Source organism: Pantoea sp. SS70 (genome assembly GCF_029866845.1).
Classification (GTDB): Bacteria; Pseudomonadota; Gammaproteobacteria; order Enterobacterales; family Enterobacteriaceae; genus Pantoea; species Pantoea leporis.
Window position 1 is genome coordinate 1,841,338 of the sequence record NZ_CP117199.1, and the last position, 114,133, is coordinate 1,955,470.

General features: G+C 56.6%; 110 protein-coding genes and 3 tRNA genes (2 of these 113 running past the window's edge). 57 read left to right on the forward strand and 56 right to left on the reverse strand.

What is annotated here, in order from left to right:
- From pykF to PO881_RS08590, 5 genes are all read right to left on the reverse strand, one after another.
- A protein-coding gene (gene pykF, locus PO881_RS08570; protein ID WP_110866028.1) for a pyruvate kinase PykF crosses the window boundary here: on the reverse strand, positions 1-408 show its 5' end (the start). 1,005 nt of this gene lie to the left of the window's left edge; 408 of the gene's 1,413 nt are visible here — the first part of the coding sequence; the start codon lies at positions 406-408; its stop codon lies off the left edge, out of view.
- A 342-nt stretch (positions 409-750) separates the two neighbouring features.
- Positions 751-827, reverse strand: a tRNA-Val gene (locus PO881_RS08575).
- A 20-nt stretch (positions 828-847) separates the two neighbouring features.
- Positions 848-924 (reverse strand) — tRNA-Val (locus tag PO881_RS08580).
- Between the two features lie 3 nt (positions 925-927).
- A tRNA-Val gene (locus tag PO881_RS08585) sits at positions 928-1,004 on the reverse strand.
- Between the two features lie 134 nt (positions 1,005-1,138).
- Positions 1,139-2,512 (reverse strand): MATE family efflux transporter, encoded by a 1,374-nt coding sequence (locus PO881_RS08590; protein ID WP_137385675.1) that lies wholly within the window; start codon positions 2,510-2,512, stop codon positions 1,139-1,141.
- A gap of 197 nt (positions 2,513-2,709) precedes the next feature.
- Here PO881_RS08590 and PO881_RS08595 point away from each other — a divergent pair, with 197 nt between their 5' ends.
- A complete protein-coding gene (locus tag PO881_RS08595; protein ID WP_101764552.1) occupies positions 2,710-3,354 on the forward strand; it encodes a riboflavin synthase subunit alpha in 645 nt (214 codons plus the stop codon).
- A 51-nt stretch (positions 3,355-3,405) separates the two neighbouring features.
- Here PO881_RS08595 and cfa read toward each other — a convergent pair whose 3' ends face one another.
- Entirely contained in the window at positions 3,406-4,554 is a 1,149-nt protein-coding gene (gene cfa / locus PO881_RS08600; protein ID WP_280172746.1) for a cyclopropane fatty acyl phospholipid synthase, read from the reverse strand.
- 302 nt (positions 4,555-4,856) lie between these two features.
- Positions 4,857-6,059 (reverse strand): purine nucleoside transporter PunC, encoded by a 1,203-nt coding sequence (gene punC / locus PO881_RS08605; RefSeq protein WP_280172747.1) that lies wholly within the window; start codon positions 6,057-6,059, stop codon positions 4,857-4,859.
- 110 nt (positions 6,060-6,169) lie between these two features.
- On the opposite strand from punC, the gene punR reads away from it, so the two are divergent.
- The gene (punR, locus tag PO881_RS08610) at positions 6,170-7,081 is read left to right on the forward strand and encodes a DNA-binding transcriptional activator PunR (RefSeq protein WP_280172748.1); all 912 of its coding nucleotides are present in this window, start codon (positions 6,170-6,172) and stop codon (positions 7,079-7,081) included.
- Here punR and purR read toward each other — a convergent pair.
- Positions 7,078-8,103 carry an HTH-type transcriptional repressor PurR gene (gene purR / locus PO881_RS08615; protein ID WP_101764549.1) on the reverse strand — a complete coding sequence of 342 codons (1,026 nt, stop codon included), beginning with the start codon at positions 8,101-8,103 and terminating at the stop codon, positions 7,078-7,080. The two genes, punR and purR, sit on opposite strands and share 4 nt — an antisense overlap.
- Positions 8,104-8,377: 274 nt before the next feature.
- Between purR and PO881_RS08620 the strand changes: the two genes are divergently transcribed.
- On the forward strand, positions 8,378-8,467 hold the full coding sequence (locus PO881_RS08620; RefSeq protein ID WP_007892756.1) for a YnhF family membrane protein: 90 nt from the start codon (positions 8,378-8,380) through the stop codon (positions 8,465-8,467).
- Between the two features lie 56 nt (positions 8,468-8,523).
- On the opposite strand, the gene PO881_RS08625 is transcribed toward PO881_RS08620, so the two are convergent.
- Positions 8,524-9,315, reverse strand: a complete 792-nt coding sequence (locus tag PO881_RS08625) for a C40 family peptidase (RefSeq protein WP_280172749.1) — start codon at positions 9,313-9,315, stop codon at positions 8,524-8,526.
- A gap of 364 nt (positions 9,316-9,679) precedes the next feature.
- Here PO881_RS08625 and PO881_RS08630 point away from each other — a divergent pair, with 364 nt between their 5' ends.
- Positions 9,680-10,015 (forward strand): Grx4 family monothiol glutaredoxin, encoded by a 336-nt coding sequence (locus PO881_RS08630; protein ID WP_175501675.1) that lies wholly within the window; start codon positions 9,680-9,682, stop codon positions 10,013-10,015.
- A gap of 35 nt (positions 10,016-10,050) precedes the next feature.
- Here PO881_RS08630 and rnt read toward each other — a convergent pair whose 3' ends face one another.
- The 5 genes from rnt to eptA form a co-directional block, all read right to left on the reverse strand.
- Complete coding sequence (gene rnt, locus PO881_RS08635) at positions 10,051-10,719, reverse strand: ribonuclease T (protein WP_280172750.1); 669 nt, start codon at positions 10,717-10,719, stop codon at positions 10,051-10,053.
- A 107-nt stretch (positions 10,720-10,826) separates the two neighbouring features.
- Complete coding sequence (gloA, locus tag PO881_RS08640; protein ID WP_280172751.1) at positions 10,827-11,234, reverse strand: lactoylglutathione lyase; 408 nt, start codon at positions 11,232-11,234, stop codon at positions 10,827-10,829.
- A gap of 102 nt (positions 11,235-11,336) precedes the next feature.
- The gene (locus PO881_RS08645) at positions 11,337-12,434 is read right to left on the reverse strand and encodes an alkene reductase (protein ID WP_137385682.1); all 1,098 of its coding nucleotides are present in this window, start codon (positions 12,432-12,434) and stop codon (positions 11,337-11,339) included.
- Between the two features lie 49 nt (positions 12,435-12,483).
- Complete coding sequence (locus tag PO881_RS08650) at positions 12,484-13,080, reverse strand: TetR/AcrR family transcriptional regulator (RefSeq protein ID WP_137385683.1); 597 nt, start codon at positions 13,078-13,080, stop codon at positions 12,484-12,486.
- Positions 13,081-13,119: 39 nt separating this feature from the next.
- A complete protein-coding gene (gene eptA, locus PO881_RS08655) occupies positions 13,120-14,757 on the reverse strand; it encodes a phosphoethanolamine transferase EptA (protein ID WP_280172752.1) in 1,638 nt (545 codons plus the stop codon).
- A gap of 228 nt (positions 14,758-14,985) precedes the next feature.
- On the opposite strand from eptA, the gene PO881_RS08660 reads away from it, so the two are divergent.
- The 4 genes from PO881_RS08660 (at position 14,986) to PO881_RS08675 (ending at position 17,390) form a co-directional block, all read left to right on the forward strand.
- A complete protein-coding gene (locus PO881_RS08660; protein ID WP_008110296.1) occupies positions 14,986-15,225 on the forward strand; it encodes a DUF1289 domain-containing protein in 240 nt (79 codons plus the stop codon).
- A 71-nt stretch (positions 15,226-15,296) separates the two neighbouring features.
- On the forward strand, positions 15,297-16,193 hold the full coding sequence (locus PO881_RS08665; protein ID WP_280172753.1) for an aldo/keto reductase family oxidoreductase: 897 nt from the start codon (positions 15,297-15,299) through the stop codon (positions 16,191-16,193).
- A gap of 80 nt (positions 16,194-16,273) precedes the next feature.
- Positions 16,274-16,792, forward strand: a complete 519-nt coding sequence (gene sodC, locus PO881_RS08670; RefSeq protein ID WP_101764542.1) for a superoxide dismutase family protein — start codon at positions 16,274-16,276, stop codon at positions 16,790-16,792.
- 130 nt (positions 16,793-16,922) lie between these two features.
- Entirely contained in the window at positions 16,923-17,390 is a 468-nt protein-coding gene (locus PO881_RS08675; RefSeq protein WP_280172754.1) for a hypothetical protein, read from the forward strand.
- Here the strand turns inward: PO881_RS08675 and PO881_RS08680 are convergent, their stop codons facing one another.
- The 3 genes from PO881_RS08680 to PO881_RS08690 are packed head-to-tail and all read right to left on the reverse strand — an operon-like array spanning position 17,391 to position 20,499.
- Entirely contained in the window at positions 17,391-19,391 is a 2,001-nt protein-coding gene (locus PO881_RS08680; RefSeq protein WP_280172755.1) for an FUSC family protein, read from the reverse strand.
- A gap of 7 nt (positions 19,392-19,398) precedes the next feature.
- A complete protein-coding gene (locus PO881_RS08685; RefSeq protein WP_280172756.1) occupies positions 19,399-20,256 on the reverse strand; it encodes an HlyD family secretion protein in 858 nt (285 codons plus the stop codon).
- Between the two features lie 6 nt (positions 20,257-20,262).
- Positions 20,263-20,499 (reverse strand): DUF1656 domain-containing protein, encoded by a 237-nt coding sequence (locus PO881_RS08690; protein WP_008110284.1) that lies wholly within the window; start codon positions 20,497-20,499, stop codon positions 20,263-20,265.
- Positions 20,500-20,650: 151 nt separating this feature from the next.
- Between PO881_RS08690 and slyA the strand changes: the two genes are divergently transcribed.
- Entirely contained in the window at positions 20,651-21,088 is a 438-nt protein-coding gene (gene slyA, locus PO881_RS08695; RefSeq protein ID WP_007892783.1) for a transcriptional regulator SlyA, read from the forward strand.
- 40 nt (positions 21,089-21,128) lie between these two features.
- Here the strand turns inward: slyA and slyB are convergent, their stop codons facing one another.
- On the reverse strand, positions 21,129-21,596 hold the full coding sequence (gene slyB / locus PO881_RS08700) for an outer membrane lipoprotein SlyB (protein WP_008110282.1): 468 nt from the start codon (positions 21,594-21,596) through the stop codon (positions 21,129-21,131).
- A 275-nt stretch (positions 21,597-21,871) separates the two neighbouring features.
- Between slyB and anmK the strand changes: the two genes are divergently transcribed.
- From anmK to pdxY, 5 genes are all read left to right on the forward strand, one after another.
- Positions 21,872-22,993, forward strand: a complete 1,122-nt coding sequence (anmK, locus tag PO881_RS08705; protein ID WP_192233669.1) for an anhydro-N-acetylmuramic acid kinase — start codon at positions 21,872-21,874, stop codon at positions 22,991-22,993.
- 9 nt (positions 22,994-23,002) lie between these two features.
- Positions 23,003-23,332: an MliC family protein gene (locus tag PO881_RS08710; RefSeq protein ID WP_110866045.1), complete on the forward strand. Its 330-nt coding sequence runs from the start codon at positions 23,003-23,005 to the stop codon at positions 23,330-23,332.
- 20 nt (positions 23,333-23,352) lie between these two features.
- Complete coding sequence (gene pdxH, locus PO881_RS08715; protein WP_101764536.1) at positions 23,353-24,009, forward strand: pyridoxamine 5'-phosphate oxidase; 657 nt, start codon at positions 23,353-23,355, stop codon at positions 24,007-24,009.
- 139 nt (positions 24,010-24,148) lie between these two features.
- The gene (gene tyrS / locus PO881_RS08720) at positions 24,149-25,423 is read left to right on the forward strand and encodes a tyrosine--tRNA ligase (RefSeq protein WP_008110275.1); all 1,275 of its coding nucleotides are present in this window, start codon (positions 24,149-24,151) and stop codon (positions 25,421-25,423) included.
- Between the two features lie 56 nt (positions 25,424-25,479).
- Positions 25,480-26,340 (forward strand): pyridoxal kinase PdxY, encoded by an 861-nt coding sequence (gene pdxY, locus PO881_RS08725; protein ID WP_101764534.1) that lies wholly within the window; start codon positions 25,480-25,482, stop codon positions 26,338-26,340.
- A 113-nt stretch (positions 26,341-26,453) separates the two neighbouring features.
- Here the strand turns inward: pdxY and gstA are convergent, their stop codons facing one another.
- The 3 genes from gstA to dtpA form a co-directional block, all read right to left on the reverse strand.
- Positions 26,454-27,059 (reverse strand): glutathione transferase GstA, encoded by a 606-nt coding sequence (gene gstA / locus PO881_RS08730; RefSeq protein ID WP_199559682.1) that lies wholly within the window; start codon positions 27,057-27,059, stop codon positions 26,454-26,456.
- Positions 27,060-27,158: 99 nt separating this feature from the next.
- Positions 27,159-28,040 carry a LysR family transcriptional regulator gene (locus PO881_RS08735; protein ID WP_110866047.1) on the reverse strand — a complete coding sequence of 294 codons (882 nt, stop codon included), beginning with the start codon at positions 28,038-28,040 and terminating at the stop codon, positions 27,159-27,161.
- Between the two features lie 147 nt (positions 28,041-28,187).
- Complete coding sequence (gene dtpA / locus PO881_RS08740; protein ID WP_101764531.1) at positions 28,188-29,693, reverse strand: dipeptide/tripeptide permease DtpA; 1,506 nt, start codon at positions 29,691-29,693, stop codon at positions 28,188-28,190.
- 653 nt (positions 29,694-30,346) lie between these two features.
- Between dtpA and PO881_RS08745 the strand changes: the two genes are divergently transcribed.
- Positions 30,347-31,036, forward strand: coding sequence for a CTP synthase (locus tag PO881_RS08745; protein WP_280172758.1), 690 nt, complete (start codon positions 30,347-30,349; stop codon positions 31,034-31,036).
- A 142-nt stretch (positions 31,037-31,178) separates the two neighbouring features.
- Here PO881_RS08745 and nth read toward each other — a convergent pair whose 3' ends face one another.
- From nth to ydgT, 9 genes are all read right to left on the reverse strand, one after another.
- The gene (gene nth, locus PO881_RS08750) at positions 31,179-31,814 is read right to left on the reverse strand and encodes an endonuclease III (RefSeq protein ID WP_280172759.1); all 636 of its coding nucleotides are present in this window, start codon (positions 31,812-31,814) and stop codon (positions 31,179-31,181) included.
- Positions 31,811-32,512 (reverse strand): electron transport complex subunit E, encoded by a 702-nt coding sequence (locus tag PO881_RS08755; protein WP_008110261.1) that lies wholly within the window; start codon positions 32,510-32,512, stop codon positions 31,811-31,813. The genes nth and PO881_RS08755 overlap by 4 nt, the downstream gene beginning before the upstream one ends.
- Positions 32,505-33,140, reverse strand: a complete 636-nt coding sequence (rsxG, locus tag PO881_RS08760; RefSeq protein WP_101764528.1) for an electron transport complex subunit RsxG — start codon at positions 33,138-33,140, stop codon at positions 32,505-32,507. The genes PO881_RS08755 and rsxG overlap by 8 nt, the downstream gene beginning before the upstream one ends.
- A 2-nt stretch (positions 33,141-33,142) precedes the next feature.
- The gene (rsxD, locus tag PO881_RS08765) at positions 33,143-34,201 is read right to left on the reverse strand and encodes an electron transport complex subunit RsxD (protein ID WP_110866051.1); all 1,059 of its coding nucleotides are present in this window, start codon (positions 34,199-34,201) and stop codon (positions 33,143-33,145) included.
- Positions 34,202-36,400, reverse strand: a complete 2,199-nt coding sequence (rsxC, locus tag PO881_RS08770) for an electron transport complex subunit RsxC (protein WP_280172760.1) — start codon at positions 36,398-36,400, stop codon at positions 34,202-34,204.
- Positions 36,393-36,971 carry an electron transport complex subunit RsxB gene (gene rsxB, locus PO881_RS08775; RefSeq protein WP_110866053.1) on the reverse strand — a complete coding sequence of 193 codons (579 nt, stop codon included), beginning with the start codon at positions 36,969-36,971 and terminating at the stop codon, positions 36,393-36,395. Before rsxB ends, rsxC begins: the two co-directional genes overlap by 8 nt.
- Entirely contained in the window at positions 36,971-37,552 is a 582-nt protein-coding gene (gene rsxA, locus PO881_RS08780) for an electron transport complex subunit RsxA (RefSeq protein WP_101764524.1), read from the reverse strand. The genes rsxB and rsxA overlap by 1 nt, the downstream gene beginning before the upstream one ends.
- Positions 37,553-37,675: 123 nt before the next feature.
- Complete coding sequence (locus PO881_RS08785; RefSeq protein ID WP_101764523.1) at positions 37,676-38,119, reverse strand: DUF2569 domain-containing protein; 444 nt, start codon at positions 38,117-38,119, stop codon at positions 37,676-37,678.
- 110 nt (positions 38,120-38,229) lie between these two features.
- Complete coding sequence (gene ydgT, locus PO881_RS08790) at positions 38,230-38,445, reverse strand: transcription modulator YdgT (protein WP_167391211.1); 216 nt, start codon at positions 38,443-38,445, stop codon at positions 38,230-38,232.
- A 674-nt stretch (positions 38,446-39,119) separates the two neighbouring features.
- Between ydgT and ytfQ the strand changes: the two genes are divergently transcribed.
- From ytfQ to yjfF, 4 genes are read left to right on the forward strand one after another with little or no spacing between them, the layout of a single operon-like run.
- Complete coding sequence (gene ytfQ, locus PO881_RS08795) at positions 39,120-40,076, forward strand: galactofuranose ABC transporter, galactofuranose-binding protein YtfQ (RefSeq protein WP_008110249.1); 957 nt, start codon at positions 39,120-39,122, stop codon at positions 40,074-40,076.
- 56 nt (positions 40,077-40,132) lie between these two features.
- Entirely contained in the window at positions 40,133-41,653 is a 1,521-nt protein-coding gene (locus PO881_RS08800) for a sugar ABC transporter ATP-binding protein (RefSeq protein WP_280172761.1), read from the forward strand.
- Positions 41,646-42,662 (forward strand): galactofuranose ABC transporter, ATP-binding protein YtfT, encoded by a 1,017-nt coding sequence (ytfT, locus tag PO881_RS08805; protein ID WP_280172762.1) that lies wholly within the window; start codon positions 41,646-41,648, stop codon positions 42,660-42,662. The genes PO881_RS08800 and ytfT overlap by 8 nt, the downstream gene beginning before the upstream one ends.
- Positions 42,659-43,645, forward strand: coding sequence for a galactofuranose ABC transporter, permease protein YjfF (gene yjfF / locus PO881_RS08810; protein WP_101764518.1), 987 nt, complete (start codon positions 42,659-42,661; stop codon positions 43,643-43,645). Before ytfT ends, yjfF begins: the two co-directional genes overlap by 4 nt.
- A 194-nt stretch (positions 43,646-43,839) precedes the next feature.
- On the opposite strand, the gene araA is transcribed toward yjfF, so the two are convergent.
- Both araA and PO881_RS08820 read right to left on the reverse strand, forming a co-directional pair.
- Positions 43,840-45,342, reverse strand: a complete 1,503-nt coding sequence (gene araA, locus PO881_RS08815) for an L-arabinose isomerase (protein ID WP_280172763.1) — start codon at positions 45,340-45,342, stop codon at positions 43,840-43,842.
- 12 nt (positions 45,343-45,354) lie between these two features.
- Positions 45,355-47,040, reverse strand: a complete 1,686-nt coding sequence (locus PO881_RS08820; RefSeq protein ID WP_280172765.1) for a ribulokinase — start codon at positions 47,038-47,040, stop codon at positions 45,355-45,357.
- 365 nt (positions 47,041-47,405) lie between these two features.
- Here PO881_RS08820 and PO881_RS08825 point away from each other — a divergent pair, with 365 nt between their 5' ends.
- The 5 genes from PO881_RS08825 to PO881_RS08845 all read left to right on the forward strand — a co-directional run bounded on the left by PO881_RS08825 (position 47,406) and on the right by PO881_RS08845 (position 53,191).
- On the forward strand, positions 47,406-48,389 hold the full coding sequence (locus PO881_RS08825) for an arabinose ABC transporter substrate-binding protein (RefSeq protein WP_101764515.1): 984 nt from the start codon (positions 47,406-47,408) through the stop codon (positions 48,387-48,389).
- A 174-nt stretch (positions 48,390-48,563) separates the two neighbouring features.
- Complete coding sequence (gene araG / locus PO881_RS08830; protein WP_192411919.1) at positions 48,564-50,084, forward strand: L-arabinose ABC transporter ATP-binding protein AraG; 1,521 nt, start codon at positions 48,564-48,566, stop codon at positions 50,082-50,084.
- Between the two features lie 17 nt (positions 50,085-50,101).
- Positions 50,102-51,088, forward strand: a complete 987-nt coding sequence (gene araH / locus PO881_RS08835; RefSeq protein ID WP_008110235.1) for an L-arabinose ABC transporter permease AraH — start codon at positions 50,102-50,104, stop codon at positions 51,086-51,088.
- A gap of 67 nt (positions 51,089-51,155) precedes the next feature.
- Positions 51,156-52,073, forward strand: coding sequence for an arabinose operon transcriptional regulator AraC (araC, locus tag PO881_RS08840; protein ID WP_101764513.1), 918 nt, complete (start codon positions 51,156-51,158; stop codon positions 52,071-52,073).
- A 77-nt stretch (positions 52,074-52,150) separates the two neighbouring features.
- Positions 52,151-53,191: an oxidoreductase gene (locus PO881_RS08845; protein ID WP_061720150.1), complete on the forward strand. Its 1,041-nt coding sequence runs from the start codon at positions 52,151-52,153 to the stop codon at positions 53,189-53,191.
- A 73-nt stretch (positions 53,192-53,264) separates the two neighbouring features.
- On the opposite strand, the gene add is transcribed toward PO881_RS08845, so the two are convergent.
- From add to malX, 3 genes are all read right to left on the reverse strand, one after another.
- Positions 53,265-54,263 (reverse strand): adenosine deaminase, encoded by a 999-nt coding sequence (add, locus tag PO881_RS08850; RefSeq protein ID WP_280172766.1) that lies wholly within the window; start codon positions 54,261-54,263, stop codon positions 53,265-53,267.
- A 118-nt stretch (positions 54,264-54,381) separates the two neighbouring features.
- Positions 54,382-55,560, reverse strand: coding sequence for a MalY/PatB family protein (locus PO881_RS08855; protein ID WP_280172767.1), 1,179 nt, complete (start codon positions 55,558-55,560; stop codon positions 54,382-54,384).
- Positions 55,560-57,146 carry a maltose/glucose-specific PTS transporter subunit IIBC gene (malX, locus tag PO881_RS08860; RefSeq protein ID WP_110866061.1) on the reverse strand — a complete coding sequence of 529 codons (1,587 nt, stop codon included), beginning with the start codon at positions 57,144-57,146 and terminating at the stop codon, positions 55,560-55,562. The genes PO881_RS08855 and malX overlap by 1 nt, the downstream gene beginning before the upstream one ends.
- 175 nt (positions 57,147-57,321) lie before the next feature.
- On the opposite strand from malX, the gene malI reads away from it, so the two are divergent.
- A complete protein-coding gene (gene malI, locus PO881_RS08865; RefSeq protein WP_110866062.1) occupies positions 57,322-58,350 on the forward strand; it encodes a Mal regulon transcriptional regulator MalI in 1,029 nt (342 codons plus the stop codon).
- 26 nt (positions 58,351-58,376) lie between these two features.
- Here malI and PO881_RS08870 read toward each other — a convergent pair whose 3' ends face one another.
- Entirely contained in the window at positions 58,377-59,876 is a 1,500-nt protein-coding gene (locus tag PO881_RS08870) for a YdgA family protein (protein ID WP_280172768.1), read from the reverse strand.
- A gap of 132 nt (positions 59,877-60,008) precedes the next feature.
- On the reverse strand, positions 60,009-61,184 hold the full coding sequence (gene manA / locus PO881_RS08875; RefSeq protein WP_280172769.1) for a mannose-6-phosphate isomerase: 1,176 nt from the start codon (positions 61,182-61,184) through the stop codon (positions 60,009-60,011).
- A gap of 197 nt (positions 61,185-61,381) precedes the next feature.
- Here manA and fumC point away from each other — a divergent pair, with 197 nt between their 5' ends.
- Positions 61,382-62,779, forward strand: coding sequence for a class II fumarate hydratase (gene fumC / locus PO881_RS08880; protein WP_280172770.1), 1,398 nt, complete (start codon positions 61,382-61,384; stop codon positions 62,777-62,779).
- Between the two features lie 89 nt (positions 62,780-62,868).
- Here fumC and PO881_RS08885 read toward each other — a convergent pair whose 3' ends face one another.
- From PO881_RS08885 to tus, 4 genes are all read right to left on the reverse strand, one after another.
- A complete protein-coding gene (locus tag PO881_RS08885; RefSeq protein ID WP_280172771.1) occupies positions 62,869-63,513 on the reverse strand; it encodes an anti-sigma factor in 645 nt (214 codons plus the stop codon).
- Positions 63,510-64,064, reverse strand: coding sequence for a sigma-70 family RNA polymerase sigma factor (locus tag PO881_RS08890; RefSeq protein ID WP_280172885.1), 555 nt, complete (start codon positions 64,062-64,064; stop codon positions 63,510-63,512). The genes PO881_RS08885 and PO881_RS08890 overlap by 4 nt, the downstream gene beginning before the upstream one ends.
- 43 nt (positions 64,065-64,107) lie before the next feature.
- Positions 64,108-64,671, reverse strand: coding sequence for a fasciclin domain-containing protein (locus tag PO881_RS08895; RefSeq protein ID WP_101764502.1), 564 nt, complete (start codon positions 64,669-64,671; stop codon positions 64,108-64,110).
- Between the two features lie 93 nt (positions 64,672-64,764).
- Positions 64,765-65,694, reverse strand: coding sequence for a DNA replication terminus site-binding protein (gene tus, locus PO881_RS08900; protein WP_101764501.1), 930 nt, complete (start codon positions 65,692-65,694; stop codon positions 64,765-64,767).
- A 156-nt stretch (positions 65,695-65,850) separates the two neighbouring features.
- Here tus and PO881_RS08905 point away from each other — a divergent pair, with 156 nt between their 5' ends.
- Complete coding sequence (locus tag PO881_RS08905) at positions 65,851-67,050, forward strand: MFS transporter (RefSeq protein ID WP_192411915.1); 1,200 nt, start codon at positions 65,851-65,853, stop codon at positions 67,048-67,050.
- 158 nt (positions 67,051-67,208) lie between these two features.
- Entirely contained in the window at positions 67,209-67,694 is a 486-nt protein-coding gene (locus PO881_RS08910) for an Rrf2 family transcriptional regulator (protein ID WP_008110154.1), read from the forward strand.
- Between the two features lie 113 nt (positions 67,695-67,807).
- Here the strand turns inward: PO881_RS08910 and oqxB are convergent, their stop codons facing one another.
- Together oqxB and PO881_RS08920 are read right to left on the reverse strand one after the other, a co-directional pair.
- Positions 67,808-70,960, reverse strand: a complete 3,153-nt coding sequence (gene oqxB, locus PO881_RS08915) for a multidrug efflux RND transporter permease subunit OqxB (RefSeq protein WP_192411914.1) — start codon at positions 70,958-70,960, stop codon at positions 67,808-67,810.
- 18 nt (positions 70,961-70,978) lie between these two features.
- Positions 70,979-72,133, reverse strand: coding sequence for an efflux RND transporter periplasmic adaptor subunit (locus tag PO881_RS08920; RefSeq protein ID WP_280172773.1), 1,155 nt, complete (start codon positions 72,131-72,133; stop codon positions 70,979-70,981).
- A gap of 293 nt (positions 72,134-72,426) precedes the next feature.
- Here PO881_RS08920 and PO881_RS08925 point away from each other — a divergent pair, with 293 nt between their 5' ends.
- The 3 genes from PO881_RS08925 (at position 72,427) to PO881_RS08935 (ending at position 73,570) form a co-directional block, all read left to right on the forward strand.
- Positions 72,427-72,774 (forward strand): helix-turn-helix domain-containing protein, encoded by a 348-nt coding sequence (locus PO881_RS08925; protein WP_008110158.1) that lies wholly within the window; start codon positions 72,427-72,429, stop codon positions 72,772-72,774.
- A gap of 86 nt (positions 72,775-72,860) precedes the next feature.
- A complete protein-coding gene (locus tag PO881_RS08930; protein ID WP_280172774.1) occupies positions 72,861-73,295 on the forward strand; it encodes a ribonuclease domain-containing protein in 435 nt (144 codons plus the stop codon).
- Positions 73,296-73,297: 2 nt separating this feature from the next.
- Complete coding sequence (locus tag PO881_RS08935) at positions 73,298-73,570, forward strand: barstar family protein (RefSeq protein WP_210081625.1); 273 nt, start codon at positions 73,298-73,300, stop codon at positions 73,568-73,570.
- 1 nt (position 73,571) lies between these two features.
- On the opposite strand, the gene PO881_RS08940 is transcribed toward PO881_RS08935, so the two are convergent.
- The 4 genes from PO881_RS08940 to PO881_RS08955 all read right to left on the reverse strand — a co-directional run bounded on the left by PO881_RS08940 (position 73,572) and on the right by PO881_RS08955 (position 81,590).
- Positions 73,572-75,944, reverse strand: coding sequence for a virulence factor SrfC family protein (locus PO881_RS08940; protein WP_280172775.1), 2,373 nt, complete (start codon positions 75,942-75,944; stop codon positions 73,572-73,574).
- Positions 75,941-78,913, reverse strand: a complete 2,973-nt coding sequence (locus PO881_RS08945; RefSeq protein WP_280172776.1) for a virulence factor SrfB — start codon at positions 78,911-78,913, stop codon at positions 75,941-75,943. Before PO881_RS08945 ends, PO881_RS08940 begins: the two co-directional genes overlap by 4 nt.
- Positions 78,914-78,915: 2 nt before the next feature.
- The gene (locus tag PO881_RS08950; protein WP_280172777.1) at positions 78,916-80,259 is read right to left on the reverse strand and encodes an SrfA family protein; all 1,344 of its coding nucleotides are present in this window, start codon (positions 80,257-80,259) and stop codon (positions 78,916-78,918) included.
- Between the two features lie 152 nt (positions 80,260-80,411).
- Positions 80,412-81,590 (reverse strand): benzoate/H(+) symporter BenE family transporter, encoded by a 1,179-nt coding sequence (locus tag PO881_RS08955; RefSeq protein ID WP_280172778.1) that lies wholly within the window; start codon positions 81,588-81,590, stop codon positions 80,412-80,414.
- A gap of 96 nt (positions 81,591-81,686) precedes the next feature.
- Between PO881_RS08955 and PO881_RS08960 the strand changes: the two genes are divergently transcribed.
- From PO881_RS08960 to PO881_RS08970, 3 genes are all read left to right on the forward strand, one after another.
- Positions 81,687-82,232 carry a helix-turn-helix domain-containing protein gene (locus PO881_RS08960; protein WP_280172779.1) on the forward strand — a complete coding sequence of 182 codons (546 nt, stop codon included), beginning with the start codon at positions 81,687-81,689 and terminating at the stop codon, positions 82,230-82,232.
- 120 nt (positions 82,233-82,352) lie between these two features.
- Positions 82,353-82,778 (forward strand): MarR family transcriptional regulator, encoded by a 426-nt coding sequence (locus tag PO881_RS08965; RefSeq protein WP_192233724.1) that lies wholly within the window; start codon positions 82,353-82,355, stop codon positions 82,776-82,778.
- A 17-nt stretch (positions 82,779-82,795) separates the two neighbouring features.
- Positions 82,796-83,350 (forward strand): isochorismatase family protein, encoded by a 555-nt coding sequence (locus PO881_RS08970; protein ID WP_280172780.1) that lies wholly within the window; start codon positions 82,796-82,798, stop codon positions 83,348-83,350.
- A gap of 61 nt (positions 83,351-83,411) precedes the next feature.
- On the opposite strand, the gene PO881_RS08975 is transcribed toward PO881_RS08970, so the two are convergent.
- From PO881_RS08975 to pqqU, 3 genes are all read right to left on the reverse strand, one after another.
- Positions 83,412-83,837 (reverse strand): type II toxin-antitoxin system VapC family toxin, encoded by a 426-nt coding sequence (locus tag PO881_RS08975; RefSeq protein ID WP_280172781.1) that lies wholly within the window; start codon positions 83,835-83,837, stop codon positions 83,412-83,414.
- The gene (locus PO881_RS08980) at positions 83,837-84,088 is read right to left on the reverse strand and encodes a type II toxin-antitoxin system prevent-host-death family antitoxin (RefSeq protein WP_101764487.1); all 252 of its coding nucleotides are present in this window, start codon (positions 84,086-84,088) and stop codon (positions 83,837-83,839) included. Before PO881_RS08980 ends, PO881_RS08975 begins: the two co-directional genes overlap by 1 nt.
- A 133-nt stretch (positions 84,089-84,221) precedes the next feature.
- The gene (gene pqqU, locus PO881_RS08985) at positions 84,222-86,333 is read right to left on the reverse strand and encodes a TonB-dependent receptor PqqU (RefSeq protein ID WP_280172782.1); all 2,112 of its coding nucleotides are present in this window, start codon (positions 86,331-86,333) and stop codon (positions 84,222-84,224) included.
- Between the two features lie 218 nt (positions 86,334-86,551).
- Here pqqU and PO881_RS08990 point away from each other — a divergent pair, with 218 nt between their 5' ends.
- Both PO881_RS08990 and PO881_RS08995 read left to right on the forward strand, forming a co-directional pair.
- Complete coding sequence (locus PO881_RS08990) at positions 86,552-87,415, forward strand: NAD(P)-dependent oxidoreductase (protein WP_280172886.1); 864 nt, start codon at positions 86,552-86,554, stop codon at positions 87,413-87,415.
- A gap of 1 nt (position 87,416) precedes the next feature.
- Positions 87,417-88,199 carry a helix-turn-helix transcriptional regulator gene (locus tag PO881_RS08995; RefSeq protein WP_101764486.1) on the forward strand — a complete coding sequence of 261 codons (783 nt, stop codon included), beginning with the start codon at positions 87,417-87,419 and terminating at the stop codon, positions 88,197-88,199.
- Here the strand turns inward: PO881_RS08995 and leuA are convergent.
- Complete coding sequence (gene leuA, locus PO881_RS09000) at positions 88,150-89,835, reverse strand: 2-isopropylmalate synthase (protein WP_280172783.1); 1,686 nt, start codon at positions 89,833-89,835, stop codon at positions 88,150-88,152. The genes PO881_RS08995 and leuA overlap by 50 nt on opposite strands.
- A 322-nt stretch (positions 89,836-90,157) precedes the next feature.
- Here leuA and PO881_RS09005 point away from each other — a divergent pair, with 322 nt between their 5' ends.
- From PO881_RS09005 to pqqF, 8 genes are all read left to right on the forward strand, one after another.
- The gene (locus tag PO881_RS09005; protein ID WP_280172784.1) at positions 90,158-91,090 is read left to right on the forward strand and encodes an ABC transporter substrate-binding protein; all 933 of its coding nucleotides are present in this window, start codon (positions 90,158-90,160) and stop codon (positions 91,088-91,090) included.
- 78 nt (positions 91,091-91,168) lie between these two features.
- Entirely contained in the window at positions 91,169-92,194 is a 1,026-nt protein-coding gene (locus tag PO881_RS09010; RefSeq protein WP_280172785.1) for a dipeptidase, read from the forward strand.
- Between the two features lie 148 nt (positions 92,195-92,342).
- Positions 92,343-92,414 carry a pyrroloquinoline quinone precursor peptide PqqA gene (gene pqqA / locus PO881_RS09015; RefSeq protein WP_002905689.1) on the forward strand — a complete coding sequence of 24 codons (72 nt, stop codon included), beginning with the start codon at positions 92,343-92,345 and terminating at the stop codon, positions 92,412-92,414.
- A gap of 55 nt (positions 92,415-92,469) precedes the next feature.
- Positions 92,470-93,396, forward strand: a complete 927-nt coding sequence (gene pqqB / locus PO881_RS09020) for a pyrroloquinoline quinone biosynthesis protein PqqB (RefSeq protein ID WP_280172786.1) — start codon at positions 92,470-92,472, stop codon at positions 93,394-93,396.
- Positions 93,393-94,148, forward strand: coding sequence for a pyrroloquinoline-quinone synthase PqqC (pqqC, locus tag PO881_RS09025; protein WP_101764483.1), 756 nt, complete (start codon positions 93,393-93,395; stop codon positions 94,146-94,148). Before pqqB ends, pqqC begins: the two co-directional genes overlap by 4 nt.
- 4 nt (positions 94,149-94,152) lie before the next feature.
- Complete coding sequence (pqqD, locus tag PO881_RS09030; protein WP_061720121.1) at positions 94,153-94,431, forward strand: pyrroloquinoline quinone biosynthesis peptide chaperone PqqD; 279 nt, start codon at positions 94,153-94,155, stop codon at positions 94,429-94,431.
- Positions 94,418-95,557 (forward strand): pyrroloquinoline quinone biosynthesis protein PqqE, encoded by a 1,140-nt coding sequence (pqqE, locus tag PO881_RS09035; protein ID WP_280172787.1) that lies wholly within the window; start codon positions 94,418-94,420, stop codon positions 95,555-95,557. Before pqqD ends, pqqE begins: the two co-directional genes overlap by 14 nt.
- Positions 95,557-97,875 (forward strand): pyrroloquinoline quinone biosynthesis protein PqqF, encoded by a 2,319-nt coding sequence (gene pqqF / locus PO881_RS09040; RefSeq protein WP_280172788.1) that lies wholly within the window; start codon positions 95,557-95,559, stop codon positions 97,873-97,875. Before pqqE ends, pqqF begins: the two co-directional genes overlap by 1 nt.
- 97 nt (positions 97,876-97,972) lie before the next feature.
- On the opposite strand, the gene dld is transcribed toward pqqF, so the two are convergent.
- Positions 97,973-99,673, reverse strand: coding sequence for a D-lactate dehydrogenase (dld, locus tag PO881_RS09045; protein ID WP_280172789.1), 1,701 nt, complete (start codon positions 99,671-99,673; stop codon positions 97,973-97,975).
- 433 nt (positions 99,674-100,106) lie between these two features.
- Here dld and PO881_RS09050 point away from each other — a divergent pair, with 433 nt between their 5' ends.
- From PO881_RS09050 to PO881_RS09105, 12 genes are all read left to right on the forward strand, one after another.
- The gene (locus tag PO881_RS09050) at positions 100,107-101,087 is read left to right on the forward strand and encodes a 6-phosphofructokinase (protein WP_101764479.1); all 981 of its coding nucleotides are present in this window, start codon (positions 100,107-100,109) and stop codon (positions 101,085-101,087) included.
- Between the two features lie 10 nt (positions 101,088-101,097).
- Positions 101,098-101,412: a PTS sugar transporter subunit IIB gene (locus PO881_RS09055; RefSeq protein WP_008110086.1), complete on the forward strand. Its 315-nt coding sequence runs from the start codon at positions 101,098-101,100 to the stop codon at positions 101,410-101,412.
- Complete coding sequence (locus tag PO881_RS09060) at positions 101,405-102,778, forward strand: PTS sugar transporter subunit IIC (protein WP_008110085.1); 1,374 nt, start codon at positions 101,405-101,407, stop codon at positions 102,776-102,778. Before PO881_RS09055 ends, PO881_RS09060 begins: the two co-directional genes overlap by 8 nt.
- Complete coding sequence (locus PO881_RS09065; protein WP_101764478.1) at positions 102,765-103,607, forward strand: class II fructose-bisphosphate aldolase; 843 nt, start codon at positions 102,765-102,767, stop codon at positions 103,605-103,607. Before PO881_RS09060 ends, PO881_RS09065 begins: the two co-directional genes overlap by 14 nt.
- Positions 103,608-103,669: 62 nt before the next feature.
- Positions 103,670-103,939 carry a hypothetical protein gene (locus PO881_RS09070; protein ID WP_277974825.1) on the forward strand — a complete coding sequence of 90 codons (270 nt, stop codon included), beginning with the start codon at positions 103,670-103,672 and terminating at the stop codon, positions 103,937-103,939.
- Between the two features lie 9 nt (positions 103,940-103,948).
- On the forward strand, positions 103,949-104,386 hold the full coding sequence (locus PO881_RS09075) for a PTS sugar transporter subunit IIA (protein ID WP_101764476.1): 438 nt from the start codon (positions 103,949-103,951) through the stop codon (positions 104,384-104,386).
- Positions 104,383-104,967, forward strand: a complete 585-nt coding sequence (locus PO881_RS09080; protein ID WP_101764475.1) for a glucokinase — start codon at positions 104,383-104,385, stop codon at positions 104,965-104,967. Before PO881_RS09075 ends, PO881_RS09080 begins: the two co-directional genes overlap by 4 nt.
- A gap of 124 nt (positions 104,968-105,091) precedes the next feature.
- Positions 105,092-105,886, forward strand: a complete 795-nt coding sequence (locus PO881_RS09085; protein WP_277974826.1) for an SDR family oxidoreductase — start codon at positions 105,092-105,094, stop codon at positions 105,884-105,886.
- Positions 105,887-106,110: 224 nt separating this feature from the next.
- A complete protein-coding gene (locus PO881_RS09090; protein WP_101764474.1) occupies positions 106,111-106,467 on the forward strand; it encodes a hypothetical protein in 357 nt (118 codons plus the stop codon).
- Positions 106,468-106,516: 49 nt separating this feature from the next.
- A complete protein-coding gene (locus tag PO881_RS09095; RefSeq protein ID WP_280172790.1) occupies positions 106,517-108,517 on the forward strand; it encodes a protein-disulfide reductase DsbD domain-containing protein in 2,001 nt (666 codons plus the stop codon).
- Positions 108,517-109,239, forward strand: coding sequence for a DsbA family protein (locus PO881_RS09100; RefSeq protein ID WP_110866094.1), 723 nt, complete (start codon positions 108,517-108,519; stop codon positions 109,237-109,239). The genes PO881_RS09095 and PO881_RS09100 overlap by 1 nt, the downstream gene beginning before the upstream one ends.
- On the forward strand, positions 109,236-109,733 hold the full coding sequence (locus tag PO881_RS09105; RefSeq protein WP_280172791.1) for a protein disulfide oxidoreductase: 498 nt from the start codon (positions 109,236-109,238) through the stop codon (positions 109,731-109,733). Before PO881_RS09100 ends, PO881_RS09105 begins: the two co-directional genes overlap by 4 nt.
- Positions 109,734-109,749: 16 nt before the next feature.
- Here the strand turns inward: PO881_RS09105 and PO881_RS09110 are convergent, their stop codons facing one another.
- Entirely contained in the window at positions 109,750-110,079 is a 330-nt protein-coding gene (locus PO881_RS09110; RefSeq protein WP_101764470.1) for a cupin domain-containing protein, read from the reverse strand.
- Between the two features lie 128 nt (positions 110,080-110,207).
- On the opposite strand from PO881_RS09110, the gene PO881_RS09115 reads away from it, so the two are divergent.
- Positions 110,208-110,846: an RpiB/LacA/LacB family sugar-phosphate isomerase gene (locus PO881_RS09115; protein ID WP_008110061.1), complete on the forward strand. Its 639-nt coding sequence runs from the start codon at positions 110,208-110,210 to the stop codon at positions 110,844-110,846.
- 795 nt (positions 110,847-111,641) lie between these two features.
- Here PO881_RS09115 and PO881_RS09120 read toward each other — a convergent pair.
- The 3 genes in view from PO881_RS09120 to PO881_RS09130 are tightly spaced (at most 18 nt apart) and all read right to left on the reverse strand, a layout consistent with a single transcriptional unit that may run on beyond the window.
- On the reverse strand, positions 111,642-112,397 hold the full coding sequence (locus PO881_RS09120) for an ABC transporter ATP-binding protein (RefSeq protein ID WP_280172887.1): 756 nt from the start codon (positions 112,395-112,397) through the stop codon (positions 111,642-111,644).
- Between the two features lie 18 nt (positions 112,398-112,415).
- Positions 112,416-113,282 (reverse strand): ABC transporter ATP-binding protein, encoded by an 867-nt coding sequence (locus PO881_RS09125; RefSeq protein ID WP_280172792.1) that lies wholly within the window; start codon positions 113,280-113,282, stop codon positions 112,416-112,418.
- Positions 113,254-114,133 carry the 3' portion of an ABC transporter permease gene (locus PO881_RS09130; RefSeq protein WP_280172793.1) on the reverse strand. The gene runs 26 nt beyond the window's last position, so the window shows 880 of its 906 coding nt (coding positions 27-906); its start codon lies beyond the right edge, outside the window; it ends in the stop codon at positions 113,254-113,256. Before PO881_RS09130 ends, PO881_RS09125 begins: the two co-directional genes overlap by 29 nt.

Here is a 114,133-nt window from a genome sequence, read left to right on the forward strand (position 1 = left end):
TTCTGTGACCTGCATACCGATCAAACCATCGTCGACCAGAACGGTGTTACCAATTTTCAGGTCTTCAGTGAAGCCGGCGTAGGTTACGGCAACACGTTCGCTGTTACCAATGACTGACTGATCGGTGGTGAAGGTGAAGGTCTGGCCGGCTTTCAACGACACATCGTTGCCGCCTTCCAGTTTCATGGTACGAATTTCCGGACCTTTGGTGTCCAGCAGAATAGCGGCCTGACGACCGGTTTTTTCCATAACGGCACGCATGTTGGTGATGCGTTGGCCATGTTCAGCGTAATCCCCGTGCGAGAAGTTAAGGCGCATCACGTTCATGCCCGCTTCCAGCAGTTGGGTCAGCATTTCTTCGGATTCGGTTTTTGGACCGATAGTACAAACGATTTTGGTCTTTTTCATGTCAGGTTTTCTATAAGTTGTGATGGATGATAAAGGTCGGGATTCGATGCGCACGGCACCGAAGTGAGAATATTTATGGTGTTGGATCGGATTTCACAGAAATAAGAATAGGAGACGAAAGCAAAGCGTGCAGAGAAGTTATGCAGTACGCTAGGGAACTGAGTGATCAGTGTTGCGCAAATCATTGGAGTTGTTTGCATAGGCACGTTAGCGCTGAAACCTTTCAGGTGGAACAACGCGGCATAGTATAGTCGCTAAGTATGCGAAAACCAATATAAAAGCGGCGCGATATAGACGATGCAGATCAAGAAAAAGGTGTTGCGCAAGGAGATAAAACCAGAGTGGTGCGCTCTAATGGACTCGAACCATCGACCCCCACCATGTCAAGGTGGTGCTCTAACCAACTGAGCTAAGAGCGCATTCAGGAAATTCACAAAAATGGTGCGTCCGAGTGGACTCGAACCACCGACCCCCACCATGTCAAGGTGGTGCTCTAACCAACTGAGCTACGGACGCACTTGGTGCGCTCTAATGGACTCGAACCATCGACCCCCACCATGTCAAGGTGGTGCTCTAACCAACTGAGCTAAGAGCGCAACACGCTGTCAGGGCGACAGCGGGGACGAATATTAACGGCAGGCCGTGATGCTGGCAAGGGGAAAAAGTGTTTTTCCCCTACGACTGACCAGCAACTGTGCTATGCGTCGTTTTTTTCGCCGTTACCAGCCACTTAGCGCGCGGCGCGCGCCAGGATGACCTGCGCAGGCAGGCGCTGCAAACGACGGATGCGCCAAATCATCATCACTGCTGCGGAGGTCAGGCCGATAATAAAGCCACACCAGAAGCCGGCGGGACCCAACTTCGGCAAGACCCAATCCGTCATCGCCAGTACATAACCCACCGGCAAACCCAGCACCCAGTAGGCGATAAAGGTGATGAAGAAGATCGAGCGCGTGTCTTTATAACCGCGCAAGATACCGCTGCCAATCACCTGAATCGAATCTGAGAACTGATAAATCGCCGCCAGCAACATCAGCTGTGCCGCAAGGGTAATGACTTCTGGATTTGCCGTGTACAGGCCGGCGATATCGTGACGGAAAATCACGGTAAACAGTGCGGTGATGGCCGCCATGCTGATGCCGACGCCTTGCCCGGTCCACGCAGCAACGCGCGCCTGTTCGGCCGAACCTTGTCCCAGCCGATAGCCAACGCGAATGGTAGTGGCGACGCCGAGCGACAGCGGCAACACGAACATCAGCGAACTGAAGTTGAGTGCAATCTGGTGTCCGGCCACTTTCACGATACCGAGCGGTGATACCAACAGCGCCACCACGGCAAACAGCGTCACCTCAAAGAACAGCGCCAATGCCACCGGCAAACCCAGCGTGAACAGGCGTGACAAAATCGTACGTGACGGTGCAGACCAGCGCGTTTTCATACGGATGTCGCGCATGCTTGCCATGCGTTTCACCCAGAAGCGCATCACCAGGAACATCACCCAATAGACCGATGCCGTCGCCACGCCGCAGCCGACGCCGCCTAAGGCCGGCATACCAAAATGGCCGTAAATGAACACATAGTTGAGCGGAATATTCACCATCAGGCCGAGGAAGCCGAGCAGCATCGCCGGTTTGGTTTTCGACAAACCTTCGCATTGGTTGCGCATCACCTGGAACAGCAGGTAACCCGGTGCGCCCCACAGCAACGCATGCAGGTATCCTTCAGCTTTGGCGGCCAATTCAGGATCGATATCATGCATGGTGTTAATCAGATAACCGGCGTTCCACAGCACCACCATAATCAGGAGTGCAACACCGATTGCCATCCAGTATCCCTGGCGTACTTGTTCCGCGATACGTTCGCGTCGTCCTGAACCGTTGAGTTGCGCAACGGTAGGCGTCAAAGCCAGTAGAAGACCATGACCAAACAGAATGGCGGGAAGCCAGATAGAGGTGCCGACAGCGACGGCGGCCATATCCGTGGCGCTTACCGCACCGGCCATAACAGTATCTACAAATCCCATCGCAGTCTGGGCCACCTGAGCAAGGATGACCGGGATCGCGAGGGCCAGCAATTGACGCGCTTCGGTAAAATACTTCTGCACGTTACACCTGCTTAATTAATGAAGAGAGCGGGGCGAAATCCCCAAAGAATGCGCGCACAGTGTAGCGGCAGCGCTGGCTTCCGCCAAACGTTGATCGCATTTTGTTTAGCAATTTGTGTAAAGTTTGAACTCCGCCAAATTAAGCTGCCGCCGACAAGCTGTGATAAACTGACGCAAACTTTGCAGAGGCTAAGATTATGTTTACTGGAATTGTGCAAGGCACGGCAGAAATTGTCGGCATTGAAGAGAAAGATCTGTTTCGTACCCATATTGTGCGCTTACCGGATGACCTGTTACCGGGACTGGCGCTGGGCGCATCGGTAGCCCACAACGGCTGCTGCCTGACTGTGACTGAGATTAATGGCGATCGGGTTAGCTTCGATCTGATTAAAGAAACATTGCGCATTACCAACCTGGGTGAATTACAGGTCGGGGATGTAGTGAATATTGAGCGTGCAGCGAAGTTCAGTGATGAAATTGGCGGCCATTTAATGTCTGGCCATATTATGACCACGGCGGAAATCTGCAAAATCATCCAGTCAGAAAACAACCGCGAAATCTGGTTTAAATTACAGGACGCCACGCAGATCAAATATATTCTGCATAAAGGTTTTGTGGGTATCGACGGAATTAGTTTGACCGTTGGCGACGTAACCAAAAGCAAATTCTGTGTGCATCTGATTCCGGAAACCCTCGAGCGCACCACGTTAGGCGCGAAGAAGTTTGGTCAGAAGGTCAATATTGAGATTGATCCTCATACGCAGGCCATTGTGGAAACCGTTGAGCGCGTATTAGCACAGCGTGAAGCCGCTGCACTGGCGCAGATTGCCAGCGCAGAATAATGGCGCTAAAAAAGGCGCCCTGTGGCGCCTTGATTTATTTCTGCAAGCTCATTAACGTGCTACGCGTAATCCGCCATCCTTACCACGACTGAATACCACCTGCCACAGCTGAATATCACGGGCACGAAACGCACCGGCGCAGGCGTTGAGATAATAGTCGAACATTCGTTTAAAACGTTCGCCATATTTCTCAGCTAGCTGCGGCCACGCCGCCTGAAAACGTTCATACCATGCCATTAACGTCGTATCGTAATCTGCGCCAAAATTGTGCCAATCTTCCATGACGAAATGTGGCTCACTGGCATCAGCGATTTGACGGACCGACGGCAGACAACCGTTCGGGAAGATATATTTATCAATCCACGGATCGACATTCATATCCGTTGTGAGGGCACCAATGGTGTGCAGTAAAAATATGCCGTCTGGTTTGAGATTGCGGTCAGCAACATCAAAATAAGTGGCATAGTTTTTCGGCCCGACATGTTCAAACATTCCGACAGAAACAATGCGATCATATTTATTATTCAGGTCGCGATAGTCCTGCAGTAAAATAGTGACATCCAGTCCTTCACAGCGTTGTTGTGCCAGTTTTTGTTGCTCTGCAGAAATAGTGACGCCATGCACCGTGACGCCATAATGGCGTGCGGCATATTCCGCCAGTCCGCCCCAGCCACAACCGATATCCAACAGCGTCATGCCCGGTTCAAGTTGTAACTTGCGGCAAATCATATCCAGTTTGGCCTGCTGCGCGTTTTCCAACGTATCAGCATCTTTCCAGTAGCCGCAGGAATATTGCATATAGGGGTCAAGCATCAGTGAGAATAGATCATTACCCAGGTCGTAATGCTCTTTACCCACAATCCAGGCGCGTTTTTTCGATTGCAAATTAGTAAGACGCGCGGCGGCGATGCGCAACGTATCTTTAAAATGCCGCGGTAATTGTTTATCCAGATGGTGTTTTAAAACGCGATGGAAGAACATATCAAGCTGTTCGCACTCCCACCAACCATCCATGTAACTTTCACCTAATCCGAGCGATCCTTCCTCGAGCACGCGTTTAAAAAAATCTGGATGCTTTACCTGAATATCCCAGGGACGAGTGCCATTAACTGCAATATCAGCACGCTCTAGCAGTTCATTGACGATCCGAAACCAGTGGTTTTCTTCAAGGCTCACTTCTTCTATAACAGATGAACTCATAGCTTCTCCATCACCTTCCGATCTGAACCTGAGAAAAAGGATAGCCAATTTCCCAAGACCTGTGAGAGAACTCACGGAAAATCCGTGCGCCAGAAATCCGACGTTTTACAGAGGCATGAATTTGAATAGAAAAGTTGGACGCCGCACTGGAGTATCGTGCAGACGCCATCCCGCGACAGAGTCGCTAAAGGTATTACATTTATATTATTGATTTAATACAGAATTACTGACCCACTGAGTATATGCTCACGTGGGTCAATATTCAACGGGTTATCGTTAGTTTGCTAACGAAAAGCGTTGGCTTAGAGATTATCTTCGCAGGGACGGGAAGTGTGGGCAATATCACTTTGTGCGTTTGCCGATCGCTGGCAGACAAAGCCCGCCCACGCCAGTACCACGGTGGCCACCATCACTAATGTGGTGTTGAACAGCGCCTGCTCAAGGCCGGCGGAGACCAGCAGGCTGGCGACAAAGCACAATCCTAACTGGAATAAATTCTGTAATCCTGCCGCTTTACCGGTGGCGTGCGGGAAGGGCGCTAATGCGCTGGCCACCACAATCGGATAGATCGCGCCATTAGCCAGCGCCATGCCGCAGAAGGGCATCAGCAGCACAAACAGCGGCGCTGAAGGCATCAGGGCGATGACAAACAGACTTAGGATGCTCAGACTATACAGCACCAGCAACCACGGCAGCAGTTGCGCGCCCTGATAACGATTTAACAGCGCGCGGCAGCCAAAGCCGCCAATCAGAAACGCAATGGTCTGCGGAATATAGCTCAGGCCAATATCGCCCGGCGTCAGGCCAGCTGCGGCGAGAATGAAAGGTGAGCCCGTCAGCCACGCGAAAAAGCTCGCCGAACATGCCGAATAGATTAAGACGTTACCGCTGTAGACGCGGGTACCCAGCAAAGTCAACCAGCCGGGTTGTTTGCCTGAGGCAACTTTCTCGCGCTTAGGCGAGGTTAACTGCAGCGTACCGATCAGCAACACCACGGCAACCAGCGTCAGCGTGATAAAGATGCTGCGCCAGTGGAAGTGGCCGATCAGCCAGGCGCCGAGCAGCGGTGCCAGCGCCGGAGACAGCGCAACCAGCGGCATAATCGTTGCAAACACTTTATTGGCTTTCGCTTTTGGGTAGTGATCCACCACCAGCGCCTGCCAGCTTACGGCAGCCGCACACACGCCAATCGCCTGCATAAAACGCAGCGCCAGCATCAGGCGGACATCGGTCACCCACAGCATTCCCAGACAACCGAGGGCGAAGATGGCAAGGCCCGCCAGCAAAATCGGCTTACGTCCATAACGATCTGATAGCGGTCCCCAAAATACCTGGGCACAGGCAAAACCGCCGAGAAACAGACTCAGGCTGGCGCTGATGGTGCCGGGTGCGCTAGCAAAATCACGCTGCATATCGCCAAAGGCGGGCAAATACATATCCGTGGCAAGAAAGCCGAGCATGCTGAGCACGGCGAGATAAGGCATAAATGCTTTAGACGACAACATGTTGATTCTCTTTTGGGCAGGGTGAACGCCGGGGAGTGTAAAAGGATGCGGCGCGCTTTGTGAAACGCTAATATTTGCATGGTGCTGTTAAAATTTTTGAAGGCAAATTTATGTGGTCAGAATATGCGCTTGAAGTGGTGGATGCAGTAGCGCGCACCGGAAGTTTTAGCGCGGCAGCGCAGGAACTGCATCGCGTGCCCTCTGCCGTCAGTTATACTGTGCGCCAGCTGGAAAACTGGCTGGCGGTGCCGCTGTTTGAGCGCCAGCATCGGGAAGTGGTGATGACAGCGGCGGGCGAGCATTTTGTGCGGGAAGGCCGTTCTGTTATCAAAAAAATGCTGGCAACTCGCCGACAGTGTCAGCAACTGGCAAATGGCTGGCGCGGCGAGTTGAGCATCGCAGTCGACTGCATTGTAAAACCGCAGCGTACGCGACAGTTAGTGAAAGACTTCTACCGCCATTTTCCCGACATGGAGCTGATTATCAGCTACGAAGTGTTTAACGGCGTGTGGGATGCGTTGGCTGATGGTCGGGTGGATGTGGCGATTGGCGCAACTCAGGCCATCCCGGTGGGCGGACGTTTTGCCTTTCAGGATATGGGCGCGCTGAACTGGCGTTGTGTGGTGAGTCCTGATCATCCGCTGGTTAACAGTGAGGAGCTGGATGATGAAACCTTGCGGGCGTGGCCATCGCTGGTGCTGGAAGATACCTCGCGTGCGTTGCCGCGCCGTATGACATGGACGCTGGATAATCAGCGGCGGTTGGTGGTGCCAGAGTGGGAAACCGGGATGGATTGTTTGCTGGCAGGATTGTGCGTCGGCATGGTGCCTGGCCATTTGGCGCGTCCACTGCTGGACAGCCAAAAACTGGTCGAGCTGGCGCTACCGCAGGCGTTTCCGGACAGTCCGTGCTGCGTCAGCTGGTCAGAACAGCGCGCGTCACCGGCGCTGGCGTGGTTACTGGCTTATCTCGGGGATGCGGAAACGCTGAACCACGAATGGCTCAGCGAAGTGTCGGCTTAGCGGCGGTAGTCGCGGAACGGACCGTACGCCACCGAACGGCGTTCAATCAGCGTTGGCTGGACTTCGATAGTTTGCGGATCTTCGCGCTTGCTGGTGATGCGATCCAGCAGCATCTCCAGCGCTTTTTCGCCTAGTTCAGCTTTCGGCTGGTGCACGGTGGTGAGCGCTGGTGTGAAATAGCGCGCGTTGCGCACGTTATCGTAGCCAATCACCGAGATATCCTGCGGTACGCGCAAACCCATCTCATCAGCAGCGCAAATCGCGCCCATCGCCATGATATCGCCACCGCAGAACACCGCGGTTGGACGCTGTTTCTGATTTAAGATCTGTTGCATCGCCAGATAGCCCGATTCAGGCTCAAAGTCGCCCTGAACCACCCACTCGGGACGCACCGTAATGCCCGCTTCGTTCATTGCCTGCAGGAAGCCAGCATGACGTCCACCGCCGGTGTTGCGCTCCATTTGGCCAGGAATGGCACCGATATCGCGATGGCCACGTTCAATCAGATAACGCCCGGCGAGATAGCCGCCCTGAAATGCATTGTCCTGCACGGTATCGGTGAAATCACCGCGTGACGCGCCCCAATCCATTACCACCATGGGGATATTGCGGTTCTCTTCCAGCATCTGCAGCAAATCGTCTGGATATTCCGAACACATCACTAGCAAGCCATCAACGCGCTTTTGCGCCATCATTGACAGGTAAGCGCGCTGCTTTTGCAGATCGTTGTGCGCATTGCCGAGAATCAGCGTATAGCCGCGTTCGAAGCAGCGGTTCTCCACCGCTTCGATAATTTCAGCGAAGTAGGGCGCTTCGCTGGAGGTCGCCAGCAGACCCAAGGTTTTAGTGTGATTGACTTTGAGACTACGCGCCACGGCACTCGGCGAGTAGTGTAATTCTTTGATCGCTTCCCATACGGCGTTACGCGTCTCTTCCGCAACGAAACGCGTTTTGTTGATGACATGCGAAACCGTGGTGGTTGAGACACCCGCGCGTTTTGCGACATCTTTAATTGTTGCCATGAAAATGGTGCTCCTGGGCTTATCGCAACTTACTGATAAGTATATTGTTAAACGTTTGCGTCTGCTAATGCTTTTACAGCCCAAAAAAGCGGGCAAAACGGTATGTTCTAGCAGGCGAAATCACTTCATCACGCTGTAAATACAGCCTGCGCAAAATCTGTTGCGCAACGAAAGGCGGCGATTCTAGCAAGCTGGCGCGGATAACACGAGATTTTTGCCTATTGCTGTGCGAAAATCGTCTTAACCCTAACAATTGTGTGACTAAGGAGTTGTGATGAATACCGACCTGAAGCTGGCGCTAATGACCACTGTTGGCGCACTGTTGATGATTATCGCCTTCAGCTTTACCGCGATCATGCATTAACAAAAAAGCCGGAGCTGAGAACAGCATCCGGCTTTTTCATGTCTGTTGCGCAAAAACTAGCGAATGGTTTTTGGCGTCATCATACGACGCGCGCCCACATAGTGTTTCTGCCAGTAATCCTCACCCAATGCGCTAATCTGAATATCTTTGCCGGTACGCGGCGACTGAATGAATTTGCCATTGCCAAGATAAACGCCCACATGGTCGGCGGTACCGCGATTGTTGATGCGGAAGAACACCAGATCGCCTTTCTCCAGCATTTCACGCTTAATTGGTGCCGCATCACGCAGGTGATACATCTCATTGGCGGTGCGTGGCAGTTTGAATTTCACCAGATCTTTATAGGCGTACCACACCAGGCCGCTGCAATCGAAACCGGTGTGTGGCGAAGCGCCGCCCCACTGATAAGGTTTACCGAGCTGACCCATTAATTTGGTCATTGCCGTTTCACGCGCTTTTTGGTAACGCTGGCGGTGCGCTTTACTCATTTTGATACCGGTCAGCGCTAACGCTTCATCATTGACGGCGATCTCTGGCGTTTTCTTCGCTAAACGTTGATGACCGTATTTCTTAGCAGAGAGTTTCAGCGGGGATTTTTTGCTGGTGGTTTTGTGCAGCGCGATGTCTGTTTTGCTCTGTTTTTTGAGCTTGAATTTTTGAACAGCGGTCAGACGCGATTTTTTGGTGGTGGTTTTTACCGGACGTCGTTTGCGGCGCTCGTCTTCACGTGCGCTCTTTTTCTCTGCTTTAAGCGAACTGGCGTTAACGGGCGCATGCGGAGATGCAGCGGCCACATTAAAGAACAGTTGGGCAAAAGCCAGTATGAAAAGCGTAATTAGTAGACGCATAATCCGATTACAGGTTAAGCAGGCTGAATCATAGCAGACTGCATTAAAGTGAGAGAAATCTGATCAAGTGACCAGCGCCGAGGCAATTCTAATCCACTTTTTTTACAAAAGGTAAGGCCTTTTTCTATTAAAATGTTACCAGATTGATTCTGTAGCAAAAATGAACGATTTCAGCTGGTTAACACAGCGAAATTATTGCTAATTATTAATTTATTAATGCCAATTAATGATATGAAAATGTTATTTGTCATGCGTTAACTTAACAAACATGGCGATTAGCCAGTGCAAACGCAAAATCCCGTTTTCAGTCCGGGAGCGAAATCGCTACAATAAACAAACACGAAGTAGAAGATTAAGGAAGGCAATAATGAGTACTGTTGAAAAAATTCAGCGTCAGATCGCAGAAAACCCGATTCTGCTGTACATGAAAGGTTCGCCAAAGCTGCCAAGCTGTGGTTTTTCGGCGCAAGCCGTGCAGGCGCTTTCTGCGTGTGGCGAGCGTTTCGCTTACGTGGATATTCTGCAGAACCCGGATATTCGCGCTGAAATGCCGAAATACGCTAACTGGCCAACCTTCCCGCAGCTGTGGGTCGACGGTGAACTGGTCGGCGGCTGCGACATCATCGTTGAGATGTTCCAGCGCGGTGAACTTCAGCCACTGCTGAAAGAGACCGCTGAGAAGTATAAAGAAGCGGAATAATGCAGAAGGCCGACACATGTCGGCCTTTTCTTTGGTTACTCGGCAGACGCCTCGTCTGCGGATTCTTCACTAAAAGCCAGCGGCCAGCCGCCCAGGCGTTTCCAGCGGTTTACCAACTCACAGAACAGCGTCGCGGTTTGCTCGGTGTCATACAGCGCCGAATGCGCCTGCGTGCTATCAAACTCCATTCCCGCCGCTTTACAGGCTTTCGCCAACACGGTTTGCCCCAGCACTAAACCGCTCAGTGCCGCGGTATCAAAAGTGGCAAACGGGTGGAACGGATTGCGCTTCAGGCTGGTGCGCTCGGCGGCCGCCATCACGAAGTTGAGATCGAAAGTGGCATTGTGCGCCACGATAATGGCACGATTGCAGCCGCTATCTTTGGTGCCTTTGCGCACCATTTTAAAAATCGCATGCAGGGCTTCATATTCGCTTACCGCACCGCGCAGCGGATTGGTGGGATCGATGCCGGTAAACGCCAGCGCCGCAGGATTCAGAATGGCGCCTTCAAACGGTTCCACATGGAAGTGCAGCGTTTCATCACGGTGCAACCAGCCGTCTTCATCCATTTTCAGCGTGGTGGCTGCAATTTCCAGCAGTGCATCGGTTTGTGCATTGAAACCCGCGGTTTCAACGTCGATCACAACAGGATAAAAACCGCGGAAGCGTTGGTGGAGAGCGTTTAAAGCGTTCGATTCAGACATCAGGATCTCATGGCAATAAATAGGGCAGCGCGCATTATGGCAAAAATCGCAGGAGGGTGCAGCAGGAGAGGGAAGTCAGCCTGCAAATAGCAGGCTGACGGGCAACCTTAGTTGCCTAAGCCGTGACCGGCATGTTTGTTTTCAATCAGCTCGATTTTGTAGCCGTCTGGATCTTCAACAAACGCAATAATAGTCGAACCGCCTTTTACCGGGCCCGCTTCACGCGTTACGTTGCCGCCCGCGCTGCGAATGCGTTCGCAGGTGTTAGCCACATTGTCCACGCCCAGCGCGATATGGCCGTAAGCGTTGCCGAGATCGTATTTATCCACGCCCCAGTTGTAAGTCAGCTCAATCACCGCGCCCTCGCTCTCTTCGGTGTAGCCAACGAATGCCAGGGTGTACTTATACTCGGTGTTTTCGCTTTGACGCAGTACGCGCATGCCGAGCACGCGGGTGTAGAAATCGATTGAACGTTGTAAATCGCCAACGCGTAACATGGTGTGAAGTAAACGCATAACATCCTCTTTTTTTTAAAACGTCATCAGTGCATGACAAGCAACTTAGTATAGACACTGATGAAATAACGCTGCCGCCTATCCGCCGCGGCAGCCATTTTCTTACAGGGTTGGATAATCGGTATAACCTTCCGCGCCGCCACCGTAAAAACTCTCAGGACGCTGCGGATTGAGTGGCGCATCCTGCTGCAGACGGGCAACCAGATCCGGATTGGCGATAAAGTCGCGACCAAAGGCCACGGCGTCAATCAGGCCACGCGCAATCAGATCGTCGGCTTTCTCAACGGTGTAAGCACCGGCACCGATGATTACGCCAGGGAACAGGGCGCGTACTTTTTCACGGAATGCATCGCTGTAAGGCTGTCCGCCCGCCCAGTCTGGCTCAGAAAGGTGCAGATAGGCGATGCTGCGTTTGCCCAGCTCGGCGATATACCACAGCGCCGCTTTTTCTTCTTCCGGGCCATTGTCCAGATTCTGGAAAGCACCGATTGGCGAAACGCGGATACCAATACGATCGGCAGACCAGTTGGCAATCGCCGCATCCACCACTTCCAGCGCGAAACGGCCACGCTTTTCAATCGAACCGCCGTACTCATCGGTACGCTGGTTTGAACCTGGTGCGAGGAACTGGTGCATCAGATAGCCGTGCGCGGAGTGCAGCTCCAGCAGGTCGAAATCGGCTTCGCGCGCATTGGCGGCGGCCTGACCAAAATCTTTTACGATTTGCTGAATTTCAGCCACTGACAACTCGCGTGGCACTGAGGTGTCTTCACGATAAACAGAACCATCCGCGGCGCGCAGGGACGTGCGCGTACCTGCCGCTAGGGGGGATGGGGCGACCGGCGCTTTGCCTTCGGGCTGCACGCTGTTATGAGATATGCGGCCGGTGTGCCACAGTTGTACAGCGCTGTGACCGTTGGCGGCATGAATGCCTTCGTTAATCACTTTCCACGCGGCAATTTGCTGCTGTGTGTGCAGACCCGGCGCACCGGCATAGCCTTTCGCCTGGAAAGAGATCTGGGTGGCTTCGGTGATGATCAAACCGGCACTGGCGCGCTGTTGATAATATTCTGCCATCAGCGGCGTAGGGATATCGCCCGGCTCAATGCTGCGCAGACGCGTCAACGGGGCCATGAAAATGCGGTTCGGTACGGTAATCGCGCCCACTTTAAGTGGGGAGAACAGCTGCTTACTCGCCATATTGATTGCTCCAGGAAGACCGGTCGTCTAGTAAATGGGGTTTTAAAAATCAGTGACTTATCAGCCACTGTTCGATGGTGTCGAGTGCCAGGCTAATCGGGCCCGGCTCTCGGGAAATCTTGCTCTGCAAACTGGCTCCGAGCCACAGCAAGTAGCAGCGCTGCGCCAGCTGCTGCGGCGTTTGCCCAAACGGCAGCGGCTGCTCAGCCGCCACCTCATTCAAACAGCGCGTGTAGGCAGCGATAATGGCGTTGGCACCCTGTTGCAGTGCATCGCGCATCGGCTCAGAGAGATCGCACACTTCGGCTGACAACTTTACGCCAAGACAGCCAACAATATGACCTTGCTCGATAAACAGCCGTTCGCCATAGCGGAAATGCGCTAACAGGCGCTCGGTCGGCGTTAAATCGGGCAGACTCAACTGCTGATCAATCTGCTGCTGGAAATGGCTGAAGTAGCGCTCAATCAGCGCCACGCCAAAGGCCTCTTTCGAACCGAAATAGTGGTAGAACGAGCCTTTCGTGACTTCTGCCAGCGCCAGCATCTCGATCAAACCCATGCCGGTAAAGCCGCGCTGTAAACAAACCTGCTCGCCAATAGCGAGCAGGTGTTCACGGGTATCGTTGCGTTGCAGAGTCTTATTCATGGGGCGCAGGTTATTAGACCAGTCAGTCTAACGCAACCCTCAGGCGGCAGTTTGGCACGATCTGATCATGTCCAGCTGCGGCTGATACTGCTGCGTCTGGATATTGAACATGCCTAAAACCGTATGGAAAAGATTATCTTGCGAAACCTTGGCGTCAGCCGCTTGCTGGCGTAAACAGGCATCATTGATGTGGTTTGCCGCCGCATATCCCGGTGACATCCACATTAGCAGAGGAATGTGTGTTTGCTGCGCAGGCGCAAACAGGTAAGGCGCGCCGTGCAGATACATCCCGCGCTCGCCAAGCGATTCGCCATGATCGGAGAGATAAACCAGCGCCACATTGAAGCGATCGCTTAGGCCTTTAAGCTTATCGATGGTGCGGCTCAGCATGTCGTCGCTATACAGCAGCGAGTTATCGTAAGTATTCACCAGCGCCTGATGATCGCAATCCTGAATCAGCTTGCTGTCGCAGGTGGGCGTGAAACGGCGGAACTCAGCCGGATAACGCTGATAATAGGCTGGGCCGTGGCTGCCCATCTGATGCAGCACGATAATGCCGTCGTTGTGCAGGCTGGCAATATAGTTATCAAGACGATGCAGCAACACCTCATCCTGGCAAAAACCATCGTGACAATATTGCGGCAGTTTCCACTGCGTCATATCGGTGTGCGGCACGCGTTCACAGGCGCCTTTACAGCCACCATCATTTTCGCGCCACAGTACGCTTACGCCCGCATGGGCGAGGACGTCGAGTACGCCTTCCTGGTGGTGCGCCAGATTGGCGTTGTAATGCATGCGAGGCATATTCGAGAACATACAGGGCACCGAAATGGCGGTTTCTGTGCCACAGGAACTGGCGTTGGGATAGTAAATTACCTGCTGTTTTTTCAATTCTGGATTGGTCTCTCGCGCGTAACCACCCAACGAAAAGTTCTCGGCGCGCGCCGTTTCACCCACCACTAACACCACCAGCGTTTTTTTAGTCGCTGTGGAGATTAACGGACCTTTGTGTGCATCTTCACCGATTTTCACCAGCGCCTGGCTACCTTGCAGATAGCGTTGATCGACATAGTGGCCGGTGCCGCTGACGATATTGGCCGGGGTAATCATCTTGATCAGGTTTTTATTATTGCGAATCAGCGAGGCGTAATCTTTGTAAAACAGCGCCGCCATCAGCAGTATCACCAATATTGCGCCCAGTGCGCCCGTCAGGCGTTGCAGCAGATTCCACCACCAGCGCGGTCCACGACGAATACGCACGCCGCAAATCAGCGCCACCGGCACCATCCCCATCAATAACATCCAGAGTAGATAGCGGCTGCTGAACAACGCTGAGGCTTCCTGCGGGTCGGATTCAAAGACATTTTGCATCATATTGGTGTCGATCACCGTGCCAAAACTGTGCATGAAGTAATTGGCGGCGGCGCTGACGAACACCAGCACAATCAGCAACGGCTTGCGCAGATAAGGCCAGGCAGCAAGCGAGAAAAGAAAATAGAAAGCCGAGGCGAGCACCAGCGGAATACTGGCGGCGAACAGATAATCGTGGAACTGATCGTAAGGGATCATTTCCCATGCACGCAGCAAGAACAGGGCATTTAAAACTAGTGCGAAGAACAGCGCAGCAATAAGGTTAAATCCGCTGGTGCCGCACTGCAGGGTGGTCGGGAATCTCATGAAAACTCAACGGTAAGAAGTCGTGTGACAATCGTATGAAGAGAAGCTGAGGAAAACCTTAACCAAGAGTAAACATAAACCATCCAAATCCGATGAATGCTGGCTATTTGGTAAACAGGCGTAACCAGACGCCGTAATGGCTTGATTATGCGCAATGGGCGTCTACGCTTTGCACAATGTCATTAAGCTGTTATCAATGTGATATGAGATGTTAATTGCGGAGTGGATGTGGCCGAGCAACTTGAGTTCTTCCCCGTTCCCAGCCCGTGTCGTGGTATTTGCCAGAGTGACGCGCGTGGCTATTGTCGTGGCTGTTTACGCAGCCGGGAAGAGCGCTTTAACTGGATGAAATTCAGCGATGCGCAAAAGCGCGATGTGCTGCGCTTGTGCCGGCAACGCTTTTTGCGCCTGCAACGGCAGCAAAAAGTGGATGAAGATCATGATCCACAACAACCGGAACTGTTTTAAGAAAACGATGATTTGCCTTTCCGTTATACTCCCGCTTTCGTCATCTGGAACCGTGTTTTGGGAGTTTAACCATGTTACAAGCGCAGGCTATTGCACCGCAGGGACCCTCATTTTCACCGCTGATCGCCGGTTACTGGCGTTTAATGGAGTGGGGCATGACGCCGCAGCAAGTGGTGCAATTTATTGAGCACCATTTAGCGCTGGGCATCACCACCGTCGATCACGCCGACATCTACGGCGATTACCAGTGTGAAGCCGCCTTTGGTGCCGCGCTGCGCCTCGCGCCAGGCTTGCGTGAGAAGCTGCAAATCGTCACCAAATGTGGCATTGCAACGCGCGCGAAGCCTGAACACCGCATTGGTCACTACATCACCGAAGCCAGCCATATTCTGCACAGCGCCGAAAATTCGCTGCGCCATTTCCATACCGATTACCTCGATTTGCTATTGATTCATCGCCCGGATCCGTTGATGGACGCTGATGAGATTGCCGAAGCCTTTACGGCGCTGCATCAGAGCGGCAAAGTACGCCATTTTGGCGTCTCCAACTTCACCGCCTCGCAGTTCACGCTGCTGCAATCGCGTTTGCCGTTCAGTCTGGTCACCAATCAACTGGAGATCTCTCCGCTGGAACAAACGTCGCTGCTGGATGGCTCACTCGATCAGTGCCAGCAAAATCGCATTCGCCCGATGGCGTGGTCATGCCTCGGCGGCGGTCGCCTGTTTAACGATCCGCATTTTCAGCCGCTGCGCGATGAGCTGGAGCAGGTGAAGCAGGAGATCGGCGCCAGCAATATCGAGCAGGTGGTGTATGCATGGGTGATGAAACTGCCAAGCCGTCCGCTGCCGATTATTGGATCAGGTAAAATCGAACGTGTAAAAGAGGCGGTTGGCGCGTGCCAATTGACGCTGGATCGCCAGCAATGGTTCCGCATCCGTAAAGCCGCCATCGGCTACGATGTGCCCTAAAGCGTAAAGCTGCGTCAAATTACGGCAGCCTGGATGAAAGCAGTCCAGGCTTAGAGGGAATCTAACCGTAAGGAGACGTTATGAAGAAAACCCTCATTGTTATGCTGGCTCTGGCCTGCGCCGCGGGTGCGCAGGCGGCGTCAGAAGAAGTCACGCTGCATGAAACCACGGCGCAAGGCATCGGGGCAGCGATTGGCACCGTCACGCTTAGCGAAACGCCATACGGTGTGCAATTTACCCCAGCGTTAAGCGGCCTGAAACCCGGCATTCATGGTTTCCACGTCCATGCTAAAGGCAGCTGTGAACCGGGCGAGTCGGACGGTAAAACGGTGGCGGCCGGTGCGGCGGGCGGACATCTCGATCCGCAAAAAACCGGCAAGCATCTTGGCCCGTATGCTGATGGTCACCTTGGTGACTTACCCGCGCTGTTTGTCACAGAAGATGGCAAGGCGACGTATCCGGTCGTTGCGCCACGCATCAAATCCCTGAGTGAAATCAAAGGTAAAGCCTTGATGGTGCATGTGGGCGGCGATAATCATGCCGACCATCCGCAACCGCTTGGCGGCGGCGGGGCGCGTTTTGCCTGCGGCGTAATTTAATGCTTTGGGCGGCAGCAGCTTGTCGCCCCCCTTTCCTCACGCTGAAAAAAGTTGACCCATTTTCTTGCTACTCTCCGTGGTTTTTCCATCCTATGATATTGATTCAGGAATAAAACCTTCAGGGGCAGGAATGAAAGCGCGTGGGATAATGTTGTTATGTTTATTGCTGGTGGGATGCGATCAACCCAACGACACACAGCTGCGTTTAGATGCCAGTCGACAACTGCAACGCACCATTGATACCAATCCGCTGCGCGTCGGCTGTGAGAAAATTGCGCGTGGCCGTGAATGGCTGACCCAGCACACCCTTCATCGGCTCGAAGCCAATGGCTGCGAAAATGTCTTGCGCAGCGCCACCGAAACCAACTTCACCCACAGCGAAACTTATCGTCATGCGATGACAGTGGTGTGCGGCGGTATTCAGGGCAAAAGTTTCACCGGCACCACCTTGTATCGCCGCTTTATCTACTCTTCAGAAGAGAAGGCGCTGGTAATTGAACCGATGTCCGATCAGGATAAAACCCGCTTTGAAGGACAGAAATCGCTGCAGCAGTTGCAGGATGATTTTAATCGTCAGACCACGCAATATTGCCAGTAATCAATCCGGTACCGCCTGCGCTAACTGGGCCAGTGAGCAGCGCAGGCGCCACAAAATGCCCGCCAGCGTATTGGCTTCGCTCTCCTGTTGCTGCTGCAGTTGCTCAATCAGGGTTTCCAGCTCATCCAGCGTGGCCTGCAGCGCGGTGTGATGCACGCCGCGCAGACTTATAATTCGTTGCAGATCCTGCAGGCTGCTATCACGCATTTGCCTGAGCGTAGCCGACGTCGGCTGCCATTGGCGCAGCTGCCAGACAATGTGGGAACAGTTCAGTAACACCACGCCCCAGCGCAGCAGCCAGACGCGCGCCTGCTCGTCCCGACTGTTACTGAGCTGGCTAATATGATGATAAATCTGTGATTCGAAGTGGCTTTCGCTCAGGCGCGGATGGCGGCGAAGCTGATCGAGAAACGCATGGCGCAGGGCACGAATATGCCGACGACTGCGACGCGCATCGGAACTGGGACGCAGCACCTGAAACGCCAGCCACGCCAGCATTACGCCGCACACCTTGGCGATATTGTCATTGAGGAAGCTTTGATAATCCCAGTCCGGCGGATTGGTGACGGCGATAAAGGATCCCATAAAAACAATGAATTGCCCACACATCCCGGCGCGTTTCTTCTGCTGCAGTTTGAACAACTGCAAGGTGAGCAGCAGCGGGAATAGCACCAGTAAAAACTGCCACAGCGCGCTGATTTGCACCATCAAACCAAACTGCAGCACAAAACTAAACAGCGACAGCCACAGCAAGGTTTTCAGCAACAGCGAGACGCTGCCACTGGGCGAGGGCGCGGAGGAGTAAAGCACGCAGGCGATGGCGGTAAGCGTCAGGGCGGCGGCACCGGAATCCCATTGCGTGGTGATCCAAAAGGCGCTTCCCAGCATGATGACGCTGAAGGTGCGCAGCGCGCTCCAGCCGGCTTCAGCACTGTCGCTTTCGCGCGCCAGCGAGGGCGCATACGGCGGCTGAAAACGGGTATCGGCATCGGCGCGTTCAATCAGGCGAATCCAGCGATTCACATTGAGATACACCCAGCAGAAATAACGCAGTCGCTGGACGAAGGCGCGTTGACGGTAATCACCGGTTGCTGATGGCGTGATGCCACGCAGAATCAGCGCCAAACGGTATTTGTCGCACTGCGGCTGCGCCAGTTCCTGCAACAGTTTGGCCATGGCGTCGTAAAGTTCGGGTGGCGCATCGGGCCAATTCAGCAACATGCGGCGCAGGCTGGAGAGTACACTGGTGAGACGCAGCTGCTGGTGAAGTACATAGTTCAGCACGTTATTCTGGCGGCGGAAGCGATAGTGGCTCCAGAACGCCTGAATGCGCAGCAGGTTCATGGTGAGAATCTGGCTAATGACATTCTCATGGGCGGTGCGCACGTTATCAGTGCTGCTTTGCTGCAGTAATAACACCGCATGATCCAGCAAACGCGCGTGCATCTGACGCAGTGAACTCATCAGCGCGTTGCCATCTGAGGTGCTAGGCAGAATCATCATCATCAATCCGGCACACAGGATGCCGGAGATCACTTCGCACACGCGCGCCTGGGCGATATCCCACAGCTGAGTGACATCGGTGATGTTGACGCTGCTAAAAGCGATGATGGCGGCGGTATAACCCGCCAGCGAAAACGCGTAGGCCACGTTATTTTGGTAGTGATTGGCGATCCAGGTACAGAACGCCAGCCACCCGGCCATGAAAAAGGCAAACAGCCAGGGTTCGTTCAGCGTGTGTCCGGCGATCAGCAGCGCGGCGCTGGCACCGAGCAAACTGCCAACGATGCGCCCCAGACTTTTACTGATGGCGCCGCCGACGGTGGGAAAACTCACCACCGCCGCCGAGGTCATGGCCCAGTAAGGTTGATCGAGTTGCAGCGCATAGGCGATGGTCAAGGCGAGACACATCGCAATGCCGTTACGCAGCGCGTAGCGCCACTCGCCCCCACTTGCTTTTATCCACGGCAGATTTTGCCACGCCAGCCACTGAAAAGTCATCACAACCTCAGTGGGCGATGGAGATGGTGCAGGTGGTGCCTGCCACCAGCGGCACACCTTCCGGCAACGCGTCTAAGCGAATACGCACCGGCACGCGCTGCGCCAGGCGCACCCAAGGCACGTTAGGCTTGATATCCGGCACCAGCCCGCCATCGCTGGCGACGCTTTGGTCATAAATGGCGCGTCCGATACTTTCCACTTTACCCTGCAAGCGTGCGCCGTTGCTGTACAACACAATTTGCGCGGCAGCGCCGGGCTGAATATGGCGCAGCTTGGTCTCTTCGAAATAGCCCATCACGTAATAAGAGTGGCTGTCGACCAGCGCAAACAGCGGCGTACCGGCGCTGGCATAGTTGCCGGTGCGCAGCGTCAGGTTGCTGATCCAGCCATCGGTGGGCGCAGTAATGGTGGTTTGATCAAGATTCCAGCGTGCCTGATCGAGGCTAGCCTGCGCCGCTTTTGCCGTCGCTGCGGCAGCATTGGCGGTTAAGCGGGCGGCATCCATATCTTCCGCTGAAATGACGTTGCGCGGCAGGCTGGCGCGGCGATTGGCTTCATGCTGCGCTTTGGCCAGATCGGCCTGCGCTTTAGCCAGTTGGGCTTCGGCATTGGCCTGCGCAATTTGCCACGGCACCGGATCGATCTTCAGCAGCACGTCGCCTTTATGCACAAACTGATTGTCGCGCACTTCCAGAGCGATGATGCGACCGGACACTTCCGGCGTGATATCTACCAGCTCGGCGCGCACTTTGCCGTCACGCGTCCATGGCGATTGCATGTAGTAATTCCACATCCACCATCCGGCAAGCAGGGCCAGCGCAAAAATCACCAGGGTTGAAAAATACTTAAAAGGGTTGAATTTCATAGTGATTTATCCGAGGCTCAGTAACCACAATGCGCCAGCGACGCACAGTACAAACAGGGAAAGGTCCATCAAGGTGGGATGCCAGACATCGCCGGAGTAGATCCAGCCGCGTATCAGCGGGTGAATCAACAACCAGAAAAAGAAACCGAGTAACACCGCTTTAAACAGCGGCGGGAAAAACAGCGACGCACCGAACACCAGGTCGGTAAGCGGGGCGCTGGGGGAAAAGGCGGTTAGGGACACGTGTCATCATCCTTTTTGACCGGGAATCATCTAAATAGCGCGTAGACGGCAAGCGTATATGCAGGCCTGGTATTTGTAATTTGCCAGGTAAACTCGCAGAATAGTGTAAAATCTGGCTTAATAGCTAGCAAGCTAATTATAAGGAGATGCAATGGATACGCCCTTGGGAACCGATCTGTCTCGTCTGGTGCGCATTTGGCGCGCGTTAATCGATCAGCGTTTAAAACCGCTTGAGTTGACACAAACACACTGGGTGACGCTACACAATATTCATCAACTCCCGCCAGAGCAGTCTCAAATTCAGCTGGCCAAAGCGATCGGCATTGAGCAGCCTTCACTGGTGCGCACGCTGGATCAGCTGGAAGAGAAAGGATTGATCACCCGCGCGACCTGCGCCAACGATCGTCGCGCCAAGCGCATCAAGTTGACCAAGCAGGCTGAGCCGATTATCGAGCAGGTTGAGAATGTGATTGATGCCACGCGCGATGACATTCTTTCCGGCATCAGCCTGGAGGAGATCAATCAGATGGTGACGCTGATTGCGCGGCTGGAAAAAAACATTCTTGAGTTTCATAACCGCGAGAAATAAAAAAACCGACGCCAGGCGTCGGTTTTTTTTATCTGTTCGCTTAACGTGGCGAAACGGTAACCTGGCTGCCGTTTGACGCCATCACGACGCGCTGGCCAACCGAGTAACGGGTGGCAGCTTGCTTCTGCACCACCATGATGGTGTTGCCATCATCCTTTCGGATTTCCAGCTCGACACCGTCAGATTTGTTGACCGCACCCTGAACGCCCTGACCGGCTACGCCACCGAGTACCGCACCGCCGGCGGTTGCCAGACTGCGACCGCTGCCGCCGCCAATGGTGTTACCGAGGAAACCGCCCAGTACTGCACCACCAATTGCGCCAATCACGTTGTTTTCATCGCCGCCCTGGATTTTCACCGGACGAACAGAAACCAGCGTGCCATAGGAAACACTTTGTACTTGTTTAGCTTCGCTGGCGCTGTAAACGTCACCGGAAAGGGTGCTGTCGTTGGCACAACCTGCCAGAGTTAAGCCGGTCAACGCCACGGCTACAAAACGCTTAATCATCAGAACGCTCCTTAATGCAAAAAAACGCCATGTTTCTCATCCTGTACTGCACAGAGTATAAGACAGAAAACTGGCAAATGACGCTAAGTCCGTATAAAACGCGGCTGGGGCGAAGCATAGACCATCGTCCCTCAACAAAAATTCAATTACCCAACGAAAATATTTCTGAGCTGGAATGCACTGTGCAGTGACGCTGAAAAGCGGAATTTTATCATAGAATTAGACCCGGTAATTTGCCAGGCTTAAGCCAGACGATGTTAAGGGAGTGAACCGCTATGAAATCAGGACGCTATATTGGCGTGATGTCCGGCACCAGCCTTGATGGCGTGGACGTGGTACTGGCGGCCATTGATGGTCAAATGGTGGCGCAGCAGGCCAGCTATTGTCATCCCATCCCGCAGGAATTGCGCCAGCAGGTGCTGGCCATTTGTCAGGGGCAAACCTTGACGCTGTCGCAGCTCGGGCAGCTGGATACGCGGCTGGGCAAGCTGTTCGCCGAGGCGGTTTTAACCTTGATGCACCAGCAGTCGCTGGAGGCCAGCGACATTATGGCGATTGGCTGCCACGGACAAACGGTGTGGCATGAGCCGCAAAGTGATGCGCCGAATACACTGCAAATTGGCGATAACAACCAGATCGCGGCGGCAACCGGCGTCACGGTGATTGGGGATTTTCGTCGCCGCGATATGGCGCTCGGCGGGCAGGGCGCGCCGCTGGTGCCGGCTTTCCATCAGGCGCTGTTGATGGACAGCGCTGAGCGCCGCATGGTGCTGAACATCGGCGGCATCGCTAATCTGTCACTACTGATCCCCGGCCAGCCGGTACGCGGTTTTGATACCGGGCCGGGCAATATGCTGATCGATGCGTGGATTTGGCGCAACAAAGGTTTGCCGTACGACAAAGATGCCGCCTGGGCGCGCAGCGGTCAGGTGGTTCCAGCGCTGCTGGAGTTGATGCTCAGCGATCCGTGGTTTGCACTGCCGCCGCCAAAAAGCACCGGGCGCGAATATTTCAATCTCAGCTGGATCGAGCAGCAGTTGCAGCGTTTCCCGGCGCTGGCGCCACAGGATGTACAGGCTACGCTGACCGAGCTGACGGCGTTAACCATTGCGCAGCAGGTGCAGCTCAACGACGGTTGCGATCGTCTGTTGGTCTGCGGCGGAGGCAGCCGAAATCCACTGCTGATGGCGCGGCTGGCCACGCATTTGTCGGGAACGGAAGTCGGTACCACCGACGAAGCGGGCATCAGCGGTGATGATATGGAAGCGCTGGCCTTTGCGTGGCTGGCGTTTCGCACATTAAATGGGTTACCGGGCAACCTGCCAGCGGTAACGGGTGCGCGGGACATGAGCGTATTGGGCGCAATTTACCCCGCCAATCCCCGACTTGGTCGTTAAGAGGTAAAAATGAAAAACATAATGATGATACTGAGCAGCGTGGCGCTATTAAGTGGCTGCGGCATGATGCATAAGCAGGAAGAGGCACCGCAACAGCTGCGCTATCAGTGCGGGACTTTGCCGCTGACGGTCACTCAGGATAACGCGAAGCAGCAGGTGAGCTTTATTCTGGATGGTAAGCCCCTGACGCTGGCACAAACGGTGTCGGCCTCTGGCGCGCGCTACAGCGACGGCACTTACGTCTTCTGGTCAAAAGGCAATGGCGCTTTTGTTGAACGTAATAACAAAATCGTGATTAATGATTGTGAATTGCAGAACGCGGATACCTCCGTTCAGTAAACGTGAGAAAGAGAAACAGCATGAGCGACAGTGACAGCTTGCAACATATTGCCCATCTGCGTCGTGAATACACCCGCGGCGGGCTGCGACGTAAAGATCTGCCCGATAACCCTTTGGCGCTGTTTGAGCAGTGGCTGCAGCAGGCCTGCACCGCGCAGTTGCCGGATCCGACGGCAATGACGGTCGCCACCGTTGACAGCAGCGGCCAACCTTATCAGCGCATTGTGCTGCTGAAGCATTACGATGAGCAAGGCATGGTGTTCTATACCAATCTCGGCAGCCGCAAGGCGCTGCAGCTGGCAGAGAATCCGCGTATTTCGCTGCACTTTCCATGGCACTTCCTTGAGCGTCAGGTGATGGTGCTGGGCGAAGTGGAAAAACTGTCGCCGCTGGAGGTACTGAAGTACTTCAGCAGCCGCCCGCGTGATAGCCAGATTGGCGCATGGGTGTCGAAGCAATCAAGCCGCATCTCGGCGCGCGGCGTGCTGGAAGGCAAGTTCCTCGAACTCAAACAGAAATTCCAGCAGGGCGACGTGCCGCTGCCGAGTTTCTGGGGCGGCTACCGTGTCAGATTCCACACCGTGGAGTTCTGGCAGGGCGGCGAACATCGTCTGCACGATCGCTTCCTCTACCAGCGTAATGACAATGGCTGGTCGATTGACCGTTTAGCCCCGTAAAACTGCGTTTTATCCCCTTTCAACGCTGGCGCAGTTGGCGTCAGCGCTTTATGCTATAGCCCTCTTTTTTTTCGTCTCCGCACGTCAGCGGAAAGCTGTGTACCAGCCTAGGTGCAGTCTGATCAATTTGGAGTCAGTGATGACCAGCAGTAACCTGATACAACAATTGCAAGAAAGGGGCTTAGTCGCCCAGGTAACGGATGAAGAAGCGTTAGCAGAGCGACTGGCGCAAGGGCCAATTGCACTCTATTGCGGCTTCGATCCTACCGCTGATAGCTTGCATTTGGGCCATCTGGTGCCGCTGCTCTGCCTGAAACGTTTTCAGGATGCCGGACACAAGCCGGTCGCGCTGGTGGGTGGTGCCACCGGTCTGATTGGCGATCCCAGCTTTAAAGCAGCAGAACGTAAACTTAACACCGCTGAAACCGTTGGCGAGTGGGTGGATAAGATCCGCAACCAGGTCGCGCCTTTCCTCAGCTTCGATTGCGGCGACAACAGCGCGATTGCCGCGAACAACTACGATTGGTTTGGCGGCATGAACGTGCTGACCTTCCTGCGCGACATCGGTAAGCACTTCTCAGTGAATCAGATGATCAACCGCGAAGCGGTGAAACAGCGTCTGAACCGCGAAGATCAGGGCATCTCTTACACCGAGTTCTCCTACAACCTGCTGCAGGGTTATGACTTTGCGGAGCTGAACAAGCGTCACGATGTGGTGCTACAGATTGGCGGTTCCGATCAGTGGGGCAACATCACCTCCGGTATCGATCTGACGCGTCGTCTGCATCAGCAGCAGGCGTGGGGCTTGACCGTACCGCTGATCACCAAGTCTGACGGTACCAAGTTCGGTAAAACCGAAGGTGGCGCAGTGTGGCTGGATGCGAAGAAAACCAGTCCATACAAGTTCTACCAGTTCTGGATCAACACTGCGGATGCCGACGTATATCGCTTCCTGAAGTTCTTCACCTTCATGAGCATTGAAGAGATCAATGCGCTGGAAGAAGAAGACAAAAACAGCGGCACAGCGCCACGTGCGCAATACGTGCTGGCTGAGCAGGTGACGCGTTTGGTGCACGGCGAAAGCGGCTTAACTGCGGCAAAACGCATCACCGAGAGCCTGTTCTCCGGCAGCCTGAGCGCGATGACCGAAGCGGACTTCGAGCAGCTGGCGCAGGACGGCATGCCAACCATCACGCTGACGGCAGAAGACGATTTGCAGCAGGCGCTGGTGGCGGCTGAGCTGGTGCCATCACGCGGCCAGGCTCGCACCATGATCGGTTCTAACGCGGTATCGCTGAATGGCGAAAAACAGTCAGATGCGGAGTATCGTTTCAGCGACAGCGATAAACTGTTTGGACGTTTCACGTTGTTGCGTCGCGGTAAAAAACATTACTGCCTGATTAACTGGCAGTAAGCGTTCAGGGCCGGCTTCCGGCCCTTTTTTATGGCAAGACAGCAGTACAGGGCAAAATGAAAAATATTCTCGCAATTCAATCTCACGTTGTTTACGGACACGCCGGTAACAGCGCTGCCGAATTCCCGATGCGCCGCATGGGCGCAAACGTTTGGCCGCTGAATACCGTGCAATTTTCTAATCACACTCAATATGGACACTGGACCGGCACCGTGATGCCCGCCACGCATTTGACCGACATCGTAAAAGGCATTGCGGCGGTTGACCGCCTGAAAACCTGTGATGCGGTGTTAAGTGGCTATTTGGGATCGGCGGAGCAGGGCGAACAGATTCTGGAGATCGTGCGTCTGGTGAAAGAAGCCAATCCGCATGCGTGGTTCTTCTGCGACCCGGTGATGGGCCATCCGGAGAAAGGCTGCATCGTGGCGCCGGGCGTGGCGGAGTTTCACTGCAAAATGGCGTTGCCTGCCAGTGACATCATCGCCCCGAACCTGCTGGAGCTGGAGATGCTCAGCGGCCATGAAGTGGCCAACGTGGAGCAAGCGGTGGTTGCGGCACGAGAACTGATTAGCAAAGGCCCGAAAGTGGTGCTGGTGAAACATCTGGCGCGTGCCGGACGTCGTAGCGATCGTTTTGAGATGCTGCTGGTGACCGCCGATGAGTGCTGGCACATCAGCCGTCCGCTGGTGGACTTTGGCGTGCGTCAGCCGGTTGGCGTGGGCGATCTCACCAGCGGTCTGCTGCTGGTCGATCTGCTGCACGGCAAGTCGCTGCAGGATGCGCTTGAGCACATCACCGCGGCGGTTTATGAAGTGATGCTGAAAACCCACGAAATGGGCGAGTACGAATTGCAGTTGGTGGCCGCGCAGGATGCGATTGCTAAGCCGACACAGCATTTCGCCGCTGAAAAGCTGTAAATTCCCCGTGAGGTGCGCAGTCCTGCGCACCTGCCATTCAGCTCACCATGAATGACGATCCAACGATCTGGGGCGTACGCACTGATAGCGACCCGACGAAGAATAGCGCTGGATTAAACCAAACCTTCCGCCTTCAATGCCGCTTGCACCGCTGGGCGCTCTGCAACCCGATTAAACCAGGCATCCAGCGCATCCAGTCCCGCTAAATCCAGCTTGATGGCTTTAGCCCAGCGCGTCACCACGAACAGATACACATCGGCAACGGTAAAGCGTAATCCCAGCAGCCACTGTTTATCCTGCAACGCCTCATTCACCTGCTGATACTTTTTCTCCAGCTGCGCACGGGCAATGGTTTTGTACTCTTCCGGGGTATCCGGACGGAACAGCGGGCTAAAACTTTTATGCAGTTCGCTGCTGACAAAACTCAACCACTCCAGCGTGTGATAGCGCGTCAGGCTGCCGGTCGGCGCCAGCAGATGGCGATCCGGCTTAAGATCCGCCAGATATTGCACAATCGCCACGCCTTCGGTCAGGATGCTGCCATCGTCAAACTGCAGCGCCGGCACTTGTCCTTTCGGGTTAATCTGCCAGTAATCTTCTCCCTGCTCGGTCACTTTCTTCTGCAGGTCCACGTTCACCTGGGTGAAGTCGAGCCCGCATTCCAGCGCGACAATATGCGGTGATAGCGAACAGGCACCGGGCTTACAATAGAGTTTCATCATGGCTTCTCCTTGAGTGTTGTGGTGATCAAAGCAGCATAAGTCTGCCAGGGATATTTACCCGTGACTGCGATCAGGAATTACGGTCAACGTTCAGGTTTATTCAGCAAAGCATGGCAGTAACGGCAGCTTTTCGAGCGCAAAATCCCAAAATTGCCGCACTTTAGGCGTCATATTCTTCACACGCTGGGTCACTAACTGCACCGGCAGCGGCGCGGGTTCCCATTCTGGCAGCAAGCGCAGCAGTTTCCCGCTGTGGATATCGTCAAGAACCTGATACGACAGCAGCCGTCCGATGCCGTGTGCGCTGCGTAGCGCTTCCAGCTGGCTCTCCACATCATTAACCCGCAGACGCGGCGTGATGCGCACGCGCAGGTCGTGAGCGAAGCGCCACTCGCGCGTATGGCGCAAGCTCGTCACTAACGCATGTTGAGTCAGTTCAGTGGGATGAACAGGCGTGCCAGCCTGTTGCAGATAGTCGGGGCTGGCAACCAGCGTTGAACGCACAGTGCCAACCTGACGCGCCACCATCGAAGAGTCCTGCAGTGCACCGATGCGCAGCGCGATATCGAGGCCGTTTTCGATCAGGTCCTGATAGCTGTCGCTGAGCACCACTTCAATCTGCATCTCCGCATGCTGTTGCAGGAAGGCATTCACCAGGGGCATGACGTGGCGACGACCAAACTGCACCGGCGCGGTTAAACGCAGCAAGCCATGCAGGCCGCTGTGGTGAGCGCTGTCGATGGCGCGCTGATAATCGCTCAGCACGCGCTGTGCCTGCTCAAACAGCTGCCAGCCAGCTTCGGTGGGTGCCAGCTGGCGCGTGGTGCGTTCAATCAAAGTGGTGGCGAGGCGGGCTTCAAGGGTGTTGAGGGTGCGCGTGATCACCGGTGGCGATCGCTGTAACAAACGTGCGGCACCGGCCAAACTGCCTTGCTGGATAACCGCGACAAATACCTCAAGCTCATCAAACCTGTCCATGCTTATTCCACTCAGATTAACAGTGAGCCGACATCATGAAGTTAAGCGAGCAAAAAGCGAAGTGTGGGTAGCAGAAATCGTTAAAGGAAATGTGAATGGCGGCGAAATAGTGGGTAGAAAAAAGCCGGGACATGCCCGGCTTTCTGCTTACTGATTGGCGCTGGCGCGTTTCAGTTCAGTTTGACTATCATCCTGCGTCATGCGGTTCAGCAGTGGCGCGGTGATTAACATCAGCAGGGCGATCACGCCGGTGGCGATACCAATCTGCTGGAATACATGGCTGTAGACCGCCAGTGACGTGTGTGGATCGGTCACATCATTCGGCACCGCCATCAGGTTCGCGACTTTACCGGCAATCATTGCCGCACCCGCGGTGGTCAGGAACCACGAACCCATGATGAAGCCCATTAAACGCTGTGGTACCAGCTGTGCCACCATTGCCAGGCCCAGACCGGAAATCATCAGCTCACCAATGCTCTGCAGCGCATAGCTAAGGATCAGCCAGTTCACTGAGACGATACCGGCTTCGTTGGCAAATTTGGCACCAAACGGCAGAACCAGGAAGGCCGCTGAACACAGCACCATACCGAAGGCGAATTTGTGTGGCATCGGCATTTTATCGCCAAGCTTGTTGTACACCGCGGCCAGAATCGGGCTTGCCAGCATAATCCAGAACGGGTTCAGCGCCTGGAACTGCTCCGGCTCAAAGGTGATGCCGAGAATCGCGTGCTCAACGTTGCGGATAGCGAAGAAGTTAAGTGAGGTTGGCATCTGCATGTAAAGCACGAAGAACACAATCGCTTCAACCATCAGCAGGAAGGCCACGATCATCTTACGACGTGCGGCCCCCTTCAGCGCGAAGGCTTCTTTGGCGAAGATCACCACGATACCGGCGGCGATGACGCCCAGCGTCATACGTGCGATGCTCTGGTGATGCAGCAGCCAGGCCGCCAGCGCAATCAGTGCTACCACGCCAATCAGCGTCATCAGCAGTTTACCCATCTGCAGCGGGGCAAAATCCGGCTTGGATCCGTAGTTTTTCACGACACGCTGGAAGAACAGAAAGTTCAGCAGCGTGATCACCAGACCGACAACCGACAGCGAGAACGCGGCGCCCCAGCCATATTTCGCGGCCAGCCACGGCGTCAGCATCATCGAGAACAGCGAACCGATGTTGATCGACATGTAGAACATAGTGAAGGCACCGTCGAGGCGCGCGTCATCTTTCTCGTAGCAGGTCGACAGCAGGGAAGACGGGTTAGCTTTAAACAAACCGCTACCTACCGCGATAGTCGCCATGCCGATATACACCATTGAGGTGTCATGGCCGGAGAAGGCAATCAGCGCATAACCCAGCGCCAGCACCATTACGCCGAGCACGATGACGCGTTTGGTACCCAGCACTTTATCGCCGAGCCAGCCGCCGATGGCGACTAAACCATACACCAGCGCGCTAAACGAGGTGAACAGCGTAATGGAGTCCGCTTCGGACATGCCCAGCTGTTTAACCAGGTAAACCGCCATGATGGCTTGCAGGCCGTAGTAACCAAAACGTTCCCACAGTTCGATGGAGAAGATCAGATAAAACGCTTTCGGTTGCTTAAAAGCGTTGAGGCTTGGCGCCCCGTCAGTGTGTTTGTTTGCAGTTGACACGTATACCTCAGTTTTAACATAGCCTGTTTTGCGACAGGAATTAAGTCTGCGTCGGGCTGGGTAATCCCGCGCAACATTGTTATTAGAAAGGAAAAACGGCGACTAATTTGGCTGAATCACTCCAACAGGGCAAGCATTTTCTGCACGCTGAAATACTTGCAATAGGTAGGGTTAATGCCGTTATACAAAGTTGTAAATCAGTGTTAAATCTCGCTGGGTGGAATTATATCAGGATAAACAGGTGAAATGCAGATCGGGAAGATCATTTTCCTGATATAAACTGCTCAGGGCGGCTTTATCAGAATATAACGCTAAAGTTCATAATTTATACAGATATTATTATTGCCGTTGTGCGCATAATAAGCACAACAGCTTGATTGGTGAGCGTAATAAGCAGTCAAAAGATTCCAGAACGCTAATTAGTTGATCCTGCGCACAAAACCACGAATTAATTATCAGGGTAAAAGAAGAAAACGTTTGCGTAGCTGACATCTGGCGAAGATTAGCGCGGTCTGACACCTTATTTGGCAGATAAACAGGCGTCCATAAGCGCAATGCGTGGAAACGAAAGCCGCATAAATCGACGTTTAATGGCATTTAGACAGCGGGTTAACTTTGCTGTAACCTCCTTTTTTCCCTGAAAGGACGTAGTCATGATGAAGTCGATTCGTGTCGCCCTGATTGGCGATTACCGTGCTAATGCCGTTGCGCATCAGGCCATTCCTCCCGCTGTACAACTCGCTGCAAAAACCCTTTCACTCAACGTCAGCGCCGACTGGATCGCCACGCCGGAACTCAATCAGCACAACCTCAATGATTACCAGGCGATTTGGTTGGTTCCGGGCAGTCCTTATCTCAATGATGCGGGCGTGTTTGCCACCCTTCGCTGGGCGCGGGAAAGCGGTAAGCCATTTTTGGGCTCGTGCGGCGGATTTCAGTACGCCATCGTTGAGTACGCGCGCAATGTGCTGGGCTGGGAAGATGCGGTGCATGCGGAAACCGATCCCAGCGGTCGCTGGGTGATTGCGCCACTGGCCTGTTCGCTGGTGGAACAGCGTGGCAGCGTGACCTTCCAGCCGGGTTCACGTATTGCTCGGGCTTACGGTGCGTTACAGAGCGATGAGGGTTACCACTGCAACTTTGGCGTCAACGCCGAGTTCAGCGCAGCGCTGGCGACGCAGAATCTGCAGATCACGTCATGGGATTTGGAAGGCGACGTGCGCGGCATTGAATTGACCGATCACCCGTTCTTTGTCGCCACCTTGTTCCAGTCCGAGCGGGCAGCGTTACAAAACCGGCTGTCGCCGCTGGTGGTCGCCTGGTTGCAGGCCGCCGCAGGTTAAATACGCAGCTGGTCTATGGCGTAATGCGTGTCAGTTAAGCCAGCAGCGAGTGCGCTGGCCGGGGCCCGCTATGAAGCTTTAGTGCGCGCAGTTGAAAAGGGCACATTTGCCGTGACGCAGCAAATGTGTCAGAGCCCGCGATTCAGAGTTCGGTTTTGGCGTCGAATTCACACAGATCTTCGATCAGACAGGATCCGCAACGCGGTTTGCGCGCCACGCAGGTATAGCGACCGTGCAGAATCAGCCAGTGATGGCAATCGACTTTAAACGCCGCCGGCACCACTTTCAGCAGCTTATCTTCCACTTCTTCCACATTCTTGCCCGGCGCAAAGCGGGTGCGATTGCTGACGCGGAAAATATGAGTATCAACGGCGATGGTCGGCCAGCCGAAAGCGGTATTCAGTACCACGTTGGCGGTTTTACGCCCGACGCCCGGCAGCGCTTCCAGCGCCGCACGATCTTCTGGCACTTCGCCACCGTGCCGTTCCAGCAGGATGCGGCAGGTCTTGATGACGTTCTCCGCCTTGCTGTTAAACAGGCCGATGGTTTTGATGTACTCCTTCACGCCATCCACGCCCAGCGCCAGCATCGTTGCCGGGGTATTCGCCACCGGATAGAGCTTCGCGGTAGCTTTGTTGACGCTGACGTCGGTGGCTTGCGCGGAGAGTAACACCGCAATCAACAACTCAAACGGCGTGCTGAAGTTCAGTTCTGTGGTCGGATGCGGATTCTCATCACGCAGGCGCGTCAGGATCTGCGCGCGTTTCTCTTTATTCACACCGCTTTCCCGGTTGCGCCTTGCGGCTCCGCTTCAGGCGCTGCTGCACGGGTGGCCGCACGCTGTTTCATCTTCTGATCGATCAGGTATTTTGCTGCCAGCAGCATGCCAAGGCCGATAAAGGCGCCCGGTGGCAGCATCGCCAGCAGCATCGGCGAATCAAAGTGCACCACTTCAATACGCAGCGCTTTGGCCCACGGCCCCAGCAGCTGATCCGCCCCGTTGAACAGCGTGCCGCTGCCAATCAGTTCACGAATCGATCCCAGCGTCACCATCGCGCAGGTTGCGCCCATGCCGATGGCAAAACCGTCCAGCGCCGAAAGCGGAATGCTGCTCTTTGAGGCGACCGCTTCAGCGCGACCCACCACAATGCAGTTGGTGACGATTAGCGGGATAAAGATGCCGAGCGACTGATACAAACCGTACGCATAGGCGTTGATCAGCATCTGCACGCAGCTCACCACTGAAGCGATGATCATCACGTAAATCGGAATACGGATTTCGGCCGGCACCCAACGACGCGAGGCGGAAATTGCGCTGTTGGTGATGGTCAGCACCAGCGTGGTCGCCAGGCCTAAACCGAGAGCGTTGGTCGCTGTTGAGGTCACCGCCAGCAGCGGACAGAGACCGAGCAGCTGCACCAGCGCGGAGTTATTTTTCCACAGGCCGCCGACCAGTAAATTTTTGGCTTCACTCATTTGCATCTCCACATTCAGGCAGCGAAGCAAGCTTCGCTGGCAGTGTTTCAATCAGCAGCGCGGTGCGCTTGGTGGCGTTGACCACCGCGCGTGGCGTAATGGTTGCGCCGGTAAATTGGTCGAATTCACCGCCGTCTTTTTTCACCGCAAAATTTTTGTCATCCGCGCCGTGGATCACTTTGCCATTGAAGCTGTTAATCCAGTCTGAAATACGCAGTTCGATTTTATCGCCGAGGCCCGGCGTTTCATGGTGCTCAACCACGCGCACGCCCAGCACTTTGCCGTGGAAATCGGCACCGACCAGCATCTGAATCGCCCCAGAATAGCCGTCTGGCGCGGTGGTCTCAAGCGCGGCCGCCACCGGCTGATCGCCTTTACGCGCTAAATAGAGATGGTGCGGGCGATCATTGCCCAGCGCCAGCGCATCGGTCACCAGATAACACTCTTGCTGGATGTGATTGTCGTACAGATCGGTCGGCACCACCTGATCTAACAAATTTTTCTGTTGCAGCGCGGTCTGATGCTCCACCGTCGGCTTGGTGACATAGTTAACCACCGCCGTCACGCCGGTGGTGATCACCGCAAAGGCCGCCAGCGTCACCGCATTTTTACGAATAGCTTCGATCATCTTCAATCCTTGCGATGGCCGTAAACGCGCGGCTGAGTGTAGTAATCAATCAGCGGCACACAAATATTGGCCAGCAATACCGCGAAGGCGACGCCGTCCGGATAGCCGCCAAAGCTGCGAATCAGCCACACCAGCAAACCAATCAGCGCGCCGTAAACCAGGCGGCCGCGATTGGTGGTGGAGGCGGTCACCGGATCGGTAGCAATAAAGAACGCGCCGAGCATGGTGGCACCGGAGAACAGGTGAATCAGCGGTGAGTTAAGCGACTCCGGCGAGAACACCCAGCCCAGCGTGGCGCAGAACGCCAGCGAGACGAGGAAACTGACCGGAATGTGCCAGCGGATAGCATTCTTTGCCAGCAGCAGCGCGCCGCCCAGCAGATAACCGAGGTTAACCCACTGCCAGCCAACACCGGCTAACACGCCGCTGTAGATCGGCTCCGCCAGCAGCTGTTCAGCGCTGTGCCCAGCACGCAGGCCGGTTTTAAAGGTATCGAGCGGTGTCGCCTGGCTGACGCCATCAACGCCGAGCTGCAGCTGCTGCATGGTTTCACCGGCCAGCGTGTGATGGGTGAAGATCATACTGAGCGAATCCAGCAGGCCGGGTTTGATCGCCTGCAGGCTATCGGGCGGCAACCAGCTGGTCATCTGCACCGGGAAGGAGATCAGCAGCACCACGTAACCGACCATTGCCGGGTTAAACGGGTTTTGCCCCAAACCGCCGTACAGCTGTTTGGCAATGACGATGGCGAAAATGGTACCTAACACCACCAACCACCACGGCGCGAGCGGCGGCAGGCTGATGCCCAGCAGCAACGCGGTGAGCAGGGCAGAGTTATCGGATAAGGTCGGCAACACCGGCGTTTTACGCAGGCGCAGAATCGCCCCTTCGGTGGCCCACGCGGTGGCGGTGGCCAGCAAAACCTGAATTAAGAAACCGACGCCAAAGAAATACCATTGTGCGGCCATGCCCGGCAGCGCGGCAAACACCACCAGCAGCATGATATTGCCGGTGCTGCGGCGGTTGTGGGTATAGGGAGAACTTGCAATACGAAAAGCCATTTAATCCTCAGTCGTCGAAGGCTGCTGCTGCGCTTTACGCGCTTTGGCACGGGCGACCGCAGCGGCAATCGCCGCTTTGCGTGGGTCGGCGGAGTCAGGAGAGGCAGCAGCCTCCACTTCAGGAGATGTGGCTTCAGCCTGCTGAGCGGCAGCCGCGGCTTTCTTCGCTTTGGCACGCGCAATCGCCGCTTCAACGGCGGCCTTGCGCGGATCAACTTCAGCAGCAGGCGCGTCGGCTGACGGCTCGGCGGGTGCCGGTGCAGCGGGTTGTGCGGAAGCGGCGGCTTTTTTGGCTTTGGCGCGCGCAATCGCCGCTTCAACGGCGGCCTTGCGCGGATCGACTTCAGCAGCAGGCGCGACGGCTGGCGGCTCAGCGGGTGCGGGTTCTGCCGCAGCGGCAGCTTTTTTCGCCTTCGCACGCGCAATCGCGGCTTCCACCGCCGCTTTACGCGGATCGACTTCTGCCGCAGGCGCATCAGCTGGCGGCTCGGCAAGCGCGACGTCAGCCGCTGGTGCGCCCGCTTTCTTCGCTTTCGCCCGGGCAATTGCCGCTTCCACCGCCGCTTTACGCGGATCGCCGGACTGACGACTCAGCGCCTGCGTTTCAGCTTGCTTCTCGGCCTGCTGCGCTAAGGCTTGTGTATGACGCGCTTCGCGTTCCGCAGCATCCTGCTCCGGCGTTTTTTCCTGACGCGCTTTCACGCGTGCCACGGCGGCGTCGAGTTCACCCTGATCGCTACGCGCCACGCGCTGTTTAGCCTGTTCATGACGCGCTTCACGCGCCTGTTTTTCGCGTTCCAGGCGTGCCAGACGCGCTTCGAAACGCGCTTTCGCTTCGGCGGTACGTTTCGCTTCAAGATCGATGGCGCGCAGTTCGGCTTTTTCCTGGCGGTAATATTGCACCAGCGGAATGTTACTCGGGCAGACGTAAGCGCAGGCGCCGCACTCAATGCAGTCATCAATATTGTGCGCGCGTGCTTTTTCGTGATCGCCGCCCTGGCTGTACCAGAACAGCTGCTGCGGCAGCAGTTTCGCTGGGCAGGCATCCGCGCAGGCGCTGCAGCGGATACAGGATTGCTCTTGCTGATCGTTGCCCATTTCGCTGGCCGACGGCGCCAGAATACAGTTGGAGATTTTCACCAGCGGCACGTTCAGCGACGGCAGGGTAAAGCCCATTAGCGGACCGCCCATGATCACCATCTGGCGCGATCCCGGCGTAAAACCGGCATGCTGCAGCAGGTGGCTGATCGGCGTACCGAGCCGTCCCCAGACGTTGCGCGGGCGCGCCAGCGCTGCGCCGGTCAGCGTCACCACGCGTTCGGTGATCGGTTCGCCGTCTACGATGGCGCGTTTTACCGCCCACGCGGTGCCGACGTTTTGCATCAGCACACCGATATCGGTGGAACGTCCGCCGTGTGGCACTTCGAGGCCGGTGAGAATCTGCGTCAGCTGTTTCGCGCCACCAGACGGATACTTGGTAGGAATCACGCGAATCTGCAATTCACGATCGCCGCCCAATGCCTGTTTCAGCGCGGCAATGGCTTCCGGTTTGTTATCTTCTATGCCGATCAGCACGCGTTCCGCCTGCAACACCCACGCCAGAATGCGGCAGCCTTCCAACACTTCGGCGGCACAATCCTGCATTAAACGGTCATCGGCAGTGATGTACGGCTCGCACTCGGCGGCGTTGATGATCAGGGTTTTTACGCCGCGCAGGCCGCCGCGCAGTTTGGTGGCGGTCGGGAAGCCCGCGCCGCCTAATCCGGCGATGCCGGCATTGTGAATGCGTTTTACCGCTTCTTCACGCGACAGGGCGCGGTAATCGGGCTGCGGATCGAGCGTGGTCCAGCGATCTTCGCCGTCGGCACGCAGGAAAATGCACAGCTCGGAGAGGCCAGAAGGGTGCGCCGTCATGTGTGGCGCAATCTCTTCGATGGTGCCGGACGTTGGCGCGTGCACCGGCAGCATGCGTCCGCCGCCAAAGGTCAGCGGCTGGCCGCGCAGCACTTTGTCGCCGGGCGCCACGCAAATCTCGCCTTCATGGCCGATATGCTGTTTTAACGGAATGATAAAGCGCTCAGGCAGGGGTAACTGGCTCAGCGGCGTACCGTTGGACTGTGTTTTCATCTCAGGCGGATGGATGCCGCCCTGAAAATCCCACAGCTTCTCTTTGCGGAACAGGTTTAACAAATTAAGCATGGGTTTCTACCGGGATCACCCGTACAGGAATGGTGTCGAGATTCCACTTCCAGTTGGCCGTGGTGGTGGCAACCGGGCGCATCTCAATGCAGTCGGTCGGGCAAGGCGCAACGCAGAGATCGCAGCCGGTGCAGACATCGCTCAGCACGGTGTGCATGGCGCGCGTGGCACCCACGATGGCGTCCACCGGGCAAGCCTGAATACATTTGGTGCAGCCGATGCAGTTCTCTTCATCGATCCATGCCACGGTACGTATCGGCTCCAGCACGTCTGCGCCGCCGTCGAGCGGTTGCGGTTCAACGTTGAGCAGCGCGGCCAGCTTGAGCATGGTCTGCTCGCCGCCGGGCGCGCACTTATTGATCGCTTCACCGTTGTTACCCACCGCATCGGCATACGGGCGGCAGCCGGGATAGCCGCACTGACCACACTGGCTCTGCGGCAAAATCTCATCGATCTGCTCAACAATCGGATCTTCTTCCACCTCGAAGCGACGTGAGGCGTAACCCAGCAGGGCACCAAACACCAGGCCCAATGCAGCCAGCGCGATAATCGCAATCCAAATCGCGGTCATTAGAATTTCACCAGCCCGGTAAAGCCCATAAAGGCCAGCGCCATCAGACCTGCGGTGATCAGCGCAATCGAGTTACCTTTAAACGGCGCGGGAACATTCGCCAGTACCAGACGCTCGCGCATGCCGGCGAACAGCACCATCACCAGCGAGAAGCCGAGTGACGCACTGAAGCCATACAGCGCCGCCTGCAGGAAGGTGTGATTGAGGTTAACGCTCAATAATGGCACGCCCAGCACCGCACAGTTGGTGGTGATCAGCGGCAGGAAGATACCCAGCAGGCGATAGAGCGACGGACTGGTTTTACGCACCACCATTTCGGTGAACTGCACCACAACAGCAATCACCAGAATATAGGCGAGGGTGCGCAGATAGACCAGATCAAGCGGCACCAGAATGAGGTGATTCACCAGCCAGGCGCAGATCGCCGCCAGCGTGATCACGAAAGTGGTGGCAAGTCCCATGCCAATGGCCGTTTCCAGTTTTTTTGACACGCCCATAAATGGGCAAAGGCCGAGGAATTTGACCAACACAAAGTTGTTCACCAGCACTGTGCCAACAAAGAGAAGTAAGTAATCGGTCATTTTTTAACCTGGGAAGCCGAAAGGCGTCTATTATCCGGAATTGAGAGGTGCATCTCAACCTTCAACGGGTTTGTGTGAGCATTGAGAGCACTCAGAATTAAATTGCTGACGAAACTCACGTCATTATGGCTGGATAAACGTCTGTTTTACGCGCTGAGAGCGTTTGAAATAGGGCACAAACACCGCAGCCGCCAGCAGCGACAGCAGTAAAGTCTGAATCGCTTTGCCATCGGCCACCGGCGTGAAGGCAAAGGTTTTTAACGCCAGCAAGATGGTCATCAGCAGCCACAGAATGTAATGGCGCGGTAAGCGACGCGAACGTTTACAGAAAATCCAGCACACCCAAATGCTATACGCCCATACCACCGCAGCAGTCAGCAGCGAGATCGACCATTGCGTCAGCAAAGTGCCGCCGTGTGAGAACAGCGTCGTGCGTAATTCGGGTTTAAACAGCGGACTCAGATACATCGCCACCACCAGCGCACTGGTCAGCATGGTCATGATCAGCCACGCCAGCGGCAGCAGTAGCCAGCCAGCAATACGTGGCGGGTTCACCAGTTGGGTCATCGACAAGATCCTGTTTGCAGAGAAGAGGGCGATGCAGAGCGTATCATGTCCAAACGGGGCACGCCCGACCTGGACAACGCAAGAGCGCAGATAGAGAGGGGATAAATCAATTAGATCACGTAACGCCAGACGGTTTTCGGCACGCGGCCCATATCGAACAGACGTCCGCCAGAGACCAGTTCAGCACGTCGATGGTCGGCAGCGCGATACATATTGATGATCTCTTTATCATCAGTCAGCGAATAATTCAGATGGTCGTAGAGTTTTTCCAGACTATCGAGATTATTCACTTTGCGGAATTTCAGCAGGTAATCTAATGCAGTCATGATTGCCATTTAAATATAAAGTACTTGGAAGTGCCCAAGTATAGGGAGCACGCAGCGAGAGTCCATACGCGACTCATAAAAAAATACAAAATTCAGACAACATGCGCTAATTCGCTCATGAAACGACACTTTTTTGCCTTTTACGCGTTTTAAACGCGCATATAAAGTACGATTTAAGGCAAATTGAGGCCGGTATTTAGCGGGCTTGTGAGAAAATCACACGCTATTAACACATTATTGGAAAGCCGTTATTTCTCCGTCTCTATAATAGGTATTTGCGATCGTGCTGCGAATGAATCCGCTGTTTATTCCGCTCTGGTCAGCAAATTTATGCACACGCCGTGAAACCGGCACTCACATTCTGTGCGAGCAGTCACAAAACCAATAATTGATTGTCGCTGCAGACCATAACCATTCTTTACGCGCCCGCTGTAATCGTTTCCAGAAGTGAGAAGCATAACCGATTCTGTTTATTACATTTATTTAACGCCCTCCGCAATAATTAGCAGGCATTTTGTCCATAATGCCACGATCCATAAAGCATTGCATGTTCACGTAACTCCTTTAATTCACTCTGATTTGTGAAGTGTGTCGCGCTTGTTTACGCGCTTTTCAGCCAGGCTTAATTCGCGTTTTGTACCCCTACAACACACTCCCTTCAGAGGAATGAAATTATGTGGAAACGTTTACTCTTGACCGCCATGGTGAGCTCGGCACTGAGTACGTCGGTGTTGGCTGCTGATATGACGGTAGGCTTCTCACAGGTTGGCTCGGAATCTGGCTGGCGTTCAGCAGAAACCAATGTGGCAAAAAGTGAAGCGCAAAAGCGCGGTATCACGCTGAAAATCGCCGATGGCCAGCAGAAACAAGAGAACCAAATCAAAGCGGTGCGCTCGTTCATCGCGCAGGGCGTTGATGCCATCTTCATTGCGCCGGTGGTGCAAACGGGATGGGAACCGGTGCTGGAAGAAGCCAAAGACGCCAAAATCCCGGTGTTCTTACTCGATCGCGCCATCGTGGTGAAAGACAAATCGCTGTACATGGCGGTGGTCACTGCGGACAACGTGCTGGAAGGCAAGTTGATTGGCGACTGGCTGGTGAAAACGGTCGCGGACAAAAAATGTAACGTCGTCGAGCTGCAAGGCACCGTCGGCGCCAGCGTGGCGATTGACCGTAAGAAAGGCTTCGCCGAAGCCATCGCCGGCCACGACAATATCAAAGTGATTCGCTCGCAGTCCGGTGACTTTACCCGCAGTAAAGGTAAAGAGGTGATGGAGAGCTTTATCAAGGCGGAAAACAACGGCAAGAATATCTGCATGGTTTACGCGCATAACGATGATATGGCGATCGGTGCCATTCAGGCGATTAAAGAAGCTGGCCTCAAGCCAGGCAAAGATATCCTGACCGGTTCGATTGATGGTGTGCCAGATATCTATAAAGCGATGCTGGCCGGTGAAGCCAATGCCAACGTGGAGCTGACGCCTAATATGGCCGGTCCAGCATTCGACGCGCTGGAGAAATTCAAGAAGGACGGCACGATGCCGCCGAAAATCATCAAAACAGAATCGAAACTGTATCTGCCGGACTCCGCACAGGCGCAGCTCGATACCAAAAAAGGCATGGGTTACTGATCCCCGCAACCGCCCTTCGGGGCGGTTTTTGATGACGTAAGGCGAGGGAGAACCTGATGAGCACCTCCGATGAAACCGCACTGCTGACCATTAGCGGCGTCAGCAAAGGCTTTCCCGGCGTGAAGGCGCTGGATAATGTCTCGTTCAGCATCCGCAAGGGCGAGATCATGGCGTTGCTGGGCGAAAACGGCGCGGGCAAATCCACGCTGATTAAAGTTCTGACCGGCGTGTATACCCGTGATGCCGGCACGGTAACCCTGAACGGCAAGGCGATTACGCCGCACAACACCGCTGATGCACAGGAGATGGGCATTGGCACGGTTTATCAGGAAGTGAACCTGCTGCCGAATATGTCGGTGGCGGATAATTTGTACATTGGCCGCGAGCCGCGGCGCTTAGGCATGATTGATCGTAAGCGCATGGTGCGCGATGCCGATGCGCTGATGCGCAACTACGGCTTTGTACTCGACGTAACGCGTCCGCTGGGCCATTTCTCGGTGGCGATGCAGCAGATCATTGCGATTTGCCGCGCGGTCGATCTCTCCGCGCAGGTGCTGATCCTTGATGAACCGACCGCCAGCCTCGATGCTAATGAAGTCGAAATGCTGTTTACCTTGATGGCGCAGCTAAAAGCCAAAGGGATGAGCCTGATTTTTGTTACCCATTTTCTCGACCAGGTTTACCGCATTACCGATCGCATCACCGTGCTGCGTAACGGCCAGTTTATTGCCACGCGCGATACCGCCACGCTGCCGCAGATTGAACTGATCAAGTTGATGCTGGGACGCGAGCTGCTGGAAACCGCTTTGCAGCGTCAGGGCAGCACGCTGCGCAGCAATCAGCCGGTGGTGTCATTTGAAGATTATGGCAAGAAGGGCACCATTGAACCGTTCAACCTGCAGGTGCGTCCGGGTGAAGTGGTGGGACTGGCCGGACTGCTCGGTTCAGGCCGTACCGAAACCGCCGAAGTGCTGTTCGGCATTCGCCGGGCGGATCGTGGCACCGCGACCATCAAGGGCAAAGTGCAGAACATCCGCACGCCCGCCAAGGCTTCGCGCCTCGGTATGGGTTTCTGTCCGGAAGATCGTAAAACCGACGGCATCATTGGTGGCGCGTCGGTGCGCGAAAATATCATTCTGGCGCTACAGGCGCAGCGCGGCTGGCTGCGACCGATCAAGCGTCGTGAGCAGCAGGAGATCGCCGAGCGCTTTATCAAGAGCCTCGGCATTCGCACGCCGCATGCCGATCAGCCGGTTGAGCTGTTGTCCGGCGGCAATCAGCAGAAGGTACTGCTGTCGCGCTGGCTGGTGACCAAACCGCAATTTCTGATCCTCGACGAGCCAACGCGCGGCATCGATGTCGGCGCGCATGCCGAAATCATTCGCTTAATTGAAACCCTGTGCGCCGACGGATTGGCGCTACTGGTTATCTCCTCTGAACTCGAAGAACTGGTGGGCTATGCCGATCGCGTGTTGATCATGCGCGATTTGAAGCAGGTGGCCGAAATCCCGCTGGAGCAGCTGTCGGTGGCTGCGATCGTCAACGCCATCGCCGATGGAGGAGCACAACATGCTTGAATCCCCTATGACACATGACAAACCCGAACGGCGTAAGCCGAAGCTGCCGCCTGGCATGCCGCAGATAGTGGCGCTGATTCTGGTGCTGCTGGTGGATAGCCTGGTGGCGAATAACTTTTTTGCCATTCACATTCAGGATGGCCGTTTGTTCGGCAGCCCGATTGATATCCTCAATCGCGCCGCGCCGGTGGCGCTGCTGGCGATTGGCATGACGTTGGTGATTGCCACCGGCGGCATCGATCTGTCGGTGGGCGCGGTAATGGCGATTGCCGGCGCAACGGCGGCGACCTTGACGGTGGCGGGGCACAGTTTGCCGTTCATCATTCTGGCGACGCTCGGTACCGGCCTGGCCTGCGGTTTATGGAATGGCATTTTGGTGGCGCTACTAAAAATTCAGCCGTTTGTCGCCACTTTGATTTTAATGGTGGCGGGACGCGGCGTGGCGCAGCTGATTACACAGGGCCAAATCGTTACCTTCAACAGCGATAGCCTGGCGTGGTTTGGTAGCGGTTCGCTGTGGCTGCTGCCGGTGCCGGTATGGATTACGCTGCTGGTGGCGCTCGTGGTGTGGGTGCTGACGCGCAAAACCGCGCTCGGACTGTTTATCGAAGCGGTCGGTATTAACCTGCGTGCGGCGCGCAATGCCGGTGTGAATGGCTGGCTGGTGGTGATGTCGACCTATGTGATTAGCGGCATATGCGCGGCGGTGGCGGGCATGATCGTCGCTGCGGATATTCGCGGTGCCGATGCTAATAATGCCGGTTTGTGGCTGGAGCTGGATGCCATTCTGGCGGTGGTGATTGGCGGAGCCTCGCTGATGGGCGGGCGCTTCAATCTGGTGCTGTCACTGATTGGCGCGTTGATCATTCAATCGATGAATACCGGTATTTTGCTGTCCGGCTTCCAGCCTGAACTCAATCAGGTGGTGAAAGCGGTGGTGGTGATGTGCGTATTGCTGCTGCAGTCGCCACGCTTTATTGCCATGTTGAAACGGAGACGCCCGAAATGATGAAACGTCATCTGCCCTTGATGATCACGCTGCTGGTGTTTGTGGCGGGTTATCTGTTTTGCCTGAGTCAATTTCCCGGCTTCGCTTCAACGCGCGTGATCTGCAATATCCTCACCGATAACGCTTTCCTCGGCATTATCGCCGTGGGGATGACGTTCGTGATTTTGTCCGGCGGCATTGATCTGTCGGTGGGCGCGGTGATTGCCTTTAGCGGCGTGTTCCTGGCACGGGTGATTGGTGATTATCATCTCGATCCGCTTCTGGCGTTTGCGCTGGTGCTGGCGATGGGCGCGCTGTTTGGCGCGATGATGGGCTGGCTGATCGATGCGCTGAAAATCCCGGCATTTATCATTACGCTGGCGGGGATGTTTTTCCTGCGCGGCTGCAGCTATCTGGTGTCGGAGAATTCGATTCCTATCGATCATCCGCTCTATACCACGCTGTCGAGTCTGGCGTGGAAGATCCCTGGCGGCGGACGCCTGAGTTTGCTGGCGCTGATTATGCTGGTGGTGGTACTCGGCGGGATTATTCTGGCGCACCGTACGCGCTTTGGTAATCAGGTGTATGCGATTGGCGGTAGCCTGACTTCGGCGCAGTTGATGGGCGTGTCTACGCGCGCGACCACCATCAGGATTTATATGTTGTCGACCACGCTGGCGACATTAGCGGGCATTGTGTTCTCCATTTATACCTCGGCAGGCTATGCGCTAGCGGGATTGGGTGTGGAACTGGACGCGATTGCCTCGGTGGTGATTGGCGGCACCTTGTTGTCTGGCGGCGTGGGCACGGTGTTGGGCACGCTGTTCGGCGTGTTGATTCAGGGATTGATTCAGACGTGGATTAACTTCGACGGCACCTTGAGTTCATGGTGGACCAAGATCGCCATCGGCATTCTGCTGTTTGCGTTTATCGCGCTGCAACGCCTGCTCACCGTGATGTGGGATCGCCAGCAGAACGCACCTGTTAAGCGTTTGACCTCCTAACTTCTTCACCCGCCTTTCCCTCACCCCAACCCTCTCCCGCGCGCGGGAGAGGGAGCCGCCGGTGCAGCGATAAGCAGCACTCTTTCCTGAAGCAAAAGCATACGTTGAGTTCGGAGTGACAGCGTTTATAAAACGGTTCCTTCTCCCGCTTGCGGGAGAAGGTTAGGATGAGGGGAATATCGCAGAGGACGAAATCAACGTGCCAGGCGGTAATACGCCTCATTCCAGCGCAGCGCATCTTTAAATGCCGGTAAGCGCGTCTCCTCATCAATCACCAGCACTTCAATGCCATTCAGCTCGCCGTACAGATACATATCATCCAGATCCAGCGCCTGGCTGAACACCGTGTGGTGCGCGCCGCCGGCCAGAATCCAGGCTTCTGATGCGGTGGCCAGCGACGGCTGGGCACGCCACAGCGCACGTGCCACCGGCAGTTTTGGCAGCGGTTTGGGCTGTTCGATCGCATCCACCACATTCACCAGCAAACGGAAACGATCGCCCAGATCGATGACGCTGGCATTCACCGCGCGTCCTGCCGGCGTGGAGAAGATCATGCGCGCCGGATCGGCTTTGTCGCCAATGCCGAGGAACTGCACATCAATCAGCGGCTTCTCCTCTTTGGCGATGGACGGGCACACTTCCAGCATGTGCGAGCCCAGCACCAAATCGTTGCCCGGTGAGAAGTGATAGGTGTAATCCTCCATAAAGGAAGTGCCGCCCGCGCGTGTGCCTGCCTGGATCTTGAGAATGTGCAGCAGCGCGGCGGTTTTCCAGTCGCCTTCACCGGCAAACCCATAGCCCTGGCCCATCAAGCGCTGCACCGCCAAACCGGGCAGTTGCGTCATGCCGTGCAAAGTCTGGAAGTTGGTGGTAAAGGCTTTGCAGCCCTCGGCTTCGAGGAAACGTTTCAGACCCAGCTCAATGCGTGCCGCATCCAGTACGTTTTGACGTTTGTCGCCATTGACGGCGGCGGCATCGGTGAAGCGATATTGGCTTTCGTATTCATCGATCAGCGCGTTGACGTCGCCATCGCTGACGCTATTCACCACCTCGACCAAATCGCCCACGCCCCAGCCATTCACGGAGTAACCAAACTGAATCTGCGCCGCGACTTTATCGCCTTCGGTCACCGCCACTTCGCGCATGTTGTCGCCGAAGCGCGCCACTTTCAGCTGCTGGCTGGCCTGTTTTGCCAGCGCGGCATTGATCCAGCGTCCGATGCGCTGCTGGCTGGCTTTATCCTGCCAGTGACCGGTCACCACGCTGTGCTGCAAACCCATACGCGCGCCGATAAAGCCGAACTCGCGACCGCCGTGCGCGGTTTGGTTAAGGTTCATAAAGTCCATGTCCATGCTGTCCCACGGAATCTCCGCGTTGAACTGAGTATGGAATTGCAGCAGCGGCTTATTCAGGATGCTCAGGCCACCAATCCACATCTTGGCCGGCGAGAAGGTGTGCAGCCAGGTAATGATGCCGACACACTGATTATCGTGGTTAGCGTCGCGGCACAATGCCAGCGCTTCGTCTGGTGATTTCACCAGCGGCTTCAGCACCAGCGACACCGGCAAGGTGCCGGCCTGATTCAATCCGTCCATCACCTGGCGGGCGTGCTGTTCTACCTGACGCAAGGTTTCCGCGCCGTAAAGGTGCTGCGTACCAATAACAAACCACACCTGTTGTACGTTGTGCTGTTCCATTAAATCTCTCCTTTACTGAGCGGATGCGGTGCGCGCGGCGTACTGCGGTTCAGCAGCCTGGCACCAGTTTTGATAACGTTGATAAAGTTGCTGATAAACCACCACGCGCGCGGCGTTGGGTTGCAGCGTCACATCAATCGGACTGGCCATCACCTGCTGGGCGGCAGGCACATCGGCATACACGCCCGCAGCCACGGCGGCAAAAATGGCCGCGCCGAGCGCACAGCATTCGTCAGAGGCGACGATATCCAGCGGACGGTTCATGACGTCGCAGCACGCCTGCATGATGGCGGGGGATTTACGGGCGATGCCGCCGAGCGTCAGGATGCTCTGCACCGGAATCTGCTGCTGTTCGAAACACTCCATAATGGCGCGTGCGCCAAACGCGGTGGCGGCGATCAGGCCACCAAACAGCGCGGGCGCATCGGTGCCGAGATTGAGATCGGTGATCACGCCTTTTAAGCGCTGATTGGCGTCTGGCGTGCGGCGGCCGTTGAACCAGTCGAGCACCACCGGCAGATGATCGAGTTGCGGATTGGCCGCCCAGGCTTCGGTGAGGTTGCGGATCAGATCTTTTTGCAGCGCGGCTAACTGCGGTTGCAGCTCCGGATGGTGCTGCGCCGCCTGCTGCAGTGGCCAGCCAAGCAGGCGGCTGAACCAGGCATAAATATCGCCAAACGCTGACTGACCGGCTTCGCAGCCAATCGCGCCCGGCACCACGCTGCCATCCACCTGGCCGCAGATGCCTTTGATGGCGCGGTCGCCAACGGTGTCGCTGTCGGCAATCAGAATGTCGCAGGTTGAGGTGCCAATCACTTTTACCAGCGTGTAAGGCTGCGCACCGGCACCAACCGCGCCCATGTGGCAGTCAAACGCGCCACCCGAAAGAATCACCTGTTGCGATAAGCCGAGGCGCTGCGCCCATTCGCTGCTGAGCGTGCCCACCGGCACATCGGCGGTCCAGGTGTCTGCGAACAAGGGGGAATCAAGCTGCTCGACCAACAGAGGATCGAGCGCGCGGAAGAAGTCAGCCGGCGGCAAACCTTGCCACTCCGGATGCCACAGTGATTTGTGCCCGGCGGCACAGCGTCCACGACGCAGCTGCGCGGGTGCGGTAGTGCCGCTGAGGAGCGCGGGCACCCAATCGCACAGTTCCACCCAAGACACTGCCGCTTCACGTACCGCAGCATCGGCACGTGACACGTGCAGTATCTTGGCCCAGAACCACTCCGACGAATAGACGCCGCCAATATAGCGGGTGTAGTCGTTGAAACGACCGCTACGACACAGCTGATTGATCTCTTCGGCTTCTTCAATCGCGGTGTGATCTTTCCACAGCACGAACATCGCGTTGGGGTTGGTGGCGAATTCCGGGCGCAGCGCCAGCACGTTGCCATCACGATCGATGGGCGCAGGCGTCGAGCCGGTGGAATCCACGCCAATCCCCACTACGGCGGCGCGCTGTTCAGGCGTTAAGGCGTTAACCACGGTGACAATCGCCTGTTCTAACGCATCGATATAGTCCTGCGGATGGTGACGAAAGCGGTTGGCGTGCGCATCGCAAAATTCGCCGTTGGCCCAGCGTGCATAGTTGACCACCGCTTTTTCCAGCTCTTTACCACTGTGACAGTCCACGGCCAGCGCACGCACCGAGTCACTGCCAAAATCCAGCCCAATTGTTATGGCGCCAGCACCCATTGGGATTCTCCTGTGTGAGTTATCTGGCTCTATCCTGGAATGGGGCGGCAGAAGCGGTTAGTCATCAGTCGCTGAGAATATGCACTTTTCTGCCATCGGCGAGGATGTGTGATCCACTGCAAAAGTTAACGACCGGTTAAATTTGCTGAATATATGGAGGATTTTGTCATCGTTTTGGGATGTGATACCGCTCTACATTTTTCCCGTCCATTCCCGCTACAACTAGCCCAGCGTTTGCGCAGCCTTTGTACAACCTTTGCGCTAACGCGCTGATTTTTAGCTGTACCCCACAGAATGATTTGATTGGTAGCGTTTACACCGATTGGTTAATAACAGCCTAAAACAACATTATGCCGGAGAGCATCATGCATAAATTCACTAAAACGCTGGCGGCGCTAGGTCTCGCTGCGGTTATGTCACAATCCGCTATCGCCGAGACCATGAAACTCGGTTTCCTCGTTAAACAACCGGAGGAACCCTGGTTCCAGACTGAATGGAAATTCGCGGATAAAGCCGGCAAGGATCTCGGCTTTGAAGTGATCAAAATTGCCGTGCCCGACGGTGAGAAAACCCTTAACGCCATCGACAGCCTGGCCGCCAGCGGCGCGAAAGGCTTCGTCATCTGTACGCCAGATCCGAAACTCGGCTCCGCGATTGTCGCCAAAGCGCGCGGTTACGGTCTGAAAGTGATTGCCGTCGATGATCAGTTCGTGACCGCCAAAGGCAAGCCGATGGATACCGTGCCATTGGTGATGATGGCGGCAACCAAGATCGGCGAGCGTCAGGGGCAGGAACTGTATAAAGAGATGCAGAAACGCGGCTGGGATGTGAAAGAGACCGGCGTGATGGCCATCACCGCCAACGAACTCGACACCGCACGCCGTCGCACCAGCGGTTCGATGGACGCGCTGAAAGCCGCCGGTTTCCCGGAGAAGCAGATCTATCAGGTGCCGACCAAATCCAATGATATCCCAGGCGCCTTTGACGCCGGTAACTCGCTGCTGGTGCAGCATCCGGAAGTGAAACACTGGCTGATTCTCGGCATGAACGATAACACCGTGCTGGGTGGCGTTCGCGCCACCGAAGGTCAGGGCTTTAAAGCGCCCGATGTGATCGGTATCGGCATTAACGGTGTTGATGCGGTGAGTGAGCTGTCGAAAGGTTCCGCCACCGGCTTCTACGGTTCGCTGCTGCCAAGCCCGGATGTACACGGTTATAAGAGCAGCGAGATGCTCTACAACTGGGTGACCAAAGATCAGGAGCCGCCGAAGTTCACCGAGGTCACCGATGTGGTGCTGATTACCCGCGATAACTTCAAAGCCGAGCTGGATAAGAAAGGGCTGAAGTAATCACGTTGTTCGTTGTTTGAGCAGCACCATCTAAATGTTTAGCCAAAATGATTCGTGCTGTAACAAGACGGCAAGTGCACTTATCCCCGGGAGCTTACTTTTGTAAGTGACCGGGGTAAGTTCACGCAACCAACGCAGTTACAGTGCGAAGCATGAAGGCTTAGAGGAGTCACCATGAACATAGATCAAGCCTTTCTGTCGTTTCATGGCATCAGCAAAACCTTTCCCGGCGTGAAAGCGCTGCAGGACATCTCATTCAGCTGCCGTGCCGGCGAAGTGCACGCGCTGATGGGGGAGAACGGTGCCGGTAAATCAACGCTGTTGAAGATCCTCAGCGGTAGCTACCAGCCCAGCGGCGGCGAGATCCGCATTAAAGGCCAGCCGAAGAGTTTCAACACCACCGTGGATGCGCTGGATGCCGGCGTGGCGATCATTTACCAGGAACTGCATCTGGTGCCGGAAATGAGCGTGGCGGAAAATATCTATCTCGGCCAGCTGCCGCACAAGCGCGGTCTGGTGAATCGCAAACTGCTGCGCTATGAAGCCGGTTTGCAGCTGCAAAATCTTGGCATGGATATCGATCCGGACATGCCGCTGAAATATCTGTCGCTCGGCCAATGGCAGATGGTGGAGATCGCCAAAGCGCTGGCGCGTAACGCACGCATCATCGCTTTTGACGAACCGACCAGCTCGCTGTCGGCGCGCGAAATTGATCACTTGTTCCGCGTCATCCGTCAGCTACGCGAGCAGGGCCGCACCGTGTTGTACGTGTCGCATCGCATGGAGGAGATTTTTGCCCTGAGCGATGCCATCACCGTGTTTAAAGATGGCCGCTACGTGCGCACCTTCACCGACATGAAAAACACCCATCACGATGATTTGGTACAGGCGATGGTGGGGCGCAATCTGGGGGATATTTATGGTTACGCGCCGCGTGAACTGGGCCCGGTGCGCCTGCAGCTGGACGCGGTGGAGGCGAAGGGCGTGCGCACGCCGATTTCGTTGACGGTGCGTGCCGGTGAAATCGTTGGCCTGTTTGGTTTAGTGGGCGCGGGACGCAGTGAACTGATGAAAGGGCTGTTCGGTGCCACCAAACTGCGCGGCGGCAGCGTGACGCTGGATGGCAAAAAGCTCAACATTCGCCAGCCGATCGACGCCATCCGCGCCGGCATCATGCTGTGCCCGGAAGATCGCAAATCTGAAGGCATCATTCCGGTGCATTCGGTGCGCGATAACATCAACATCAGCGCGCGTCGCCACAATCTCACCGCTGGTTGCCTGATCAAACCGAGCTGGGAAGCGAAAAACGCCGATATCCACATTCGTTCACTCAACATTAAAACGCCAGGCCCGCAGCAGCTGATCATGAATCTTTCCGGAGGCAACCAGCAGAAGGCGATTCTGGGCCGCTGGCTGTCGGAAGAGATGAACGTAATCCTGCTCGATGAGCCGACGCGCGGCATTGACGTCGGTGCTAAACACGAAATCTACAACCTGATTTATCAACTGGCGAAAAAGGGGATTGCGGTGCTGTTTGCCTCCAGCGATCTGCCGGAAGTGATGGGATTAGCCGACCGCATTCTGGTGATGCGTGAAGGTTCCATTGCCGGTGAACTGTCCCATGACACGGCCACAGAGCAGCTGACGCTGAGCCTGGCGATGCCGAAAACCACTCAAGCGGCCGCCGTGGCCTGATGTAAAGGAGAGCAATAATGGCTTCATCTACCACTTCCAACACGCCACCGGTGCAGCGCAACGGGCTGCAACTGGGGCGGATTTGGGACAACTTCGGCATGCTGGTGGTGTTCGCACTGCTGTTTATCGTTTGTGCCATTTTCGTGCCGAACTTTGGTTCTATCATCAACATGAAAGGGCTCGGGCTGGCGATGTCGATGTCCGGCATGGTGGCGTGCGGGATGCTGTTCTGCCTGGCTTCCGGCGACTTTGACCTGTCCGTGGCGTCGGTGATTGCCTGCGCCGGTGTGGTCACCGCGGTGGTGATCAACATGACCGAAAGCCTGTGGATTGGCGTGGCAGCGGGTTTGCTGCTCGGCATGGCCACCGGTTTTATCAACGGCTTCGTCATTGCGCGGCTGAAAATCAACGCCCTAATCACCACGCTGGCCACCATGCAGATTGTGCGCGGCCTGGCTTACATCTTCTCCGACGGCAAAGCGGTGGGGATTGAAGACGAGCGCTTCTTTACCCTCGGTTACGCCAACTGGCTCGGCGTGCCGGCACCGATTTGGCTCACCATCGCTACCATGGTGCTGTTCGGTTTCCTGCTGAACAAAACCACCTTTGGTCGCAACACGCTGGCGATTGGCGGCAATGAAGAAGCAGCGCGTCTGGCCGGCGTGCCGGTGGTACGCACGCGTATCATCATCTTCATTCTGTCCGGTTTAGTGTCGGCGGCGGCGGGCATCATTCTGGCGTCGCGCATGACCAGCGGCCAGCCCATGACCTCGCTCGGATACGAGCTGATTGTGATTTCGGCTTGTGTACTGGGCGGCGTCTCGCTGAAAGGCGGCATTGGCAAAATTTCATACGTAGTGGCGGGCGTGCTGATTCTGGGCACGGTTGAGAATGCGATGAATTTATTGAATATCTCGCCATTCTCACAGTATGTAGTGCGCGGTTTGATACTGTTAGCGGCGGTGATTTTTGACCGCTACAAACAGAAAAGTAAAGCCGCCTGATAACCCAGGCTGAGCGTGTCGGAAAGTGGGCACGCTCAGCGCCGCGAAACCGAAAAGTGAGGGCATTATGTACCATCGCGAACCCCCAAGTGAGCAGCAGAATCCCTTATTGCCGGGCTATGCGTTCAATGCCTGGCTGGTGGCAGGCTTAACGCCGATTAATGCCAATGACGCACTCGATTTCTTTATCGATCGTCCGCACGGCATGAAAGGCTACATCCTTAATCTGACTATCAAAGGTCAGGGGCGCGTGTTTGATGGCGAATCTGCCTTCGACTGCGAGCCGGGCGATCTGCTGCTGTTTCAACCGAAAACCCCGCACTATTACGGCCGCGCGCCAGACAGCCCGTGCTGGTTCCATCGCTGGGTCTATTTCCGCCCGCGCGCTTACTGGACCGATTGGTTGCAGTGGCAGGATGAGAGCCAGGGCGTGGGGCGCTTGCATCTGTCAGAAGCGCAGCGTGCCGAGTTTGATCGCCTGTTCGCCAGCATCGAGCAAACCCACAACTCCGGTCGTCGCTTCGCCGAAGAGCTGGCGATGAATCTGCTGGAGCGCTTGCTGCTGCGCGCGGTGGAAGAGGATCCGCGTAGCCATCAACAGATCCGCGATCCGCGCGTGATTGAAGCTTGCCAGTACGTCACCAATCATCTGGCGGGCGAAGTGAAGATTGAAGAAGTGGCGCGCCATGTTTGCCTGTCGCCGTCACGGCTGGCGCATCTGTTCCGCGAGCAAATGGGCATTAATCTGCTGCGCTGGCGCGAAGATCAGCGGGTGATCCGCGCCAAACTGCTGCTGCAAACCACTCAGGAACCGATCGCTTCTGTCGGGCGTGAAGTGGGCTACGATGACCAACTTTACTTCTCACGCGTGTTCCGCAAACGCGTTGGCGTCAGCCCCAGCGACTTCCGCCGCCGTAGCCAGGATGCGCAGGATGCGTTGGTGGCGCACGAGAGCTGGCAATCCGCACGGAGTGCTATTTCCTGAGTTTTCAGGTGATTCCGCCTTGTTCTTATAGATCGATTCGTCTTAAATCATTCTGGTAACGAACAAGAGGAATGAGAATGAGCGATAAATTACGTGTCGGCCTAATCGGCTACGGTTTTGCCAGCAAAACCTTCCATGCACCCTTGATCGCCGGTACGCCGGATGTTGAGCTGGCGGCGATCTCAAGCAGCGATGCCAGCAAAGTGCATGCTGACTGGCCGTCAGTGCAGGTGGTTTCCGATCCACAAGCGCTGCTGGACGACCCGACACTGCAACTGATTGTTATTCCGACCCCGAATGACACCCACTTCCCATTAGCCAAAGCGGCACTCAACGCCGGTAAACACGTGGTGGTCGATAAGCCGTTTACCGTGACGTTGTCACAAGCACGTGAGCTGGATGCGCTAGCCAAAGCCAAAGGTCTGCTGCTGTCGGTGTTCCACAACCGCCGCTGGGACAGCGATTTCCTGACGCTGAAATCCCTGCTGAACGACGGTACGCTGGGCGAAGTGCGTTACTTCGAATCCCACTTTGACCGTTTCCGTCCGGAAGTGCGTCAGCGCTGGCGTGAAATGAAAGGCGCGGGCAGCGGCATTTGGTTCGATCTCGGACCGCACGTGCTGGATCAGGCTTTGCAGCTGTTTGGCACGCCGGTCGCGATCAATGTCGATATGGCAGAGCTGCGTCCGGGCGCGCAAACCACCGATTACTTCCATGCGGTGTTGACCTATCCTACGCGTCGCGTGGTGCTGCATGCCAGCATGCTGGTGGCGGCGGAATCCGCGCGCTTTGTGGTGCACGGCACGCGCGGCAGCTACGTAAAATACGGGCTGGATCCGCAGGAAGATCGTCTGAAAGCGGGTGAACGTCCGCCGCAGGAAGATTGGGGCTACGACATGCGCAACGGCACGCTGACGCTGGCGGAAGGCGATGTGATGGTGGAGAAAGAGCTGCTGACCTTGCCAGGTAATTATCCGGCGTACTACGCAGGTATCCGTGATGCGATTGCGGGCACAGGTGCGAATCCGGTGCAGGCAGAAGAGGCGATTCAGGTGATGGAGTTGATCGAGCTGGGCTTGCAGTCCGCCGAGAAGCGTCAGACCCTATCGTTGCGTTAATTCGCTTTACTCGCTCTCCCATGGGAGCGCCAATACTCGCTTTATTCCCTCTCCCAAAGGGAGAGGGAATATTTTATCCCGCTACGCGCGCGCGCAGCGCGGCTTTCTCTGCATCACTCAGGAACGAGATGGTTACACCATTATCCTGTGCCTGACGCATCTCTTCTGCCGTCAATCCCGCTTGCGGTGCCGCCACTTCATACTCATGGGCCAGCTCAACGCCCTGAACCGCCGGGTCGTCGGTGTTAATGGTGGCGAGAATGCCGTGCTGCAGGAAGGTTTTCAGCGGATGGCTGCTCAGCGACGAAACGGTGCTGGTCTGAATATTCGAAGTGAGGCATGACTCAATCCCAATGCGCTGCTCAGCAAGGAAATCCATCAATGCACGGTCTTCAATCGCCTTCACGCCGTGACCAATACGCTCCGCGCCCAGCTCGCGAATCGCTTGCCAGATGCTTTCCGGGCCTGCGGCTTCACCGGCGTGAACGGTAATGCGGAAACCGGCGTCACGCGCACGATTAAAGTGGCTGAGGAATTCACTGCCTGGGAAGCCGAGTTCGTCACCGGCCAAATCGACGGCGGTGATGCCCTCGCGATGTGCCAGCAAAGCTTCCAGCTCGCGCAGGCAAGCTTCTTCACCAAAGGTGCGGCTCATAATGCCGGTCAGGCGTACATCAACGCCGTATTGCTGAATGCCGGCGCGCACACCATCAATCACCGCTTCAACCACGCCGGCAATCGGCAGTTGATGCGTCATCGCCATGTAGCCCGGTGAGAAGCGCAGTTCCGCATAGTGAATGCCAGCGCGCGCCGCATCTTCGACGTTTTCCAGCGCGATACGACGACAGGCATCAAGATCGCCCAGCACTTTCACGCCCCAGTCGAGTTTCTGCAGGAAACTCACCAGATCCGGTTCATTAGCCGTGACCTGCACATGCGGACGCAATGCATCAAGCGTTTCAGCGGGCAGCGCAAGATTATGCTGACGACCTAAGTCGAGAATGGTTTGTGCGCGGATATTGCCATCAAGGTGGCGGTGAATGTCGGTAAGGGGGAGTTTTGGATCAATCATGGCGCACTCGCTTAAGTTTCATAAAGTGCAGAGGATTATAAAAACATCTTGCGCAACAGCGCCAGCGATTTGCGCAAACAGCAAAACGGATGCTGAATTAATCAGCATCCGTGGCATTTTAGAACGATTTTAGCCCGGCAATCAGGCGATCCAGCCCATCATCCAGTTTGCTGCGCGGGCAACCGGCGTTGAGACGCAGATAGCCGCGACTCGCCGCGCCGTAGGTCGAACCCGGCATGATCGCCACTTTGTGTTGATGAATCAGACGCTGTTGCAGCGCCTGTTCATCAATGCCAAGCGGATTGAGATCGATCCACGCCAGGTAAGTCGCGGCGGGCGGTTGCCAGTTAAGCTGCGGAAACGCCGTGTTCAGGCGCTGCGCGATATGCTGCATGTTGCCACGTAGATGGTCGCGCAGCGCATCCAGCCACGGCGCGCCCGCGCGATAAGCGGCGATGGTAGCGGCAAGCGCCATTACCGCTGGCGAGGATAAGCCATCCTCATGCTTCAGCGCATGGAACCACGCCTGACGATCGCGCTCATCAGGAATGATGCCCCACGCGCCGGTCAGCGCCGGAATGTTGAAGCTCTTGGAGGCCGAGGTGAATAGCGCCCAGGCGGACTGCGCGACCTGGCTCCAGGGCGTATGCTGCGCATCACTCAGCACCATGTCCATATGAATTTCATCGCTAATCACCTTAACGCCATGCTTTTCGCACAGCGCCGCCATCTGGCGCAGCTCATCTTCGCGCCACACTTTGCCGCCAGGATTGTGCGGACTGCACAGCAGCATCACTTTACAGCGCGGACGCGCCAGCAAACTTTCCAGCTGCGTCATGTCACACAGCCATTCGTTAGCGTGGCGCTGCAGCGGCAGCTCCAGCACGCGACGCTGATTGCCATCGATGGTGTTATAAAACGCATCGTAAGCGGGGGTGTGAATCAGCACTTCATCATCCGGCTGCGTCCAGTGGCGCAACAGCTGCGCCACCATGTAAATCACCGACGGGCCATAAACCAGCGATTCTGCCGCCACTTCGGTAGCGAAACGGCTGCGCATCCAATGTTGAATGGCAGAAAGAAAATCATCATGCTGCCAGCGGCTGTAGCCAAACACACCGTGTGCGAGGCGCTGTTGCAGCGCCTCGAGGATGCATGGCGCGGTGGCGAAATCCATATCGGAGATAGTGAAGGGCAGCAAGTCCGCCACGCCGAAACGATCGGCCACGAAATCCCACTGCGTACACCAGCTACCGCGGCGATCCACCACCTGATTGAAAGTGAAATCCTGCATCATTACACCGTCGCGCTCATCAAGTGTGCCATCTCATCTTTGACCGACTGCACCTGAGGGCCCATCACCACTTGCAGATTGGTCGCATTTACATGCACCACGCCAATCGCACCGTTGGCTTTCAGCGTTGCATCATCCACCTTGCTCATATCGACCACGGTAATGCGCAGACGCGTCAGGCAGTTATCCAGTGAGGCGATGTTTTCCACGCCGCCCAGCGCCGACAGAATCGCTGGCGTATTAAAGCCAGATTTACCCACAGCCGCGCGATTAACCTGCTGCGCCACGCTGTTGGTTTCCACTTCGCGGCCTGGCGTTTTGATGTTGAAGTGACTGATAGCAAAGCGGAAGATAGCGTAATAACCCACGAACCACACCGCAGCAATCACCGGCACCCAATACCATTTGGTGGAGAGGCCGTGCAGCACGCCGAAGACGAAGAAGTCGATCACGTTGCCGTCGGTGTTACCGATGGTGACGCCCAGCATCGCCATCACGGTGAAGCCCAAGCCGGTCAACAGCGCGTGGATCAAATACAGCACCGGCGCGACGAACAGGAACAGGAACTCCAGCGGTTCAGTGGTACCGCCCACCACGCAAGCCACCACGCCGGAAATCAGCAGGCCTTTAATTTTATGACGGTTTTCCGGACGGGCGCAGTGATACATCGCCAATGCCGCACCCGGCAACCCCCCGAGGAAGGCTGGCATTTTACCCTGCGACAGGAAGCGCGTGGCGCTCTCGGCGAAGCCGTGGGTATCCGCACAGGCCAATTGCGCCTGGAAGATAGTTAACGCACCGCTAACACTTTTACCGCACACATCCATGGTGCCGCCCGCATCGGTAAAGCGGATGATTGCCACCAGAATGTGCTGCAAGCCAAAAGGTAAAAGCAGACGTTCGCCTGTACCGAAGATCATCGGACCAAATTCACCGGCGCTGTTAATCACCCAGCCGAGGCCGGTAATCGCGCGTGCAAAGAATGGCCAAATCAGCGGAACCACCAGGCCCAGCACGCCCATCGCCATCGCCGTAACGATCGGCACAAAACGCGTACCACCGAAAAACGCCAGTGCATCTGGCAGGCGAATGTTGTGGAAGCGCTCATGTAACCAGAACACCACGATACCGACGATCACCGCGCCGAGAATACCGGTGTCGATGGACTGAATGCCGAGGATGTTTTGTACGTTATTGGCTTTCAGCACCGCCGCATCGGTGGTTGGCAGAATGCCGTTGATGTTGAGCCAGAAGTTGATACTCAGGTTCAGTACCGCGTAGCCAACAAAACCGGCAAAGGCGGCGACGCCTTTATTCTCGCGCGCCATACCGAGCGGAATGGCAATGGCAAACATCACCGGCAGATAGCTAAAGGCAAAAGAGCCAATCTTCGCGAGCCAGATAAACAGGTATTGCAGGAAAGGCTGATCGAGAAGAGGAATTAGCGTCAGGACGTCATGACTGCTGAGGGAACTGCCAATTCCTAACAGAATGCCGCAGAACGACAGCAGGGCGACGGGCAACATAAAGGTTTTACCCAGACTTTGGAAAAACTCCCAAAGTGACATTTTGGGGCGGCTGGCGGACATAGATTCTCCTGGCAATAAAAAGTGAAAGGCTTCAATGTGGCCAAGGATGATAAAACGTTTTACCACTTATTTTTGTGGCTATAATCACAAAGAGTGACTAATTGCAGGCTTTATTTTTGGTGCAATCAGTGTAACGTTTTATCTCTTTGAATTTGGACGTTGGTAACGGAACACTATGTCCCAGCAGAAAACCACTATTCATGATGTGGCGTTGGTCGCCGGGGTGTCGGTCTCTACCGTGTCGTTGGTGCTCTCCGGCAAAGGGCGCATCTCGCCCGCTACGGCCATACGCGTTAATCAGGCGATTGAGCAGCTTGGCTACGTGCGTAATCGCTCAGCCTCGATTTTGCGCGGCGGCGAAAGCGGCGTGATCGGCCTGATCGTGCGCGATCTCAGCCAGCCCTTTTATGCCGCGATGACGGCCGGACTCAGTGAAGTGCTGGAGCAGCAGGGCAAAGTGCTGGTGCTGACACAAAGCGGTCAGCACGGACAACACCTTAAACGCTGTTTTGACACGCTGGTGGCGCAGGGCGCGGAAGGCATTGTGCTCGGCGGCGCGGCGGCGCAAGCAGAAACGCTGGTGCCGCAGGCGCAGGAGCAAAACATCGCGTTGGTTTGCGCTTCGCGCGCCAGCAGCCTCGACAATGTCGACTCACTGCGGCCCGATAACAGCCAGGCGGCGCGCATGGCGACGGAGTATCTGATTCGACAGGGACATCAGCGCATCGCCTGGATGGGCGGTTTGGGATCGTCACTGACGCGCGCCGAGCGGATTGGCGGCTATTGCGCCACCTTGCTGCAATACGGCCTATCGTTCCGGTCCGACTGGATTATCGAGTGCGACGATCGCCAGCAAAGCGTGTCCGCGTTAACGCTGCAGTTGTTGCGTCAACATCCCGGCATCACCGCGATTCTGGCGCATAACGGCAGCACCGCGCTCGGCTGCTATTTTGGCGCGTTACGCTGTGGGCGAACCTTTGGTGAAGGCGCGGTGGATAGCTACTACACGCAGCAGCTGGCGCTGGTGGGCTTTAATGACGATCCGCAGCGGGAGTTGCACGATCCCACCATGACCTTTGTCAGTAGTGAAGCGCGTGATGTGGGGAGAAGAGCGGCGGAGCGGATGTTGCAGCGGCTGGCGCAGCCGGAAGCGGAGATTCAGAGTTTGATTGTGCCGCCGCAGCTAATGCGCGGCGAAGTGTAAGGGCGGCCAGTTGGCCGCCCCATGAATTACTCTGGCATACCTTCGCTGGTTGGTGCGCCCAGCATATAGCGTGACAGGAACTGCTCCAGCGTCATCTTGTCGCCATTCATGGTGACCTGGCCGTTGCCGTACTGCAGGCTGGTGACGATGTTATCATCCTGCTGCTGCGTCAGGCGGAACATCTGGCCCATCGCTGCTAAACCCTTAACCTGCTGATCCGCCAGTTTCTGCGCATCGTCACCCTGATAACCTTCCGCCAAACCGACATGACGCATGGTTTCGGTTGCCATTGGCATATTGATCGCCAGCTTGCCGTCGAGGGTTTTCAGCACGCGATCCACTGCGGCACCCAAACTCTGCGCCTCGCCGCTCACGGTGGCCGGATCGTTAAAGCCCACGTTCAGGTTAAAGGTGCTTTCACCTTTTTCATTTTTCCAGCTCAGCGGCGCGATGCTCAGCGTTGGCGAGCCTTTCAACAGCGTTGGCAGGTTATTACGCAGAATGGTTTGCACGCTGGCCTGATAGCGAATCGGATCTTCCGCCACGCCCGGCTGGTTCAGCAGATCCTGCATCTGCGCGTTGTAAGTATCGGAGAAGGCTTTCACCGCCTGCGCATCAAACTGCGCAAACTTCATCGCCAGCTTAGCTTCACCAAACGGCTGCTTCTGCAGGGTAATTTTGTCAACATCGACATCTAACTGCCCACCAATCTTGCCTTCTTTATTGTCGAAGGATGAGGTGGTTTTCAGCTTCTCCAGCGACAAACCCTCCTGACCGTTGATGCTGGCATCCAGTTTATCCAGAGAGATCGACTGATCGCCGACGCGCACGCCTTCCGGGCTGAGATGGGTATCGCCGCTCAGCTTCAGGCCATTCAGCGTAAACAGCACCGGCAGCTCAACCTGGTTTTTGCTGGTGATCGCGATGCTGGAGAAGTCGCCGTCGAGGCTGACTTTGTCACCTTTGCTGTCGGCGCTGATGTTCAGCGTGCCGCCATTGGTGGCCAGACGATCGCCGGTCTGCGGATTGTTGTAATCCACCGCCAGCAGGTTGAGATCGGTATTGGTCGCACCGCTGTAGCCGACGCGGGTATCGGCGTTGACCAGCGATTTGCCGTTGGTCAGTTCAAACAGTTTCTTCACCGCATCGGTGTTTTCCAGTTCGGTATGTACAGACGCCATACTTGGGATCAGGCTGCCGCGCTTCAACTGGGCGAACGGGAAAGGACCGTGATCGATCGTCTCGTTCAGCACGATACTTTGACCAGGCTTCAACAGCGGATTGTCATTGGTTTGCGAGCTGGCCTGTACCACCAATTTGGTTTTGCTGCTGAACACGCCGCGCTGATAATCCTGATAGCTCAGCGTTAAACGGCTGTTCGGCGCGTAAGCATTTAGTTGCGCGTTGGCGTTCTGCAACATCTCATCAATATGGCTTTCCAGTTGTTTACCGGTAAACCATGCAGCACCAGTCCAAATCACGCCGAGCGCCACAATCACACCTACGGCAACCTGGGTCTTTTTCATCGCTGTGTCGTCCTTATCCTTGCGTCCGCACGCCGCTGATCGGTGCGCGACGGGTGAAGAAAAACGCCCGCAGGCGTTTTAAATTAATAGTTTAAAAGAATAGCAGTTAATGCTGTCAGCGTCAGCCGGATCTCAGTTGAGCGTATTAAACACGCGCGCCAGCCGTCCGGTGCCTGCCGCGTTGACCGGCGACTCATTGGCAGCGACAAAGCAGGATTCACCCGGCTTCAGCACCAGCTGTTGTCCGGACTTCTCAATTATCGCCTGACCTTCAATGCAGAACAGCAGGGCCGCGCTGTTTTGTGCCAGCGTTTGCGGCGCAGCGGAAAGCCCATGAATGGCAAAGGCAAAGTCCTCTACCGGAATCGGGAAGTTCAGGGTTTCGCCGTCGCGCTGCGGCTGCGTTAGCAGCGTCGCGGCCGGTTTTGCCTGAAACTTCAGGTTAGCCAGCAGTTCCGGGATATCGATGAACTTCGGCGTCAGACCGGCGCGCAGCACGTTATCGGAGTTCGCCATCACTTCCAGCGCCACACCTTTCAGATAGGCGTGCGGCGTTTCGGCAAACAGGAACATCGCTTCGCCGGGCTGCAGGGTAATAACATTGAGCAGCAGCGGCGAAAACAGACCGCTGTCATCCGGATAATCGATGGCGATAGATTTGATGGTCTGCCACGGTTCGCCTTCACGCCCATTGAGCGCCGATTTCAGTACGCCGATGGCGCGCGATTTGGCCTCGTCTTGCAGCGACAGCAGCGTGGCGAACAGTTTTGCCAGATTGGCTTCATCAGTGTTTTCGAGGAAGTGAGCGATCTGCGGATGCGCACCGGCCACCGGCTCCAGCAGCGAGACAATCTCATGCAGCTCACGGAAACCGTTCATCGCCTGGAAGGGTGTCAGCGCATACACCAGCTCGGGCTTGTGATTAGCATCTTTATAGTTACGTTCGGCAGCGCTCAGCGGAATGCCCGCGGCATTTTCACGCGCAAAACCCTGTTCGGCAGCGGCTTTGCTGGGGTGCACCTGAATCGACAGCGGCTGATCGGCGCACAGCACTTTAAACAGGAACGGCAGCTCGCCGAAACGTTCAGCCACCGCTTTGCCGAGCATGGCGACTTTGTCGGCATCAATTACCTCACGCAGCGAACGCACTTCGCCGTTGACCTCAACGGTAGACGGGCTTTTCGGGTGCGCGCCCATCCACAGTTCCGCCATCGGCAAACCTTGTGGATTTTCGATGCCATAGAGTTCGGTCAGCGCAGTTTTGCTGCCCCACGCGTAATTTTGCAGCGAATTGTTCAATTTTTGCATCGTTTACCCTTAATAACCGTAAGTAAATAGGCTTATTAAAGCAGAAAGTGCCATAGAAAATACACGAACAAGTGCAATAAAGGCGATAGGCTCGCATAATGTTAAATTCTTGTATGTGACAATCTTGCTCGCTCAACGGCGTCGCGGGAAGGCGTTTAAAGCGGAAACCTCAAAATCTGAGCTAAGGAGACGTAGTCATGGCAGCCAATCGCATTGAAAAAGACTCAATGGGACCGATTGAAGTACCGGCAGATAAGTTGTGGGGCGCACAAACCCAGCGTTCGCTGGAACATTTCAAAATCTCAACCGAGAAAATGCCCGTGGCATTGGTGCATGCGCTGGCGCTGACCAAGCGCGCGGCGGCGCAGGTGAACCAGGATCTCGGCTTGCTTCCGGCCGATCGTGCCCAGGCGATTCTCAAAGCCGCCGACGAAGTGCTGGCCGATAAGCACAGCGAGGAGTTTCCGCTGGCAATTTGGCAGACCGGCTCCGGCACCCAGACCAACATGAACATGAATGAAGTGCTGGCCAACCGCGCCAGTGAAATTCTTGGCGGCGAGCGTGGCATGTCGCGTCTGGTGCACCCAAATGACGACGTGAATAAAAGCCAAAGCTCCAACGATGTGTTCCCCACCGCCATGCACGTGGCCGCGGTCATCGCCGTGCGGGAGCAGCTGATTCCGCAGATTCACGTGCTGAAAAAGACGCTGAGTGAAAAATCCGACGCCTTCAAAAATATCGTCAAGATTGGTCGTACCCACTTACAGGATGCGACACCGCTGACGCTGGGTCAGGAGATCTCCGGCTGGGTGGCGATGCTTGAGCACAATCTCAAACACATTGAGAACAGTATTCCGCACGTAGCGGAGCTGGCGCTGGGCGGCACCGCGGTCGGGACTGGCCTGAATACCCATCCGGAATACGCGGTTCGCGTCGCTAAAGCGCTGGCCGATTTGACCAAACAGCCGTTTGTCACCGCGCCGAACAAGTTCGAGGCGCTGGCGACCTGCGATGCGCTGGTGCACGCGCACGGTGCGCTGAAAGGCCTGGCAGCTTCGCTAATGAAAATTGCCAACGACGTGCGCTGGCTGGCCTCTGGCCCGCGTTGCGGCATTGGCGAACTGGCGATCCCGGAAAATGAGCCAGGCAGCTCGATCATGCCAGGCAAAGTGAACCCCACGCAGTGCGAAGCGCTAACCATGCTGTGTTGTCAGGTGATGGGCAACGACGTGGCGGTGAATATTGGCGGCGCGTCCGGCAACTTTGAGCTCAACGTGTTCCGTCCGATGGTGATCCACAACTTCCTGCAATCGGTGCGTCTGCTGGCCGACGGCATGGACAGCTTCAATCACCACTGCGCGATTGGCATTGAACCGGTACGCGAGCGCATCGATCAGCTGCTGAACGAATCGCTGATGCTGGTGACGGCGCTGAATACCCATATCGGCTACGACAAAGCGGCGGAAATCGCCAAGAAAGCCCATAAAGAAGGCCTGACGCTGAAAGGCTCGGCGCTGAAGCTGGGCTATCTGACCGAAGAGCAGTTCGATGAGTGGGTGCGTCCGGAGGAGATGGTGGGCAGCATGAAGCAGTAAACCGCTGTTAAAAACTGGCAGACGTAGCACCCTCGTAGCGGCGCAATTGATTGCGCGATAAATCGCGCCGCTACGGATTGTGCGGTGATTTATAGCTGCCCGCTATACAACACCGGACCGGTTGGCTGCCCGGTTGGCGAGCCGCCGCGCGGTTCAAGGCTGATGGCAATGATGCCTGAGCGGGAAATCGTGCTATTCAACGCCACATCCGTTGCCTTCTGGTTATCCAACAAACCCAATGAAATCGGCGCTTTGCCTGGCGGAATCAGCCACAGCTGCAAACTGTTGTTATCGGCGATGGTCACGGGATGTAACGGCGTCAGGCTCAGCTGCGCCAGTTTGCTGTCCGCGCTGACCACCCATTGCTGTTGATGCTGGGCGTCGTTCAGTACCGTCAACGGTGTTAACGTCGGCTGCTGCAGGAACAGTGAGGCGAGCAGGGCGAACGCCGCGACACTGGCAGCCGCCAGCCAGCCCGCATAATGGCGTTTGGGTTGAATGACGCGTTGCTCGGGCAAACTCAATGTAATCTTTTTCCACACCTTTTCCGGTGGCGTGACGGGCGCAAGCTGATTATCCAGGCCCGCTAGCAGGGCTTGCCAGCGCGCAACATTAGCCGCGAGCGCGGGCTCGTTTCGCAACCTGCGTGCAAAGCTCAAACGCGCCAGCCCACTCAAGGTGCCCAGCGCATACTCAGCTGATAAGGCATCATCGCGTTGTAATTTATCGTTCATAGGCCCACACACTCCCGCAGATGCTCCAGCGCGCGGCGAATCCAGCTTTTTACCGAGCCAACCGGCTGTTGCAGCCAGGCGGCAATATCACTGTGGGACATCCCCTGATAATAGGCGAGCGTGATGCTTTGCTGCTGTTCGCTGCTCAGATGGCCAATGCAGTGTCGCAGGCGATCGGCTTGTGCCGGATCGTGCAAGTTATTCTGTTCGTCTTCGCTGGTGATTGGTAGCAGGTCGCTAAACTCTTCTGCCTCCAGCGTCAGGCGCGCCTGTCCGCTGCGTAACCCGTCAATGCAGCGATTGCGCACAATGTGCGTCATCCACGTCATCGGCGCGCTCAGGGCAGCATCGTAAGAGGCGGCGCGGTTCCAGATGGTGAGGTAGCAATCGTGCAGCACCTCTTCCGCCCAACCTTGCTGACGCAGCATGCGCAGGGCGAGGGCGAACAGGTGCGGCGACGTAAGTCGATACAGTTGCTCAAACGCGCGGCGATCGCCTTTTGCGATCGCCGGCAATAAGTTGTCTAACCGTTCTGCAAGCCTGTTATCCATCATCTTCCCGGTTGGCTAAAATGCCCAATCCGAGTATAGGCAATTACTTAGGCATCAAGACGGTATCAATCACATCAATCACACCATTTTTCTGATTGACGTCATAAGTGCTGATATTCGCCACATTGCCTTGACCATCTTTCAGCTGAATATTGTGCGGGCCATTATTCATAATCCACAACGGTTGGCCGTTGACGGTTTTCAGCTCGGCATGTCCGCCACCTTGCTTAATTTTTTTCTCCAGCGCTTTCATGTCGTATTTACCGGCCACCACATGATAAGTCAGGATGCTGGTCAACTTCGCTTTGTTCTCCGGTTTGACCAGGCTATCAACGGTGCCCGCAGGCAACTTGGCGAAGGCCGCATTGGTTGGCGCGAAGACAGTAAACGGACCTTTACCTTCGAGGGTTTCCACCAAACCCGCCGCTTTAACAGCAGCAACCAGCGTGGTGTGATCTTTGGAGTTCAGCGCGTTTTCAACGATGTTCTTTTGCGGATACATCGCTGCGCCGCCGACCATCACGGAGTCATCATTCATGGCGGCAAATGCACCTGCGGTGAACAGTAAAGTGCTGGATACGACTGCAATGCTCATTAGCTTTTTCATCATAAATCCTCGTAGTAGGGAGCGAAGAAGTTGCTCACACTCTGATATACGAGGGCAGCCTGCGAATTGGATGCAGCGATTTAAAAATAAATTTTACGCCAGCCGATCGCTCCACAAATGCAGGCGCGGAATGATCAGATGCAGCGGCTCGGCCAGCGGTTTATGACGCCAGGCAACGTTATCGGCATCGTAGTTCAGCAGTTCTCCCAGAATCGGCACCTGCGTGCGATCGCGGCACAGCACCAGCAGCGGAGAAGGGCAGGCAAGCTGCACCTGTTTCTTCTCGCTGGCGCGCCATACGCGGGCAATCGGCTGCACCTTCACCGGACGCTTGATTTTCAGCTTCGCACCGGCTGGCAACGCGAGGATTGCTTCCAGCTCTTGCTGCACTTTCTCCGCCCACTGTTCCCGCGTCCACGGTGCCTGCGCACGATTGGCCTTCAGGCTGCGCTCCAGCTGTTCTACCACCGCATCACGCGTGACGTTTTTGATGATGTTTTTATTCGCCCAGCCAAAGCGCAAACTGTCCGGCGCGTTGAGCAGCGTGACGCTGCGGTAGGCGTTAAGCGTAATTAACCCGCGCAGATGCTGGTGGACGAACTCAAAGCGCGCCTCGCTCGGCAAGCCCGACTCCACGGTGATCAGCTGTTCCAGCCGCTGCTTCAAAGTATTAATCTCGGCAACCTGCTGCGTAATCTGCGCATGCACATCGCCGTCGGCTTCAATGCAAATCGCGCCCGGCAAGCGCACGGCGGCTTTGGTGCTGAGCTTTTCCGATTGATGCTGCATAAACAGGCGGCAGTAATGCATTAGCGCCATGTCGCGTGCCGTTTTACCAAGATGCTGCGTCACCGCGATGCGTTCAATTTCATCATGTTCGCGGCCTTTCTCGATTTCCGGCAGACTAAACACGCGCGCAATCAACAGCGGTTGCTGCTCAATGTGTTGACGTAACGCGCCCAATCCCGCCTCCAGCGCATTAACGCATTCGTGCAGATCGGCAACCAAATCATAACGAGCCATAAAACGCCTCCATAGTTACAACATGCTTTCAGTGTACTGGCTTGGGTGCCGGTCTGCCAGCATTGCGCAGGGATTTTGTTAAGCAGGGAAACGTGGGATTTTTCAAGCTGGATGAACGTGTTATAACAATGCTTTGCCTGCTAACGGAATAATGTTGTGAAGCCTCAGCCAAAGCCACCTGCCGCCGCCATAGTTACGCTTGGCGTAGTACAAATCCTGTCGTGGGGCGGATCCTTCTATTTGATGGCGGTGATGGCCAATCCGATCGTGGCGGAAACCGGCTGGTCGCAGCAATGGGTGTATGGCGCGCTATCGCTCGGCATGCTGATTTCCGGTTTGCTGGCGCCGCTGAGTGGGCGACTGATTTCCCGCTCCTATGGCCGCGCATTGCTGGCGGCGAGCGGGGCGGTGATGGCGATCGGTCTGGTGATCATGGGATTAAGCCACAATCTGCCGCTGTTTCTGTTTGCCTGGCTGATTATCGGCGTAGGTATGGCGATGGGCCTGTACGATGCGCTGTTTGCCACGCTCGGCACGCTCTATGGCGGCCAGGCACGCGGCGCGATAACCGGCATTACGCTGATTTCTGGCTTCTGTACCACTATCGTGTGGCCGGGCACCGCGCTGCTGATTCACTGGCTGGATTGGCGTAACGCCTGTTTTGCCATTGCCGGATTGTTATGTGTTTCAGTGTTGCCCGCCTATCTCTACGCGCTACCCGCGCCAGAAGCGAAAATCGCCGCCGCTAAGGTAAAACCGACCGCGCAGGGCGACGAACTGGCACCGACACTGTTTTGGCTGCTGTGCAGCATTTTCACGCTCGCATCGGTGATCATGACGGCGATTTCGGTGCAGCTGATCACCCTGCTGCAGGCCAGCGGCCACACGCTGGCGTCGGCGCTGGCCATCAGTGCGATTCTCGGTCCGTGTCAGGTGGCATCGCGCATCGTAGACATCGCCTTCAAGCGCGGTCACCCGATCTGGACCACCTTTTTCTCGGTGGGATTGGTGGCGCTCGGCTTGTTGCTGCTGGCGTGTTATCCGCAGTTTGCGGTGCTCAGCATGGTGCTGTACGGTGCTGGAAATGGTTTGCGTGCCATTGTGCGGGGAACTTTACCGCTGGTGATGGTCAAACCAGAGGCCTACGCGATTGTGGTAGGGCGCATGGCGCGTCCCGCCTTAATTGGTCAGGCCTTGACGCCGCTGGTTGGTGGCTATGTGTTTCAGCACCTCGGTGCCAGCGCCACGCTGTGGTTGTTATGCGTTCTGGCGTTGATTAACGTGCTGTTGGTCGCGCTTTTGCAGCAGAAATTGCCGCAGGCCAGCCCACAGTCGGAAAGGGGAGTGATAAACTAAGCAGCCTGTGCGCTTCTGCCCGATTAAATGGGGAATACGTGCCTGGATCACGGGCGTTGACTTCTAAAAAGCAACAGTGTTTGTTATATTTATTGCTCATTGATTACTCATTGTCGCGGCATAAAAACAACAAGATAACCGCAACTCAGGATATTGAAATGCTTGATTACCGCTTCCCGACAGCTTTGCAGATGGTTTTGAGCGTAGCGATGGCGGAGCAACTGGGCAAACGCTCGACCAGTGCCATATTGGCGTATGGTCTTGAAGCGAACCCCAGTTTCATTCGGAAACTTATGGTTCCGCTCACGCGTGACGGCATCATCGTCTCAACGCTTGGCCGCACCGGTTCCATTCATCTGGGTCGCCCGGCCGCCGAAATCACACTGCGCGACATTTATACTTCTGTGATTGAAGATAAAAAACTCTGGGCGTCACGTCCCGACGTGGCACCGCGTTGTCTGGTCAGTGCCAACCTGTGTTGGTATTTCAAATCGATTGCTGAAGAGGCTGAAGAAGCGTCGCTGAAAGTGCTGGAAACCCGCACCGTAGCTGACGCGCTGGCCGAACTGAAGCATAACGACACCAGCAACTGCGAAGAGTTGCCCGATCTCGAACTCGCCGACCTGTGTAAAAAAGGCCGCTAAAACCACTCTCATCCGTAAGGGCGTCATTCATGACGCCCTTTTTTATTGCCTCAATCTGCACGCAAAAAAAATCCGGGCACATCGGCCCGGATTGTTCATTTCACCTAAAACCCTTACACAGTTTGCACTTCCGCCTGTGGTTGCTTGCGCGTCACCAGCTTACGCAGCGTCACATAGAACACCGGCGTCAGGAACAGGCCAAACAGCGTCACGCCCAACATGCCGGAGAACACGGTAATCCCGGTTACGCCGCGCACTTCTGCGCCCGCACCTTCGCCAAGAATCAGCGGGATGGTACCGGCGATAAAGGCAATCGAGGTCATAACGATCGGACGCAGACGCAGACGACAGGCTTCCAGCGCTGCATCGACAATGCTCTTGCCTTGCATCTCCAGCTCGCGCGCAAACTCGACGATAAGAATCGCGTTCTTACACGCCAGTCCCATCAGCACTACCAGCCCAACCTGCACAAACACGTTGTTATCGCCACCGGTCAGCCACACGCCGACCAGCGCCGAGAGCATAGTCACCGGCACAATCAGGATCACCGCCAGCGGTAGCGTCCAGCTTTCATACAGCGCCGCCAGCACCAGGAATGCGAGTAGGACCGCGACCGGGAAGACGATCAGCGCGGTATTGCCCTGCGTTGATTGCTGATAGCTTAGGTCGGTCCATTCAATGTTCATGCCGTTCGGCAGCACCTGCGTCGACATATCCTCCAGCTTCTGCATCGCCTGCGCCGAAGAGAGCACGCGCGGATCGGCATCACCAATCAGGTCAGCCGCCGGATAGCCGTTATAGCGAATCACCGGATCCGGGCCGTATGTAGTGGTGATATTCACCATACTGCCAATCGGCACCATTTCGCCGCGATCGTTGCGGGTACGCAGGTTACCGATATCCTGCACGCTATCGCGGAAATCGCCATCCGCCTGCGCCATCACGCGCCAGGTGCGACCAAACTTATTGAAATCGTTGACGTACGACGATCCGAGATAGGTTTGCAGCGTGCTGAACAGTTCGGTCAGCGACACGCCTTGCGCTTTGGCTTTATCCCGATCCACCTGCACATCCAGCTGCGGCACGTTGGCCTGGTAGGATGAAATCGGGAACATCATGCCCGGCGTCTGCAACACCGCACCGGTCAGGGTGTTGATGGCGGTTTGCAGCGCACCGTAACCGAGCCCCGCGCGATCCTGCACATACAGCGAATAACCCGAACCTTGTCCCAGACCTAAAATCGGCGGTGGCATAATCGAGAAGCCAAAGCCTTGCTGGATTTTCGAGATCTTAGCGTTGATCTCAGCATTAATTTCCGCGGCGGTGCGCGTACGTTCACTGAACGGCTTCAAACCGAAGAACACCGTGCCGGTATTCGGCGTGTTGGTGAACTGCAACGCGTTCAAACCGGGGAAGGCGACCGAATAAGCCACGCCTTCGGTGTTCATGCCGATTTCGCTCATCTTGCGAATCACTTCATCGGTACGCGCCAGCGACGAACCTTCCGGCATCTTCACACCGCCAATCAGGTAGAGCTTGTCCTGCGTCGGAATAAAGCCGCCCGGCACGGTATGGAACATAAAGCCCGCACCGGCCAGCAGCAGCACGTAGACGCCGAACACCGCGCCACGACGACGCAAGGTTTTACCCACCAGCGATTCATAGCCATCTGAACTGCGCTGGAAGAAGCGGTTGAACGGACGGAACAGCCAGCCGAGCAGGCGATCGATAATGCGCGTCGGCATATCCTTTGCGGCATCATGTGGCTTCAGCAGCAGTGCTGCCAGCGCCGGTGACAGCGTCAGCGAGTTGATGGCGGAAATCACCGTTGAAATGGCAATCGTCACCGCAAACTGCTTATAGAACTGACCGGTCACGCCGGACAGGAACGCCATCGGCACGAACACCGCACACAGCACCAGCGCGATGGCGATAATCGGCCCGGACACTTCCCGCATCGCCTGATGCGCCGCCGCCGTCGGCGACAAGCCTTGCTCGATATTACGTTCGACGTTCTCCACCACGACAATGGCGTCATCCACCACGATACCGATCGCCAACACCAGCCCAAACAAACTTAAGGTATTGAGCGAGAAGCCGAGCAGATAAAGGATGCTGAAGGTACCGACCACCGAAACCGGCACCGCCAGTAGCGGGATAATCGAGGCGCGCCAGGTTTGCAGGAACAGAATCACCACCAGCACCACCAGCACAATCGCTTCGAACAGCGTTTGCACCACGGCACGGATCGAGTCACGCACGAATACCGTTGGGTCGTACGGCGCGGCCCACTGCACATCGTCCGGGAAACGGGTGGCCAGTTCGGCCATTTTGTCGCGCACCGCATTTGACAGATCGATGGCGTTGGCGCCCGGTGCCTGGAAGATACCGATGCCGACCGCATCTTTGTTGTTCAGCTGTGAACGCAGCGCGTAGCTGCCAGAACCCATCTCGATGCGCGCCACGTCACGCAGGCGCACCAGCGTGCCGTCGTCAGCGGTTTTCAGGATGATATTGCCGAACTGCTCTTCGCTCTCAAGACGACCCTGGGTGTTGATCGACAGCAGAAAATCGCTCTGTTTCTTCAGCGGCTCCGCGCCAAGCTGGCCGGCAGACACCTGCACGTTCTGCTCCTGCATCGCGCTGACCACATCGGAGGCGGTCAAGCCACGTGCCGCCACCTTATTGGGATCGAGCCAGACGCGCATCGCGTATTCACCGGCACCGAAGATCTGAATCTGACCGACGCCTGGCAGGCGCGCCAGTTCATCCTTCACCTTAAGGGTGGCGTAGTTACGCAGATAGAGGGAATCGTACTTGCCGTGCGGCGAGAACATGTGCACCACCAGCGTCAGCGTCGGCGACATCTTCTGCGTGGTGAGGCCGAGTTGGCGCACCTCTTCCGGCAGACGCGCTTCAGCCTGCGCCACGCGGTTCTGCACCTGAACCTGCGCCTGATCCGGATCGGTGCCCGGACGGAAGGTCACGGTGGTGACCAGCACGCCATCGGAACCCGCCACGGATTTCATGTACATCATGTTTTCTACCCCGTTTATGGCTTCTTCCAGTGGCGTCGCCACAGAATCTGCAATCACTTTGGGGTTGGCACCGGGATATTCCGCGCGCACCTGCACGCTCGGTGGCACCACGTTGGGATATTCACTGATCGGCAGCAGCGGAATGGCGATCAGTCCGGTGGTAAAGATCAAAATCGACAGCACCGCGGCGAAAATCGGTCGGTCGATAAAAAAGCGGGAGAAATCCATAAAAGGCAGTCTCGAAGGTTATTGAGCGGAGCGCATCGCCACCGGTTGGGCGTTCACCGGCATGCCAGGCATAAAGACTTTCTGCAAGCCGTTAACGATCACCTTGTCGCCGGGCTTCAGGCCTTGCTGCACAATACGCAGACCATCGGCTAACTCGCCGGCCTGAATATCGCGGCGCTGGGCTTTACCTTGCGCATCGACCACGTAAACGTACTTACGATCCTGATCGGTGAGCACGGCTTTATCATCAATCAACAGGGCGGTGAAGTCGGCGCGGCCCGGCAAGCGCACGCGCGCAAACAGGCCCGGTGTGAACTGACGCTGCTGATTATCCAGCGAGGCGCGCATGCGGATGGTGCCGGTGCTGGCGGTCAGCTGGTTATCGAGGAAATCCACGGTGCCGCGATGCGGAAAACCCTCTTCGCCGGTCAGCGCTACTTCTACCGGCAGCGACCCGCGATTTTCGCCTTTACGCGCCATCGCCTGATAATGCAGATAGGTGGCTTCATCGACGTCGAAGTAGACGTACATGCGATCCTGCGATACCAACGTGGTCAGCACGCTGGCGCTATCACCGGCGGTCACTAAGTTGCCGGTGGTGATCATCGCGCGGCTGGCGCGACCTTCAATCGGCGCGGTAACGCGGGTGAAATCGAGATTCAGCTGCGCCATATCCACCGCCGCCTGTGCTGACAGCACGCTGGCCTGCGCCTGATTAGCCGCCGAGCGACGCTGTTCCCACTCTTCGCGTGACACGACATTGGTGCCGATCAGTTTATCGGTACGCGCCGATTCACTGCGGGCCAGCGTAGCCTGGCTACGCGCGTTAGCGAGTTCGGCCTGCGCCTGCTCAAGCGTGGCGCGGTAGGTGCGATCGTCAATGGTGAACAGCACCTGACCTTTTTTCACCTCATCGCCTTCGCGATAATTAACCTGATCGATATAGCCCGAAACGCGCGGCCGCAGCTGCACGCTCTGCACCGCTTCGAAACGGCCATTGAAGCTATCCCATTGGCTGACTTTCTGCTCTACCACCTGCGCGACACTTACTTCGGGCGGTGGCGGCGGGGCGTTTTGCGCCACACCGCGATCGCAACCGGCCAGCAGGCTTCCCAGCAATATCACTCCTGACAGGCTTACCGCCCATTGAACCCTGTACGTTTGCAGATGCATTGTTGTTATTCCGCTTTGGTGAAAATGAAAGGAGACGTACGAAAAATCTGCAACTTTTATGATTGCATTAAAACGCCACGAGTGTAGGCTTGCTCAAACTGCATCTGCAAGAATATCTGATACACTTTATGTGCGGTTTTGATCATTACGTTGCAGAAGGATCAAAGCCCCTACGCGCAGTGCGGCATTTAATGCAATAATAAAACTTGCATTAACTGGCATAGTCGTTCAACCTTAAAGTGTAATTGCAACTGATACTGATACTGTTCGCAACGGCGACCGGAGAAAACGAGATGATGACCACCGCATTTATTCACGATTTGATCGACTGGATTGACAACAATATTGAAACGCGTCTGGATCTGGATACCGTAGCGGGGCGCGCCGGTTATTCGAAATGGCACCTGCAGCGTATGTTCAAAGAGCACACAGGTTTGCCTCTGGGCGAATACATCCGTGAGAAGAAGCTGAAGAAGTCAGCGGATCGCTTGACCACCAGCAATGAACCGATTCTTAACGTAGCGATTTCACTCGGTTTCGACTCGCAGCAGTCGTTTAACCGCAGCTTTAAACGCCAGTATGGCGTAGCGCCGGGGGCATGGCGTCGTCACGCCGCGCCATCCGCCAGCGCGATGCAGTAAACCCCGCCAGGGCCAGCTTTGCTGGCCCGCGTTTTTCCCTGCCCTAAATCTGTTATTATCGTCGTCCTGTTTTTCAGGATGCCACCATGTCAAAAAAACTCTGGATTGCCTTAATTCTGATCCTGGCCGCGCTGTGGCTCGGGTTGAAACCGCGTTTGTCCGATAAATGGTCAGCTAGCCACCCCGATATTTCGCAGCTCACCGATGCCAACACCGTGGCGCGTTGGGTGCAGCAGCATCACACATTACCCGATCTCTATCTCACCAAAAATGAAGCGCGTCGTCAGGGCTGGAATCCCAGCAAGGGCAACTTGTGTGAAGTGTTGCCGGGCCGCGCGATTGGTGGCGATCGCTTTAGCAACCGCGAAAGAAGGCTGCCGATGCAGGCGGGCAGGCAATGGTATGAAGCTGACGTGAATTACGATTGCGGTCACCGCGACGCCGATCGTCTGCTTTACTCAAATGATGGATTGATTTTCCTCACCACCGATCACTATCGCAGCTACAAACAGGTGCCTTAACCATGTTGACGCTCCATTTTGACTTTGAAAACTTGTCAGATCGCCAGGCGTTTTACCGCGCGCTGGTGCAGCAGAGTGCCTGCCCAGTGGATTTCGGTAACAATCTTGATGCGCTATGGGATTGGCTGACCGGCGGCATGGCGCTGCCGGCCACCTTCTATTTAGCGCATGCCGATGACGCCAGCGTGAGTGCAGAATTCGCGCCGGTGCTGGCGTTACTGGAGGAGGCGCAGCAGCAGTTGCAAGGCGAGCTGCGCCTGGTGCGTGGGGAATAAACTACGCGTGCAGCGGTAACAGCAAAATCGCCAGCATCTGGCGGGCATTCGCGGGCAAATCGCCGCCGCCGGTGTAGCCATTGTTCTCAACGATCACCGAATTCAACCCCACCAGCCAGTCATAGATGTAGTAAGCGGTATGATTGGCGGGCGCGGCAGACAAGCGCGTCAAACGCTGTCCCGGCGAGAAGCTGACGCTCGGTGCAGGCGGACGGGCGAAAATCGTCTGACCGCGATTGACGCGGCTTTCAGGACGTTCGCTCTCCGGGCGCTGTAAAAAGCCCAGCCACGCCACAAAATCTCCCAGCACCGTCATGGCGCGTGAAACCTGACGATCGGTACGCGCTTCATGGGCGCTGGCCTGCGCATCCGGCTCGTTAAGCGCGCTTTGCAGTTTGCTCAGCACCTTGAGACGGAAGCTAGCGGTTATTAACTCTTCCACCAGCATCTCCAGCGTCGGCTTATCGACGTTGAGCAGCGCCAGCAGGCTGCGGCTCTCCGGCAACTGACGCAAGTGCTCCAGCCACAGTGCAAACACCTGCTGCGGGAACTGCTGATCGCGCTGACCGCCCGAACTGCGCGGCTCAGCGGCAGCGACCGGCTCATCTTTAAACAGATCGAACTCGAAGCCGATGCCGAAATAGCTCTGCTCAGCGGCCGCGGTTTTGGCGCTGTGCTGAATGTGATGGCTGCTGCTCTGGCTCAGCCACAGCTGACGCACCGCTTCACGCGACGGCTGCAAACGCTCCAGCAGTTCGCCGTGCAAACCGGTGCGATGTTGCAAGCATTTTAGCAGCGTATCGGAAATCGCCTGCTTGCGAGCTGCCTGTTCTGGCGTGGCGCTGGATTCGGTCCACGGCTGCAAACGTTCCACCAGCTTGTGCTGTAGCGCGCTGAGCTGCAACGCTAAACGCTCACGGCGCGCTTCCGGCTGCATCTCATCCTGCAACCAGCTGCCCATGCGATCGACGCCCGCGCGATCCAGCGCCAGCATCGAACCCCAACTCTGTCCCGGCTGACCAATCTGGCGTTGCACCGCTTCATCAACGTTAATCTGCTGCTGCTGATAGCGCGCATCATGTGGCGTGATCGCCCAAATCAGACGCGGCTTCTCACCGCTGGCGGCGATGGTTTGATGTATGTGCCACTCGCGCAGCGCGCTGGCGGCGACATCGGTGTCGTGACGCTGGCTGGCGGCGGTACAGATCAGCATCAGATCAATGCCCTGACGCGCGGCGTACAGGCCCGGCAGCAGTGCGCGTTTCTGTTCCAGCAGCGTGGCGCGCATCGGATCGCGTTTGCGCATCTGGGCCAGTTCATCCTGTTGCGCGCGATCGGCTGGCGTGCCCGGTGCAGGTAGCTCCAGCATATCCGCATCATCGTACAGCGCCTGACGCGGCGTGGAGCTGAGCGGCAAGGTGATCTCCAGCGTCAGCAGCGACAGCAATCCCAGCGGAACATGTTGCGCTTTCCCCACGCGATTGGCGACGATCGGACACACTTCGATCATCTCCTGCCAGTCGGCATCATTGCCAATCAGTTTTTCTGCTGGCAGCGCGGCATCATCCACCAGCATGCTGAGCGGCGCTAACACGCGCGGCGCATGGCGCAGCTGGTGGCGCAAATGCATCAGGCTGCGCAGGCTTTCGTTCAAGGCGTTCTGTCCCGGCCACAGCAGGGCAAACAGCTGCACGCGGTCGTCCACGTTGAGCCACGGCGCCAGCGCTACCGCCTGCGGCCAGAAGTGACGATCGAGAATCTCGGCATGACGATGGTGACGACGGCTCCACGCCCATAGCGTGATCAGCGCATCGCTATCGAGGCCAGGCTGCGCTTCATCCTGACGGTGGCGCTGCAAACGCTGCAACGCGGCATCGATCTGCGCCGTGTCCGGCTGCAGTTCGGTGTTGGCACAGGCCAGCATCAAACGAATCAGTTCCACTTCGCTCAGCAGCGTCATCTCCAGCGGCCAGGCGTTGGATTGCGTTTCACGCTGGTGGCTGAAGCGGGTGGCGATGGCGAAATCGAGATTGCCGGGATTGATGTTCTGGAAATAATTTAGGGTTTTATCGCCAAGGCGCGCAATTAACTGGCCCTGGGCATCACCGACCATCTCACTCAGCAGCCAGGCTTTGCCCGCCTGCGACTGGCCAAACAGCGCCAGCGTCACCGGACGCGCCAGCTGGCGCGCCAATGCATGGCTCTCCACGCGCGCGCGGCGCAGCTGCAGCGTCAGAGTTTCAGCTTCCATTGCCAGACGCGGCGTGTGCGCCTGATGGGTTTCCACCCAGTTCAGCGCGCCATCCAGTGTTTCCTGCATCAGGCTAAGACGTTTCGCGGGCGTAACCGGCGAGGCTTTTTTGGCAGTTCTCATCGTTTGCAGACGCTCCCGCTGTCGATCCAATATTGCGCATTCGCGTTGCCGGTAGCAGAAAGCGTGTTCAGTTTCAGACTCAGTTGCTCCAGCGGCACACGCGTGCCGTCATCCATGCGCGCATCGCTCAGCACCAAACGCTCCGGGCCGAGATTAGCCGGGCCGGGCTGCACCGCCAGCTTAATGCGCAGTACGCTTTCGCCGGCAACCTGACGCGCCAGCGTCGGGTCCACAATGCTCAGGCTATACAGCGGCGAGGCCGGCCAGCGATCGTTCTCCAGCTGGCGGAAGCCGAGGCAAACGTTGCCGCGAATGCGGAAGCTGCTTTTGCGATCCAGCGCGAAGCTGCTGCTGTCGAGATCGATCTCGCTGTAACACAGATTATCGTCGCTGAGCGCCGAGGTCTCATCCAGCACGCCGAGATAGCGAATGGTGGAGTACGGTTCGAAATCACCGGCGCGGAACCAGAAGCTGCTGAGGCGCAGATCGAGCGCCAGCAGGCACAGCATCGCGCCGACTGCGGCGGTGGATTTCGGGTTATCAATGCGGCCCTGCTTGTTGAACGGATACCAGTCGCTGGTGTGATAGCCTTCCAGCGACAAAATACGGCTGCCCGGCAGCGGTTGCAGATGTCGCACCAGCGCCTGAATGCCAGGGAAGCGTGACGGACGACCGGTGAGCAGCAGCACATCGCACTGATACAGCGACACCACTTCACACATCGCGCGCAGCGCCGGAATGATCGCCATACGGTGTTGCAGGAACTCGCCGTGCAACTGCGCCATGCTGACCACCAGCGGCACTTCGAGCAGATCGAATCGGCTGTCGCCGCCGAGCGTGCGCTGAATTTCGCCATTCACAAACGCCAGCACGCTGCTGGCCGGTTTTTGCGGCACCAGCTCGCCGAACAGCGCGTTGATCTCGCTATGGCTGTCGAGCGGATCCCAATTTTCATACTGCTCCAGCACCGCCTGCGCCAGCGGAATAAACAGCTGTAGCGTCACTTGCTGACGCAGCGTGGCTTGTCCGTCCATGCGGCTGTCGTGACCAAACAGCTTGTTCATCAGCGGTTCGGCCAGCTGCAAACCGGCTTTCTGCAAGCTCTGCTGCAACGCTGGCAGAATCCACAGCTGAATCACGTCCAGCAGAATATCGTCACCGGCGACTTTGAAACCTTCGCGGAACAGTAAGCGCGGGGTGATTTTGACGTTGTTGCCCTGGCCGTCATCGAGGCGATATTGGGTAATGGCTAAATCGGTGGTGCCGCCGCCGATATCAATCGAGGCGATGCGCAGGCTTTTACCCGGCAGCTCGTCAACTTCACGCGGACGATCCGGGCGCGCCATGCTGCTGAAGAAATCTTCTGCGCGGCCGGCAAAGTTGACCTGGGTTTCGTTGAATAGCCACACCATTTGACCACAGGTGGCTTCGTCCCACTCCATCTGCACATCCGGTACCGGACGCAGGCTGTTTGCCTGGCTGGCGGCGGTAAATTCCTCTTCGGCCGGATGCCAGCCCTCGGCTTTCCATACCAGCGCGATGGCTTCCTGCATGCGGCGACGGAAAATCTCACGCTCCGGCTTCGGCATCGCCGACGGCAGCGTCAGGATCACATGACGCAGCTGGCGCGGCGCCTGGCTTTGCGGCATGCGCTGGCGCTGCGCCACGCTGTTCATCTGCATCATCGCCTGCGCCAGCAGTTCGCACAGCATAAAGGTCATCAGCGAACTGCGGCTGTAGCTGGCGGAGAACACCGGCAGACGATCGTCTTCCGCCAGCGCGTGCAGCGGCTGGCCTTCGTCGTTAATCAGTAGGGTGAACGGCAGCGCGGTGGCTTGCGGCTCATCGCTGCTGCCGTTGGCGTTGAAGCGCCAGCCTGGCTGATAGCGCGCTTCATCCCACAAATAGCGGCGCGGACTGGACAAACCGGTGCTGCCTTCGGTGCCGGCACGCAGCAACGCCAGACGGCTGGCTTCCCGGCCTACGCGCGTCAGCGACGGCCACATAAAAGCGTTTTCGCGGCCGCTCTCCAGCGAGAAGTTGGCCTTACCGAAACGGGTTTCAGCAAACTCCAGACGGCTGTCGAACAGCTCGTTGTAAACCTGATGCGGCTCGGAGAGATCGCGCAGCTGCAGCTCGTAGGTTTGACGCAGGCCGCTGCTCTCTTCGGCGTGATCTTCCACCAGAATGCCGCAGGTATGCGAGTTGCCGACGTCGAGAATGATATCGACGTTGACCGCCGGGGTTTGCAGCGAAGTTGCCTGAATATAGATTTCCGCCAGATCGAGCTGTTCGCCCAGCAGTTCCAGCAGGTTGAGATAGTGCGCCTGGTATTCGAATTCACGCAGCGCCTGGTTCAGCTCCTGCTCACGGCGTGATTCCAGCGCATGCACCTGCTGGCTAAAGGTTTCACGCAGCCAGCCATCAACCCATGTATGGTCGAGGAATTCACCCAGCTCGTAGTTGTGCCAGGCGAGGGCGAAACTGACGCCGTTCTGCGCATCGGCTTTGCTTAAACCGTGCTGCTCGCCGCCATCCTGCTCAGACACAATGCGCGTATCAAAGGCGAGGGTGATGCGATGGGTGTTGCCTGCCGCGTCGGGTTGCGCCAGCGGCGCCAGATGCAGACGTGCCCAGTTGTCCGGGCCGCCGATAAAACGACGTCCGCTGGTGCAGCGCAGCACCGGCAGCGGCAGCCATTGATGGGCCAGCAGCTTCAGAGAATCGGCTAACGCGATATCCGTTTCCGGACGCACCACTTCCGCCGAGCCGCCATCTTCCGGATAGAGCAGGAACTTGCCGCTGTTACCGTCGACGTTGAGACGCAGCAGCGGGCCGTTGGCGGTTTGCCGCACGAACTGGCGGCGAGCCTGCAACGCAGGTAAACGCAAACCAAAATCAAGAAACTGCACACCGCTATCTTCAATCAGCGTGATTTTCTGTTTGTCATCGATGAGGGGAGCCAACATGTTTACTTACTCTCACGCTTAATCGTCAACGGGAAGACCTGATCTGCGCCGTATTGCGCAGTACAGCTGGCGATGCCATCACCGGCTTTACACACCAGTTCCGGCATGCGGTAACGCGATTTATCGCTGCAGGTCGCAGTATAGCGGCTGCGCACTTCCATGCTGCCGGCACTGGTCATCGCGGCGGTGACATCGGCTTTACAGCGGATGTTGTCGCCCTGGGTAATGGTGGCGGTGCCTTTGCCGTTGCGGATTTGATAGCGCAGGCTTGGCGGTTTGCCGGTCGGCAGATTGGTTTGACGCAACGTGACGCGCCAGGTGCCGTTAATAAATTTCACCGATCCAACGCGCGCATCTTCGGTGGTCATCACCAAATCATCCGCTTTGGCCGGTTCGGTGTGTTCAGCGACCACCTCAGGCAGCGCGACAGGTGTGGTAACCGGCGCGGCGGCAACGACGGTGGCGGCGGTTTGTGGCAGCGTGGCGGCGAGTTTTTCCGCTTTAACCATCACGGCAGGCGGCTTACTCACCGGCACCGGCACATCCGCAACGCTAATCGCAGCAGGTTGCGGCGCGCTGTGCAGCCAGTAGGCGACGCCCGCAGCCACCAGCGCCGCAACCGGCAACAGCAGCATCAGCGGACGCACGGCAAAGGCGCGACGTGGCGGCGCGACAGGTTCGGGTAGCGGTTCAGGCGCGGGCTCAGCAATGTCCTCAACCGCCGGTTCTTCGGCTTCAGGTTCCGGCTCCATCATCGGTAGAGCAGCGGCAGGCGGCACCTCGATCAGCGGCGCAATTACCGGCGCAACCACCAGCGGAGCAGGTGCTGGCGGTTCCGGCAGCAGCGGCGGCAGCGCATCTTCCAGCGAATCGCGCAGACAGGCCAGCGCGTCATCACGCGAACGCGCCTGTGGATCAACAAAGCCCCAGAAGGTGATCACCGGTTTGCCATCCACCAGATAAACGTACTGCTGATCCGGGAACTGCAACGTTTTGCTCAGCAACGCACCAAACAAGCGCATCGCCGGATTCTCCGCATCGCGTGCACGCAGGCTCAGCGCCTGCAGATCCTGCTGGTTTAGCGTCAGCAGTTCCAGCGCCTGACGGCGCTCATGATCGCTGGCACCCAGCCAGGATTTTACTTTGCCAGTAAACGGGGCGTACCAATCGAGGCGGTCACCGCGCTCGTTGACCTGCGGGATCGCGAGGCAATTGGCCAGCGTGGTTTGGCGGCGCAGGCGCAGGGTTTCACGGATTTGCAGCGCGGACGTCCAGACCGGCTGGCCGTTTTCACCCAGTGCCAGTACCGTGTCCAGATTGCCGCTGCGCAGAAAAGTTTTTGCCACTCGTTGGGCCCTTATCGGTGGTTGTCTGAGGCAGAACAGTGTGTGTTTTTGGCGATGATAGTGATCTTAAGCCAAATGCAGCGAAATCAAACGGCTGATAAAGGGGGAAAAACAGGGCGTTTTTCCCGCGTGCGGAGAAGATTGCTGAAATTTTAAGCGCGGCTGCGCGGGGAAAGGATCACATAGGTCAGCATGCCGCCGAGCAAACCCCAAAAGGCGGAGCCGATGCCGAGCAGCGAAACACCGCTGGCGGTGATCAGAAACGCCACGATGGCGCTGTCGCGCTGATCCGGTTCGGCTAAGGCGCGCTGCAAACTGCCGGACAGCGTAGCCAGCAGCGCGAGACCCGCCAGCGTGGCAATCAACACCGGCGGCAAGGCGCTCAGCATGATGGCGATCAATCCGCCGGTAAATCCGGTCAGCAGATAGAACACGCCCGCCAATGCCGATGCCATCCAGCGGCGCGCCGGATTCGGATCGACATCGTCGCCCATACAGATAGCAGCGGTAATCGCAGCGATACACACCGAAAACCCGCCAAATGGCGACAGCACTAAAGCGATAAATCCGGTCCAGCCGGTGAGCGCAGATACCGGCGGCTGATAGCCGTGCGCCTGCAAGGTGGCGATGCCGGGCGCATTTTGCGACGCCATGGTGACGAGAAAATAGGGCAAACCCACGCCAATCAGCGCCGCCAGAGTAAACTGCGGCATGATGAATTCCGGCCGACTGATCGCCAGCGCATGCGGCGGAAAGTGGATCGATTGCTGGCCGAGCGCCACCAGCACGCCCGCGATCAACGCCAGAATGATGGCGTAGCGCGGCAGCCAGCGGCGGCTCAACAACCACACCAGACACATGCTGCCGCACAGCGCGAAATTGCTCTGCAAACCGCTAAAGGTGCCGATGCCAAATTTCAGCAGAATCCCGGCCAACATCGCGGCCGCCAGCGATTGCGGAATGTGATTCATCAGGCGGGCGAACAGACCGGTGACGCCGCACAACACAATTAACAGGTTGGTGGCGACAAACACGCCCACCACTTCATTCAGCGTCAAACCCTGCACGCTGGTGGCGAGCAGCGCCGCGCCAGGCGTCGACCAGGCCGCGAGGATCGGCAGGCGTGTCCATAGCGATAAGCCGAGCGAGGCCAACCCCATACCTACGCCGAGCATCGACAGCCAGCCGCCAATCTGCGCCGGCGAAGCGCCCGCCGCCTGCGCCGCCTGGAAGATCAGCGCTGCCGTGCTGCTGTAGCCCACCAGCACGGCGATAAAACCCGAAATCAGCATCGGGAAAGAGAAGGCACTGCGTGTGGTGGCGGTGGTCATCAGGTCACATCCGATTGTGCGTTATAACGCACATTGTGGCATGGAGCGTTATAGCGCACAAGTGCTACACTGCGCGCGAGCTTTTCGGGAGAACACATGGAAAATTTGCATCAACATTTGAGTCTGGCGCTGAAACAGCTGCGTCAGGCCAACGGCTGGAGCCTGACGCTGGCAGCGGATCGCACCGGCGTGAGCAAAGCGATGCTCGGCCAGATCGAGCGCGGCGAATCGAGCCCCACGGTGGCGACGCTGTGGAAAATTGCCACTGGCTTTAACGTGCCGTTTTCCTTCTTTGTGCAGGGCAGCGATCAACCGCCGGGCAGCGTGGCGACCTTCAGCGAGCCCAACGCGCAGATGCAGGTTAAGCCGCTGCTGCCGTACGATGCCAGACTGCGTTTTGATCTGCTGGAAGTGACACTGGCGGGTGGCGCGCAGAGTGATTCATCAGCGCATGAAAGCGGGGTGATTGAGCAGGTTGTGGTGCTGGAAGGCGAATTGTTGCTGGGCGTGGAAGGCACATGGCGTCGCTTGCTTTCGGGCCAGGCCAGCCAGTTCGCCGCCGACACGCCGCACAGCTACCGCAATCCTCTCAGCACGCCGCTGCGTTTCCACAGTTTGATTCATTATCTGCAGCGCGCCTAGGATCGCCATGCATGGCGACTACCTAACAATCCAGCACAATTACAAATTGATACGAAGGTAAACTATCCAGTTTGCCTTCGTATTTATATACTCGCGGCTCATCAGTAAGGAGAAGGTGCCATGAGCGACCTCAACAGCGCGGCGGCGTTACTGCGCAGCATCAATGGCAAACTGGCGCGTCGCCTGCGTGAATCGGCGCCGCCGGGCGATCTCACCTGGCCGCAGGTGTCGGTACTCGGCTATCTGGTGCGCGATGGCGCGATGACGGTAACAGAATTGGCTACGCTGGAAGGGGTGCGCACTCAGTCGATGGGCGCCACCGTGGCGAGCCTGCAGACGCTGGGTATGGTGCAGGGCGCAGCCGATCCGCTGGATGGCCGCAAAACCCGCTATCAACCCACCGATGCCTGCCTGAAACTGATTGCTGCCAACCGCGCACAACGTGATGACTGGCTGCTCAACAGCATCGCAACGCAACTGAGCCCGCAGGAACAGCACACGCTGCTGGCCGCGCTTCCCTTACTGCAACGACTTGCCGACCAATAATCCTGAGAGGACTCAACATGGCTTTAACTACCCTTGACGACAACACCGCGCTGATTGTGATTGACCTGCAAAACGGCATTGTTGCGCTGCCGGTCGCACCGTTAGAGGCGCATGAAGTGATTGAGCGCTCAGCGCGTCTGGCCGATGCATTCCGTGGGCAAAAGCGCCCGGTGGTGCTGGTCAACGTTGCGGGCGGCGCGCCTGGCCGTAATGAGCAGCCGAAACACGCTGGCGATTTGCCAGCCGATTGGGCGACGTTGGTGCCGGACCTGGCGCAGCAGCGCGGCGACATCATCGTTACCAAAAAAACCTGGGGCGCATTCCACAACACGGATCTGCACGAGCAGCTGCAGCAGCGCGGCATCACACAAGTGGTGATTTGCGGCATCGCCACCAGCATCGGCGTGGAATCCACGGCGCGTCAGGCGTATGAGCTGGGTTACAACGTCACCTTGGCAACCGACGCCATGACCTGCCTGAATGCCGAAACGCATAAAAACAGCGTCGAGCGCATTTTCCCGCGCCTGGGCGAAACCGGCACTACCGAAGATGTGCTGGCGTTGTTGAAGTAAGGATCATCGTAGGGTGCGCATTCATGCGCACCTGGCTTGCAGGACGCCATGAATGGCGAGCCTACCGTTCCTGCCATGGATTCAGCAACATCACGCCAGTGGTATCAAAATCCCGTACGTTACGCGTGACCAGAATCAGCTCGTGATGAATCGCTGTCGCCGCGATCAGCGCATCGGTATGTGGGCGTTCATCAGGAATATGCAGCTGAGCGCAAAGGCGGGCCACGCCGCTATCAATAGAGAGTGTGCGCCAGGCAAATTCTGTCAGAACCTGCTCTTGATACCAGCGCTGTAAATGATGAGCTTGCTGAGGGTCTTTACGGGCGAACTTAAGGATACCTTTTTCAATTTCCATCAGCGTTAATGCTGAAATAAACATCTCTTCAGCATCAATGCTTTTAGCCCAGGCAATCACCTGAGGATTGGCTTTAGGCGTCCCTGCCTTACGTAATTCTGAAATAACATTGGTATCTAGCAAATAGCGCATTAGAACTCCACATCCCTGTTGATTATGGTCGCACGTTCTGGCTCAAAATCGATATCTACGCCGTCCGGCATGGCGAGTGAATCTACGATGCTTCGGTTTGAACCCGTGAGTTTTTTATACGCTTCAAATGTCAGTAAAACATGTGCAGGATTGCCACGGTCAGTAATATAAACCGGGCCTTCCTCGGCGGCTTTCTTGGCCCGGGATACCTCCTGATTAAAAGCTCGACTGCTGATTCTCGTCACTGTCATCACGACCTCCATGATATGTAGAGATGTTGCTACATAACTATAAAGCAATATGCCGTGCTGGACAATATTCAACCAATAAAAAGCCCCGCAAGCGGCTTGCAGGGCTTCAATATCATCTATCCAACGCGTTTATTTACTGAAACGCATAACTCACCGTCAGGCCCACGCTGTAATTGCGACCCGGCGCCGGTTCGTAATAGCGACCGTTGCTTTCATTCACGATAACTGAACCGATGTAGTTGCGGTCAAACAGGTTATCGACGCGGCCAAATAGATCCAACGTCCAGTTCTGCACCAGCCACTTATAACCGCTGTTCACGCCGACCACGGTATAAGACGGCGCTTTTACGTCATTCTCATCATCCGCCGCGATATCGCTCAGGTAGCGCATATCGGTTCCGGCATACCAGCCTTGGTCGGGCGCGTAAGCTAGTCCGGCGTAAGCCATGTTACGCGCAATGCCGGGAATGCGGTTGCCGTCGCAGCTTTCGGTGCCGCAGGCGTTAGAGCGGTAGCGGGCATCCAGCAAGGTCCATGCGGCTTTGAAGCGCCAGCTCTCGCCGAATTGCTGGTCGAGGCCCAGCTCCAATCCACGACGGCGGGTTTCACCGGCGTTTTTGTAAGTTGAACGTCCATAAGAATTGCCGTTTGAGACAATTTCGTTTTTAGTGTCGGTCTGAAATACCGCAGCAGTTAGCAGGCCATTGCCGATACGTTTTTTGCTGCCCAACTCAACCGTCTCGCTAGTTGCAGGTTGCAGGCCTAAATTGAGACCAGCCTGGCCTTCAGCGCGATACGACAACTCATTCAGTGTCGGTGTTTCGAAGCCGCGACCTGCAGAAACGTAGGCGTTCCAACTGTTATCAATCGCGTAATTCAACGCAGCGGCAGGCAACCAGCGATGGTAGCGGCGATTGCCACTATCATCCAAATCGGTAGAAGTAACGTAATAGTCATTTGAGTCGAAATTCACCGTACTAAAACGCACGCCGGCATCCAGCGACAGTTTATCGGTCAGCTGCCACGCGGTTTGCAGATAAGGATCGAGGTTCCACATCAGATTGCGTTCATTACGACGCATCTCGCCCTGTACACCCAATTCCTCGCCGCTATAGTTCTGATAACCTTTGCGTTTCTCGGTCATGGTTTCGTAGTCGAGCCCGCCGGTGAATGTCACTGGAATGGTGAACAGCGCGTCGCGGTGCGTCCAGCGGGTATCAATGCCCTGATAATGACGCGACAAAGCAATCACGCCGCCGGGATAACCTGCGCGCAGCTGGGTGGCTTTAGGAATGGATTGATACTGCGTGGTTTCACGTTCACCCGCGTACATCATCACGCTCAGGTCGTCGTTTTCACTCATCTGGCGTTGATAGTGCAGGCCCGCTTGCGTTTGATCGACAGTTTTACGAGCGTCATACAAGGTCACGTTGCTGGCGACCTGGCGCGGATTGTCTTTCCATTGTTCGGCGGTTAAGCCGCCCGGGTCCTGCGCTTCAACGTGCACGCTGTTGAACAGCAGCGTCAGGGTGCTGACATCATCGATGCGCACGCCGAGTTTGGCGTTGCCGAGGTTTTTCTGCGCCGAGCTGTGATCGCGGAAGCCGTGCGTGGTAAAGCGCGAGGCGGAAACCGTGTAGTTGACGTCGCCGGCTTGCGTACCGTCGCCGGTTGCGCCGCTGGCTTTAACGCTGTTGCGCCAGCTGCCGTAACTGCCGTACCAGCTGCTGGCTTCCAGCGTGGTGGGTTGCTGTCCGGTTTCGGTTTCAACGTTAATCACGCCGCCCGATGAGTTGCCGTACAGCGCCGAGAAGGGGCCGCGCAGCACGTCGATGTGATCGATGGAGCCGATATCGATGTTGGAAGTTTGTCCCTGGCCGTCAGGCATGGTGGCGGGGATCCCGTCGACGTACATACGAATGCCGCGCAGGCCAAAGGTGGAACGCGAACCAAAACCGCGCACCGAAATCTGCAGGTCCTGCGCATAGTTCTGGCGGTTTTGAATTTGCAAACCGGGCACGCTGCTGAGGTTCTCTGACAAATTGACGCGCGGTGCGGCATGGCGCATATCGTCGCCGGACACCACACTAACTGCCGCTGGCGTATCCAGTTCAGACAGTCCGGATGCGGACGGCGCCGCGCTCACCACCATGGTGTTGCTGGCCGCGTTTGCCGCCAGCGCCGAGACCGGTAACATCGCAGGCAGCATCATCAGCGAAGCCTGTCGCAGTAAAGCTATTTTCATTATGAAAGACCGTAAAAAGGGCGTGGAATGTACCGAATGGAACATTAATGGCGCGTATGTTAATCGTTTTATCATTTGTTTGAAAAGCGTAAATAGTATGACGGATTATTCATCATTGCGGTGTTGAAAATGTTTTTTTATGGCATCTCTGGCTGGCTGCGACAGGGAAATTCTGTCAGTCTGGCGGTTTTGTCTTAAGGCACAAAAGAGAGGGAATGATGAGTCAACAACCTGTGGTCGCGGTATTGGGATTGGGCGCGATGGGGCATGCGTTTGCCGCTAACCTGTTGAAAAAAGGCTTCACGGTGCGCGGCTGGAACCGCACGCGTGCCAAAGGCGAAGATCTGCTGGATGCAGGCATCACGCTGGCCGACAGCGCCGCGCAAGCGGTTGAAGACGCGGATGTGGTGATCGCCATGCTGGCCGACGGCGATACCACGCGTCAGGCACTGAACGACGCCAGCACCGCGCTCAAGCAGGGCGCGACAATTTGCCAGATGGGCACCATCGGCGTGGCCGCCACCGATCAACTGATCGCGGAATTCAAAAGCACGCGTCCGGACGTGGTGTTTATCGATGCACCGGTTTCCGGCACTAAAGCGCCAGCAGAGAATGCGCAAATCCTGGTGATGGCCAGCGGCGATCAGAGCAATGCGCAGGCCGCCGAGCAGGTGTTCGCCGCGATCGGTAAAGGCACGCAATGGCTGGGCGAGGCGGGTGCCAGTTCGCGCATGAAGCTGGTGGTGAATAGCTGGCTGATTGGTCTGATGCAGAGCCTGGCGGAAAGTACGCGTCTGGCGGAAGAGTTTGGTTTCAGCACCGACGATCTGTGGAAAGTGCTGGATGGCGGCCCGCTGGCGGCACCGTACGCCAAAATGAAACTTGGCATGATTGCCAGCGGCGATTTCACGCCGCAGATGCATCTGGTGTGGGCGCTGAAAGACGCCAAACTGGCGCTGGATGCGGCGGGCGATAGCAAACTGCCGGCGCTGGAAAACATTGTGGATGTCTGGCAGCAAGCGGTAGATGCCGGTTACGGCGAGCAGGATCTGGCGGCGGTTTATCAATATCTGAAACGCTAACATGAGTGCGCGGCTCAACTTCGACTTCGCCTATCGTCCGCTGGTGCCCTATGCGCACGATTATGCGCATGGCGACGCGGAGCCGTGGCATCACCACGCTTGCGCCCAGCTGATCCACACGCTGAGCGGCGTGGTGAAAGTGGAAACGCAGCACGGCAGCTGGATTGTGCCGCCGAGTCGCGGCGTCTGGCTGCCGGCGGGGACGCGTCACGCACTGCACATAGTTGGCGCGGTGGCCGCGCGCACGCTGTTTGTGGATCCGCTGGCGCGCGCCGATCTGCCCGCCAGTTGTCAGGTGGTGCAGATTTCGCCGCTGCTGCGTGAGTTGATTGTTAGCGCGCTGGCGCTGCCGGAGCAGTACGTTCCCGGCAGCCGCGCCGAGCGGATTTACGAGCTGATCCTCGATGAGATCCGCGTGATGGACGTGCTGCCGTTTGGTCTGCCGCTGCCGGAAAGCGAGCGGCTGCTGAGTTTGTGCCAGCAGATCCAGCAAGCGCCCGGGGAAAACTGGACGCTGGCCCGCGCGGCTACGCAACTCTGCGTGGCCGAACGCACGCTGGCGCGCCATTTTAGTCGCGAAACCGGGTTACAATTCAGCGACTGGGTGCGCCGCGCGCGACTGAGCGTGGCGTTAACCCGCTTAGCGCAGGGCGATAGCGTGCTGACGGTGGCGCTCGATCTCGGTTATGACAGCCCGAGCGCCTTCAGCGCGATGTTTCGCCGCGTGCTCGGCGTCACGCCAGCGAACTACTTTCCTGCGGCAGAAAAGCGTGCGCTGCGTTGAGCAGCGCCTGCAGTGAAGCGCGTGCCACATCGTTATCAATGCCCACGCCCCATGCGCGTTCACCGCGTGCATTAATGCAGCTGATGTAGGTCACCGAACGACTGTCGCTGCGTTTGCCCAGCGTGTGTTCGTGATAATCCTCAATGGTGATGATTACGTCATAGCGCTGACGCAGCGCGGCAACGGCGGCTGAGAGCAAGCCGTTGCCTTTACCTTCCAGCATCAACTGCTGCGCGCCCTGTTGCAGCCGCGCCTTGAGGCGCGTTTCGCCTTTATCGTCGCTGTGACTTTCCGCTTCCAGCAAACAACGCGCGGGCTGGGTTAAGCCGTAATGCTGGCAAAACAGCTGCCACAGCGCGTGATGGGTCATCTCCTGACCGTGCTGGTCAGTTTGCTGCTGCACCAGACGGCTGAAATCCTGCTGCAAGCCGCGCGGCAGTTGCAGACCGTGATTCTGCTCCAATAGCCAGGCGGCGCCGCCTTTACCCGATTGACTGTTAACGCGGATCACCGCTTCGTAGCTGCAGCCGATATCCAGCGGATCGAGCGGCAGATACGGCATCTGCCAGATTGCTTCTTCACGCTCAGCGCGGGCGGCAAAGCCTTTGCGTATTGCATCCTGATGCGAACCGGAGAAGGCGGTAAACACCAGTTCACCGGCATACGGATGACGCGGATGCACTGGCAGCTGGTTGCAGCGCGTCACCACTTCCAGCACCTGCTGGATATCGCTGAAATCGAGCTGCGGCGCGATGCCCTGAGTGTAGAGATTGAGCGCCAGCGTAACGATATCGACGTTGCCGGTGCGCTCGCCGTTGCCAAACAAACAGCCTTCCACGCGATCGGCACCCGCCAGCAGCGCCAGCTCGGCGCAGGCGATGCCGGTACCGCGATCGTTATGCGGATGCACGCTGATCGACACCTGCGATCGCTGGCTGAAGTAGCGACAGAAAACCTCAATCTGATCGGCATAGACGTTCGGCGTGTTCACTTCGACGGTCGCGGGCAGGTTGATGATCATCGGACGCGCCGGGCCCGGTTGCCAAATCGCCGCCACCGCTTCGCAAATCTCCAGCGCAAACTCCGGTTCGGTAAAGCAGAAGGTTTCTGGCGAATACTCGAAGGTCCACGCGGTATCCTTTTGCGCTTCGCAACGGGCGCGAATTTGACGCGCACCGGCGCAGGCCAGTTCGATAATCTCGGCTTTGCTCTGGCGGAACACGCGCTCGCGGAACAGCGGCGCGGTGGCGTTGTAGAGATGAATAATGGCGTTCGGCGCGCCACGCAGCGCGTCGAAGGTGCGATCAATCAGATCGCTGCGCGCCTGGGTCAACACCTGAATCGCCACATCGTCTGGAATGTGCTTCTGCTCAATCAGCAACCGTACAAAATCAAAATCGGTCTGCGATGCCGCCGGGAACGCCACCTCAATCTCTTTAAAGCCACAGCGCAGCAGCAGTTGCCAGAACTCCAGCTTGCGCGCGCTGTCCATCGGCGTCGCCAGCGCCTGATTGCCATCGCGTAAGTCGGTAGAGAGCCAGCGCGGTGCCTGCGTCAGCTGGCGCGAGGGCCACTGACGATCCGGTAAGTCGATGACCGGAAACGGACGGTATTTTGCAGCGGGTTGCGTGAGCATAACGATCTCCTTGTGATATGGCGTTCAGTCTCGCCCAGCATCGCGTGGCGCGGCTCGCGCATTGCTGACAATCATTCGCGCATAACTGACAACCGGGTTCAGACTCTTGCGCGCACACTCTGTAGCGGCGCGATTAATCGCGTATTTTTCAGGCGACACCGCGCTCCTCCCGACATTGCGCAATAAATTGCGCCGCTACGATAATTGCGGTGATTGCATGCATAGTCTTTATGCGCCACGCGGCATATCTCATGCGAAATCGGCATCGGTCATTTGGCACGCGCGGGTTAGGCTGGAGTTTTGCGCGATGGGATAAAACACAATGAAAAGAGCAGCTTTGGCACTATTGATCGTGGCAGCCAGCGGTGCGGCGACGGCAGAAACCGTGACGCTGCGCATTGCCGATCAAAAGGGAAATATGCACGCCGAAATGGAAGCGGCGCAGCAGTTGAACAACCTCAATTATAAAATCGAATGGGCCGAGTTCCCGGCGGCGGCACCGCTGGCGGAGGCGCTGAATGCCGGTGCGGTGGATGCCGGTATTATCGGCGATGCGCCGCTGTTGTTCTCGCTGGCGGCCGGTTCGCAGGTGAAAGCGGTGGCGGTGAGCAAATCGGTACCCGCAGGATTGGCGGTGCTGGTCAGCCCGGATTCGCCCATCAAAACCGTTGCTGAACTAAAGGGCAAAAACATCGCCACCGGACGTGGATCGATTGGTCACTTTGAGGCGCTCAAAGCGCTGGAGCAAGCGGGCGTCAGCGATAAAGAGGTCAACTGGCGCTTCTTAACGCCGGCGGATGCGCGCATCGCGCTGGCAAACGGTTCGGTGGATGCCTGGTCAACGTGGGATCCCTATACTGCGCTGGCGGAAGTGACCCATACCGGACGTGTGTTGGTTAACGGCGTCGGCCTGTCCAGCGGCAACAGCTTCCTCGCTGCCACCGACGCCGCGCTGAACGATGAAGCCAAACGCGCGGCGCTGCAGGATTACGTCAATCGCTTAGCCGCCGCCGATCGCTGGGCCAACAGCCATGTCGATGAGTACTCGACCACGCTGGCAAAAATCATCGGCTTCCCGAAAGAGGCCGCGGCGAAATCCTTCTCACGCCGCAAATCGCACTGGCAGGGCATTGATGATGCCACCATCGCTCAGCAGCAGGAGACCGCCGATTTCTACCAGAAATACGGTTTGATCCAGAAGCCTCTTGACGTGAAACCGACCTTCTATCACGGCTTAAAGGTTGCGCAGAACTAACCCTTTGTGCGCCCGCATTTGGCGAAACAGCAGCGCGCGCGTAGCATGGCGCCATGTTGTTTCGTCAAAGAACCCCTCATGTTGCTAAAAACCTTCGACGGTCATAACGACCTGCTTCTCAATCTGTGGCTGCATCATCGCGAGGATCCGGCGCAGGCCTTTTTTCACGGCATCGAAAAGGGCCATCTGGATTTTCCGCGCATGCAGCAGGGCGGTTTTGCCGGTGGGCTGTTCGCGATGTTCGTGCCGCCAGCGCGCTATGTCAAAGAGGTCGCGCCGCAGCGAGCGGAGGAAAATCTCGATCCACTGACGATTCTCTGGCAGCAACTCGACATCCTGAAAACGCTGGCGGCGCAATCTGACGGGCGGGCGCGGTTATGTCTTAACACCGCCGATATTGCCGCCTGTCGCGCTGACGGCGTGCTGGCGCTGGTGGCGCATATTGAGGGCGCGGACGGGTTTGATGGCGAGGGTGAAGCGCTTGATGCGTTTTACCTGGCGGGCGTGCGCAGCATCGGGCCGTTCTGGAATCTGCCCAATCGCTTTGGCGAAGGTGTCAGCGGATCATTCCCCAACTCACCGGACAGCGGGCCAGGTTTGACCGAACAAGGTGAGCAGCTGATCGCCGCTGCCAATCGCCATCGCATGCTGATCGATATGTCGCACATGAACGAGAAAGCCTTTTGGGACACCGCGCGCCTGTCAACCGCGCCACTGGTGGCGACGCACTCCAATGCGCACGCGCTCTGCGCGCAGCCACGCAATCTGACCGACGATCAGCTGCGCGCCATCCGCGACAGCGGCGGCGTGGTGGGCGTGAATTTTGGCAACGCTTTTCTGCGCAGCGACGGAAAACGCGACAGCGACACCGCATTGATCGAAATTGTTAAACATGTTGAGCACCTGATCGCGATAATGGGCCGCGATCATGTGGCGCTGGGCTCCGATTTTGATGGCATCAGCGTGCCTGAGGCGCTGAAAGACGTGAGCGGATTACCGCATCTTTATGCGTTGTTGCGTTCGTTCGACTACGATCAAACAGCACTTGAGCAGCTCGCATGGGGCAACTGGCAGCGCGTGTTGCAACAAATTTGGCAGGATTAGCACCATTCCCTTACCGAATCAGGGTTGATCTGCTCGCTACATTGGCGCAACATCTGCGCGCGTACGGATTGCGATGTGATCTAAGTCACAGCCGTAATCCTCTTCAGCAGAGATTTCTCTGCGTTTTTGTTTTATGAGGAAGACCATTATGTGGAAAAAACCTGCGTTTATTGACCTGCGTCTGGGCCTGGAAGTGACTCTGTACATCTCCAACCGCTAAGACTTCTGCCCGCCGTTCGTGCGGGCATTTTGTTTTCTCTCTTTGGTCAACGTTCATGTTTATTAAAGTCCTCGGTTCAGCGGCGGGCGGCGGCTTCCCGCAGTGGAACTGTAACTGCGCCAATTGCAGCGGCCTGCGCAACGGCAGCATTCAGGCGCAGGCGCGCACCCAATCTTCGATCATTGTCAGCGACAATGGTGAAGATTGGGTGCTGTGCAACGCTTCGCCGGACATCAGCCAGCAAATCGTCCACACGCCAGAACTGATCAAAAAGGGTGTGCTGCGCGGCACGGCGATTGGTAGCATCATTCTCACCGACAGCCAAATCGATCACACCACCGGCTTGCTGAGCCTGCGCGAAGGCTGTCCGCATCAGGTGTGGTGCACGCCGGAAGTACATGGCGATCTCACCAGCGGTTTCCCGATTTTCACCATGTTGCAGCACTGGAATGGCGGCTTGCAGCATCATGCATTAACGCCGCTGGAGCCGTTCCGCGTCGATGTCTGCCACCGTTTGCAGTTCACCGCGATTCCGATTCTCAGCAACGCGCCGCCGTATTCGCCGTATCGCGATCGCCCGCTGCCGGGCCACAACGTGGCGCTGTTCATTGAAAACACCGCCAACGGCCAAACGCTGCTCTACGCGCCGGGACTCGGCGAGCCGGATGCGGTGATCATGCCGTGGCTGCAAAAAGCCGATTGCCTGTTGATTGATGGCACGGTGTGGCAGGACGACGAGCTGCTCGCCACCGGCGTTGGCAAAAATACCGGCAAAGCGATGGGCCACTTAGCGCTGGCCGAAGAACAAGGTTTGATGGCGTTGCTGGCTGCGCTGCCGGCCAAACGCAAGATTTTGATTCACATTAACAACACCAATCCGATCCTTAATGAGCAATCGCCGCAGCGCGCCTATTTGACGCAGCAGGGCATTGAAGTGAGTTGGGATGGCATGGCGATTCATCTGCAGGAGTTTGCATCGTGATCATCACTGAAGCATTATCGCCCGCCGCGTTTGAGCAGGCGCTGCGCGATAAAGGCGCGTTCTACCACATTCATCACCCGTATCACATTGCCATGCACAATGGCGAGGCGACGCGCGAGCAGATTCAGGGCTGGGTGGCGAACCGCTTCTACTATCAAACCAATATTCCCCTAAAAGATGCGGCGATCATGGCGAATTGCCCGGACGCGGCGACGCGGCGTAAATGGGTGCAGCGCATCCTCGATCACGACGGCAGCAACGGTCACGAGGGCGGGATTGAAGCCTGGCTGCAGTTGGGTGAGGCGGTGGGGCTGGAACGTGACGTGTTGCTGTCAGAGAAGCTGGTGCTGCCGGGCGTGCGTTTTGCGGTGGACGCCTACGTGAACTTCGCGCGCCGTGCTAACTGGCAGGAAGCGGCCTGTAGCTCGCTCACCGAGCTGTTTGCGCCGCAGATTCATCAGTCGCGTCTCGACAGCTGGCCGCAGCACTATCCGTGGATCAAAGAGGAAGGCTATTTCTACTTCCGCAGCCGTTTGAGCCAGGCGAACCGCGATGTGGAGCATGGGCTGGCGCTGGCGCTTGAGGTGTTTACCCGCGCCGAACAGCAGAACCGCATGCTGGAGATCCTGCAGTTTAAACTCGATATTCTCTGGACCATGCTCGATGCCATGACCATGGCGTATGCGCTGCAACGTCCGCCTTATCATACGGTCACCGATCAGGTGTCCTGGCACAGCACAAGACTGGTATAACAACATGAAAGATAATGTGATTCCGGCTTTCCGTCGCGGCTACCGCATGCAGTGGGAAGCGGCGCAGGATAGCCATGTGGTGCTCTATCCGGAAGGCATGGCCAAATTGAACGAGACCGCCGTGGCGATCCTCGAACTGGTGGATGGCAAACAGGATGTGGCGGCGATCGTTGCCACGCTGGATGCGCGTTTTCCGGACGCGGGCGGTGTCGGCGACGACGTCAAAGAGTTCCTGCAATCCGCCATCGAACAAAAATGGATACAGTGTCGTGAACCCGAGTAAAAGCGTGACGCCACCGCTGTGGCTGCTGGCAGAACTGACCTATCGCTGCCCGCTGCAGTGTCCGTATTGCTCCAATCCGCTGGATTTTTCCCAGCAGGAGAAAGAGCTGACCACCGAACAGTGGATTGAGGTGTTTCGTCAGGCGCGCGCCATGGGCAGCGTGCAGCTCGGTTTTTCCGGCGGCGAACCGCTAACCCGTAAAGACCTGCCGGAGCTGATTCGCGCCGCGCGCGATCTCGGTTTCTACACCAACCTGATCACCTCCGGCATCGGCCTGACGGCGAAAAAACTCGATGCCTTTGCCGACGCCGGACTCGATCATATCCAGATCAGCTTCCAGGCCAGCGATGAAACGCTGAACGCGGCGCTGGCCGGGTCAAAAAAGGCTTTCCAGCAGAAGCTGGAGATGGCGAAAGCGGTGAAAGCGCACGGCTATCCGATGGTGCTGAATTTCGTGCTGCATCGCCACAATATCGACCAGATCGACAAGATCATCGATCTCTGTATCGAACTGGAAGCCGACGATGTCGAGCTGGCGACTTGCCAATTCTATGGCTGGGCGCAGCTCAATCGTGAAGGATTGCTGCCGACGCGCGAGCAGATCGCCAACGCCGAAGCGGTGGTGGCCGATTATCGTCAGCGCATGGGCGCCAGCGGCAATCTCACCAATCTGCTGTTCGTGACGCCGGATTACTATGAAGAGCGGCCGAAACCCTGCATGGGCGGATGGGGATCGATCTTCCTCAGCGTCACGCCTGACGGCACCGCGTTGCCGTGCCACAGCGCGCGTCAGCTGCCGGTTGCGTTCCCGTCGGTGCTGGAACGCACGCTGGACGATATCTGGTACAACTCGTTTGGTTTTAACCGCTATCGCGGCTTTGACTGGATGCCGGAACCCTGTCGCTCCTGCGATGAGAAAGATAAAGACTTTGGCGGCTGTCGCTGTCAGGCCTTTATGATGACCGGCGATGCCGATAACACCGATCCGGTGTGCAGCAAATCGCCGCATCACGGCAAGATCCTCGAAGCACGTCGCGAAGCCAACTGCAGCGACATCAAAATCCAGCAGCTGCAGTTCCGCAATCGCAGCAACTCCGAACTGATCTTTAAGCAGCGCGTTACCTGATGCACGCGCGCCAGCTCACGCTCACCAACGGCCTGCGCTGCCATCTTTATCATCAGCCCGACGCGCATGAGGCAGCGGCGCTGATGCGCGTGCAGGCCGGCAGTCTGGATGAAGCGGATCGCTGGCCGGGTTTGGCACATCTGCTGGAACATCTGCTGTTTTGCGGTAGCGAAGCTTTTCACGGCGACGATCGCCTGATGCCGTGGCTGCAGCAGCAGGGCGGCCAGGTGAACGCCACCACGCAGTTGAGCCGCAGCGCCTATTTCTTTCAGCTCCCAGCCGCAGCGTTGTCAGCGGGCGTGCAGCGGCTGTGCGATATGTTGGCGTCACCGTTGCTGACGGCGCAGGCCATTCAGCAGGAAGCGGCGGTGATTGAGGCTGAGTATCAACTGCTGCAAAACCATGCCGACACGCTGAGTGAAGCTGCCGTGCTGGATAAGTTGCCGGAACGTTTCCAGCGCTTCCGAGTCGGCAGTCGGCAGGCTTTTGGTGACAATGTCACGGCGTTGCAGTTCGCACTACGCGATTTCCATAGCCGCTTGTATTGCGCTGAAAACATGGAACTTTGGCTGCAAGGCCCGCAATCACTGAATGATCTCGAACAGCTGGCGGCACGCTACGGCGGCAGTTTGCTGGCGGGTGGAGAACGCGCTGCGGCTGTTAAAGCTACGCTGTTGCAAGACGATCGTTTACTGCTATCAGGCGGTGAAGAAAATTTCTGGCTGACGATGTTGGTGGCGGGCGATGAGCAGACCGTGCGTGACAATGTCACATTATTAAAAGCATTCTGGCAGGACGAAGCGCCCGGCAGCTTGCTGGCGCAGTTGCGCGCTGAGGCGTTATGCGAAACCTTTGACGCGCATTGGTTATGGCAAGATGAGCAACAAGCGTTATTGGCGCTGCGCTTTAGCGCCAGGCGCATTTCCCCGGCGCAGGCGCAACAGATTGAGCAACGCGTTTGGCAGCATCTGGCTGCGTTAACTGAATGTAATGCGCTTCAGCTGCAGCACTACGCACAGCTCGCGCAGCAGGATTTCGCGAGCTTGTCGCCGCTGGAACAGTTGCGCGGCCGGGCGTTGGGCTTCGCGACGGGTTGCGCGCTGCCAGACAATTTCACGGATTTTGCCGCAGCGTTGCCAGATTGTCCGCGCACGCGTCTGCTCACGCAGCAACAGATTGACGGCGCACCGCATCACACGCAGGGCTTTACCTTGCAACTGGCCGAGTGGCTGCCGCCGTCGTTGGCTGCGACCAAACCCGCAGCGTTTCACTTCTATCCTGCTTCAGCCGCTGTTCCGCTCCCTCGTCTCTCGCCCGTGGCGCAGCCGTTGCCGCTGATTGCACCGGTAAAACAGGTTGAAACGCTGCTGCTGCGTCCGGCGTTTTATCAGACCTTGAGTGAGGAAGACGCGCAGGCGCGGCAGTGCCAGTTACGCCCGTTGCTGGCGGAATTGCGCCACGCGGGTGGCAACGGCAGCTGGCAACAGACGCATGCCAGCTGGCAGCTGCTGCTCAATTTGCCTGCATCCGCCGATCGCGCGTTGTTTAGCGTGCATCAGGCATTACTGGCGCTGAACACGCCGATGCTGGCGCAACCCGCAGCGAATACCCCTTCGATTGTGATTCGTCAATTGCTCGCCGCGTTGCCCACTCGCTTGATCAAGCCATTACCCGCGCCACAATGGCTGGCGGCATGGTGCGGCACCAATACCGCATTAAGCCAGCGCGTGGCGCATCTGCTCAGCGATTTTACGCCGGATCTGGCGCGCGACACGCCGCCGGCACGACTGCAACACGGCATCGTGCCCATCGCCTGCGACGGGCGCGATCAGGCGCTGCTGCTGTTTATGCCGTTACCGCAGGCCGACGATGCCAGCCTGGCCGCTTTACGCGTGCTGGCGCTGATGCTGGAAACGCGCTTCTTCCAGCGGTTGCGCGTGGATCAGCAAATTGGCTATGTGGTGTCGGCGCGCTATCAGCGGGTGGCGGATGTGGATGGCTTGATGCTGGCGCTGCAATCACCGGATATCTCCTGGCGCGCGCTGCTGGGTCACTGCAAACGCTTTATGCGTGAGATGGTCTCCGAGATCGCGGCAATCTCGCCGCAAAAGCTGGCGGCATGGCAGGCAAGCTTAATGACGCAATGCGCAAGCAAAGACAATGGCGAGGCCGCACTCGAAACCCTGCGCCAGCAGCACGGCCTGGCCACTCTCAATCGCGCGGCTATTCAGGCACTGACGCTGCAGCAGCTTGAGCAACTGCATCAGCGTCTGCTGCGCGAACGGCATCGCTGGTTGATTTTGGTCAATCAAAGCTGAAAGATTCAACCGAAACGTACGTGAAATTATTCGTCATTACGTAGGGTCGCTATTTATGGTGACCGAGTGCGCATGAATGCGCACTCTACGTGCGATGCTACATCTCCCGCCAAAACTTCTTCTTACTGGTTTTACCAATCCCTGGATTACAGCTGTTGGTGGGATCAAGCTGTTTCCAATGCGCGACATGCTCACACGACGCCTGATAAAGGTGCCCGACATTGTGCTCAGCGGGATATTTCGCGCCGCGCTGTTCCAGATACCGTTTCACCTCTTCCTTAAACACTTTCGCGTCGTAGCCGGATTTCAGCACGTAATCCTGATGATTGACAAAGCAGAAGAAGTGCCCGCAACACGAATCAACCTGTACCTGCGCCGCCAGATGATCGGGCAGCGTCAAACGCCACGCGTCATCATTGCGACGCAGCGCCACGTCAAACGCCACCAGCCGTTCGTTGGGGTTATAGCCCAGCGCATCGCAGTAGGAAATGGTGCAGCCGCCCACGCCGAAACGCACCAAAAACGCATCTGTCGCTTCACGCGTATTGCAGCGGAAAAAGCCGCCTGGCTGCTCAGCAAAGAATTGCTGCAACAAGCGCTGTAATTCGGCGGTTTGCGGCGACTCCACTTTGATCATCAGATGATGTTGATATTCACTGCGGTAATCCATGATGCGCGGCGCGATAAAGCTCGGCGTCAGCTGGTTGAAGAATTGCAGCACCCGATCAACAAAATTGCGCGGCAGGAATTTCAGGTGGCTGACGTGCACATCCCATTTGGCTTTATTGGCCATCATCTGCGGAATGGCCTGCGGGCCCAGTTTGCGAATCGCCAGATACATATGCTTGGCATAGCGCACGGTTAAATCGAAGGCATTGCGATGGATATATTCCGCCTGCAGCGGCAGTTCGCTCATTTCGGTTAGCAGGAAACGGCGCAGCGCCACCAGCACGCTCTCATCGTTAGTGCCGATGTAGAAGGTGTCGCTGCCGGCGCTGGCTTCGAAGGTGGGCAAGCGTACAGCGAACACCACCACTTTACCGGCGCTGCCCGAGCTGTCGTGCAGGTAGCGCAGATCGCCATTGAAGCGTGCTGGGGAATCCGCGGTCACATCTCGTAAGCGGTCGGCGTAGTCATCAGCCCAGATTTTACCCTGCCAGTCGGCTTGCTCGCCGGTTTGATACTGCTGCTGCGTGAGATTTGCCAGCATCACTTCTGGCGTGTCGCCCAACTCGATGCCGAGGTGATTAACCATCTCCAGGCGACCATCCTCATGAATACGGGCGAACAGGGATTTTTCGGTAAACGCGGGGCCGCGCCGAATCAGCGAGCCGCCGGAATTATTACAGATCCCGCCGACCACCGACGCGCCGATGCAGGATGATCCAATCACCGAGTGCGGCTCTCGACCGAGCGGCTGTAAGGTGTGCTCCAGTTCGGTCAAGGTGGTGCCGGGGAAGGCGATCACCTGGCGCGCCTGATCGATCACCTGCACGCCTTTGAGCTGGCGGGTGCTGATGATCACGATATCGCGGTCGTAATCATTGCCGTCGGGCGTTGAGCCGCCGGTGACGCCGGTATTTGACGCCTGCATCAACACAATCACATCGTGCGCCACGCACACCTGCAGTGTTTGCCACAGCTGCAACAAGGTTTGCGGTAACGCCACCGCCAGCGCGTCACCGCGCCCGACGCGGAACCCCTTTATGTACCAGGCTTTATCATCCGCATGGGTTAATAACTGTTTGTCACCTACCACCGCGGCCAACTTACGCAACATATCCTTCTGCATGCTCATTTTCTCTTCTTTATTCTTTATCTGCCACGGTATTGGACAAGCGCAGCTGCACTGAGTCAATCATTCACTGGCCCTGACGCGTAAATAACGCACGGAATCATTATCCCTTTTTACTTTACGGAATAACCGGCAGGAACCGATAAAAATGCGCGGGAAATCACAAAATAGATCGAAATAAAAATCGCCAAGGGCGCGTTTATTTGGCTTGCTGATTTTACTGCGCAAAATAAATATAAACCTATGATTTTATTTGTTATTAAGGTTTTAAGGTGAAAAATGCCATGTGATTTATATCACAAAAATAAGCCTTTGTTGGATGCTGTCAATTATCTCACTCGGGAAATTCATCGCAAAAGTGTGACATTCGTTGCAAATAACAATGCGGTTAATCGGAAGAATGAATTCCAGACGCACAGCATAAAGGATGATGACAATGAGAATTGGCATGGTGATCAGCGGTGGCGATGTCACCGGGATTAATAACTTTGTGTATCAAATATCGCGCTTAACTCAAGCGGAAATGGTGTTATTTAATGGTGGTATTCCAGGTTTGCTGGAAAACAATCATCAGGAAATATCCCAACGTGATTTAGTGGATTACGCCATCGCCGCTATTCCGGTGATGCAATCGGGACGAACCAGCAGGAAATTAATTCGCCCGGAATATGAGATGATCGCCAAACACCTTAAATCGCTGCGCATCGATGTATTAATTATGGCGGGCGGAGATGGTTCATTACAATTCCTGCATACGCTGAGCGAATTTGGTGTCAACTGTTTTGGCGTCGGCATGACCATCGATAACGATGTCTTTGGCAGTGATTACAGCATCGGTTTCTCCACCGCCTGTGAGCAGGTGTTAAAAGAGGTGGCGAAGTTACGTAATACCGGCCGCGCCTTAACCGGTCGTGTATTTATGGTGGAGCTGCTGGGTGGTTATTGCGGTGAATTAACCTTGCAGTCAGCGATCAAATCCAATGCCGATTTCGCGCTGATACCGGAATGCCAGATTGCACCGCAGGAGCTGGCGGAGCGCATCACGCAGCGGCTGGCGGCGCAGAACAGCGTAATAATTTTGTGCTCAGAAGGCTACACCCGTGAATATTCACCGGGCTTTCAGGGTGCTATCGATACCTTAATTAAACAAATCGAACCGTTAATTGGTGTGCGTATTCGTAAAACGATTATCGGTTATGGCCTGCGTAATGGCGATCCTACCTGTGAAGAGATTTATCAGGGCACCATTATGGCCAGTGAAGTCGCGCGTTGTATTCAGTCGGGAATGCGCAATAAAGCGGTGATTATTAATGGCAGTAATCGACCGATTCCGATTGATTTAATAAGCATGAAAAAACGCCTGGTCGATACGGAAGGGCATCATTATAAACTCGCTAAACAACTGCAAATTCTGTGAGGAAATAGCCATGCTGAAAATATTATGTGTCTGTGGATGTGGTTTGGGTTCAAGCTTTGCGATTGAAATGAGCGCCAAGTCAGTATTAAAGAAACTCGAAATTGATGCTGATATTGATCACACCACCATTTCTGAAGCCAACGCCTTTAAATCCGACATGATTTTAACCCAGAAAGCCTTTGCTGATGTGTTAAATGCCGATGCCAGCCCGGAACAGATCAAGCGGGTGATTATTCTCAATAAGCTGACCGACAAAGCGGAAATTGAAGAGAAAATCGTGGCGTTTATGAAAGAACGTAACTTAAAGGTTGCTAATCATGAATAGTGTCATCGACTTCCTGGTAAAAGACTTATTGGGGCAGGCTTCGATACTGATCGCCTTTATTGCCCTGATTGGTCTGCTACTGCAAAAAAAATCGGCGGGCAAGGTGGTGGAAGGCACCTTTAAAACCCTGCTCGGTTTCTTAATTATGATGGCCGGTATCAACATTATTGTCGGTACGCTGACCTTCCTGAACACCATTTTCACCCACGGCTTTGGCATGCAGGGTTATATCACCGACGTTGCCGCCATTGCCGGGTTAGCAAACCGCGAGCTGGGTTCAGAAGTGGCGCTGACGCTGTTGGTGATCTTTATCGTCAACATCATCATTGCGCGTCTGACACCGTTCAAATACATCTTCCTTACCGGACAGGCGCTGCTGTGGATGGCGACCATCGGTGCGGTGATTGGCTATAAAGCGGGGCTGACAGGTTTACCTCTGATCCTTACCGGCGGCATTTTTGGCGGCATTATGGCGGTGGTGATGCCTGCGCTGGCCCAACCGGTGGTGCGCCGCATCACCGATTCTGACGACGTGGCGCTCGGGCACTTCTGCACCATTGGCTATCTGCTAACGGCGGCGGTGGCAAAGGTGGTGGGCAAAGGGTCACGCTCCACCGAAGATCTCAAACTGCCCGACAACTTTAAATTCCTGCAGGACACCTATCTGTCGATGGCGGTGGTGATGGTGCCGATGTACCTGATCCCTGCGGTCGCCGCCGGTCCGGAATTTATCGGCCAGTACAGCAACGGCATGAACTACCTGATGTACGCCTTTATGCAGTCGATTCAGTTCGTGTGCGGTGTGTTCGTGCTGTATAGCGGCGTGCGTCTGTTGCTGAACGAACTGGTGCCGGCTTTCCGTGGTATCGCCATGCGTCTGGTGCCGGATGCAAAACCGGCGCTCGACTGCCCGGTGATGTTCCCGTACGCCCCGAACGCGGTGATCGTCGGCTTCCTCGCCACCACGCTGGGTTCGGTGGTTGGCATGCTGGTGTTCCCGATGTTTGGTCTGGCGATGATTCTGCCAGGATTGCTGACTAACTTCTTTGCCGGTGGCACCGCAGGCGTGTTCGGTAATGCGCTCGGTGGGCGTCGCGGCGCAATGATCGGCGGTTTCGTGCACGGTCTGTTCATTACCTTCCTGCCGGCGATTCTGGTGCCGATGCTGGAAAGCTACGGTTTTACCGGCGTCACCTTCAGTGATTCGGATGTCATCAGTACCGGCCTGGTGCTCGGCCATGCATTCCAGAATAACTGGCTGTTCGTCGCGCTGTTTATCGCCTTTATTACTCTCATCGCCTGGTTTGTTAACGGAAAATCCACCAAGTCTAAATCCCATGAGGAAAAGCTCCATGAAACTTTATAACTTTACCGATCTGTTACAGGTGGCTAAAGAACGTGAATTTAAAGCGCTCGGTTCCTTTAATTTGCACTGCCTGGAAATGTTGCCCGCCTTTTTTAAAGCAGCGGAGAAAACGAATAGCCCATTAATGATTCAGATCTCAACCGGAACCGCCAAATATCTCGGACATAAATTATTGGTGGATGCGATTCGCTCATTGTCTGAAAGCCGTAACGTGCCGACCTGTTTGCACCTCGATCACTGTTCGGATTTGGACGCTATCCAAACCGCGCTGGATGCGGGCTTCAGTTCAATTATGTATGACGGTTCACATTTACCGATTGAAGAGAACATCGCCAATACGCGCCGTGTTATTGATATGGCGCGCCCGCTGGCGGTTTCGGTTGAGGCGGAATTGGGCGCGATTGGCGGTTCGGAAGATGGCAAAGAGGTGGAAATGAACGATGCGGCGTTTACCACCGTCGATGAAGCCAAACGCTTTGTCGATGAAACCGGCGTCGATATGCTGGCGATCTCCATCGGCACGGTGCACGGCTTGTACACCGGTAAAGCCCATATTCAGCATCAGCGCCTCGCGGAAATTACCGATGCCACTAAAACGCCGCTGGTGCTGCACGGCGGTACCGGCGTCAGCGATGAAGATATGCGTCTTGCAGTGCGCAGCGGGATTGAGAAAGTCAACGTTGGCACCGAGATGAATGTGCAGTGGGTTGCAAACTGCAAGCAGACGTTTGAAAAGGGCAAGGTCAACGACAGCGTGCGTAATTTCCTTGTGCCGGCCAACGATGCCGTTACCAATGTGCTGGTAGAAAAGATTCAACTGTTCCGCTAATTCCGACTTACTCATGACGTAACAACCTGAGGTGCCCGGCGCCATTCGGGGCAGGAGATGCTATGTTTGGATTCTTGAAAAAGGGCTCTGATAATAAGAGCCAGGATTCACAGGAAATAGATCTTCAGGCTGAAACCATCAGCGGGAAAATAAGCGAACTGGAACAACAGTTGGCTAGTAATCCGCAGGCGGCAGACACGCAAAAACAATTAATGCTGGAATATAATCGTGCATTAAATATCTTTGCCAAAAGTCGACACTATCGTCAGGAAATTGATCCGTTGTTTGTCAAAATTGATGAACTGCGTAACACCATTCGCAAATCGTTTTAAGGAGGCAGTATGAGTATTAAACAGCTGCTGCAGGAGGCAAGTGCGATTCAGGTGGGGATCAGCGCCAGGGATTGGCGCGAAGTGATCGCGCTGGCGGCGCTGCCGCTGGTGAATGGCGGTTACATCAAAGCCAGTTACCCGGAAGCGGTGATCGCTAACACGCTGGAGCATGGCGCCTATTACGTGTTTGAGGAGGGCATCGCCATTCCCCATGCGCGGCCGGAGGCCGGCGTGCTGAAAGATTGTTTCAGCATGATTGTGCTGGATGAGCCGATCTCATTCGACGGCAGTGACAAAGCCGACATCGTGATTATGTTCGGTGCGCGTGACAGTAACGCCCACATTGAAGAGGGCATCCGCGCGATTGTTACGCTGCTGGAGGATGAGGAGACGCTGGTGCGACTGCGAAAGGCCAGCAGTGCCGCGGAGGTGATAGAAATCCTATGACAACCGACACAGAAGAGAAAATTGTCGTGCTGGTGAATGGCATTCCGGCTTCCGGCAAAAGCACGCTAACGCGCGCGCTGGCCGAGCATTTCGGCTTTCCGGTGCTGACGCTGGATAGCCTGAAAGAGCCTTTTATGGCCAGCTTTGCGCCGGTGGATCGCCTGCGCAATCGCCAGTTAGGTTGTGCGGCGTATCAGGCGATCTGGCAAGTGGTGGCGCAAGCGCCGACGCGTTGTATCTATGTCATCGATGCCTGGTTTGGCTTCCAGCCGAAAGAGGTGCTGCAGCAGGGATTGCAGCAGGCGGGCGTGACGCGGGTGCTGGAGCTGTGGCTGGCGATCACGCCGGATGAGGCGGTAGCGCGTTATCAGGCTCGTTTAACCGATCGCATGCCGGGACATCCGGGCGCGGAGTATCTGCCAGAACTGCGCAAGTTAGCAGAAACCGCCCAACCGATGGCGCTGGGTCCGGTGTTGCAGCTTAACGCACGCAATCCGGATCAGGCGGCAGCCTGCGCCTGGTTACAGCGTCAACTGCGGCTGCCGATCAGCGCTCAACCGGCTTTATCGGCCTCGGGCTAAATAATGTCGGCAGCAGGCTGAACGCACATCAGCCCTGTGGCCGACAGCACCATCGCATGATTCGTCAATGCATCTTCTCCTGTCTGAACCAGGCTTTGTGATTACGCTCACAGAGGAAAGCACGATGAATATCGATTTACACGGAAAAACAGCCTTAGTTACCGCATCAACTGGCGGTATCGGTTTTGCCATTGCACAAGGTCTGGCAGCCAGCGGGGCGGAAGTGGTGCTGAACGGGCGCAGTGAAGCCTCGGTGAGTCGTGCGCGCGAGAAGCTCAACGGATTAGTGGCGGGCGCCAAAATTCACACCTTTATCGCCGATCTCGGCAGTGCCCAGGGCGTAAAGCAACTGCTTAACGGCTTGCCGCCAATTGATATTCTGGTGAATAACGCCGGGATTTACGGTCCGCAGGATTTTTATGAAGTGGATGACGACACCTGGGACGCCTATTGGCAAACCAACGTGATGTCCGGCGTGCGCCTGTCACGGGCTTTATTGCCGGAGATGGTGCAGCGTGGTTGGGGCCGCGTGGTGTTTATCTCCTCGGAATCAGCCTTGAACATTCCCGCCGATATGCTGCATTACGGCGTGAGTAAAACGGCGCAGCTATCGCTGGCGCGCGGTCTGGCAAAAGTGGTGGCGGGCAGCGGCGTGACGGTAAACAGCGTGTTGCCCGGCCCAACGCTCTCTGATGGCTTTGCCGCGATGATGGAAGATGAGGTGAAGCGCACCGGTAAGCCGCTGGAAGAGCTGGCGAAAGAGTTTGTGATGGCGCAGCGGCCAGGTTCGGTGATCCAACGCGCCGCCACGGTGGAAGAGGTGGCGAATATGGTGGTGTATGTTTGCTCGCAACAGGCGTCGGCGACGTCCGGTGCCGCGCTGCGCGTCGATGGTGGCGTGGTGGATGATATTGTTTAACGCCGTATAACGATAAAATATTGATGGACGCAATCATCGTAGCGGCGCCATAGATTGCGTCGTGTTTAGATGGATAATATGCCTTCGTTTAGATGCGCGATAAATCGCGCCGCTACGATGCCGGATCTGCGTTGAGCACCACAAAGACAAAAGTTTACACAGCAAAGCTTGGTGTTTCTGCTGCAGATGCTTAAAATACCCGCACTTTTCTCTGAGGCTGCGGCATGACGATATCGCTATCACGCGCAAAATGGATTCTGGCACTGGTTTGTCTGGTGCTGGCGTTTTGTCTCGTCCAGCGCAGCTTCAATTTGCCTTCCGCACCTTTAGCGCAGGTCAGCGCGTCCGCGCACACCAACAGCAGTGATGATGCCAGCGGCAGCGAAAAACCCTGTGCGCTGAGCGCAAAATCGCTGAGTGCCGCCGCGCCAATCCTTGATACCGCATTGCCTTTCCTGCTGTTGCTGCTGGCACTGATCGCCACCTTCACACAAACCACCACTTGCGTCGGCTATCGCCGCGCACCGCTGTTTCCACCTCTGCGACGGCGGCATCTGACCTTTTGCGTCTTCCGGGAATAACACCTGCGCGTTACATCGCGTAAACCCTGTTATTCACTGGAGAATTCACATGACTGTATTGATCAGGAGCCTGCTGCTCCTGCTGGCGAGCTGCGCGATCACTGCGCAGGCGGCAGATACTGGCTGGCTGCGCAATGCGCAAAACAGCCACGCCGAAGTGCGCTTGCGCAGCGCCAGCCACAACGATAATCAGCAACTGCTGCTGGATATTCGCCTGCAACCCGGCTGGAAAACCTACTGGCGCACGCCAGGCGAAGGCGGCGTTGCGCCGGAAATCCGCTGGCAAACCCCGGCGGTCAAGGCGCAATGGTTCTGGCCCGCGCCCGAGCGTTTTGACGTCAGCGGCTTGACCACGCAAGGCTATAAAGGCGATATCACGCTGCCGATCGCGCTGGCGAAACTGTCGAGCCAGCAACTTGCGGGAACGCTGACGCTCTCAACCTGTAGCGATGTTTGCATCCTCACCGACTTCCCGATCAGCCTCGATCTGACCCAGCCCGCAGACGCCGATTTTGCCCGCGATTTCGCCGAGGCGATGGGGCGCATCCCGGCGGCTAGCGGCTTAACCGATCAACTCCACGCCAGCTTTGTAAATGGCGAATTGCAGATCCGCGCACAGCGTCAGGGCGGCTGGCAACAACCTGAACTGTTCTTCGATTATCCGCCGGGCAGCATGCTGGCGGCACCGACGATCCGTGTGAATGGCGACACGCTCAGCGCGCGCGTAGCGGTCACCGATGAATGGGGCGAAGCGGCACCGGATCTGCGCGGCAAAACGCTGTCGCTGGTAGTTGCGGATGCTGGCATTGCGCAGCAAAGCGCGATAAATATCGGCGCGGAAACGCTGGTGTCCGGCGATGCGGCGCAAACCTTATGGTCGGTGTTGCTGCTGGCGCTGCTCGGCGGCTTGATCCTCAACCTGATGCCGTGTGTGTTGCCGGTGCTGGCGATCAAGCTCAGCAGCCTGGTGCAGCAGCAAGGGCAAACGCAGCGTCAGACGCGCCAGCAGTTTCTCGCCTCTAGCGCTGGAATCATTTTCTCCTTCCTGCTATTGGCGCTGCTGATGACGGGACTGCGACTCAGCGGTCAGGCGCTGGGCTGGGGCATTCAGTTCCAGAGCAGCGGCTTCCTGCTGGTGATGGTGCTGGTGATGTTCCTGTTTAGCGCCAGCCTGTTTGATCTGCTGCATTTCCGCTTGCCGTCGGGTTTGAATACCAAACTGGCGACGCAGGGCGGCGACGGCTTGCTCGGCCACTTCGGCCAGGGCGCGTTTGCCACCTTGCTGGCCACGCCGTGCAGCGCGCCGTTTCTCGGTACGGCGGTGGCTTATGCGCTGACGGCACCGCTGCCGCAGCTATGGCTGCTGTTTGTCGCGCTCGGCGTCGGCATGAGTTTGCCATGGTTGCTGGTGGCGGCGTTACCGGGCATGGCGCGCTGCCTGCCGCGTCCGGGGCGCTGGATGCTGCATCTGCGCAGCGTGCTCGGCCTGTTGATGCTGCTCGCCACCTTCTGGCTGGTGACTTTGCTGGTGCCGCATTGGGGCAGCACCTTCGCGCTGATGATGGCGGGCGTGTTACTCGTGGTGTTGTGTGGCTGGCTGGTGAAACGTCGCGCGCTGCAGCAGGCGGGCGTGGTGTTTATCACCCTGACGCTGGCCGGAGCGCTGTTCCTGATGACGCGTATCTCGCCGGAAGAGGAGGCGCTGCACTGGCAGCCGTTGACCGAAGCGGCGATCCATCAGGCACTTGAGCAGGATAAACGGGTGTTTGTCGATGTCACCGCCGACTGGTGCATCACCTGTAAAGTGAATAAATCTCGCGTCCTGAATCAGCCCGATGTGCGTGCTGCGCTCAAAGCCGATGATGTGGTACTGCTGCGCGGCGACTGGACGCAGCCCGATCCCGCCATTGGTGAATTCCTGCGCCGCCGCGACCGCGTGGCGATCCCTTTTAACCAAATTTATGGCCCTGCACTGCCGCAAGGCCAGATTTTGTCACCGCTGCTGAGTCGTGAAGCGGTGATCTCCACTCTCTCTGAGGCGAAAAAATAATGAAGAAATCCCTGTTACTGCCACTGATGTTCCTTGCCATGCCTGCACTGGCGGCCGCGCCTTTTACGCCTGAGCAGGAAGCGCGCATCAAAGAACTGATCCGTGAAACCCTGGTGCAGAATCCGTCGATTCTGGCGGAAGCCGCTGATGCCTTTGATAAAGAAGCAGCGCAACAGCAGCAAAACGTAGTGGCGCAGATGGTGAAGAAAAACCACGATGCGCTGTTCAACGACGCCGGTTCACCGCGCATTGGCGCTGAAAAACCGGCGCTGACGCTGGTCTACTTCACCGATTACAACTGCGTGTTCTGTAAGAAGTTTGAAGCCGATATCGAAAAACTGATTAAGGCTTATCCGCAGGTGGCGGTGGTGATTAAACCGCTGCCGTACCGTGCTGAAACCTCTCTCACCTCGGCGCGTCTGGCGCTCACCGTGTGGGAGCAACAGCCGAAAAACTTCCTAAAGCTGCATGAGCGTTTGATGGCGAAAAAGGGCAATCACGATAACGCCAGCATCGACGCGGCGCTGGAGAAAACCGGCATCAAGCTGAAAGAGCCAAGCAAAGTGAGCCTCGATACCATCAACAGCAACCTGACGCTGGCGCAGCAGCTCGGCGTTCAGGGCACGCCAGCCACGCTGGTGGGCGACCAGATGATCAGCGGCGCGGTGCCATATGAGCAGCTGGAAGCGGCAGTGAAAGGCGCGCTGCAGGCGAAGCAATGAGTCGATTAAAGCGCTGGCTTCGTGAGGCACTGCTGCTGGTGCTGATTGTCGCGGCTGCGCTGTGGGGCATGGATTGGCTGCGGGCACCGCAGCTGCCTGCCGACCTGGCGCAACAATCGCTGACCTCGCTGCAAGGCGAGGTGAATCTGGCGGAACTCAGCCAGCATCGGCCACTGCTGGTGTACGTCTGGGCAACCTGGTGTGGCGTGTGCAAACTCACCACGCCAACCGTGGCGGCGATGAGTCAGGAAGGTGACAAGGTGGTGAGCGTGGCGCTGCGTTCCGGCAGTGACGCGCGCGTGGCAACCTGGCTGGAGAAGAAAGGGCTGCAAGGCGTGGCGATCAATGATGAGAGCGGGGCGATCGGCCAGCGCTGGGATATCAACGCCACGCCGACCTTTATCGTGCTGCATCAGGGCAAAGTCATCAGCACCAGCAGCGGCTGGACCAGCGGTTGGGGGCTGAAACTGCGACTTTGGTGGGCTTCCCGCTAATCGTTCTGGCGGCACGTTAAGGTGCCGCCAGAAAATCCTCGCGTTGCGGCGTAAAGGTATCCAGCAATACGCCCGCTTCCAGACACACACAACCGTGCACAATGTTCGGCGCTTTATACAGCGTATCGCCGGCGCTCACTTCTTTGGTAACGCCATCAATGGTGAAGGCAAAACGTCCGGACAGCACATAGGTGAGCTGCTCATGCGGATGGTGATGCAGCGGACCGACAGCACCCTGCTTAAAGGTGACTTCCACCGCCATCAGGGTGCCGCCGTGCGCCAGTATTCGGCGCGTTACGCCGTTACCTAAATCGTCCAGTCGGGTTGCGCTTTTAAAGATAAACATGATTTCTCCTTGCAGGTTGCATCGTCAATATGTGACTTAACTCACAGTCAAAAAGGCATTTAAAGGCTGCATTTTAACGTTCTTTGATTAAAATGAAACGGTGTTTCAATTTAATCTGAGAATGGATCATGAAAATCGCTTTGATGATGGAAAACAGCCAGGCTGCGAAGAACGCAACGGTGTTGAAAGAGCTTCAGTCTGTGGCGCAACCGCTCGGGCATCAGGTGTTTAACGTCGGTATGAGCGACGAACAGGATCACCATCTTACCTATATTCACCTCGGCATCATGGCCAACGTACTGCTTAACAGCAAAGCGGTGGACTTCGTGGTGGCCGGTTGCGGTACCGGCCAGGGCGCGTTGATGTCGCTCAACCTGCATCCCGGCGTGGTGTGCGGCTACTGCATCGATCCGGCGGATGCTTACCTTTTTGCGCAAATCAACAACGGCAATGCGCTGTCGCTGCCATTCGCCAAAGGCTTCGGCTGGGGCGCGGAACTAAACCTGCGCTTTATTTTCGAAAAAGCCTTTACCGGTGAAAAAGGGCACGGCTATCCGCCAGAGCGGAAAGAGCCGCAGGTGCGTAATGCCGGCATTCTGAACGAAGTGAAAGCGGCGCTGCTGAAAGAGAATTACCTTGATTCACTGCGCGCCATCGATCCTGAGCTGGTGAAAACTGCAGTGAGCGGCCCGCGCCTGCAGCATTGCCTGTTTGAACATGGGCAGAATCAGGAGATCGTGGGTTTTGTGCGTGAACTGACGCAGTAATCAATATCGGTTAAGCAAAGCCAGGGAAACCTGGCTTTGCTGTTTATGTCCTTCTTCATTTGCACTCCGGCATCAAAATGTTGGAGGAAATGTCGTAAAAATTGTCGGAGAAGACGTTAAGAGTTAGGCAGCTTCAGAGTCAGTGAAGCACTCGATTTTGTTATCCCTTCGATTCAACAGTCACGCGTATTGATCCTACCGACCAACCGTTGCAGACGTCTCAATTGTTCATTCAAGTCACCACAGACGACGTAATGCATGTCAGTTAAACCAGTGACGAGTACGCAGGCCGGTGCCACTTTTGGTCCTGCGGTCCTCGCGCCGCTATCGCGGTACCTTCACTTCGCTCGTCTGCCTGACGGACCGGCGTAGACGGGACATCCTTGTCCCGACTCCGCCTTTCGCCCGCGTCCTGCGGGCTCTCCTGGCTTCCTCGCTTCGTTCAGCGCTGCGGATTGCCGGCCCAAAAGCGGCCCCGGCCTGCTTAAACTTCAGTGCGTGTTGTTGAAAAGGGCTCATAGGTAGAGGCGCTGGTGCGTCTGCTGCGGCAAAAGGGCTATTCGCAGCGCTGAGGCTTTTACGTTGGGCCAGGAGCCTCGCGCATGGATGCGCGAGGCAGTTCGGGGTCGGCCAGGGAAGGCCGATCCGCGAACGGTCCGTTGGCACAACGTGGAAGCCGAAGGCACCGCGCTAGCGGCGCGAGGACGGCCCGTGACGCAGCAGATGTGTCAGAGCCCGCTACCTATTCAAAGCAAAATGTCCTTATCAGTAAGGATTACGCCATAAATGGCGATCCTACGCTAAAACCCCGTTATCCTGCCGACTCGCATCCACCAGCATCTGCGTATACGCCACCTGCGCGCGATTGTGCACCAGCGCATCGACATCCAGCGTCTCCAGCACTTTGCCGTGTTGCATCACCGCCACGCGATGGCACAGATGCGCCACCACGCCGAGATCGTGCGTCACCATCAGGTAGGTCAGCTTCTCCTGCTGCTGCAGATCGCTAAGCAAATTGAGGATCTCGGCTTGCACCGAGACATCCAGCGCCGAGGTCGGTTCATCCAGTAGCAATACGCGCGGTTCGAGAATCAGCGCGCGGGCGATGGCAACGCGCTGGCGCTGACCGCCAGAAAGTTGGTGCGGATAGCGGGTTTGCCACGCGCGATTGAGGCCAACTTTCTCCAGCATGGCGATAACGCGCTGCTGACGCTGGCCGATGCCGTGAATCTGCAGCGGCTCCTCGAGAATATCGCCGATGGTGTGGCGTGGATGCAGCGATCCGTACGGATCCTGAAACACCATCTGCACGCTGCGGCAGCGCTCGCGCGCGATGCGATGCGCCAGCGGCACGCCATCAATCGCCAGCTCGCCTTGCCAGTGGGTGAACAGCCCGGCGAGGCACTTCAGCACCGTGGTTTTGCCCGATCCGGATTCGCCAACCAGGCCAAAGATTTCACCCTGATGAATCGACAAATTGACGTCGAACAGCACCTGATTGCGCCGCTCTTCCTCACCAAAACTGAGGTTGAGATTACTCACGCGGATCATCTCGTTCATCATTGCTCCTTAGGGTTGCAGCCAGCTGGCCTGACGTTGCAGCACCGGCAGACGCGCTCGACGCTGATCCATATCGGGCAGTGCAGCGAGGAGGCCTTGCGTATAGGGATGCTGCGCCTGATCGAGTTCGCTGGCCGCCAGCGACTCCACCACGCGCCCGGCATACATCACCAGCACGCGGTCACAGAAACGCCGCACCAGATTGATGTCGTGACTGATAAAAATCAGCCCCAGACCGCGCTGTTTCACCAAATCATCCAGCAGCGCCAGCACCTGCAAACGCACCGAAACATCCAGCGCCGAAGTGGGTTCGTCGGCAATCAGCAGCTCGGGATCGGTAATCAGCATCATGGCGATCATCACGCGCTGGCCCTGACCACCGGAAATTTCGTGCGGGTAACATTGATAAATGCGGCCCGGATCGCGCACCTGCACTACTTCGAGCATCTCCATTGCCCGCTGCCGCGCAACCTCGCGCTGGCCGGGATGATGACTGCGCCAGGCTTCAGCAATCTGCTCACCCACGCGCACCACCGGATTCAGCGAGTATTTCGGATCCTGCATAATCATGGAGATGCGCTTGCCGCGAATGGCGCGCATCTGTGCCGGCGTGGCACGCAGCAGGTCCACGTCATCAAACTGCATGCGCTGTGCCGTGACCTGCGCGCTGCGTGGATGCAGCTGTAATAGCGCGCGGCCAACGGTGGATTTGCCGGAACCGGATTCACCCACAATCGCCAGTTTCTCCTTGCCCAACTGGAAGGAGATGCCGCGCACGGCGGGCGTCACCAGCCGGCCATTGACGAAATTGACCTGTAAATCCTGCACGTTGAGCAACGGTGCAGCGCTATTCGCTGCGGGGATCGAGGATGTCACGTAAGCCATCTCCTAAGAAGTTGAACGCTAAGCTGTTGATCAGAATCGCCAGACCTGGCACCGTCACCACCCACCAACACTCCAGCATGTATGTGCGGCCGCTGGCGATCATCGCGCCCCATTCCGGATCCGGCGGCTGCGCGCCCAAACCGAGAAAACCGAGTCCGGCAGCGGTGAGAATGATGCCCGCCATATTCATGGTGATGCGGATAATCACCGAAGGCAGGCACAGCGGCACAATGTGTTTCCACAAAATGCGCAGTGACGAGGCGCCCTGTAAGCGCACCGCGGAGACAAAGTCGGCCTGACGCAGCGACAGTGCTTCAGCGCGCGCCAGGCGGGCAATCGGCGGCCAGGCGGTGAGCGTAATGGCGATCACCACATGCTCCAGCCCCGGACCGAGCGCGGCGACAAACGCCAGCGCCAGCACCAGGCTAGGAAAGGAGATGAAGATGTCGGTGACGCGCATCAACACGCTATCCACTTTGCCGCCGAAGTAACCGGCGGTGACGCCGAGCAGCAAGCCCAGCGGACCCACGGTGATCGACACCAGCAGCACGATATACAGCGTGATGCGCGCGCCCCACACCAGACGGCTGAAAATGTCGCGGCCAAATTCATCGGTGCCAAACCAGTGCTGCGCGTTGGGCGGCGTCAGCGCGTTGTTGAGATCCTGAATCAGCGGATGGTAGGGCGCGATCCAGGGTGCGAACAGCGCCACCACCAGCAGCAACAAAATGATGCCGCCGCCAATCGCGGTTAACGGGTTGCGCGCCATTTGCCCGAGAAAATGGCCGATGCGCACGCCGGTGCGGCGACAGCGCGCCAGCCGTTCACGCGTCTGGCTGGCT

Bases quoted from the DNA above. Each gene is read 5' to 3' on its own strand.
- PO881_RS08595 (WP_101764552.1), top strand. From the start codon at position 2,710: ATGTTTACTGGAATTGTGCAAGGCACGGCAGAAATTGTCGGCATTGAA.
- cfa (WP_280172746.1), bottom strand. From the start codon at position 4,554: ATGAGTTCATCTGTTATAGAAGAAGTGAGCCTTGAAGAAAACCACTGG.
- punC (WP_280172747.1), bottom strand. From the start codon at position 6,059: ATGTTGTCGTCTAAAGCATTTATGCCTTATCTCGCCGTGCTCAGCATG.
- punR (WP_280172748.1), top strand. From the start codon at position 6,170: ATGTGGTCAGAATATGCGCTTGAAGTGGTGGATGCAGTAGCGCGCACC.
- purR (WP_101764549.1), bottom strand. From the start codon at position 8,103: ATGGCAACAATTAAAGATGTCGCAAAACGCGCGGGTGTCTCAACCACC.
- PO881_RS08620 (WP_007892756.1), top strand. From the start codon at position 8,378: ATGAATACCGACCTGAAGCTGGCGCTAATGACCACTGTTGGCGCACTG.
- PO881_RS08625 (WP_280172749.1), bottom strand. From the start codon at position 9,315: ATGCGTCTACTAATTACGCTTTTCATACTGGCTTTTGCCCAACTGTTC.
- rnt (WP_280172750.1), bottom strand. From the start codon at position 10,719: ATGTCTGAATCGAACGCTTTAAACGCTCTCCACCAACGCTTCCGCGGT.
- gloA (WP_280172751.1), bottom strand. From the start codon at position 11,234: ATGCGTTTACTTCACACCATGTTACGCGTTGGCGATTTACAACGTTCA.
- PO881_RS08645 (WP_137385682.1), bottom strand. From the start codon at position 12,434: ATGGCGAGTAAGCAGCTGTTCTCCCCACTTAAAGTGGGCGCGATTACC.
- PO881_RS08650 (WP_137385683.1), bottom strand. From the start codon at position 13,080: ATGAATAAGACTCTGCAACGCAACGATACCCGTGAACACCTGCTCGCT.
- eptA (WP_280172752.1), bottom strand. From the start codon at position 14,757: ATGAGATTCCCGACCACCCTGCAGTGCGGCACCAGCGGATTTAACCTT.
- PO881_RS08665 (WP_280172753.1), top strand. From the start codon at position 15,297: ATGTTACAAGCGCAGGCTATTGCACCGCAGGGACCCTCATTTTCACCG.
- sodC (WP_101764542.1), top strand. From the start codon at position 16,274: ATGAAGAAAACCCTCATTGTTATGCTGGCTCTGGCCTGCGCCGCGGGT.
- PO881_RS08675 (WP_280172754.1), top strand. From the start codon at position 16,923: ATGAAAGCGCGTGGGATAATGTTGTTATGTTTATTGCTGGTGGGATGC.
- PO881_RS08680 (WP_280172755.1), bottom strand. From the start codon at position 19,391: ATGACTTTTCAGTGGCTGGCGTGGCAAAATCTGCCGTGGATAAAAGCA.
- PO881_RS08685 (WP_280172756.1), bottom strand. From the start codon at position 20,256: ATGAAATTCAACCCTTTTAAGTATTTTTCAACCCTGGTGATTTTTGCG.
- slyA (WP_007892783.1), top strand. From the start codon at position 20,651: ATGGATACGCCCTTGGGAACCGATCTGTCTCGTCTGGTGCGCATTTGG.
- slyB (WP_008110282.1), bottom strand. From the start codon at position 21,596: ATGATTAAGCGTTTTGTAGCCGTGGCGTTGACCGGCTTAACTCTGGCA.
- anmK (WP_192233669.1), top strand. From the start codon at position 21,872: ATGAAATCAGGACGCTATATTGGCGTGATGTCCGGCACCAGCCTTGAT.
- PO881_RS08710 (WP_110866045.1), top strand. From the start codon at position 23,003: ATGAAAAACATAATGATGATACTGAGCAGCGTGGCGCTATTAAGTGGC.
- pdxH (WP_101764536.1), top strand. From the start codon at position 23,353: ATGAGCGACAGTGACAGCTTGCAACATATTGCCCATCTGCGTCGTGAA.
- tyrS (WP_008110275.1), top strand. From the start codon at position 24,149: ATGACCAGCAGTAACCTGATACAACAATTGCAAGAAAGGGGCTTAGTC.
- pdxY (WP_101764534.1), top strand. From the start codon at position 25,480: ATGAAAAATATTCTCGCAATTCAATCTCACGTTGTTTACGGACACGCC.
- gstA (WP_199559682.1), bottom strand. From the start codon at position 27,059: ATGAAACTCTATTGTAAGCCCGGTGCCTGTTCGCTATCACCGCATATT.
- PO881_RS08735 (WP_110866047.1), bottom strand. From the start codon at position 28,040: ATGGACAGGTTTGATGAGCTTGAGGTATTTGTCGCGGTTATCCAGCAA.
- PO881_RS08745 (WP_280172758.1), top strand. From the start codon at position 30,347: ATGATGAAGTCGATTCGTGTCGCCCTGATTGGCGATTACCGTGCTAAT.
- PO881_RS08755 (WP_008110261.1), bottom strand. From the start codon at position 32,512: ATGAGTGAAGCCAAAAATTTACTGGTCGGCGGCCTGTGGAAAAATAAC.
- rsxG (WP_101764528.1), bottom strand. From the start codon at position 33,140: ATGATCGAAGCTATTCGTAAAAATGCGGTGACGCTGGCGGCCTTTGCG.
- rsxD (WP_110866051.1), bottom strand. From the start codon at position 34,201: ATGGCTTTTCGTATTGCAAGTTCTCCCTATACCCACAACCGCCGCAGC.
- rsxC (WP_280172760.1), bottom strand. From the start codon at position 36,400: ATGCTTAATTTGTTAAACCTGTTCCGCAAAGAGAAGCTGTGGGATTTT.
- rsxB (WP_110866053.1), bottom strand. From the start codon at position 36,971: ATGACCGCGATTTGGATTGCGATTATCGCGCTGGCTGCATTGGGCCTG.
- rsxA (WP_101764524.1), bottom strand. From the start codon at position 37,552: ATGACCGATTACTTACTTCTCTTTGTTGGCACAGTGCTGGTGAACAAC.
- PO881_RS08785 (WP_101764523.1), bottom strand. From the start codon at position 38,119: ATGACCCAACTGGTGAACCCGCCACGTATTGCTGGCTGGCTACTGCTG.
- ydgT (WP_167391211.1), bottom strand. From the start codon at position 38,445: ATGACTGCATTAGATTACCTGCTGAAATTCCGCAAAGTGAATAATCTC.
- ytfQ (WP_008110249.1), top strand. From the start codon at position 39,120: ATGTGGAAACGTTTACTCTTGACCGCCATGGTGAGCTCGGCACTGAGT.
- PO881_RS08800 (WP_280172761.1), top strand. From the start codon at position 40,133: ATGAGCACCTCCGATGAAACCGCACTGCTGACCATTAGCGGCGTCAGC.
- ytfT (WP_280172762.1), top strand. From the start codon at position 41,646: ATGCTTGAATCCCCTATGACACATGACAAACCCGAACGGCGTAAGCCG.
- yjfF (WP_101764518.1), top strand. From the start codon at position 42,659: ATGATGAAACGTCATCTGCCCTTGATGATCACGCTGCTGGTGTTTGTG.
- araA (WP_280172763.1), bottom strand. From the start codon at position 45,342: ATGGAACAGCACAACGTACAACAGGTGTGGTTTGTTATTGGTACGCAG.
- PO881_RS08820 (WP_280172765.1), bottom strand. From the start codon at position 47,040: ATGGGTGCTGGCGCCATAACAATTGGGCTGGATTTTGGCAGTGACTCG.
- PO881_RS08825 (WP_101764515.1), top strand. From the start codon at position 47,406: ATGCATAAATTCACTAAAACGCTGGCGGCGCTAGGTCTCGCTGCGGTT.
- araG (WP_192411919.1), top strand. From the start codon at position 48,564: ATGAACATAGATCAAGCCTTTCTGTCGTTTCATGGCATCAGCAAAACC.
- araH (WP_008110235.1), top strand. From the start codon at position 50,102: ATGGCTTCATCTACCACTTCCAACACGCCACCGGTGCAGCGCAACGGG.
- araC (WP_101764513.1), top strand. From the start codon at position 51,156: ATGTACCATCGCGAACCCCCAAGTGAGCAGCAGAATCCCTTATTGCCG.
- PO881_RS08845 (WP_061720150.1), top strand. From the start codon at position 52,151: ATGAGCGATAAATTACGTGTCGGCCTAATCGGCTACGGTTTTGCCAGC.
- add (WP_280172766.1), bottom strand. From the start codon at position 54,263: ATGATTGATCCAAAACTCCCCCTTACCGACATTCACCGCCACCTTGAT.
- PO881_RS08855 (WP_280172767.1), bottom strand. From the start codon at position 55,560: ATGATGCAGGATTTCACTTTCAATCAGGTGGTGGATCGCCGCGGTAGC.
- malX (WP_110866061.1), bottom strand. From the start codon at position 57,146: ATGTCCGCCAGCCGCCCCAAAATGTCACTTTGGGAGTTTTTCCAAAGT.
- malI (WP_110866062.1), top strand. From the start codon at position 57,322: ATGTCCCAGCAGAAAACCACTATTCATGATGTGGCGTTGGTCGCCGGG.
- PO881_RS08870 (WP_280172768.1), bottom strand. From the start codon at position 59,876: ATGAAAAAGACCCAGGTTGCCGTAGGTGTGATTGTGGCGCTCGGCGTG.
- manA (WP_280172769.1), bottom strand. From the start codon at position 61,184: ATGCAAAAATTGAACAATTCGCTGCAAAATTACGCGTGGGGCAGCAAA.
- fumC (WP_280172770.1), top strand. From the start codon at position 61,382: ATGGCAGCCAATCGCATTGAAAAAGACTCAATGGGACCGATTGAAGTA.
- PO881_RS08885 (WP_280172771.1), bottom strand. From the start codon at position 63,513: ATGAACGATAAATTACAACGCGATGATGCCTTATCAGCTGAGTATGCG.
- PO881_RS08890 (WP_280172885.1), bottom strand. From the start codon at position 64,064: ATGGATAACAGGCTTGCAGAACGGTTAGACAACTTATTGCCGGCGATC.
- PO881_RS08895 (WP_101764502.1), bottom strand. From the start codon at position 64,671: ATGAAAAAGCTAATGAGCATTGCAGTCGTATCCAGCACTTTACTGTTC.
- tus (WP_101764501.1), bottom strand. From the start codon at position 65,694: ATGGCTCGTTATGATTTGGTTGCCGATCTGCACGAATGCGTTAATGCG.
- PO881_RS08910 (WP_008110154.1), top strand. From the start codon at position 67,209: ATGCTTGATTACCGCTTCCCGACAGCTTTGCAGATGGTTTTGAGCGTA.
- oqxB (WP_192411914.1), bottom strand. From the start codon at position 70,960: ATGGATTTCTCCCGCTTTTTTATCGACCGACCGATTTTCGCCGCGGTG.
- PO881_RS08920 (WP_280172773.1), bottom strand. From the start codon at position 72,133: ATGCATCTGCAAACGTACAGGGTTCAATGGGCGGTAAGCCTGTCAGGA.
- PO881_RS08925 (WP_008110158.1), top strand. From the start codon at position 72,427: ATGATGACCACCGCATTTATTCACGATTTGATCGACTGGATTGACAAC.
- PO881_RS08930 (WP_280172774.1), top strand. From the start codon at position 72,861: ATGTCAAAAAAACTCTGGATTGCCTTAATTCTGATCCTGGCCGCGCTG.
- PO881_RS08935 (WP_210081625.1), top strand. From the start codon at position 73,298: ATGTTGACGCTCCATTTTGACTTTGAAAACTTGTCAGATCGCCAGGCG.
- PO881_RS08940 (WP_280172775.1), bottom strand. From the start codon at position 75,944: ATGAGAACTGCCAAAAAAGCCTCGCCGGTTACGCCCGCGAAACGTCTT.
- PO881_RS08945 (WP_280172776.1), bottom strand. From the start codon at position 78,913: ATGTTGGCTCCCCTCATCGATGACAAACAGAAAATCACGCTGATTGAA.
- PO881_RS08955 (WP_280172778.1), bottom strand. From the start codon at position 81,590: ATGACCACCGCCACCACACGCAGTGCCTTCTCTTTCCCGATGCTGATT.
- PO881_RS08960 (WP_280172779.1), top strand. From the start codon at position 81,687: ATGGAAAATTTGCATCAACATTTGAGTCTGGCGCTGAAACAGCTGCGT.
- PO881_RS08965 (WP_192233724.1), top strand. From the start codon at position 82,353: ATGAGCGACCTCAACAGCGCGGCGGCGTTACTGCGCAGCATCAATGGC.
- PO881_RS08970 (WP_280172780.1), top strand. From the start codon at position 82,796: ATGGCTTTAACTACCCTTGACGACAACACCGCGCTGATTGTGATTGAC.
- PO881_RS08975 (WP_280172781.1), bottom strand. From the start codon at position 83,837: ATGCGCTATTTGCTAGATACCAATGTTATTTCAGAATTACGTAAGGCA.
- PO881_RS08980 (WP_101764487.1), bottom strand. From the start codon at position 84,088: ATGACAGTGACGAGAATCAGCAGTCGAGCTTTTAATCAGGAGGTATCC.
- pqqU (WP_280172782.1), bottom strand. From the start codon at position 86,333: ATGAAAATAGCTTTACTGCGACAGGCTTCGCTGATGATGCTGCCTGCG.
- PO881_RS08990 (WP_280172886.1), top strand. From the start codon at position 86,552: ATGAGTCAACAACCTGTGGTCGCGGTATTGGGATTGGGCGCGATGGGG.
- PO881_RS08995 (WP_101764486.1), top strand. From the start codon at position 87,417: ATGAGTGCGCGGCTCAACTTCGACTTCGCCTATCGTCCGCTGGTGCCC.
- leuA (WP_280172783.1), bottom strand. From the start codon at position 89,835: ATGCTCACGCAACCCGCTGCAAAATACCGTCCGTTTCCGGTCATCGAC.
- PO881_RS09005 (WP_280172784.1), top strand. From the start codon at position 90,158: ATGAAAAGAGCAGCTTTGGCACTATTGATCGTGGCAGCCAGCGGTGCG.
- PO881_RS09010 (WP_280172785.1), top strand. From the start codon at position 91,169: ATGTTGCTAAAAACCTTCGACGGTCATAACGACCTGCTTCTCAATCTG.
- pqqB (WP_280172786.1), top strand. From the start codon at position 92,470: ATGTTTATTAAAGTCCTCGGTTCAGCGGCGGGCGGCGGCTTCCCGCAG.
- pqqD (WP_061720121.1), top strand. From the start codon at position 94,153: ATGAAAGATAATGTGATTCCGGCTTTCCGTCGCGGCTACCGCATGCAG.
- pqqF (WP_280172788.1), top strand. From the start codon at position 95,557: ATGCACGCGCGCCAGCTCACGCTCACCAACGGCCTGCGCTGCCATCTT.
- dld (WP_280172789.1), bottom strand. From the start codon at position 99,673: ATGAGCATGCAGAAGGATATGTTGCGTAAGTTGGCCGCGGTGGTAGGT.
- PO881_RS09050 (WP_101764479.1), top strand. From the start codon at position 100,107: ATGAGAATTGGCATGGTGATCAGCGGTGGCGATGTCACCGGGATTAAT.
- PO881_RS09055 (WP_008110086.1), top strand. From the start codon at position 101,098: ATGCTGAAAATATTATGTGTCTGTGGATGTGGTTTGGGTTCAAGCTTT.
- PO881_RS09060 (WP_008110085.1), top strand. From the start codon at position 101,405: ATGAATAGTGTCATCGACTTCCTGGTAAAAGACTTATTGGGGCAGGCT.
- PO881_RS09065 (WP_101764478.1), top strand. From the start codon at position 102,765: ATGAAACTTTATAACTTTACCGATCTGTTACAGGTGGCTAAAGAACGT.
- PO881_RS09070 (WP_277974825.1), top strand. From the start codon at position 103,670: ATGTTTGGATTCTTGAAAAAGGGCTCTGATAATAAGAGCCAGGATTCA.
- PO881_RS09075 (WP_101764476.1), top strand. From the start codon at position 103,949: ATGAGTATTAAACAGCTGCTGCAGGAGGCAAGTGCGATTCAGGTGGGG.
- PO881_RS09080 (WP_101764475.1), top strand. From the start codon at position 104,383: ATGACAACCGACACAGAAGAGAAAATTGTCGTGCTGGTGAATGGCATT.
- PO881_RS09085 (WP_277974826.1), top strand. From the start codon at position 105,092: ATGAATATCGATTTACACGGAAAAACAGCCTTAGTTACCGCATCAACT.
- PO881_RS09090 (WP_101764474.1), top strand. From the start codon at position 106,111: ATGACGATATCGCTATCACGCGCAAAATGGATTCTGGCACTGGTTTGT.
- PO881_RS09095 (WP_280172790.1), top strand. From the start codon at position 106,517: ATGACTGTATTGATCAGGAGCCTGCTGCTCCTGCTGGCGAGCTGCGCG.
- PO881_RS09100 (WP_110866094.1), top strand. From the start codon at position 108,517: ATGAAGAAATCCCTGTTACTGCCACTGATGTTCCTTGCCATGCCTGCA.
- PO881_RS09105 (WP_280172791.1), top strand. From the start codon at position 109,236: ATGAGTCGATTAAAGCGCTGGCTTCGTGAGGCACTGCTGCTGGTGCTG.
- PO881_RS09110 (WP_101764470.1), bottom strand. From the start codon at position 110,079: ATGTTTATCTTTAAAAGCGCAACCCGACTGGACGATTTAGGTAACGGC.
- PO881_RS09115 (WP_008110061.1), top strand. From the start codon at position 110,208: ATGAAAATCGCTTTGATGATGGAAAACAGCCAGGCTGCGAAGAACGCA.
- PO881_RS09120 (WP_280172887.1), bottom strand. From the start codon at position 112,397: ATGATCCGCGTGAGTAATCTCAACCTCAGTTTTGGTGAGGAAGAGCGG.